The following is a 115,343-nucleotide window of genomic DNA, read 5'->3' as shown; positions in this document are numbered from 1 at the left end:
ACAGATATCTAATGGAGGATTTAGAGAATAATTTTGAAGTTGTGAAGGTAAAATTAAAGGGTGATAATTTATCAAATAGACTGCATGATAAATTTTGTATAATTGATTTAGAGTTTGTAATGCACGGTTCGTATAATTGGAGTAAAAATGCAAGAAAGAATGATGAAACTTTGGCAACTGCCCTTGATCGAGACTTTGTAAGGAAATTTGCAGATGAATTTATGAAGTTATTTATTCAGAATTAATAGTCTACTCTTAGGTAGAATAAATAGCACTCTAATTTAAAACACGACTGTCAATAGACGGTCTTTTCTTATGTATTCAAGTGTCATAACTTAAGAGTTGTGAGCTGACTTCTTGATCAATTAGAGAGGCAGTTTAGCTGCACAACCATTATAATTAAATTTATAGAAGTTTTAGTTAGAAAGTAGGTGAAGCTATGGGAACAAATGATTCCGCATATATAACCTTTGGTTCTCAAATGGGTGATGAAGACGCCTATAATGCAGTAGGGCCACATCTTATTGAATTAAGAAGACTATTGAAAAAACAATGTAACAAACAATATTGCAATGAAGTAGATGAATTTGCCCCAATTCTTCGCGTAGATGGAACAGGTTGGTATTGGGAGTTTGAAGGATGCGAAAAGCTGCGACTTAGCAAAAAATATCGTTATATTACAGTTGACATAGGGATGCCTCGTTCAAGGTGGGAAGGCGCCAATACAGCAGATATTAGAAAATATCTTTTTGACAATCTTAAAAATGCACTCGAGTTAATGGTAAAAAGACTAAAAAAAGAAAAATACATTGTTAACGACGTAGAGTTATGGGGTGATTTGAAAGGAGTGGAAGAAGGGTTCTTATTGTAAGGAGGGTTAGTTGAATAATTAATTAGGTCGATTCTTTAACTAGGGAATCGGCTATTTTAGTTTAGCTAAATAAAAAAGTGTCATAACTCAGAAGTATTGACACCATTTTGCTGACGTGATAGTATCAAGGTATCAGTCGGTGTCATAACTTAGTATCATAAATGACGCCGTAAAAAGGGGCGATTATTCATGAAATACGGTTATGCACGGGTGTCAACGGTAGGCCAGGACTTGCAGGCGCAGTTGAATACGTTAGAAGCGGAAGGCTGCAACGCGATCTATTCGGAGAAGTTCACCGGCACAAGAACGGATCGACCGGAGTTTCAACGTCTTCTGACGGCTATACAGCCAGGTGATACGCTAGTAGTGACGAAGCTAGACCGGTTCGCACGCTCGGCAATAGAGGCTATACAAACGGTCAGAGAGCTGTTTGAGCGGGACATAAAGGTTCACGTATTGAACATGGGCCTCGTTGAGAACACGCCAACAGGACGATTAATCTTTAATGTTATGAGTTCATTCGCTGAGTTCGAACGTGATTTAATTGTTGAGCGGACACAAGAAGGAAAAGCGATAGCTAAACAACGACCGGATTTTCGTGAAGGGCGGCCGCGAAAGTATACGAGGAAACAGATTGAACACGCTTTGGATCTTCTTGAATTACATTCGTATAAAGAAGTTGAAGAAATAACCGGAATCTCAAAATCAACGTTAATAAGAGCTAAACGTAAACAGTCGGTCGAATAAGACCGGCTTTTTTATTTACCGCCATACCCCCAACCACCCCCGAAAAAAATTCGAAATTAGGTGCCTGCAAAATCCGCGCAATATTTTTAACCTCGGGTGAATATTCGATTTTGAATGGATCAATATTATTATTGTTTACCTACGTATTGGAAACTCGTTGAAATAATGCCATTTTAGTATGTACACAGTAAAGTTATCCCGACTGTCCAATTACTTTGCGCATTATATGGGATTAATAAAGGTAATTGAAAATAATAAAGTCGTTTAACCTATATGCTGTAGAGAATACATATATATGTTTCTATTCTTTTTGCAAGGTTGTAAAATGGTATTATAATTTATGGAAAAGAGGGATAACTTTGACAAAGGGGAAATCGGAATTTAAAAGGTGTGGCATCATTATGCCTATAGCTGCTATGCATGGATACACAGCAGATCATTGGCAGGAGGTAAAAGGCATTATCATTGAAGCTACCGAACAAGTAGAAGGTTATCAATTTAATACAGAAATTGTAAGTAATTCTGATGGTGAAATTGATGTCATACATAAACGAATTATACAAAACATATACAATGCTGATATTGTGGTTTGTGATATTAGTGGCAAAAATCCTAATGTGCTTTTTGAGTTAGGAATGCGATTGACCTTTGATAAACCAACAATTCTCATCAAAGATGACCAGACTGATTTTATTTTTGATACAGGAGTTATTGAGCATATTACTTATCCAAAAGATTTACGGTTTAATAAAGTGGTTCAATTTAAATCTGAATTAGCAGCTAGAATTAAACAAACATATGAAAAGTCTCTTAATGATCCTAATTTCTCAACTTTCCTCCGGAATTTCGGTACATTTAAAGTTCCTCAGTTGGATCAAACAGCTGTATCCGATGTAAACCAATTAATTTTTGAAGAGGTGAATACTCTACGTAAAGAGTTAATGAGTTTCAAAAAAGAAGTTGCAGGAACAAAGTCAAATAGTACATCTTTAATGGGAATGGCTGATTTAATTACGTTGAATGAAATTATTTATAGTTACGTTACGGAGAATACTGACTTTGAGGAGCCTAGCATTGTTGCAAAAAAAGAAGAGTTTCGTTCCTATCTGCATACACGTTTTATTGATCCATATCAAATACCGCCTTCCGTACTTAGAAAATCTATAAAAGAGGCTCAAGATAGGGCTCTTCCTTTCTGATGTGGTAAATGTTTAAGTGGGTTTCTATAATACAGTATGCGTTTTAATTTCTTTAAAATTATGTTTAGTTAATTTTAAGTGTTTTAATTTCCATAATTCAACAATACAAAATGTTACTTTAACTTAATTTTGGTAGTTCTATATGTATTTGGGGACGCTGGGGATGGTGTGATAAGTCTAACGATCAATTATCAGCGCATATAAGTAAGAAGGAAAACGATAGCGGCGTTATACCACGTTAGACTAATTAGACTGTTTACCAGCTGCGACTTTCTAGCAGAGATCCACCGGAAAATTTCCGGCCAACCTAGCGCACATTAAAATCGAGTGTATATAGTAAGAAGAAACGTGAAAATGATAGGGCTAGTTTGCGCTAGGTTTTAGCGTATTTTGAGCGGTTTCAGTTGTTGCAAGTCGCCAGCGAGCGGCCTCCCGAATTTTTTCAGACACTTAACTGCGAACCCCCACCACGGGGCCTACCCCGGTAAAATTCGAAACTAAGCGCTTCTTAAATCCACGTAACAAAATAACATTTCGACTTTTAATCCTCGTTGAGTAAATCTGCTTTACGACCTACTGAGTATCCAATAATCGAAAATTGTCGATTGAATAGATCATTAGTCTCGCTGTATGGATGGTAAAATAGTATTAAAAAGGAAGGGGATAAGGTTATGTGGGCGTTTATTGGATTACTAAGTTTGCTAGGAATATTCGTATTTCTTGTTTTGGCGGTGGTCTCTTTTTTCAAAAGGAGAGAAAAATTTAAGAAGAATCTAATGTTAGCAGGAGGGTGTTTTATATTAACTATTGCTGCGCTTTCTTTTGACAATACACCTGCACCCACTGAAACAGCGGAAGTAGATGCGGATGCAGTACCGGCTAGTAAAGATTCCAAAGAAGTAACTAAAGAAAAAGAAGAACCTAAGAATGAGGAAAAGGAAGAAGCGTTAAAAAAGGAAAAACAAGAAAAAGAGAAAGCAGCTGCAGAGCAGGCTAAGAAGGAAGAGGACGAAAAATTAGCAGCGGAACAGGAGAAGAAGTTAATTGAAGAAGAGTCCAACCAAGAAAAAGCGGCTCAATTTAACTTCACATGGGATCAGTTCCAAAGCAATTGGTCCACGCTAGTTCCGGAAATAAAAGAAATGGGCCTAGCTACGATTACCGTAAAAGATAAAGTTGATCAAGTTGATAATCAAGTAGTAAATGCGAAAATTAACGATTATCTAATGATGATGTCTGACGTAGATCCCGCTTCGGATAAAGTGAAGTACATAATGCTAATGGCCGAGCCTTCTGCAAATGATCAGAATCAAAACCTTAACATTTTATTAGCGTTTGGTAACCTGATAGCGAGTTCTAATCCGGATCTTACTAAAGACGAGAGAGGCAACATTTTAATGGACGGACTAGGCTTCAACGGGGGTTCGCTTGAAAACTTAAATGAACATTACGAGTATGAAGGCGTGAAATACGACGCTTCTAACATGAACGGTTTGCTTACGCTAAGCATTAGACCTGCGAATAAGTAATACGAAAAAGCCCGCTGTTGAGCGGGTTCTTTTATGCGCTCTGGAATATGTCGCGAAAAGTGAGAGCGCCCATCTATACACCTTGAAAATTCGGCGTCATAAACGGGCGACTATAATCCTCCGTATTGTACCCGCTAGGGGTTTTACATATCGAAATAATCATCTGGCGGCAATCCCTTCCCGATCTTCTGCAGCGCCTTCTTAATTTTCGTCACTGTCTCGTACTTTGGAGTGTATGCATTATCGTTGCATAAGCGGCTGATAGTCCGGCGGCTCAACTTCGCTTTTACCTCCAGGTCAATCTGCGATATTTCCTTTCGATCAATCCATTTTCCGAATTTTGTGCGGCTCTTTCCGAGTCCAAAGAAACTAAACATAGAACATCACCTCGACAATAGGCTCGACAGTTTCGTTACTTTTTAAACCTCGATCAAAAAAGTAACATAACGGACAAGCGGGGCTGCGTACGCTTTACTAATCGGGGTTGAGGTCGACCTTAGAACGCATCAACGACACGCAAAACACAGCCGTAGCAACAGTTCAGCGCCAGTTGTAGCCGTCGATCCTCAAGGAACTATTTATTTTATAGGAGGTGGCGCGATTGTTAATCGAAATTGCTTCGTCGCTGGTCATGGGCGGAATTTTTGCCGGAAGTTTTTTCGCTCAAAATATAACTAAAAACGACGCTTCTAAGATACAAAGAATCGCGGCTAATTGTGGCCTTTTAGTCAAAGAAGCGGGCATGACCCGGACGATCCACCTAAAGCGGCGCAGGAGGCTCAAAAACGGTACAGAATACGTCTATCGAATCCCTCTAGGGTTAGCCTTCACTGACTTTGAAAAGCGACTAGATCACTTCCAGGACGGAATAAACGGTAAGTCTTTTTCGCTTGCTGACCTAGCCGACCTTTTCAAACGGAAGCAGCGGAAGCCAAAACAGCGGAAGGAAATCGAGCTACAGTACGATGGAATGTTGAAGATATTTGTATACGATAGTCCGCTGCCGGATCTCGTACCGTTTGACGATGATACACTCGGCAAGCTGAACGGCTGGCAGGTTCCGGTCGGTGAAGGCCGTAACGAGTTTGTAGCGCATGACTTTGACCAAATACCGCATTTAATCGTTGCCGGCACAACGCGTTACGGTAAGTCAGTCTTTTTGAAGAACGTCATTACAACGCTCATAGCTCGGCAGCCCGACGCTGCTAAGTTCACGCTGATCGACTTAAAGGGCGGTCTTACTTTTAACCGCTATAAGAATGCACGCCAGGTTCATACGGTCGCGAAAAATGTATCAGAAACGTTGGAAGCATTACGGACTATACAAGCGGAAATGAATCAGCGTATGGATGCTTTTCTTGAGGCTGGCCATGAAGATATTAAAGAAGCCGGTTTTAAAGAGCGGCATTTCATTATCGTTGATGAAGCAGCGCAGCTCGCAAGCGCCGGTCATAAAGGTGAGGAAAAGAATATGCGGGTTGAATGCGAGCAGATAGTCGCAGAGATAGCGAGAGTTGGCGGCGGGTTAGGATACCGGATCGTGTACGCTACACAGTATCCAACAGCAGATACGTTACCGCGTCAGGTTAAACAGAACTGCGACGCCAAAATCTGTTTTAAACTGCAAACCGACACTGCAAGTCGCGTCGTCCTAGACGAAGATGGAGCGGAAAGTCTGCCACTCATAAAAGGGCGTGCGATCTACTTAACCGACAGGAAACGCATCGTCCAGACTCCTTTTATCGAAAACAAGTACATCGAAGAGAAGATCGGGCCGCATATCGTCATCAAGGCGCGGCCGGATAACATCGAGGAGGGAACGATAAATAATGGAGAAGGAAATCAGACGGCAACAGCGCTGGGAAGCCATACTCTCGTCATTGAAGCGGTTTGACTATCTGAGCCGCTCCCAATTGCAGATACTCCACGGCTTAGGCAGCGCCCGTAATGCTTCGCGTGTGCTGAAGGATATGTCGGACTATGTTTCTTACTTTCTCGACGGTGAGGCGGTCTATTATCTGACGAAAGCTGGCCGGGAAGCTGTCGGAGCGACTAAGGTACGGAAGAAATCGCTACAAGCCCGCCATTTTGTGATGCGTAATCAAATGTATATCGCGCTTGGCTGTCCGTCGAGCTGGATAAATGAAGCTAAACTGTCTGTGGCTGGCCAGGCAACGATCATTGCAGACGCTTTGTTCAAACATGGCGAACAGTTTAACGTTGTTGAGGTCGATAATACGCAGAAAATGAGCGAGAACCGCTCTAAGATAACGAAATACCGCAAATTGCTTGAGCTTGGCGTTTTTAAGGAGCCGCCGGTCTTTTATTGGATCACCAAGACAGAGTATCGCCGAAAGCAGTTGCAGAAGATGTGCGACGGATTGAACGCCATGATCTACACGGTCAACGACCTAAAATAACAGCGAGGGAGCGATGCAGCATGTTTAACAAAGTACAGACGGTCGGCACAATAAGCGAATTTTTGGCGGGAGAGCATAAAAAGCCGCGCAAGGCATGGCGGCCAAGTGCGGCGGTAACAAATAGCGTGATTATAGTAGCTGGCGCTTTGTTTTTTACGCTTGCAGGCGTGGATCTAGCGAGTGCCGCGACGGTTGACGGTGTGATTTACGACAAGATTAATCGGGCTTTTCTGCCGCTGGTAGAACTCGTTAAGGGGCTGTCATATCCGATTGCACTCGTTATCCTGTCGGCTGGTGCCTTGATGATTATGATAGGAAATAGAGAAAAGGGTTTTTCTATGATCCAGCAGGCCAGTATTGGTTATATCCTGGTTCAATTAATGCCGCTGTTAATGGATTTACTCGTACAAATAGCGAAATCGATATGAGGTAAAACGTGTTACATTAAACGTGTACGTTTACCATTTATAGTACAAAAAAGTAAACATTTTCAAAATTTCTCCCTTGTGATAGTGTAAAAAGCGCAAATCAGAGTCGAGGGAGTGTATTTTATGGATTACGAAGATATGGAATCGTTTATTGAACAACTGGAACGGAGGCGAAGAAAGCCAACGTTTGACCAGCTGCACGACAGACAGACTTATTTTGTCCGCAAGAATCTTATAAGGGAGATCGACAAGTTAAGCCAGAAGTATAATCGAGGTTTTAAGACGGCATTTATTAATCATGCAATCGCGAAATTGCTGCGTGAAGAGTTCGGAATAGATGTATAAACGAAAAAAGGGCGCCAATTACTCGGCGTCCTCTTTTTTTGGAACAAATTCGACCACTTCTTCGATTTTACAGTCTAAGTATTCGCAAATTAGTGCGATTACGTCCAGCGCTACATACTCCCCGGCGCTCATTTTAGCCAGTGTAGACGGTGAAATTCCTAAATCATTACGCAGGTCTGTTCGGTTTTTGTCGCGATCAATAAGTGTTTTATCCATTGGTTTATATGACGGAACTATACTTTCAGCTTTTCGCCTTGCCATTACTAACACCTCCACCGCTATTCTATACTAATGATACGCTAATTAAAACAAAAAGTTCGATTTCTCGAATATTTTTTTATGTAATTAGTTGACATTTCTTTTTATATATCGTATTATATGTACAAGAAGTCGAACAAATACTACAAAAAAGCGGAGGTAATAATCATGAAAGAAACAATCGAAACAGTTGAAATCCAACCGGGCGAGACTATTACGATCCTACACGTTCCGATTATTCCAGGCGTCACAGTGAAAATTTACGATGCAGAAGTTGCGGAGCTGTCTATCGGCAAAATGGACATCATGTTTGCTTGGAACGATGAAACGCGTGACATGATCGAGAATATCGACGATTTTGAAGCGATTGAACTGTTGGCGCTACTGGCCGAACATGAGGTGCGGGAATGAGAACGATTAATCTCCAATTCAAGGGGTATGATCGGCTGGCGTGCGAAGAGTGGACCGCTGTAGAAACGGCAGTATTGGCGACTGACCGCGTTGCAGTAGTAGCGGACAATTGGGAAGGCGTACGTTTTTACGTATTCAATGAACCGGTTGTAGGCGACACCGCTGATGAAGCGAAAGCTGACGTTATTTTGTTTAATACGCAGGGCATCGAGCTGACAACGGAAATGGCTGCTCTTCTGTTTAGAGACTTTGCATATTGGATCGAATAAACTTGGACTCCCCGATGAAGCGGCAGCGTTTGGCGGCGCTGGAATTGGCCCGTTGAGGGGAACGATCGGACTTTGCTGGCGTCTGGAAACGCTGGTAGCATGGGAATCTTACGTCGGTACGTCCGAGGCAAAGGCGTATCGGCACGGATTCTTAAAAAGTGAAGCGAGGTCCCGTGGAGCATTAATCGCGGCAACGGTTAATTTTGTGCGGAACTTCGTCACAATTCACGCCATGCAACAGGCGGTACTCTTTGGCGGGAGTATCGTCTTTTCATTTAGAATAATACGAGAACATATGTTTGTCAATGGTTTATAATATTGAGCGGATGAGTAATCGGGCTACCGCCCGGCAACTTCGGCAAAGAGCGCCTCGTTGCATTCATTAATTACTTATATCGTTATGTACTTTATATATCGATGGTCTTTAAAAAGAAGAGGATACGGCGAATGAAGCCCCGGTTTTGGGCTGAATGAGACGCCAGGTCTATGACCTGTTTTACTTACAGTTGTATTACGTTACTACTGACTAAGATATACGAGAAAGTTAAAAAACTGCCATGATCCTTGTAATGGCGGGCTTTGCATCGTATCTGCAATGTAAACGAAAAGCATGATAAACTCGGAAAAATGTAAACGAAAAGCATGGTATTGTTTCAGCAATATAAAGGAGGTGATGCTTGAAAACTGTTGAAATGGATCCGATAATAAATATATCCGCAGCGATTCGCAAAATTCGGAAATATCGTCTATGCCTAGGGCTGTATTGCCCGAATAAATTGCGGAGGCGATGCGGAATGAAAAAAGAATACCAATTACGTAGAGTTATAGCGAGGCTGAAAAAACGGACAAACTCGAAGTATACGAACGTTGAAGCTGTCAAGAGGTCAGTAAATCGGGGAATAAACGGCTACAAGGCTGTAACAGGTCGTCATCCTAAACCGTTTGACCTTTACCGGCTGGCTTTGATTCTGGATTACGTGTACGAGAATAGCCAGCGTGAAAACGTGAGAGCGCTAAGAAGCGATCGATCACGCGAGGAATGGGCAGAGCTAGAGGCTGAATACATCGGTAATCCGCCGCCGATTGACACTGATAGCAAATTCTGTGCGGCTTGGGACTGCTTTAATAAGCTTCCAAAGAAAAGCCGTCGGAAATACTGTCCTGGTGACCGTTGTGCTAATGAGCAAAAAGCCGCCAAGAAACGGCTAAAAGATCATGGTACACTATTGCCAGTCAAAGCGTATGCACCTAAACGAGCAGAAACCGTAGATAAAGCCTACAAAGAAGCTGAAAGAGCGCTTGATCCTAGCAAGCTGGACTACGTAGGCCGAGTCATGCCAAAAGCCCGACCAACACAGGACAGTAATGCTCGGATGCACCGGATACGAAACGTGAGGCTACGCGATGATGCAGGCGGAGAGACTATTTTCCGTGTCAGCATCGCTGACGGTAGTAAAAAGGTAGAGAATCCGGGGAAGTATCGGCGCTATTTCGGTGAAACAGAATAATTTTACGTAATAGGTGAGAAGGTTCGAGTGTCACCGCGGAATGCTCGAACGATGGACAGGCTCGGCAGACAATGCCGGGCTTTTTTATTGCGTAAAACACGATAAAATAGCCTATTTAACAGGTAATAAGGAGAATATGTTCGCCAAAACAAAGAAAAATTACGTGAATTCAAGCTAAATACATAGTTGAGGTTGTTAAAGTTATATATTTGTGGCTTATACGTTGAAGGCAGAAGAGAAAACAAGGGAATTAATTACAAATATCGAATTAAGAAGTAGAAGGGACGTGATAAAATGACACATCAAGAAAAAATAGTTCAAGTTGTTGCAGAAATGGATGAGGAAAAGGCAAAACAAATTCTAGCGGAGATTTTTCTTAATGTAGACCGTGTAAATGGGATTAATTATAGTCAGGAAACTTGCTACCAAGATATTGAACGGCTTTACAAACAGGAGATTGTTTTTGAATTAATGAAAGGTAAGTAAATAGAATACATCTAAAACGAGGCTCCGATCGTATGCCTAACGGTCGGGGCCTTTTTATATTGGCCTAAATAAACAACATTTTGATTTAAAGGAGGATACGCAAAATGAATCGACAGCTCGTAAAGGCAATTCGTGACGTACTCGGACTTAATCAGCACAGATTCTCTAAGGAAGTTGGAGTATCACGCTCCACTATTGCTTATATTGAAGCCGGCTATACCTCGGTATCTCCTGAAACACAGAGGAAGATCACTGAGGCAGTCGGCGCAGACTTCGTGAAAAAAGTAGCAGCTTTATTACCGAAATAAAAACAAAAAGGGGATGGGTAGGATGACAACAAATAGAACGGTGATTGAACGAGCGTGGAAGGACTTAAATCCGAAGGTACGACATGAATATCTCGCTATTAAGGAAAATGTACAATTCATCAACGGCAAGGCTTATACGGCGGATGGCCGCGACGTTGATCATTTAATCGAAGCGGTGCCGAAAATTAAGACACCAACGTATAAGCAAAGAGGCGGACTAAACGCGATTACAGAGCTTGCGGACCATGAAAAAGAACATGGCGGCTTTGTTTTCGCGTTTTTTAGTGCCGCCAAAACGATGGAGGAGCAGTTTCCGGATTTAGCACAATCGGATCTCGCGCGCCTCATGTTCATCGGCACATATACCGCTTGGGAAACCGGCCAGTTGAAGCATGATAACGGCGTACCGCTCGACAAGAAAGGACTTGCGAAGCTACTAGATATTAGCCGACCGGCTTTCAATAAATTTTACGCCTCATTGCTTGCGGGCGGAATCTTATCGGAAGAAGGCGGATTGTATATGAATCCCGCGCTGTTCTACCGCGGCAATCTCGGTGACGTACGTAAGCAGTTAGGTGATGTCCAGTACACGCGTTTGTTCCGAAAAACGGTCCGAGAGTTATATGCGATGTACAACGGTCGAACAATCAAGCAGCTGGCGCTCATTTATGCGGTGCTGCCGTTTACTAACTTCAATTTTAACGTCATCTGTTTCAATGCGGAGGAAAGTAACGCGGACCTTGTACGCCCTATGAAACTGGAGAATCTAGCGGCAATGCTTGGATACCAGGATACGCAAAAGCTAGTAACGGCATTGCGCAAAATCAAGTATAACGGAAAGTCTGTTTTTGCACTTGTTGAAGCAGACGGAGATAAACGGGCAAGAAAGGTAATCGTAAATCCGGCAGTCGTTTACGCAGCAGATGGGCAAAGTTTAGACGCTATTAAAATCTTGTTCCGATGAGGGTGGAAGCCGGAGGGAGCGTGACTACATACGAGGGGGTGAGAGAGTGAGCGATAAGGAGCGGGCTGAACTGCTGATTGCGTATCTACAGGCTTTATGCGGCGCTAGTCAGGCAAATGTACGAGTTTTTGAGGAAATTCACCGCACAATCACAGAAATTGAACAAATATTAGCTTAAAAATGAGAGAGGGAGCGAGTGAGAGAATGACAATCGAACAATTAAACTTAATCGCAAGACTGGTGTACATGGAACAGTTACTGATGATGGAAGCGGATCGTGTTAAAGGCGGTGCTTGCCAATGAGTAACAATAAACGTTGTAGCAAATGCGACCAAATAAAGCTGGTTACGGAATTTTATAGCGCAAGTCGTTGTCACTGCAAAGAATGTGAGCGTAAAGAGGCTCGCTGGCGGATGGCACGTCCAGAAAACGTAATCGGCACCGCGCTTAGGGATGCCCACAAGACTGCGGTCAAGTTTGGCGTCGAGGACACATTAACACTCGATGAGTTACGTTACTTATTTGCACTCAGCGGCGGACGATGTGCATATACCGGCAAATTTATGACAAAGCCGAGCGTTGATCATTACGTACCACTTAGTCGGGGCGGCGCTAACGCTTTTTGGAATGTGCTGATCGTCGATTGGAGCGTCAATAAGCAAAAACACGACACCGATCCGAGCGACTGGCTGTGGCAGCGGCAAGAAGTGGAACGCGAACAAGACTTCATCCGGCTACTAGCAACTAGGAGAGGCGTCAGCATTGCGGAAATGGCGGGCTATTTAGCCGAGTTCCAGGCAGCTTACAATGACGAACGTATCAGACGGCTGTTGCCGGAATGGGTTGTGAAGTATAAAGGAAAGGAGGCAGTAAGTTGAGTAACGAGCTATGGCAGATTGAAACCGGCTGGCTTTGCGGATACACGGAAGATCGCGACCTTATGCGCCGTATCAAGCGTTATAAAAAGGGTTGGTGCATTACCGCTGACTATTTCCGGAATGACCGGCATATTGGTTCACAATATAAGATACCGATTGAGCAGCGGCGGCCAGCAGAGCGGATGTTTGGCGTGGTAGTTATTAGAGAAAATAAGGCGATTTAAGTGCGATAAGGTCTTTACCCTACTCTTACTATTCGGAGAGGAAAAAGATCGACTATATCGCGCTTTTTTGTACGGAAATCTGTCAGTTACACACATTTCTTCAAGGGGGAGGTGTTGCGTGTTGCGCGTAACGATATGTCGAGGACAAAAATCATTGGTTCGAGTAGAAAAAGAAGGTCGCATTGGGTACTTTACCGCAGGTCGTCATGTTAGCGACCGTAAGATTACAGAACTAGCGACCGGAAATTACGTTAAATGGAGGATGATGGGCTAATGTTGCAAAAAAGATTGCATAAAGAGGGAAGTGCGTTCTCGCAAATAGTTCAACAAATTCGCGAAATCGGCCGTAATGTCGATATCGATATTCAATTTGGCACAGTCACGGCACCGCTACCGGCCATAGAAGTGGTACTTGATAACGATTCAATGACACTGGATGACGATGATTTGACCATTCCGTGGCAGCTAGGTACGCATCAACGATTAACAGAAAGCGGAGAGGTTATCCGTTTTAGAAGCTCCCTGTACATTGGCGACCGAGTAATTGTCGCTTGTATGGATGATAAACAGCAATGGCTTTTATTAGACAAGGTGGCTGAGTAAACTGACGCCGGCATAAAAGGAGGCGCTGCATTGCTAATCGTGCTGGACCAAAAGAGAGAAAAATACGGAACGATAACGAACACGTTTTTGATAGACGTTGAAACTGGTGAAATATTGGCGAGTGATACAACGCTCAAGGGTTCCGATCCAATAGAAGCGGGGAGGAAAGCACTCAGGACGATGATTGTAGATTATCCTGGCGCGCTAATCCACGCAGATGAGCGTTTTTTAATAGGAATAACATGTGAACAACGCGTTCGAACTACAGTCGGCTAACTTATCGGCGGTGGGAGCGTGCTTGATAGCGGAGGCTGGCGCAATATGCGTCGGCTTTTTTGTTTTTACCAAAACGGAAAGGAAGGGGAAAAATGCAAAATACACAACTAGCACGAATCCAACGGATACTAGAATTCGGCGTAGCTTGTAAAGAACTCGATGCAGCAGGTCCGAAGGCAACTCGAAGCCAAAAGCGCAAGCTTAAAGCTTTTCAGATGTCGTTGAGAGCGATGCTGTCGGATGAATTGCTCGGCACAATTGCGAAAAAGCATTTAGAAGTCCTCGACGCATTGCAACACTACATTAAAACAGGCAGCGAAGTATCGCGTAAAAGGGCGCGCAATCTCTGGGATGAAGCAAGCCGACACATATACGAGGTGAAGTTGCAATGATGGACCTCACGGCGGTAATACGCTTGCGCGATCAAGTAACCACACCGCTACGATCTATCTCCGGCCAATTAACCGCGTTAGTCGGAACCGTTGGAATAGTAGCGACGGCAATGGATAGCTTAAATACAGCGATGGATTTTGAAGCGCAAATGAGTAAAGTCGGTGCTATTGCTGATGCGACGGGTGACGATTTAAACCGTTTGAAAGACACAGCGGTACAGCTTGGAGCAGAAACAACTAAAAGCGCCTCGGAAGTTGCGCAATCCATGCAGGAACTAGCGGCAAAGGGATTCGATACGAATAAAATTATCGGAGCTATGCCGGGGATTATCAAGGCGGCCGAAGCGTCAGGCGAGGACTTGGCGTTAACCTCCGATGTTGTTACGTCTGCTTTAAATGCTTTCAATATGGAAGCGGAGCAAGCTTCGCATATCGCCGATGTTATGGCGATGGCAGCAAATGAAACAGCGGCAGGGATTAACGACATGGGCTACGCGTTTAAATATGCGGCACCAGTAGCGAACTCGCTCGGCATTAGTATGGAAGAACTCGCATCAGCAACCGGATTAATGGTTGACAAAGGATTAGAGGGAAGTCAGGCAGGAACGGCGTTACGTATGGGTCTGACACGTTTAGCTGACGCGCCAAAAGAAGCGAGTGAGGCAATGAATGCAATGGGATTTTCCGCTGTTGATTCGGCCAATAAGTTTAAATCTATCGCTCAAATCACCGACGAACTCCGTAAAAAAATGGACGGTATGACACAAGCGCAAAAAGTTCAAACGTTGAGTACGATCTTTGGCGTGGAAGCCGCGACCGGCTGGCTCGGTTTAATTGATTCAGCGCCAGGTAAGCTCGATAATCTAACGAATGCACTTAAAAAGTCAGATGGAGCGGCAGAAGCGGCAGCTAATAAAATGATGGATAACGCAAAAGGTGCCATAGAACAGATGATGGGCGCATTTGAATCGGTGCAAATCGCTGTTATGACGCCTGTCTTGCCGTTAGTTAAGCAGATCGCAACGGAGATCGGAAATTTCGCAAGTAACATAAAGCCGGAACAATTCACGGCATTTGGAAACAGCATTAAGAACGGGCTAGAAACGGCTTATGAAATAGTTAAATCGTTTGCCAAGTTCGTCTATGACAACTGGACAACGATCAGTAACGTAGTTCTTGCAGCTGGTACAGCGTTTGTGACGTTCAAAACGCTCTTGCTCGGAATTACAGCGGCACAAGCGGTTGTACAAGTTATCGGGGCGTTGCGTGCAGTCATTACAGGCGTAACGGCAGTACAATGGGGCTGGAACGCAGCTTTACTCGCGAATCCTCTAACGTGGATCGTCGCGGGGATTACAGCAGTCGTCGCGGCGGGCGTCTTGTTATGGCGTAACTGGGACATTGTTAAGGCGAAAACGTCCGAGCTATGGAACCGGTTAGGTGGTTTTCCGGGCATCGCATCCAAGGTAATTGGGCCAATCGGGATTATTATAACTGTCGCTAAGAAAATGGCCGGTCAGTGGGATACCGTAAAGGTCAAGGTTGGTAACGCGATGGATTCGGCAAGGGCAAAGGTTAACGCGTTTTTTAAACCGCTTCTCAGCTTTATTGGAAAAGCAAAAGACAAGTGGGATAGCTTTACTAGCATAATTCGTAATTTTAAAATGCCTAAATTAAAATTTCCGTCTTTGCCTTCATGGATGACCGGCGGCGGAGGTAGCGAGAAGGTTGATGGCTCCGCTTATCACGGCGCTGACAGGATCGCTCGCGACGGCATGTTGTACCGCGTGCATAAGAACGAGGCGATATTGCCCGCAAAACAGGCAAATGTTTGGCGTCAGATAAAAGGGTTGATAGATGGCGGCAGTCCGATTAAGTCAGCACCATACAAAAAGGCAGGCAGCCAATTCGAAGGTGTGAAATATGACCAGGTTCTTAACGTCAATGTGCGCACTAAAGGAACCAATAGCCACGATCAGCAACCGCAGGTGCATAAGATTGCTAGTAGCGGAGATTCCGGTAGTACGGTGAACCAATACTTTACAATCACATACAATGGCGGAGCTGCTAACGAGCAAGAGTTTGAAAAGTTTGCAGAGTACTTGAATAGGCGTCTTGGACAGGCGATGGCAGGCGGAGCATAAAGAAATAATCGGCGGGTCCTTGCGGGCCTGCGCTTTTTTTTTGTGTCGCTGAGAGGCCTTATTTTGCATCGAAAAATGGTTAGACGCATAGAAGTTCGGTTCATTGCGGAATTTAAAGTTGGAAAATGCTTGTAATTAATATATATCGCGCCTATAATGTAAGGAAGGAAAGCGGTAGTGTGCGCTAATGCAACCGCCTAATGCACGGAGAAATGACCGGGTGCCTATCGGAAGGAATGTCGACTCTTTTCACGACTCAAAATCGTGTTCCGTGAGGAGTGTCGGTTCGACCCCGACCACCGGTATTACAATTCGTTGATACAACGGCATTGAAAGACGCTTACTATCGTTAGTAGGCGTCTTTTTTGCGTCTAATCAGACACTATTAAATTGGAAGGGTCATAACTTAAAAAGATAAGACTCTGGATGGAGTTATCTCTCATTAGCGTATATGTTAAACTAATTTAAGAGGGAGTATTTATCAATAAACGTGCCATTTTACGGAATAATTAAGGGAGGACTTATCATGACCAAACATAAGATCTACGCAATGAGTGTTGCAAGTGTCTATCCCCATTATGTTGCGAAGGCGGAGAAAAAAGGACGTACGAAAACAGAAGTCGATGAAATCATCCGTTGGTTGACAGGGTATAGTCAGGAAGAGTTAGAATCGCAACTGGAAAAACAGACAGACTTTGAGACCTTCTTTGCGGAAGCTCCCCAACTGAATCCTTCCCGGGCTTTGATCAAAGGTGTGATCTGCGGTGTCCGAGTGGAAGATATAGAAGAACCAACTATGCAGGAAATTCGCTATTTGGATAAGCTGATCGATGAATTAGCAAAGGGAAAAGCAATGGAGAAGATTTTGCGGAAATAATAATTAACATTCTATTCATCCAAAAGCGGCTATCTTAAATTATCGGGCGGATGATGGAACAAAGAATTTCAAAATTAACCTTCATAAAAGCTGCATGTAAACAGTCGACTAAATAAAGTCGGCTGTTTTATTTTACTGCCATCCCTCCAACCATCCCCCAAAGAAAATTAGAAATTAGGTGCCTGCAAAACCTGCGGATTATGAGTTGGGGTAAGTAGCAGCTGTTTGAAAACGTCCTATAAGTAAGAAGAAATTCGCTATGGAGCATGTAAATGCAGCGAAAATGCATCCTATTTTATCCGACTGTTACGACCGCCAGTCTAACACAATTATCAGTGCAGATAATAAGAAGGAAAGGGATAAAAGGATTATATTGCGTAATACGAGTTAGACTGTTTACTAGCTGTGACTTTCTGACAGAGACCAACCGATTAGCTGATCCTCTCTAGAATTGCTGAGCTGGAAATTGCTGATCATTTTCTAGAAGTTTGCATGATTGAAATTTTCCTGAGAGGGAATTTAATTAGTACATCATGTAAAGGAGATAGTCACTCATGGAAAAACGAATCATAGGTGTTTATGAAACTGAAAAACAAGCACAAGCAGCGGTAGAGGATTTACAGAGAAAGGGCTACAATTTTGAGCAAATCTCTATTGTTGCAAAAAATATCGAAGGATTAGAATCGAATGGTGACCAAGTGAAACCTAATGAAACGGAAGGAATTATTGCAGGAGCAACGGCTGGCGGAATCATCGGGCTGGCTAGTTTTTTCGTAGGAATAAGTGCTCTAGCAGTTCCGGGTATTGGTCCAATAATAGCGGCAGGTCCGTTATTATTAACCCTGGGTGGGGCTGTATCTGGTGCTGCTGCTAAAAACGGCGGTTTAATCGGGGCCTTGCAGGAGATTGGATTGGATGAAGGAGAAGCTCGCCGATATGAAGAGGATGTGAGAAAAGGGAAAATTCTCATTGTCGTCGCAGAATAATTCTGAAATAAAGGATGCTTAAAAGAATGAAGGAATATCAACATTTAAAACGTCTTTCTACAAGTTGTAGGAGGACGTTTTTTATTTGTTTTGAACTGTGAGTTAAGAACTTTAAGACCACACCCTATTCAGTATCATACTAAAGGTAAACGTTTTGCGTACATATGAAGGTCAGTGTTAAATTTAATAAATGGAGTAACGCTTGTCTTTGAAGCTTCATACTATATATTAGACGTGAGGCAGCACCTGGCGTCTGATTGGACTGAAATTTTTACAGTCAGGACTGGCTACAAAGACCAGTCCTTTTTTTGAGAAAAAACTTTAATAGCAGAGAATGTTTTTACACTAAAAAGTATAGGACAGAGAAAGAAGCAGGAGCAACCGCTAGGCTGCTCCTGTTTTAAGATTATTCGATGGCTTCTTTAATTTGTTTAACGTAAAAGAAGCGGACAACCAGATAATAAATGATTTGAATAGCGAGAAAGCTTGTAAGTACCATGGCTGATTCTGTGACTAGATTGTAGCTAAACATCCGTGAAAGAGAGGTTAGAGCCACAGCACCGTGGATGAGCGCAACAGCCATTGGTGCAAAGAACAGCAAGGCTGTTTGACGATTTACGATCTTTTTCATTTCAGGTACGGTTAATCCCATTTTAGCAATGGCTTGGAACTTTACTTTGTCTTCAGACAGATCGGTAAAGAGACGGAAATAGAGAAAGCTTCCAGCTGATACGAAAAAGACAATCCCGATAAACAATCCAATAAAGAGAATCGGACCATAGCCTTTTTCAATTTGATAGATAATAAAATCGATCGAGAAGAATGTTCCAGGTTCATAATGCTCTTGTAACACTTCTCCTGTTTTTCGCAATTGTTCTGAAGTGTTTTTGTTTGATGCGTGCCAGATGACATTCTGCTCAACTTTTACAGGTTTCGGCAGCTGATTGTATATCTTGTCACTCACAATATAGTAATTCTCAAAGTTTGGATAGGCATCTGCATCAATCAGCTGACTTGGTTTGATTTCTTCCCCGTTAGCGAGCGTGATAGCCTGTTTTAGCAGGCTGTCATCTTGATTACTTTGGTCGAGGCTAGCAATGCTCTTCTTAGCCACGACAGCTTCTTTTTCTTTAAGGTCAAGCTGTGGTTTGTCAAGCAGTTGTGCTGCTTTATTATAATCGGCAGCGTTTAAAACGAGTATGCCATTAGGCTTGCCGTTAAATGGAACGTAGATTTTTGTTATGTCTAGCCGCTCTGCATCAATGCCATTCCGCTTAATGGCGCTTTGGGCGTATTGTACATCTTTCTCCATGTTCTTTGTCTTCTCATAAGGCTGGTAACTGTACGTAAATGGATTTGCCTGGACGATGCCTTTCGTCAAATAGGAATGCGTCCCGTACAAAGTGCCAATCGCACTGAAGGCAACGGTAGAGATAATAGCGACCATAAAAAAGGCACGTGCATTGTCTTTCATTCGAAAAGACAGGTCTGAAAATAAGACCATGTTTGTATTGCGCCAGAAGAGCGCCTCGTTGCGTTTCAGTCGGCGAATAATAAAGACGTTTAACTGGCTGAACAGCAGGTAAGTGCCGATGATAACAACAACGACAACAGGCACCATCACGACAATAACTTCCATTCCTTTCACATAAAGCGCTGTTCCATACCCGCCAAGCAGCAAAAGTACTGCCAGGACAGAAAGAAAAATAGAAGCTTTTGGTTCATCTTTCGGCTTCTTGTCTCCTTTAATCAGGTCAACGAGCTTATGAGTGCGCAAGATAAAGGAAACAAAAAATGAAATAAACAAAAACAGTATAATAAACGAAATAAATGTGACAATCATTGCCATGAATGGCCAGTAGAAATGAAGGTTCTCCTCAAGAATAAGAACATTTTCGGCCAATAGCAGAATGAGCTTAGCAAAGACAAGCCCGAGCAGAATGCCGCTAATGGTAGCGAACAGTCCGATCAACATGTTTTCCATGAAAACCATCAGCCGGATTTGCCGGGTGCTCATTCCCTGCATCATCAGCAAACCAAATTCTTTCTTTCGAGACTGTAAGAAAGCACTCATGGAATACAAAACAAAAAAGAAAGAAAATACGTAAATAATGCCGCCGGCCACGGTCAGCGCAAACATCGCATGTTTGTTCATGTCGCTACCCTGAAATGACGGATGAAAGGCAAAGATCGCAAATGTAAAGAAAACCATAACGGTAAACAAGCTGCTCAGAAAATACGCAGCATACAGCCGCTTGTTGCGGAGGACGTTATTAAACGCGAACTGACGAAAAGTCATGGTCGTTCCCCCCAAGCAAGGAAAGTGTGTCGATAATTTGCTGGAAGAAGCCTTTTTGGCTGTCTCCACGGTAAATCTCGGAATAAAGCTTACCGTCACGGATGAAGACGACACGGTCAGCATAGCTTGCTGCCTGCGCCTCATGCGTCACAAGGAGTGTAGTCATCCTGTCTTTTTTGTTTAAAGCAGACAACAGCTCCATTACGTCTTTAGAGGCTTTGGAATCAAGGTTTCCGGTTGGTTCGTCAGCAAGTAACAGCTTTGGATTATGAATGATCGCCCGGGCAACAGCTGCCCGCTGTGCTTGACCTCCCGAAATTTCGAAGGTGCGCTTTTTCATAATTCCAGCAATGCCCAGCTTTTCAGCTACAGCTCTTGCTTTGCCTTTCATTTCTTTGACGCTTCTTCCATCAAGCGTGAGCGGCAGAACGATATTTTCTTCAACCGTCAGTGTGTGAAGAAGGTTGAAGTCCTGAAAGACAAAACCAAGCTCTCTGCGGCGGAACTTAGCCAAATCATTTTTCTTTAGCCGATGGGGATTCTGTCCATCAATTGTAATTTCTCCAGTTGTCGGTTCATCAATGGTTGCTACCATGTTCAGTAATGTTGTCTTTCCACTTCCCGATGGCCCCATAATGGCGACAAACTCTCCATCTCCTATAGACAAATCAATATCGGTTAGAGCACGGTAGGCGACTTTTCCTTCATAAACTTTTCCGACTCTTTTCACCTCAAGCATACTTATTTCTCCTCTCGCTTTTGTAATGATGCCAGTGTAGCGCATTAGGCCGGAAGGGAGCTATCGAACTTTCTTTCACTTTTCTTACATCGATGTAAGGTTTTGCGAAGGGCTGAACACAATGCGGAAAATCGATCCCTCGTTGACTTCTGTTTCCACTTCTAGTTGATGTCCAAGGTAATGGCATACCTCGTTAACAAGATACAGTCCCATCCCTGTGGATTCGCGGTATTTGCGGCCGTTAGAACCGGTAAAAAATTTGTGAAAAATTCGTCTTCGATCTTCCGGAGGGATGCCGATGCCCCAGTCTTTCACTTCCAATATGGCTGACCCGTCTCTTTCATAAATTGTAATGTCGATAGAAGAGCTTCTGCCTGCCGAATATTTCACTGCGTTTTGCACAAGCTGGTCAAGGATAAAAAATAGCCATTTTTCATCTGATTCAACAGTAATGCCAGGATGCTGCTCCTTAAAACGAGGATAGACCCGATTGCGGATATAGAAGCGCTTATTTTCTGTGTTGACTGCTTGTACCGTTTTGGCGAGCAAGACGGGCTTGATTTGAAAATCTTGTTCAATAGTTCGCAGACGGGCATTGTAAAGAACTGTATTCAAGCTATGGCGCATTCGTTCTGTCTCTTCACGAATGTTCGAAGATTCAGGTTCGTCAAGGTTTTGTGCGGTCAGTTCAATAACCGAAAGAGGTGTTTTTATCTGATGCACCCATCGATCGATAAATTCCAGGTGCTCTTCCTGTCGCTTTTCAGCTCGCTGCAGAGCCGTCATATAAAGCTGATATTGTGACTTTAACAGTGCATGAAGGGCAGCAGCAGTCGGAGCAGAGCCGGTTTTCTCTAATGATTCATCAGGGGATGAAAGGCCGTTCTCTAGCCTTTTATAAAATGAACGCCGGCTTATGTAATGATAGAATAAATAACTGGCTAGCAAAAATAGTCCAATAAAAACGGCATATAGAAAAACAGAAATGTGATGATAGCCGTCGAGCCAAAAAATAAGAAAAAAAACGAAAAATTGGACGAGTTGAAAAGAAATCAACAGTAAATGTTCACGAAAAAATAACCTCATGCTCTTGCCGGCCCCCATGTTACATTCAGTCGATAGCCAGCACCGCGCACGGTTTCGATGGATTGTTCAATACCGAGTTCCTGCAGTTTTTTACGCACACGAGTAACATTTACATTCAATGTATTTTCATCCACACAAGTTTGCTCATCCCATAGCTTTTCCAGTAAATCTTCCCTCCCCGCTACACGTGGATAACGATCCATTAAGCTTTCAAGAATATCTGTTTCTTTTTTTGTCAGGCGTATCTCCTGATTGGCAAAGTGCAATTCAAATCGCTCTGGATAAAGCTTCAGTCCATCTAACTCAATGACCTGTTCCTGGTGGTTGGAGGAATAGGCGCCGTAAGCCCGACGAAGCTGGCTGCGGACTTTGGCCATAACGACATCGGCATGAAACGGCTTTGTAATAAAGTCATCCCCGCCATTTTCCAAAGCCATGACCTGATCCATTTCCCCCGTTCGGGCCGAGATAAAAATAATAGGACAAATAGAAACAAGACGGATTTGCCGACACCAATAATAGCCATCGAATTTAGGCAAATTAATGTCCAGCAAGACGAGATCAGGCTTCTCTTTATGAAATAGATCCATGACATGATCAAAATCCTCTATTACTACGCTTTGCAGCCCATACTTTTCAATAAATACTTTTAAATGTCCAGCAATCTTTGGATCATCTTCAATAATCATAATTTTTTCCATTGGATCCCTCCTTCAACAGGCGAAGTGTTCTTTTGCGACTGCTTACAAAATTGATTATAGCATGAAGTGGCTGCATGCAAATAAAAGCCATGGAGGGTAATTGGATGCGCAGTAATAAGGAGATAAGACAGGTAGCTTTAAGTGTTTGAGATATTCATCCACCAATATTCATTTCAACTATATGACAATTATGGTAATCTAAAACTATCAATCTCTTCTATGTAATAACGAGTCTATCAAGAGTGATTCAGATGTAAACGAGAGCGTTGTGAATCCATCATAATAATTTATGTTAGGTGATAAAATGGACTTTAAAAAATTTACAATGGTTTTTATTTCTGTAGCTGTTATTTCTCTTGTATGTGGGTTAATTGCTTTATCTGTAATAGGAGTTAGTGTACCAGCAGAAGAAAACCATCTTCGTAAAAAGCAAGAGGCAGAGACAGAGAAGGAGACTAAAAAACAGACGGATGAATTTGTTGAAAAACAAATTAATATTGAAGGGGACATAAGAGAGACTTTACCGACATTGAATGATGGCAATGAGCCGCAAGTGACTGATCTTATGCATAAAATGACTCATCAAAAAGTGGTGTCAGATGAAAAATGGGGAGCGATCGAGATGACTCCAGAAAACATTGCGAAACTGAAGCAACACGTTTTAGCAAATAATTTTAAATCAAAGGAATTTTTTCTCGAAATATTAAATAGGTGGGAGACTGGAAATTTTGATAAAGCAGATAAAGATCACAATGCTTTATGGGAGGCACAGGGAGGAACCGTTGGCATTGCTTACGACCTGATGACAGAAAAACAGGAGAAGCAGTTTATCGAGAGGAATTTCAGGTAAGAATAAAATAAAGGGAAGTGAATATCCTTACTTTTATATGGAAATAATGAAAATCCTCTTGAATTCGACAATATTTTTATATATAATAAAACACATGTTATAAATTGAACTCTTTACTTGCGGGTGTAGTTTAATGGTAAAACCTCAGCCTTCCAAGCTGATGTCGTGGGTTCGATTCCCATCACCCGCTCTCTCATATTGTTATTAACGCAATGTTTTATTCCTTGCTGGATAAGATGTTGCGTTTTTTAATGTATATGAACGCTTGCTGGAAAATGCTTTCTCTGAAAGGAGGAGTAGGAATGGATTATGCTGTTTTAAAGAAAGAAATTATTGAATATAGCCGGGAAATCGGTATAGATAAGATTGGTTTCGCCTCAGCAGCTCCCTTCACTGAGCTGAAAGATCGTCTAGTGCGTCAACAAGCATTGGATTATCAGTCAGGTTTTGAAGAAAAGGACATTAACAAGCGGGTGGACCCTTCTTTAATTTTTGATCAGCCAAGGTCGCTTATTGCCATTGCGTTAGCCTATCCTTCTAAAATGAAAGAGTCTGTGAAAGGAAAGAAAGGAGAGAGAAGGGGCATCTTCTGCCGGGCTTCCTGGGGAGAGGATTATCACACGATCCTTCGCGACCGGTTAGGCAAATTAGAAGCATTTATCGCGGCTAAAGTTCCCGACGCTCGCTTTCGTTCAATGGTGGACACAGGAGAGCTGTCAGACAGAGCGGTGGCTGAGCGTGCGGGGATTGGCTGGAGTGGCAAGAATAGCTCTATTATTACACCTGAATTTGGTTCCTATGTTTATTTAGGAGAAATGATTACTAACTTGCCATTTGAGCCAGATAAGCCGATCGAAAATCGCTGCGGCACATGTACGAAATGTTTAGATGCTTGTCCAACGGGCGCCCTCGTACAAGGAGGACAGTTAAATGCTAAACGCTGTATTGCGTTTTTAACACAAACGAAGGACTTCATGCCTGTAGAGTTTCGTGAAAAGCTTGGGAACCGTCTATATGGCTGTGACACTTGTCAAACGGTTTGTCCAGAAAATAGAGGGATCGACTTTCATTTCCATGAGGAAATGGAGCCAGAACCAGAGGCGGTAAAGCCGCTTCTTAAGCCGCTAGTCAACATGAGTAACAAGGAGTTTAAGCAAAGATTTGGCTCTATGTCTGGCTCTTGGAGAGGAAAGAAGCCTATTCAGCGCAATGCTATTATTGCATTGGCTCATTTTAAAGAAGAAGAAGCTTTGCCTTCCCTAATTGAGGTGCTACACTCAGATGTCCGTCCGGTATTAAGAGGAACCGCTGCTTGGGCAATCGCAAAAATTGGTGGTGAGGGGGCTAGAGAAGCGCTCATTTCAGCAAGAACAAACGAAAAGGATGATGAAGTTATCGCTGAAATCGAGAAAGGAATCTCTTCAATGAATTAACATGAACAGAGACTAGCCTGAATAGATATAGAAAAACGAATCGTTCAGGAGGATCTTTTCATGTGTGAAGAGCTTCGACAGGAAATCGAGCGGCGTTTGCAGTCTCTCGTGGATGGCAAAGTGAGTGACGAGGAGAAGTTGCTAAGAAAGCAGCAGCAACTAGAGTCAAGGGGGAGTAAAATTCTTAAAGCTAAAGCTTTTGGCAAGATACTTTCCAATGAGGGAGAATGGACACGTTATCTCGTTCATTTTAAATATTTAATTAAGCAGGACAGCTATATTTATTTAGAGGAAGAAGTCGAGGAGAGAGCTGCCCGCATAGAAAATCAAAAGCTGATAGAAGATAAGGAAACAAAACTCCCGCTTGTTTTTTTAGGGGAAGAAAAGGGAGTGGCTGACTTCCCGGAGGTCTTGGAAGAGAGACGAGCCTTTCATTATGACCGTCTTAAAGCCGTTCAATATGCGGAGCGATGGTGGAATAGTTATAATCCAGCTTATCGAAAATTTAATGTGGATTGTACCAATTATATTTCCCAATGCTTGCATGCAGGCGGAGCGCCGATGACGGGTTACCCAGATAGAAGCCGAGGCTGGTGGATGACAAATAATAATTGGAGCTACAGCTGGACAGTTGCTCATGCTTTCCGCTGGTTTTTGTCCTCCTCCAAGAGCGGGATACGCGCGCAAGAGGTGAGTGAACCGAAAATGCTGCAGCCTGGTGATGTAATTTGTTATGACTTTCAAGGAGACGGCCGCTTTGACCATTCGACGATTGTCACAGCAAAAGACCGCCGTGACATGCCGCTCGTTAATGCCCACACAACAAACAGCCGCATGCGCTATTGGAGTTATGAAGATTCTACCGCCTATACTCCCGGTATTCAGTATAAGTTTTTTCAAATTAAAGATGATTCTTCTTAAGTTTTTTTACTAGTGATATAATAAATAGGTTACAGCATAAATATGAGGTGAATAATTTTGTCTATTAACGTAGTACTTTACCAGCCCGAGATCCCGGCCAATACCGGAAATATTGCTAGAACTTGCGCAGCTACAGATACAGTGCTTCATTTAATCCGTCCGCTTGGCTTCTCAACGGATGATAAAATGTTGCGCCGTGCCGGCCTGGATTACTGGCAGTTTGTAAAAGTGGTGTATTATGATTCCCTCGAGGAATTTTATGAGAAGAATGCCGATGGAGAATATTATTATTTAACCAAATTTGGCGAGAATAACTACGCCGATTTTGATTATAGCAATCGTGACAAAGAGCATTTCTTTATTTTTGGAAGAGAAACGACAGGCTTGCCAAAAGAGACTATTAATGAAAATAAAGAGCGGTGCCTGCGCATTCCAATGAATGAAAATGTAAGATCCTTGAATCTATCTAATACAGCCGCCATTTTAGTTTATGAAGCATTGCGTCAGCAGAGCTTCCTGAAATTAAAATAAAAAAGCACTGCAGCCTGACTGCAGTGCTTTTTTTGTGAAGAAAGTGACGTTCTTTTGACGATGCCTTCGCTTTTTTAAATTATTTTGTACCTGGCTTATCTTCATATCCAGCAGTAAAAATTGCGGAAAGGAAGGCAATAATCACAGCTAAAATGAGTATGAAATTCATTTTACGTACCCCTTTCTTAAGAAGTCTTTTCCTGCACACTATTTTTATTATAGCTGAAAGCATTTGTAAAGAAAACGCTAACTTATTGCAAATTACGGACAATCAATGATTCCGCTTTTCATTAGCATGTTAGAGGCTGTACGGGCATAGGATTTATTAATCGTTCTCTAATTACGCAAAAGCGGGAGGTCTATATGGATATCTTAAAAAAAGTCGAACAATACCGTGAACAGGAAGAAAAGTTAAAGTGGGAAGGCACTTTTGCGGAATATTTGGATATCGTTAAACAAAAGCCTTGGGTGGCTCAGTCAGCTCATTCTAGAATTTACCATATGATCAAAGACAAAGGGATAGAGACAGAGAATGGCTCTAAGAAATATAGTTTCTTCAGCACGGAGCTATACGGACTGGAAGAAGCGCTAGAACGCCTCGTTGAGGAGTATTTCCACCCTGCAGCAAAACGATTGGATGTCCGCAAACGGATTTTGTTGTTGATGGGACCGGTTAGTGGAGGGAAATCAACGCTTGTTGCCATATTGAAAAAAGGAATGGAGGCTTATTCAAGAACAGAAAGAGGGGCTGTATACGCGATTAAAGGATGTCCGATGCATGAGGATCCGCTCCATTTAATACCTGCTCATTTGCGGGAAGATTTTCATAAGGAGTATGGTGTTCGAATTGAAGGGAATTTATCGCCATTAAACATGATGAGGCTACAGGAAGAATACAATGGCCGGATTGAAGACGTACTGGTGGAAAGAATCTTTTTCTCTGAAGATAAACGGGTTGGGGTCGGAACATTCAGCCCCTCTGATCCGAAGTCTCAGGATATCGCTGATCTAACGGGCAGCATTGACTTCTCTACGATTGCTGAATACGGATCTGAGTCTGACCCGCGCGCCTACCGTTTTGATGGAGAGTTGAATAAAGCGAACCGTGGATTGATGGAGTTTCAGGAGATGCTGAAATGTGATGAAAAATTCTTGTGGCATTTATTGTCTCTTACACAGGAAGGGAACTTTAAGGCGGGAAGATTTGCCTTGATTTCCGCAGATGAATTAATTGTTGCCCACACAAATGAGACGGAGTATCGGTCGTTTATTTCTAATAAAAAGAATGAAGCCCTTCATTCACGGATTATTGTCATGCCGATTCCGTACAATCTAAAGTTGTCAGAAGAGGAAAAGATTTATGAGAAAATGATTCGCGAAAGTGATGTGTCTGATGTTCATATCGCTCCGCATACGTTAAAAGTAGCAGCCATGTTTACTATTTTGACTCGTTTGAAGGAGCCGAAACGCGGCGATATTGACCTTGTTAAAAAGATGAGATTATATGATGGCGAAAATGTGGAAGGGTACAATTCAGCAGATGTCGATCAGTTAAAGAAGGAGTACCAGGATGAAGGAATGAGCGGCATTGACCCACGCTATGTGATTAATCGTATTTCATCTACGATCATCCGTAAAGAAGTATCTTCCATTAACGCGCTTGATGTTCTCCGCTCCCTGAAAGAGGGACTTGATCAGCATCCGTCGATTTCAAACGAACAACGAGAAAAATACTTGAACTTTATTTCTGTCGCACGGAAAGAATATGACAACATTGCCAAGAAGGAAGTGCAAAAAGCGTTTGTTTACTCATATGAAGAATCAGCGAAGACGTTGATGGATAATTATTTGGATAACGTAGAAGCGTATTGTAATAAGTCAAAAATGCGCGATCCGCTCACCGGGGAAGAAATCAATCCGGATGAAAAGCTTATGCGTTCGATTGAAGAGCAGATTGGTATTTCTGAAAATGCCAAGAAAGCGTTTAGAGAAGAGATTTTAATTAGAATTTCGGCTTACGCTCGAAAAGGAAAGAGGTTTGACTATCATTCTCATGACCGCCTGCGTGAGGCCATCCAGAAGAAACTGTTCGCCGACTTAAAAGATATCGTGAAAATTACAACTTCAACGAAAACGCCGGATGAACAGCAGTTGAAAAAAATCAATGAGGTAGTGGCTCGTTTAATTGATGATCATGGCTATAATTCTGTATCAGCCAATGAACTGCTTCGTTATGTGGGCAGCCTGCTGAACAGATAGAAGAAGAGGCAGCCGTTTTGGCCGCCCTCTTTTTTCCTTTTCAACTATATACTTCGTACAACTTTCCGCCTGCATGCATACGATAAAACTAAGGAAAGGAGAGATGATAGGAGATGAGTGAGCATCATCACGTATCCCGTGAAAATTGGTCTCTTCACCGCAAAGGGTATGACGATCAAGAGCGGCATAAGCAAAAAGTACAGGATGCCATAAAAAAGAACTTGCCGGATTTAGTTACAGAAGAGAGTATCATCATGTCAAACGGCAATGAAGTCATCAAAATCCCTATTCGTTCCATAGAAGAATATAAAATTAGATATAACTATGATAAAAATAAGCATGTCGGGCAGGGGGACGGCGATAGCCAAGTAGGCGATGTTATCGCTCGCGATGGCAGCCCTGCTGAGGGAGCTGGAAAAGGAAGCGGTCCCGGCGATCAAGCTGGAGAAGATTACTACGAAGCAGAAGTGTCGTTTATGGACTTAGAAAAAGCATTCTTCAGCGAGCTGGCACTTCCCAATCTGAAGCAAAAAGAACAGGCGCCTTTCACAGTGGAAGACGTGGAATATAATGATATACGCAAAACAGGGTTAATGGGCAATGTGGATAAGAAGAAAACATTGCTATCAGCTTATAAGCGCAACGCTTTAACTGGAGAAGCGAAATTCCATCCTATTTTACCCGAGGATTTAAAATTCAGAACGTGGACAGAAGTGGAAAAGCCAGAATCAAAAGCCGTGATCCTTGCAATGATGGACACAAGCGGATCGATGGGAGTCTGGGAAAAATATATGGCCAGAAGCTTCTTTTTCTGGATGGTTCGCTTTTTGCGGACAAAGTACGAAACCGTTGATATTGAATTTATTGCTCATCATACAGAAGCCAAAGTAGTCAGCGAAGAGCATTTCTTTTCTAAAGGAGAGAGCGGGGGGACGATTTGTTCATCTGCTTATCGAATGGCTTTAGAACTTATCGAAGAGAAATATGACCCTTCCCGCTACAATATTTACCCCTTCCACTTTTCAGACGGGGATAATTTATCATCTGACAATCTGCGGTGTGTAAAGCTGGTTGACGAGCTGATGGAAAAATCGAATATGTTCGGCTACGGAGAGGTGAACCAGTACAACCGAAATAGCACGCTCATGAATTCGTATAAAAATATTAAAGATAATAAGTTTAGACATTATATCTTGAGGCAAAAAGCGGATGTATTTTATGCGATGAAAAGTTTTTTTGGAAAAGAAGAATAAAAAAAAGTACCTTATTGAAAAGATCCATGCTTTCAATAAGGTACTTTTTTGTTTAGTTTGGCTTGAACAGGAAATAAATAAAGATATCAGACAAGTAAAGGAGCGAATAGAAAATGAGTAAAGAGACTGGCAAGCAACAAGAGCAGGAAAATCTGTCAATTGAGCAAAAGGAAAAAAGAAGGCGCGGTGAAGATATCGAGCCACAGCGAGAAGTGGATAAGCCGACGCATTCTGATTCATAAAAAAAGAGATCAGCACATATTGAGGATTTTCTCAATATGTGCTTATTTATTTGATCAATATTTTAAGAAGAGTTAATTATGGGTATAAGACGAAGGAGTCTATCATAAGGAGGAGCCATATGAAAGCTGTTACTTACCAGGGAGCAAAAGATGTGCAAGTAAAAGAAGTGGAAGATCCTGTTTTGCAAAAAAGAGACGATGTGATTGTTCGCATCACCTCCACAGCTATTTGCGGATCGGACCTTCATCTTTATCAAGGCAATATGCCGCTGCGTCCGGGCTATATTATCGGGCATGAGCCAATGGGAATTGTCGAAGAAGTGGGGCCAGATGTAACGAAAGTAAAAAAAGGAGACCGAGTCGTTCTGCCGTTTAATGTCTCATGCGGCCACTGTTTCTATTGCCAGCATGACATGGAAAGTCAATGTGACAATTCCAATCCTCATAAGGATACGGGAGGATACTTCGGTTATACAGAACAATACGGCAATCATCCCGGAGGCCAGGCAGAATATCTGCGAGTGCCATTCGGAAACTTTATGCCGTTTGTTGTTCCTGAATCTTGTGAACTGGAGGACGAGGCTTTATTATTCATGTCGGACGTGTTGCCAACAGCCTATTGGAGCGTGGAACACTCAGGCATGAAGCCGGGGGATACGGTTGTCGTTCTTGGGAGTGGCCCCATTGGATTAATGACGCAAAAGTTTGCGTGGATGAAAGGAGCCAAGCGGGTTATCGCTGTTGACTATTTGCCTTATCGTCTGCAGCTTGCTCAAAAAATGAACAATGTAGAGGCGTATAATTTCTCCGAATATCCGGAAATGGGTCACCACATTAAAGAGCTGACAAACGGAGGAGCAGATATCGTTATCGACTGTGTAGGAATGGATGGGAAAAAATCAGCGATTGAAAAAATCGAACAAAAATTAAAGCTGCAAGGTGGTACATTAAGTGCGATCAATATCGCTAAAGATGCCGTAAGAAAGTTTGGCACCGTTCAGTTAACTGGAGTATACGGGCTTATGTACAATATGTTTCCGCTCGGCAATTTCTTTGAGAGAAACATCACATTGAAAATGGGCCAGGCACCGGTTATCCATTACATGCCGGAGCTATTTGAAAAAATTACAGCAAGTGAAATTAATCCGACGGAAATTATTACGCATATTATGCCGTTAGACCAAGCGCCACAGGCTTATAAAATTTTTAATGATCATGAGGACGAATGTGTAAAAGTTGTATTAAAACCTTAAAAAAGAAGAAGCCGGATCCGGCTTCTTCTTTTCAAAAGTTTAGTGAGGCAAAAAGGCAAGCTGGTAAAAGAACAGAACAGCAAACACATAAACGAGTGGATGCACTTCACGGAATTTTCCGCGAACCACTTTCAATAGCGGGTAGGAAATGAAACCGAGAGCAATACCTGTTGCAATACTAGACGTTAATGGCATGCTAAGAATAATTAAAAATGCTGGAAATGCTTCATCAAGCTCATTCCAAGTAATCTTGGCGACACTTTCCATCATTAAGCAGCCAACGATAATCAGAGCAGGAGCTGTGATAGCCGGCAAGCCGGATACCGCACTGACGAGCGGCCCAAAGAAAGCAGCAAGCACAAACAATCCAGAAACAACAACAGTCGTAAGCCCTGTACGTCCGCCAGCAGCGACCCCAGTTGAAGATTCTATATAGGCACTTGTCGGGCTTGTTCCAAAGATAGAGCCGGCAGTAGCCGCAATAGAATCAGCGAGAAGGGCCTGGCGCGCTCGTGGCATAGTTTTGCCTTTCATCAAGCCAGCCTGCTGAGCCACAGCAATCATGGTCCCTGTTGTATCAAAAATAGTTACTAATAGGAAGGAGAAGACGACAGCATATAAGTTATGCTGAATCACATCTCCAATAGCAGTGAACGGGTTAGAAATCAGCAGCCCCTCTGGAAGAGAAGGAGCGGAGACAATCTTAGTAATTTCTAATTGACCGGTGAAATAAGCAATCACACTCGTAATAAGCATCCCAATAAACAAGGCCCCATTTACTCTCATAACCATCAGTACAATAGTAATGGCGAGCCCTGCCAAGGCTAACAATGCTCCAGGGCTATGGAGATCGCCCAGCGCTACTAAATTTGTCGGATGATCAGCGATAATACCAGTTTGACGAAGCCCAATAAAGGCGATAAATAACCCGATTCCCGCTGTAATTCCATGCTTAAGATTATCTGGAATAGCAATAATTAATTTTTCTCGGAAAGGAGTCAAGGATAAGGCAATAAAAATAAGACCGGCGACGAAAACAGCAGCAAAAGCTGTCGAATAAGTAATGTCTCCGTGAGAACCGACAACAGAATAAGCAAAATATGCGTTCATACCCATTCCCGGGGCAATCGCAATCGGATAATTGGCCATGAGAGCCATCCATAATGTTCCGATGACAGTAGCAATAATCGTGGCTGTAAATACTTGATCAAATGGTACACCTGCATCCTGTAGGATAATTGGATTCACCACAACAACGTATACCATTGTTAGGAATGTAGTCAGACCAGCGATTACTTCTTTTTTTGTATTTGTTCCATTTTCCTTTAATTTAAACATTGGAAACCTCCAAAATACGAACATTAAAAATCACACTTAATATAATATTCGTTTTGTTGAGTAGATGCAATAGGAAAATAAAAAAGAGTGATCTTTTGATCACGAACAAGCCATGTTGTTCAGTATTGGTGAAACTAGTGCGTGAATGGAGAGCTATTTCTTATTATGGTAGCGAAAAAGCAAGATATCCAAAGTTTCTATTGAGGCAAAAAGAATACGCGGTTAAGATGAAGGTGCAAGTGAACGAATGGTTATACTGGCTAGCGGGCTTTTAATAAAAGGCTCTGTTAAAGAAGGATATTTTTTCATCGTTGATTGTAGCGGAAAGCGTCCGCCTGCAGTGAAAATCAACCATTAAGTATCACAGAGCCTAATCAAAAGGAAGAAACCATTTTTTAGAAGGGGGAGATAAAATGCCTGGAAGCAAGCAGGAAAAGATACTCATCATTCTCATGTTTGTTATTGCCTTCGTTCTATTTTTAAATATTTTAAGAAAATATGTATTTTAAAAAGCTGTTCCGCCATAGCGGAACAGCTTTCAGACTGTAGACAAACTCAATGAAATTCTAGAGTTTGTCTACAGTCCTTTTTATTTTGCTTGTGAATGGGGGCTGTTGATTTCCATTCCAGGCGCTTCGCTTTCCGCGGGGCGGGCGGTGAGCCTCCTCGCCGCGAAAGCGCCTGCGGGGTCTCACCTGTCCCGCTGATCCCGCAGGAGTCTTTGCGCCATTCATTTCAATCAACAGGGGTTACAAAGTTAGAGTAGCCGTACAACCATACCTGTTTTAAAATAAATAGATCAAACACTTGAGGTGAGAAAGATGCTTTCGAAAAACAATCCAATCCAACGGAATCAAATAGAAATGATCGCTCTAGACCAGCTTGTACCAGAGAATCACCTGGTCCGTAAAATGGAGGCAGCGATGGATTTCTCTTTTATTTATGACTTGGTGGAAGGATTGTATGCGGAAGTGGGCCGCCCAAGCATTGATCCAATTATTTTAATTAAACTAACATTTATCCAATATGCCTTTGGCATTCGATCCATGCGCAAGACGATCGAGGAAGTGGAAACGAATATGGCCTACCGCTGGTTTCTCGGTTATGGATTCCATGATAAAGTGCCGCATTTCTCTACCTTCGGTAAGAACTACGAGCGTCGCTTTAAAGATACCGACCTGTTTGAACAGATCTTCTATCGTATCTTAAAAATAGCTGCCGAGAAAAAGCTCATTAGTGCGGAGCACGTTTTTGTGGATTCCACTCATGTAAAAGCTAGCGCGAATAAGCGTAAATTTGAAAAGAAAATGGTTCGCAAAGAAACACGCGCGTATCAGGAACGCCTCCAAGAAGAGATTAATCAGGACCGAGAGGATCATGGAAAAAAGCCGTTCCCGCCAGATAAGTTCGATAAAGAAGAAACAAAAGAAATCAAGGAAAGTACAACCGATCCGGACAGTGGCTACTACGTTAAAGACGAACGAACCAAACAATTTGCCTATTCCTTTCACGCGGCCGCAGACCGTAAGGGATTCGTAATTGGCACAATGGTCACACCAGGCAACACACATGACAGCCAAATCTTAGAGCCGTTAATGGAGAAAGTGATAGAAAAGGTAGGAAAACCTAAAGCTGTTGGTGCAGACGGAGCTTACAAAACACCTGCCATTGCCAGTTATTTAATGGAAAACGGCATGACACCTGCTTTGCCTTATACACGGCCGCGCACAAAAGAGGGCTTCTTCAGAAAGCATGACTATGTGTACGATGAACATTTTGACTGTTACCTTTGTCCGGCAGGGGAAGTATTGAATTACTCAACGACGAATAAGGAAGGCTATCGTGAATACAGATCACCCAAACAGGTTTGTACCTCCTGCCCTTTTTTAGCTAAATGCACGAAAAGCAGAAATCATCAAAAAGTGGTGACACGCCATATTTGGCAGAAATATATGGAAGAGGCCGACCATCTTCGCCACCACGAAGAAGTTAAAGCGATTTATGCGGAGCGAAAAGAAACGATTGAGCGTGTATTCGCAGATGCAAAAGAAAAGCATGGCATGCGTTGGACAACGTTAAGGGGACTTAAAAAATTGTCGATGCAAGCGATGCTTACTTTCGCTGCCATGAATCTCAAGAAAATGGCCAGCTGGACTTGGCGAGAACCAGAAATGGCTTAAATGATGACCTCGGAGAGGTCTATCTTTCTCTCGAATGGCTTTAAAACTACCGAAAAATCAAAAGGGGTTCGGAATAAGACTATTCCGAACCCCTTTTGTCGACAAACTGAAAGCTGTTCCGCCATAGCGGAACAGCTTTTTATAGGAATAAATCAAGAATGAAGTAGGTTAAAGCGGCAATTGTAGCCGATATTGGCAATGTGATCACCCACGTAATTAACATGCGCTGGGCCGTTCCCCATTTAACACCGCGAATCCGATGTGAAGCGCCTACCCCTAAAATGGAAGAAGAAATGACATGAGTAGTACTGACTGGCAAATGGATAAATGTAGCACCGAAAATGATGGCTGCGGATGTTAAGTCGGCCGCAACACCATTAACTGGACGAATCTTCATAATTTTTCCGCCAACCGTTTTAATGATCTTCCAGCCACCTATAGAAGTCCCAATTCCCATGGCAGCCGCACAGGAAAACTGTACCCAAAACTGAATATCCGTTGTCGACTGGAAGTTGTTAGCGATCAGTGCCATTGTAATAATCCCCATCGCTTTTTGGGCATCGTTCGTACCATGTGTGTATGATTGCAAGGCAGCCGTAAAAATTTGAAAGTGGCGGAACCGGCGGTTTGTTTTCGGTAAGTTATTGTCCTTAAACACCACTTTGAATATGCTGTATACGATAAAGCCGCCAATAAAAGCAATAATTGGCGAAAGAATCAGTGCTTCAATAATTTTTAAGAAGCCACTGTAATTCAAAATTCCCACACCGGCAGCTGCAATCGCCGCCCCAGCAATAGAACCAATCAAGGCATGAGAGGAACTGCTCGGAATTCCGTAATACCATGTAAGTAAATTCCAAAGGATAGCAGAAATTAAAGCCGCTAAAATAACGGTCGAACCATTTTCAAGCATAAATGGATCAACAATATCCTTTGTGATGGTCTTTGCTACTCCAGTGAATGTCATGGCCCCAAGAAAGTTCATAGAAGCTGCCAGTATAATAGCATGGCGGGGCTTAAGAGCCTTCGTGGAGACGGAGGTAGCAATAGCATTTGCCGTATCATGGAAGCCGTTAATAAAATCAAATGATAAAGCGCAGACAACGATTAATACTGTAACAATGAGTAGAGAATCCATAAATAGGGCGCTCCTTAAGCGTTTTTCATAATGATGGTTTCGAGAGTATTGGCCACATCCTGACAGAAATCAGCAATTTGTTCTAAGCTCTCATAAATTTCTTTTAGCTTAATGAGTTGAATTGGGTCTTTCTCTGTGGCGAACAGATGTTTAATGGATTGGCGTCTTATGCCATCACAAGCTGTTTCGTAATCTTTAATTTTAATGACATGCTCACGGATTGGCAGTAGCTTTTTCGTCTCAAGCAAGTCAACGGCCCGTTCAATTTCAACTGAACAACCGCGAATGGCTTCAACAAATTTCAGCATATATTCATCGACGTTAATAATCGAGTACATTTCAAACATCGCTGCTGTTTCTTCAAGACCGTCAAGGACATCATCCATGCTCATCGCAAGCGCTAAAATGTCTTCCCGCTCGATCGGTGTGATAAACGACTGGTTCAATTCCTTAATAACCTCGTGAATTAATTCGTCGCCTTTGGTTTCGAACGTTTTCATCTCGTTGTAAAAGATTTTTAAATCGCTGGCGTTCTTTAGTTTGTAGTCAGCAAAGTAATCGGCACTTTCCTTCAAATTGACTGCAATTGAATTAAGCAAGATAGTGAATTTATCCTTTTTGTGTTTAAACAATTCGAAAAGCCTCCTAATTATAAAAAATGGCTAACAGCACTATTTTACTTGAATAAAGCCCAAGAAAAAAGAGTTTGTCGAAAAAAGGCAGAAAAATTATTTGTTTAAACGGCTTTCCCCAGCTAAATGGTCGATTCTGCTTTTATTTGACGGTAAAATACAAGTAAATCTGAAAGGAGGAATAAAAATGAAAGTTGTTGAAAATCTCCAAGGCACGCTAACTTTGAACAATGGACTGGCAATCCCGCAAGTAGGACTCGGTGTCTATAAAATGACGGATGAGGCAGAGGCGAACTTTGCCATTCAGTCGGCCCTGCGCATGGGATATCGTCTCATCGACACGGCAGCTATTTATGAAAATGAACAGATTGTTGGCCAGGCTATAAAAGAAAGCGGCGTGAACCGTGAAGAAGTGTTCCTTACTACAAAAGTGTGGAACAGTGATCAGGGATATGATGAAACCCTGAAAGCATTTGACACCTCATTAAATAAACTGCAAACGAATTATCTGGATTTATATTTAATTCACTGGCCTGGAAAATCCAAAGAGAAGTACCGGGAAACATGGCGGGCACTCGAGCAGTTATACAGCGAAGGAGCCGTTAAAGCGATCGGTGTCTGCAACTTCCAAATCCACCATCTGGAAGGATTGCTTGCTGTCTGCAACGAGGTGCCGGCCATTAATCAGATTGAGAATCATCCATACTTGACTCAGGAAAAAGTGAGAAAGTACTGCCAGGAAAAAAACATTATGGTAGAGGCATGGTCGCCAATCGCTCGCAATAGGCTGGCTAACGAACCGACACTGAACCACATAGCGAAAAAACACAACAAGTCAGTTTCACAAATTATTCTACGCTGGCACCTGCAAAATGGCACAGTCGTTATTCCAAAATCCATTCATGCTGAACGGATGAAAGAAAACAGTGAACTTTTTGATTTTCAACTTTCCCTTGAAGACATGAAAAATATCAACGCCTTAAACAAAGGAGAAAGAATCGGTCCCGACCCCGACCAATTTGAAAATGGCTTTGCAAATTAAAAGCGCAAGGCGCTCGCCCAGCGTGATAGGAGGTTGGAGGAATGTCTGTCGGAGTCGTTCGTTGACGCCAACAGACATTCTGAAACCGCCGTACACGCTAGAGCCTGAAGCTGGATAAAGCTAAAAGCGCAAGGCGCTCGCCCAGCGACCGTTCAGCCAATTTAAGTGAAGAGAGAGCGAATGTCATCTGGAACAGTTGACTGGCAAACGATTGTTTCACCGGTGAACGGATGAGGAATTTCGATTTTAGCCGCATGAAGAGCTTGTCTTTTTACGAGTGGCTCTCCTCCGTATAGACGGTCTCCGACAAGAGGGTGACCGCTGGCAGAAAAGTGAACGCGAATTTGATGAGTTCGTCCAGTCGCAAGCTGACATTCTACAATAGAGAGCTTGCGGCTTTTATTTCTCTGCAGCACACGAAAATAAGTGAGAGCAGATTGGCCCGATGGTGAGATGCGTCTCCTCGTGGGATGATGTCTATCTCTTCCGACCGGCTTGTTGATCGTTCCTTTATTTTTTTGCATGATGCCGTGAACGGCAGCGACGTAAGTTCGTTTAATAAGTCGATCTTGCAGAAGGTGGGAGAGAACCGTATAGGCTGCTTCATGCTTGGCAAATAGAACGACACCGCTCGTCTGTTCATCCAAACGATGAACATGGCGGATAAAACCACACTCTCCGGATAATTGGACATGATAAGCAACTGCATTGAGTAAAGAGTTGATTTCTTCCTCCTGATTAGGGTGAGTTTTCATTCCAGCTGGCTTATTCACAACGAGCAAATGGTCGTCCTCATATAAAATATCCATATCAAAGAACGAAGGAACAGGGCTTTCTGTGGAAGAAAGGAATAGCGGAATCTGCAAGGCATCATTCTCCCTGAGAGCAGCTTGCCAATCAGCTGTTTTTCCATTTAATGTGATGGCTTGATCCATTCTCCATTGATGAATCAGTTTTTTGGGCAGCTTCCACTTTTCTTTAAAAATAGAATAAGCGGTTTCCCCTTCCCACTCCAAAGGAATGCTAATTTCGTAAATAGTACCTTTGCGCTTTGTCTTATACAAAATGGTTCCCACCTTTAGGTTATCTTACCCCATTTCACAAAATTACCAACGTTATTAAATGAGGTTATATGTTATTCTTGAACTATCTATCAGATCATTAATTAGGATATAGCAGGGAAGGTGTTTTTTTGAAAGTAATTATTGCCTCCACTACCGAGCAGGAAGAAAAAATTAATGAATTAATTTGGCAATTAAAGGAGGAAGTTTTCCCCCGCTTCTTTGAAGAAGAAGAACTGAGAATCATGTATGAATTTGGAATATTGGAATTGACAGATAGTCACTTTAAGCTTTTTGGAACTCTCCAGGATGCTTTTCAAGTGATCTCTAGTCTTCAAACAATTTTATCTATCCTTGAAACAAACGATCCTGCTAGTCTGCCCTCGCACTATCAGGAAATGTTTGAAAGAAACACAGCGATTTTAGAAGCGTTTGATATTAGTTTTCCTTTCTTTCTCAGTCATTTTACCAATAAAAGAAGTCTGATCCCCTATTTAACTTCTCTTACCCCGTCCAACACATACTTGATGTAAGCCTTCTGTGCAACCAGAAGGCTTTTTTATTAGGGCTCGGCTATCCCTAATTGTTGATTTCTGCTCCGATTTTTTGTTGAAAAACCCTATTCACCTTTAACAGAGCCTCTGTTTTAAAATTATAATTAACAAGCGATCATAAAAGAAGCCCCTGCCATTGGAGACAGGGGAGTTCTTTTATTTTTCTTTATGGGCATCCAAAAATTGTTCAAGCGTTTCTTTCGGCTGGCTGCCGACGAGGCGCTCCTGCTCTTCGCCATTTTTAAAGTAGACAAGAGTTGGTGTTGATTCAATCTGGTAATGATCCCATCCATCTTCAAATTCCAGAAGATTAAACTGATTGATATGAGTATTCTTTTCTTTAGCAAGCGGCATAAGAACTGGCGTAGTAGCCTGACAATGAGGACAGGTTGGGCTATAAAAATAAACAAAAAGGTCTTCTCCGTCCTCTAGCTTCTTGTCCAACTCATCCGGCAAGATAAGGTTGCTGTAGTTTGGATCATCAAGTTGTTTAATCGTTTCGGGATGAAGCTCTTTTTTACCATAAGGATTGTCCTTTGACGCTTCATTTTGCTGATATTTGGTGAGGAAAACAATTGCTGCAAATATAATTAAAATAACAGCCGCAAAGATAATAATTTTTTTCATGCTAGGCAACGTCCTTTCCTTTAATAACGAGGAGGCTGGTTATAAAAATAATAATGAATGCTGTAAGTGCCAAAAAAGGGATAGTAATAAAACCAAACCAGTTAATGTACATTCCTGTGCACGGTACCCTTCCGCATGCTGGAGCACTGTTTGTAAAAAAATCAACTTTTTGAATAGCGTAATGATAAAGAGAAATACAGCCCCCGATAGCTGAAAGGGTTAAGGAATAGCGGGCAGCAGCCATATCTTTTTTTATGATGGCAAGCCCCAGGATTAAAACAAGTGGATACATAAGAATCCGCTGATACCAGCAAAGCTCGCAAGGCTCATATTTCATCACTTCTGAAAAATATAAGCTGCCGAGCATCGCAATAAAGGAAGCGCCCCAAGCGATAAAAAGCAGGTTTTCTTTTTTCATACATTCTCCTTTTCTATATAAATTTCTCTAAATGATTATAGTATTAGCAGCTGAAAAAAGTAAAATAATCAGTCCTAAAAGTGCAAAGAGACATGAGAAAGAGCAGCTGGAAAGGCTTTTTTTACCTTCCCAGCTGCTTATCACTGGTGGAATTCCTCTAGGCATTTAATGAGTTGGCATGCTCCACATAGTGGAATAATGTATAAAAAGTTTTTTCCACAGCAGAATAAGAATTAGGGAATGAGCGGGCATGGAGAAAATGTTCAATTTTCTTCGACAGTAAATGATCTTTTGTCCGCACCATCAATATGAGCAGATTTGTCCAGTCTGAACGATGAACATAGTACAGTACACGGTCATAATCTGTATAATCCATTGCTTATCCCCCCTTGTTCGAGGAACTATCTATAGTATATGTTCCCCCTCAAAAAACTCTCTCTGTAAATACTGGCATAGCCCCCGTTTAAAAATTGAATAAGGATTTGGCGGAAAAGAGGGTATGACCCTTTGCTTTTTTTCATAAGTATTTGTTAAAGGGCAAAAGGGGGAAGCGAAAATGAATGAGGCAGAAATGAAAGACCTTCAGTATGCCATTGATGAAATTACTGAAATTGCCACGGGATTCGGCCTTGATTTTTATCCGATGAGATATGAAATTTGCCCGGCGGAAATTATTTATACGTTTGGCGCCTACGGCATGCCGACCCGGTTTTCTCACTGGAGTTTTGGCAAACAATTTTTCAAAATGAAACTACAATATGATCTTGGTCTTAGTAAAATATACGAGCTCGTAATTAATTCAAATCCATGTTATGCCTTCTTGCTTGATACGAATTCTTTAATTCAGAACAAACTGATTGTAGCTCACGTATTGGCTCATTGTGATTTCTTTAAGAATAATGTCCGTTTCCAGCAAACGAACCGACATATGGTAGAAAGTATGGCTGCAACAGCTGACAGAATCCATCAATATGAAATGGACCATGGCAAGGAAACGGTAGAAAAGTTTTTGGACGCTGTGCTGGCCATTGAGGAGCACATCGATCCTTCGCTTCTAAGACGGCAGCTCTACTGGCAAACAGACGAACCAGAAGTGGAGCAGGAGAAGAAGAAGGGGCCTTATGATGATCTTTGGCTGCTTGATGAGACAAACACATTTGAAATTACACCGAAAAAAGCAAAGAAAACAATTCCTCCCCGGCCGGAAAAAGATGTCATGCTGTTCATTGAACAGTATAGCCGAGACCTTGAGGACTGGCAGCGTGACATTATGACAATGGTAAGAGAGGAGATGCTTTATTTCTGGCCGCAGTTAGAGACGAAAATTATGAATGAGGGCTGGGCTTCTTACTGGCACCAACGTATCGTGCGTGAGCTTGATTTAACACCGGGAGAAGCAATTGAGTTTGCTAAGCTAAACGCGGGTGTCGTCCAGCCGTCGCGCACGTCGATCAATCCTTATTATTTAGGACTGAAAATGTTTGAAGATATTGAAGAACGGTACAATAACCCAACGGAGGAAATGAAGCGCCACGGAGTTAAAGCAGGATCAGGACGAGAAAAAATATTTGAAGTCAGGGAAGTTGAGTCTGATATTTCGTTCTTACGCAATTATTTAACGAAAGAGCTCGTTTTAAGAGAAGACATGTATTTATTCCAGAAAAAAGGGAAAGATTATAAGATAATCGATAAAGAATGGACAAACGTGCGCGACCAACTCGTTAGCATGCGAGTGAACGGCGGATTTCCTTATTTGACAGTGAATGACGGCGATTATATGAAAGCGGGAGAACTGTATATTAAACATTGGTACGAAGGAATTGAGCTGGACCTGAAGTATTTAGAAAAGGTTTTGCCGCACCTATATACGTTATGGGGAAGAACCGTTCATTTGGAAACAATGGTGGAAGACCGGGAAATTCTCTTTACCTTTAGTGGCCACAAAGTGCAGCGTAAGTATTTATAACGAGCGGGTGTCCGGATTTCCGGCCACTCGTTTTTTTATTCATTCCAAATTTTTTAGCCGTTGTTCGTATGTTAGTTTTATTTGCGAACGGAAGGGGAAATATTTCTTGAAGCTAATTTCCGGAAGGAGAGCAGAAAATAATGGGATTAGTTTTTATGGTTCTCTATTTTTTAATTGTCGCTTTTGTTATAGAAATTTCTGTTACTTTATTTAATTTAACTGGATTAGAAACAGCAGTTTCCCGTTATCAAGTGGTCTCTATGCTCACAAATACCGGATTTACTACAGATGAAGCCCAGTTGGTCCTTGATCATCCAGTTCGCAGGCGGCTGAGTATGTTTCTTATTTTATTTGGGGCTTTTTCACTTGCGGTGGTAATTTCTTCCATCACCAATATACTATCAAATGACTTGCGTGTAAAAGAATTGACGATAATTAATGTGATTCTGCTCATTCTTTTGATGATCGGGAAAACCCCTTTTATTAAGGAGCGGCTGAAAAAGAAATTAAACAGGGAAATGGAAAAAAAATTAGAAATCTCAGAGCTGCCTATTAAAGATGCGCTGTACTTAGACGAGGATGATTTGGTAACGGATGTGGTCATTGAAAAAGATTCTGAATTCATCGACCGGAAAGCAGTAGACCTTGTGGAACGTGATGAAGACATCAGCATTTTATTTATTAAACGCGGCAAAGTGAATATTCGCAATAAGCTGGATGAAGAAAAGATCCATGAGGGAGATCAGTTGTTCATTTATGGAAATAAAAAACAAATAGAAAAGAAGTTCCTGAAGGCAGATGAAAGAATTGAAAGCTCTTCAGACTAGAAGGCAATAAGCTGTTCATTGTAAGTAAAGGCTGGATTTTTTATTGGCCGCTACCTGTGGCCTCTCCATCATCCTTCACCTTTGTACGCAGATAGTCTTAAATAAACAAGCTGAAGGCTCAGTCGTATGAGCCTTCAGCTTGTTTATTGGTTTCTTGCAGGCGCTCCATTATGCGCCGCTTTTTATATAGCATGCTACCTGCTTCTGCCACGTCAAGAACGGCCGAGCGGTTTGTAAAAGCCCCAAATATCACTCCAGCTACCGGTATAAGCTGCATCATTTTCTTCCAGCCGAATTGATCTCGGTATGTATAGACAACTTCACGCCAGCCTTGCAACTGTGACATCATTTCCCGGCTTTGCCCCCGCCCTTCATAGAAGCCGGACAAGTCAGTTAAAATGGCTTTTTTTCCAACAACGTCTGAAGAAGTAAATTGTAAACATTTAATAATAAAGATACGCTCAGCCTTTTGCTTTGGATCATAACCGTAGGCAATGGCAATTTCTTGAAGGGTTTTCAAGGACAAGCCAAGAAGCAAAGGAATGTCTACAGCTAAAGTGAATAGACCGCCGATCCCGGTTGAAGCTCCCTGGACGGTTGCCATGTTGGCGCGGGATTTTTTTAATTCTTCGGCTATGGCATCCATCGTTTGAAGGTTCACTCTCCCGACATCCTCCACTGATTCAATCGTTAATTTGGGATGGGCCTCCTGCACTCTCTTCAAAACAGTTTTTTCCTGGACGAGATATTGTCCGCCTGTTTGAATAAAGCTGCCAATTTCATCAAGCAGCAGAGCGATTTTGTCCTGGATGATCTTTGGGGTCACTTTATCGAGCAGTTTAAAAGGAAGGCGGGCAATCTTATCCCAGATCCATAAGTGCTTCTGTTCTTGTTCCCATTTATTGATTGATTCAAGCTCAGCTAATAATTGTTCTTTCGTTTCCATAGCTATCCCACCTTTTGGTATGTTAATTAATGTACGTTAACGGTACGTATAAGGTTTCAATAAACAGATGATTGCGAATATAAGAAGGTGAATTTACTTGTTATTTGCATTTTGATATAATTCTCGCAATTGAATGAAATAAATCCTTTGTATATGTTCAAGAATAAGGCTTGAACGTTTCTACCAGGCTGCCGTAAATAGCCTGACTACAAGGGGTAGCAACCTTACGTTTACTTAATTTGCTATCCCCCTTGTCAGCCGGCAGCTTCCGTTTTAGACGGAAGTTTTTTTATTGAAATCCATATAGCGGGGGAGCACACAATGAAACATTTTTTTGCTTTTCAAGAACGGGGAACGACGTATAAGCAAGAAACATTAGCCGGTATTACAACTTTTTTGTCCATGGCTTATATTCTCGTCGTTAACCCGATCATTTTAAGTCAGTCCGGAATGGATAAGGGAGCTATTTTTACAGCTACTGCCTTATCAGCTATTATCGGTTCTTTATTAATTGGGCTATTGGCTAATTACCCGATTGGCATAGCACCGAGCATGGGATTAAACACATTTTTTACATTTTCAGTCTGCATTGGCATGGGAATTCCCTGGCAAACAGCATTGACAGGCGTGTTTATTTCAGGTGTTTTGTTCGTTATTTTAAGTTTGTTAAAAATCCGTGAAGCGATTATTAATGTTATCCCGGAGGACCTGAAGCATGCTATTGCTGGCGGTCTCGGATTTTTCGTTGCCTTTATCGGTTTGAAAAATGCTGGCATCATTATAGCAAATGAGGGCACGTTTATCGGTATTGGCGATTTGCATTCACCAGAAGTATTGCTGTCGATATTTGGTTTTATCATAACAGTAATTATGATGGTACGAGGCATCGGTGGAGCCATCTTCTATGGTATGGCCATTGCTACAGTTGTTGGCATGCTGGTCGGGTTAATCCGTGTTCCTGGAGAAGTAATTGGAGCTATCCCAAGCCTGACTCCTACTTTTGGTGTTGTTTTCTCTAATTTGCACAGTATCTTTACACCGGAGATGCTCGCGGTTATTTTTACCTTCCTCTTTGTTGCTTTTTTTGATACAGCTGGGGCGCTTATTGCGATTGCCAGTCAAGCGGGACTAGTGAAGGACAATAAAATTCCAAACGCTGGGAAGGCATTGTTAGCTGACTCTTCCTCAACTGTTGTCGGCGCTGTTCTTGGAACCTCTACTACAGCGGCGATGGTCGAATCAAGCGCCGGCATTGCGGTAGGAGGGAGAACAGGTTTTACTTCTATTGTCATCTCTGCTTTATTTGCTGTTGCCTTATTCTTTTCTCCGCTGCTGTCCGTTATCACGGCAGAAGTAACAGCGCCGGCACTCATTATAGTGGGCTCTTTAATGGCAACACAGATCAAGAATATTCGTTGGGACCGGCCAGAGATTACTATTCCTGCCTTTGTGACGATTATTATGATGCCGCTCACTTCAAGTGTTGCTAGTGGGATTGCTCTTGGATTTATTCTTTATCCGATTACGATGATTGCGAAGGGACAGGCAAAAGAAATCCATCCACTGCTCTATGTTCTCTTTGTAGCTTTTCTTGCTTATTTTATATATTTGTAAAAAACTAAGCCTCTTTACCATTAGAATCTAATCAGGTAAAGAGGCTTAGTTTAATTCATTCGTTAAATTCTTTACATGCTCCGCTAGCTCATCGCATACGATTTGATAAGCTGCCCATTTCTCTGTGGAGTCATCATAATGTTCCGGATTTGGGATATCCCAACGAAGGACCTTCTTTTTAGGAGCAAGTGAAAGGTCAGGCTCCCGATCGTGCTTAAAATCATAGATGTTCACGATCAGATCAGCTTTTGTGATCAAGTGAGGCGCGACTAGTTTTAATTCTTTGTCTGTAATATCTATATTAACTTCTTTCATTGCCTCAATTAACAATTCATTTTCCGAGCTTTCGATAAAGGACGCGCTCACAAAGTTTAGTGAAGGATCGTCTAGCTTAGAGGCCCATCCTGCAGCCATGATGCTTAGGTCATTTGATGTAGAAAGAAATAATATGTTTTTGTTATCCATTATTCAAGCCCCTTTGCCGTCGTTTCTATTTCTTTTTTACCCCCTTTTTCTAAAAATATGCCTAAATGTCAAAAAAATTAGTAAGCGAGTAACCGAAAGATATAGGACTAATGGAATATTTCGTTAAACGGTAATCTTTCTAATGATGTTTGGCATGCTCGATAGCTTGGAATAAAAGGTCAATGACATGTTCATCATCGTGTGAATAAAACAAGGTGGTGCCTTCACGCCGGTACTTAACAAGCCGCAAGTTTTTTAAAAAGCGGAGCTGATGTGAGACGGTGGATTGGAGCAGCGATAATCTTTCAGCAATATCATTTACCGAGTGTTCCCCAGTAAAAAGCAAGTTTAGAATTCGAAGCCTTGTAGGGTCTGATAAAGCTTTAAAGGTTTGTGACACAATAAATAAGGTTTCTTCATCTAGTTCGATGTTCTTCTTTTTCATAGCTTTCCTCCAGAGGCAGTTTAATCTTATCGTATCAAATAACTAAAACAACTGTCATGAAGTAAAGCAAGTAAGACGGCGTTTGAGTGTAAGGAAATTGAGGTAAATGTAATCATATTGAATATTTTTGTATTTTTTGAAATTGTCAGTTATGATGGAATTTGTGACTGATTATTGAATTTGGGGAGGGAGAACGGGGATGAAACTTACTGGGAAAATTATTATTGCTTTAATTGCCGGTGCTGTAGTAGGGCTGCTACTCAATATATTCGCACCCAATGCCTACGATGTATTAGATCCTTATTTTTTTACTCCGCTTGGCCGCATTTTTCTTAACCTCATTAGCATGCTCGTCGTACCAATCGTATTCTTATCTATTATTCTGGGAGCTGCGGGTCTTGGAGATCCGAAAAAGTTAGGCAGGATTGGATTGAAAACGATTTCTTATTTTTTAATTACTACTACAATCGCTATTATTATCGGATTAATTATCGCCGGTGTAGTAGAGCCTGGTAAGGCAGGAGAGTTTGACGTGAAAAATGCAGAGTTTTCTGCTGAAAAAGCTCCTCCTGTCGGGGAAACTCTGTTGAATATCATTCCGAAAAATCCGCTTGAGGCCATGACACAAGGCAACATGCTGCAAATTATTACATTTGCTCTTTTTATTGGTCTGGCTTTAACGGCTTTAGGTGAAAAAACAAAGGGCCTGCTGAAATTAGTGGAGCAGGGCAATGATCTTATGATGTATCTTGTCAGCTTTGTGATGAAATTTGCTCCGTATGGTACTTTCGGGTTGATTGCTTCGGCTATTGGAAGCCAGGGCTGGGACGCTATCCGGGCAATGGGCATTTATATGGTTTGTGTGCTTGCTTCCTTGTTTATTCATGGAGTTTTAACTTACGGCGGGACCATTTTATTTCTTGCCAGAAAAAGCCCTCTATGGTTTTTCAAAAACTTTGCCCCGGCAATGAGTGTCGCTTTCAGCACATCAAGCAGTAATGCCACACTTCCCATTTCCATGGAAGTAGCGCAAAACCGTTTGAATGTGCCAAAGTCCGTTAGTTCTTTTGTCCAGCCGCTCGGTGCAACCATCAACATGGACGGGACAGCGATTATGCAGGGGGTTGCAACACTATTTATTGCACAAGTATACAGTATTGATTTAACAGTGGGTGAACTGGCTACTGTAGTACTCACTGCTGTTTTAGCTAGTATTGGAACAGCCGGTGTGCCAGGTGTCGGCCTGATTATGCTTGCCATGGTGTTAAGCAGTGTTGGCTTGCCGGTAGAAGGGATTGGCTTGATTCTAGGAATCGACCGTATCCTGGATATGACACGGACAGCTATCAATATTTCTGGGGATGCAGCTTGTGCAGTTTATGTAGCAGAAACGGAGAAAAAGAGAACCATTAAGGAACAGCGGGCAGGCGCCTAAAAAGGGGACATAACAGGCATGTCAAAAAAGGGACATTTGCTTGTTTGGTGTTTTACATTTTTTTTTCTTATTGTATAATAGCGCTATTAACAGCTTGCAAAGCAAAAGGAGATAATTGTATATGAATCTCGGTTTCGGAGAAATAGCTCTTATTCTTATTGTTGCCTTATTGCTTTTTGGCCCTTCCAAACTTCCGCAGCTCGGTAAAGCAGCCGGACAGACGCTGCATGAATTTAAGCGTGGCATGAAAGGTATTATGGAGGATGAAGACGAAGAGAAAAAATTGAAATAAACAAACGATAAAAGCTGACGGTTTTTGACCGTTAGCTTTTTCTTTATCATTTTATCCTTAGCCACTGCAGTAAGCGGTGTAATTTTTTGAAGGAAAGTAAATAAGTTGCTTTTATTGCCAAAAAAGGAAGCAAAAAAGCGCTGTTTTGCTGATATTTAGCTGAAGATTGGCGATTTAGGGCCTATCAGGTATAATAAAGCTCTGGTTGTGTCTGAGAAGCTTATTGTTGGAGAAGATAAAGTAAGGGAGAGGGCACAATCAAATTGCACTCTTAGCTTAAAGGCAGAGAGGAATTTTGCTCATTCAGGAGGCAAGAAACAGAAGTATGAATGCGATTAGCAGATTTATCAAAAATTTGTGGAGAAAGTTTCATTTAACACAAATTATGATTTTAGTCATGGCGGTTATGATTTTAGGCGGCCTTGGATTTATCGTTTATTTTATGAAGTCAGCGGATGTGGAAACGTTAAAGAAGGGGTTGTCGCAATCAACTACTCTTTACGATATGAACGGAGATAAAGCGAGCAAGCTATCGGCTAACCGCTCAGATAGCGTGCCAATTGCCAAAATGCCAAAGTATTTACAGGATGCTGTTGTATCGATTGAAGATCACCGTTTTTATGAGCACAATGGCTTTGATTTAAAAGGGATGAGCCGGGCACTCGTTAAAAATACGTTTTCCGGAGGTGTCGTGCAAGGGGGAAGCACGATTACGCAGCAGTTGACTAAGAATGCCTTGTTATCACCGGAGCAAACGTATAAGCGGAAAGTAGAAGAATTATTCCTCGCTATTGAAATTGAAAAAGTTTACACCAAAAAAGAAATATTGGAAATGTATTTAAATACGATTTATTTTGGTAGCGGAGCATGGGGAGTTCAAAATGCATCGAAAAAGTATTTTGGAAAGGATGTCAACGAGCTAAAGCTTAGTGAGTCTGCTATGCTGGCGGGAATTATCAAAGCGCCATCTGTACTTGATCCCTATAAGAATATGGATAAGTCTATCGCCCGCAGAAATGTCGTGCTCAGTCAAATGGCGAAGTATGGTTACATTACAGATGAAGAAGCGGAAAGAGCCAAACAGGCGCGCCCAGATCTTGAGGATAGAAGCGGTGATCCGTTGAAAGGAAAGTATCCGTATTATACTGATTCAGTGATCAACGAAGCGATTAACCGCTTTGGCTTGACTCAGAATGATCTGTTAACCAAAGGATATAAAATTTATACTGCAATGGATCAGGAAGTACAATCTGGACTTGAGCAGGTATATAAAAAAGATTGGCTATTTCCTGACTCAGTCAATGGAGAGCCATCTCAAAGTGCAGCCGTCTTGCTTGATCCAAAGACAGGCGGAGTGATGGCGATCGTTGGAAAACGGGGAGAACACGTATTTAGAGGGTTCAACTATGCTACACAAATGCAATCTTCTCCAGGCTCGACATTAAAGCCGCTTGTTGTGTACACGCCTGCTCTTGAGGAAGGCTATGAGCCAACATCCATGCTGCCTGATGAACCGATGAAATTCGGAGACTATGAGCCAACCAACTATGGAGGCGTTTATCGGGGAGAAGTAACAATGAATAAAGCAGTGGAGAAATCCATTAACATACCTACTGTTTGGCTTCTTGATCAAATTGGATTGTCGAAGGGATTAAATGCACTGGAACGGTTCGGAATTCCGTTTGAAAAAAGCGATGAGAACTTATCGATTGCGTTAGGCGGTATGACCAAAGGAGTAGCTCCTTTGCATATTGCTCAAGCGTATACAACCTTCCCAAATGGAGGAGTGCGCAAAGACAGTTTCTTTATTCAAAAGATTATTGGTCCGGAAGGCGAAATTAAACCAAAATGGACGCCGAAGGAAACAAAAGTGACGACAAAAGAAGTGGCGGATAACATCAATGCGATGCTTCTAAATGTGGTTAAGCATGGTTCTGGAAAGAAAGCGAGAGTGCCAGGAACTGAGCTGGCAGGTAAAACAGGATCTACTCAGGTGCCAATTAAAGGGGTAAGTGGGACGAAAGATCAGTGGTTTGTCGGCTATACACCGGATGTGGTAGGTACCGTATGGATTGGCGTAGAAAAGGCAAGTGAAAGTAATCATCTTGCTACCAATAGCTCCGAGGGAGCGGTTCCTCTGTTCAAGGAAATTATGGAGGAAACCCTTCCAGAACTTGACGGCACTTCTTTTGATGTGGAATCCATTGAGGAAGAAAAGCCAAAGGAAAAAGAGAAAAACTGGTTTGATAAAGCGATAGATAAGTGGAATGAATTATTTTAATAAAGCTTCCCTGGAGCCGTTTATGATGGACTCTGGGGAAGTTTTTTATTTAGTATATTGAACGTCATGAAAAGAAAAAGGCTAAAAATGTTCAGAATAGGTATTACATTAGAAATAGACAAAAATCAATAAAAAAAATTACGAATTTTTTTTGAAAAAACAAAAAGCGATGATATCAGCTTTGTAAGCGATTGCATCTTCGGCGCGCTAGAAATTAATAGTTTTAATTGTCTAAAAATTTATTAAAAGGTGTTGACCTGCAAGAAAAAGCAGGATATGATTGACCACAACATAAACTTAATTTTCAGATTTGAATGATAAATAAGTAATGAAATATTGAGACGAAAAGCCGGCGTTTCTTTTGGCCTACAGTCTACTTTTAAAACAGATCACATTCATCTTAGCAACCTATGCAGCTAGAGAACACCTGGAGGGATACTATGCGCAGCGACATGATAAAGAAGGGGATTGATCGTGCCCCTCACCGAAGCTTGCTTTATGCAGCTGGAGTAAAAACAGAAGATCTTCATAAGCCTTTTATCGGGGTGTGTAATTCTTATATTGATATTATCCCGGGCCATGTACATTTAAACAAATTTGCGGAAGTCGTTAAAGAAGCGATTCGCGAAGCCGGAGGGGTTCCTTTCGAGTTTAATACGATTGGGGTAGACGACGGTATTGCCATGGGCCACATTGGAATGAGGTATTCACTGCCGAGCAGGGAGTTGATTGCTGACGCTGCCGAAACAGTTATTAACGCCCACTGGTTTGACGGAGTATTCTACATTCCTAACTGTGACAAAATTACTCCCGGCATGTTAATGGCAGCTGCCAGAACGAATGTCCCTTCTGTTTTTGTTTCCGGCGGACCCATGGAGGGCGGGAAGACAAGTACTGGAAAACATCTCTCTCTCGTTTCTGTTTTTGAGGGGGTCGGGGCTCACCGTTCAGGGAAGATGTCAGCCGAAGAGCTGCTTGAAATTGAAAACAATGCTTGTCCAACATGCGGGTCATGTTCAGGAATGTTCACAGCCAACTCGATGAACTCCTTAATGGAAATGCTCGGTATGACACCGCCAGGAAATGCTACAATCGTAGCTACCTCAACAGAGCGTCACAAATTAATTAAACAGGCTGCTCATCACTTAATGGATTTAATTAAAAATGATATTAAGCCAAGAGATATTATTACAAAAGAAGCCATTGATGATGCATTTGCGCTTGACATGGCGATGGGCGGTTCAACGAATACGGTTCTTCACACGCTTGCTATTGCCCACGAAGCAGAGATTGATTACGACTTGAAACGAATCAATGAAATTGCTAAAAAGGTGCCATACTTAGCTAAAATTAGTCCGGCCTCTGATTATACAATGCAGGATGTTCACGAGGCGGGAGGCATTAGTGCCATTATTAATGAACTTTGCCGCATCGATGCTTTAAATAAAGAACGTATCACGATTACAGGAAAATCTGTTTACGAGAATGTAAAAGATGCAGAAATTACGAATGAAGCAGTCATTCGCAGAAGCGATAATCCTTATAGCCCGGTTGGTGGACTATCCATCCTGTTCGGGAACCTAGCCCCGGACGGCGGAGTCATTAAAGTTGGAGCTGTTGATCCTTCCATTAAGACATTTATGGGAGAAGCGATTGTCTTTGACTCTCAGGAAGAAGCTCAGGAAGGCATTGATAACGGCACAGTAAGAGAAGGACATGTCGTCGTCATTCGCTACGAAGGTCCTAAAGGAGGACCGGGAATGCCTGAAATGCTTGCTCCAACATCAGCCATCGCAGGCCGTGGTCTTGATAAAAAAGTAGCATTAATAACAGATGGAAGATTTTCAGGAGCTTCCAGAGGAATCTCTATCGGCCATATTTCACCAGAGGCCGCTGAAGCAGGACCAATTGCCTTCGTTGAAAATGGAGATCAAATTATTATTGATTTACCAAATAGAACCATCAATGTAGTTTTAACAGAGGAAGAGCTGGCTGAAAGAAAGAGAAACTGGGTGCAGCCAGAGCCAAAAATTAAAAAAGGCTATTTAGCAAGATATTCAAAGCTGGTTACTTCTGCAAACACAGGCGGAGTTATGAAAATTTAATCACTAAAGCGTTGACGAGGAAAAAGTTGTAAGAAACGGTATTCACAGAGAGCCGGCGGGGCTGAGAGCCGGCATACCCCTTACAGCGACATCCCCTCTGAGTGCCGGTCTGAACGGGGACAATTAGGATCGGTCGAGTATCATTTACTCGTTATCAAAAAGGACAATTATTTTAAATTGTCCACGAGGTGACATTTGTGAAAATGTCATAAACCAGGGTGGTACCGTGAAAAGAAAAGTCTTTTCACCCCTGCGCTTAACAGATTAGTAGGCGTGAGGGTGTAAAGACTTTTCTTTTTGTTTTTTTACTTAAAGAGCCCAAAATCACTCTTGCGATTTAGGAAAACAACAATTTGGAGGGAAATTGCATGAATGCAAAAGTAAAAACAAAAGCCAAACCGTTGACTCAGGCCATGAGTGGAGCAGATCTCTTTATTGAAGCATTGAAGAAAGAAGAAGTCGAAGTTGTGTTTGGCTATCCGGGGGGAGCTGTCCTGCCACTATATGACGCCTTGTATAGAAACCCCATTCGGCACATTTTAGCGAGACATGAGCAGGCTGCTATTCATGCAGCTGAGGGCTATGCCAGAGTATCAGGAAAGCCCGGAGTCGTCATTGCTACTTCTGGACCAGGAGCAACGAACCTTGTGACAGGTATTACAGACGCCATGATGGATTCTCTTCCTCTTGTTGTCTTCACAGGACAGGTAGCAACAGGGGTTATTGGAACAGACGCTTTCCAGGAGGCGGATGTGATCGGAATCACTATGCCAATCACAAAACATAACTATCAAGTGCGTGACTTGAAAGAATTGCCAAGAATTGTTCGAGAAGCTTTTCATATTGCAACAACCGGCCGCCCTGGTCCCGTTTTAATCGATATTCCGAAAGATATAGCTACAACATTAGGCGAAACCCCTAAATTCGTAACGGAAGTTAATTTGCCAGGCTATCAGCCAAACACTGCGCCTAATATTTTACAGATTAAAAAGCTTGCAGATGCGATTGCTCAAGCGAAAAAGCCGCTTATTTTAGCTGGTGCAGGAGTCATTCATGCTCATGCTTCAGAACAGCTGCTTTCCCTTGCAGAAGAAATGAATATTCCGGTAGTTAATACCCTTCTCGGACTTGGTTCGTTTCCAGCAGATCACCCATTATTCTTAGGGATGGGCGGTATGCATGGAACATATGCAGCCAACATGGCGATGTATGAAGCAGACTTGTTGATCAACATAGGTGCCAGGTTCGACGATCGGTTAACCGGTAATTTACAGCACTTTGCGCCTGAAGCCATAGTAGCCCATATTGACATTGATCCAGCAGAAATCGGTAAAAACGTGGACACCCATATTCCAATCGTAGCCGATGCAAAAGAAGCTCTGGAGAAACTGCTTGAAACGGACTTAATTGCACCAGATGCCAATGAATGGAGATTGCAGCTGAAAGAATCCCAAAAAGAGTTTCCGCTTTGGCATTCTGAAGAGGGGGAAGGTATTTCTCCTCAGCAATTAACGAAAATGATTCATGAAATTACAAATGGCGAGGCGATTGTCACAACAGACGTTGGCCAGCATCAAATGTGGACTGCACAGTATTACGGGTTCAACCGTCCAAACCGATGGGTGACATCAGGTGGTCTTGGAACAATGGGATTCGGCTTCCCGGCTGCCATTGGTGCGCAAATTGCCTGTCCGGAAGAAACGGTTGTTGCGATCGCCGGAGATGCTGGCTTCCAGATGACTTTACAAGAATTGGCTCTTGTTGCTGAGTTGAACTTGCCAGTCAAAATTATGGTATATAACAACCAGGCGCTAGGGATGGTTAGACAATGGCAGGAAGCCTTCTATGAAGAAAGATATTCGCAGTCGTTAATTCCATGCCAGCCAGACTTTGTAAAACTGGCTCAAGCTTATGGAATTAAGGGCTACTCTGTTACAACAGAAGAAGAAGCGGAAAGCGTATTAAATGAAACATTAAACAGCCGCGAGCCAGTCCTAATCGATTGCCGGATTAAACCGAAAGAGCTAGTATGCCCGATGATTGCACCAGGCAAAGGACTTCATGAGATGATTGGGGTGAAACCATGAAACGCACAGTTACTGTAACCGTACTTAACCAAAGCGGTGTATTGAATAGAATTACCGGGTTGTTTACAAAACGGCAATTCAATATTGAAAGCATCACAGTCGGGCCTACAGAAACAGAAGGCATTTCCAAAATGACATTTATCGTTCACGTAGAAGATGAACGGACAGCTGAGCAGGTGTTAAAGCAGCTGAATAAGCAAGTAGATGTTTTAAAGGTTTCTGATATCACTGATCAGGCCGTTGTATCAAGAGAACTCGCTTTAATTAAAGTTCTCACTACTCCGCAAACCCGAGCTGAGATCAATGTGATTATTGAACCTTTCCGAGCCACAATTATTGATGTGGCTAAGGATAGTGTAACCATCCAAGTTGTTGGAAACTTCGAAAAAATAGAAGCGATGATCGAATTGCTTCGCCCTTATGGCATCAAAGAGTTGTCGCGTACAGGCCAAACGGCTTTAACGCGTGGCTCACAAAAACAGGTAACAGATTTGAAGCAATATTCAATCTTAAAATAAACAAACAAAATTTTGGAGGATGATGAAAATGGCAAAAGTATATTATAACGGAGATATCAACGAGGCAGTTTTAGCAAATAAAAAGGTAGCAATCATTGGATATGGTTCACAAGGACATGCGCATGCACAAAACCTACGTGAAAGCGGCGTAGATGTAGTTGTTGGTTTAAGACCAGGAAAGTCTTGGGATCAAGCAGAAAAAGATGGATTTGATGTTAAATCAGTTCGCCAAGCAAGTGCAGAGGCAGATTTAATCATGATTCTTCTTCCGGATGAATACCAAACAGCTGTTTATAAAAATGAAATTGAGCCTGAATTGAATGCAGGAAAAGCATTGGCATTCGCTCATGGCTTCAACGTTCACTTCAATCAGATCGTTCCACCGGCAGACGTAGACGTATTCTTGGCTGCCCCTAAAGGACCTGGTCATTTAGTGCGCCGCACATACACAGAAGGAGCGGGTGTACCAGGATTAATCGCTATCTACCAGGATGTGACAGGTGAGGCGAAAGACATTGCTCTTGCTTATGCGAAAGGTATTGGTTCTGCTCGTGCAGGTGTATTGGAAACTACTTTCCAAGAAGAAACAGAAACGGATTTATTCGGTGAGCAAGCCGTTCTTTGTGGAGGCGTATCTGCTCTTGTCAAAGCTGGATTTGAAACATTAGTAGAAGCGGGATATCAGCCAGAGGTTGCCTACTTTGAGTGCTTGCATGAACTGAAATTAATCGTTGACTTAATGTACGAGGGCGGCCTTGAAGAAATGAGATATTCTATTTCTGATACAGCACAATGGGGCGACTTTGTATCAGGTCCACGCGTAATCACTGATGAAACGAAAGCTCGTATGGGAGAAGTGCTGAAAGATATCCAAACTGGTAAATTCGCAAAAGGCTGGCTGCTTGAAAACCAATTAAACCGTCCTGAATTTACAGCAATCAATGAACGTGAAAAACAACATCCAATTGAAGTAGTAGGAAGAGAACTTCGTGCGATGATGCCATTTGTAAAAAAACAATCCAAGAAGGAAGTGTCAGCCGGTGCGAAAGGTTGAGATCTTTGACACAACGTTAAGAGATGGGGAACAGACAGCTGGTGTTAACTTAAACACTCTTGAAAAGTTAGAGATTGCCAAGCAGCTGGAAAGACTTGGGGTCGATGTCATTGAAGCGGGCTTTCCAGCCGCTTCAAAAGGCGACCTTGAAGCGGTTAAGCTGATTGCGAATACTGTGAAAAATAGTTCAGTTACTGGCCTTGCTCGTGCTCATCAAAAAGATATTGATGCAGCCTGGGAAGCACTAAAAGAGTCAGCGGAACCACGCATTCACGTCTTTTTAGCTACTTCACCTATTCATCGCGAATATAAGTTAAAAATGTCAAAAGATGAAGTTGTTGAAAGAGCGGTAGCAGCCGTTAAGTATGCGAAAGCAAAGTTTCCGAAAGTGCAGTTTTCCGCTGAAGATGCCTGCCGTACAGAACCAGAATTTTTGGCTCGTGTAACAGAGGCTGCCATTGAAGCCGGTGCGACAATTATTAATATCCCGGATACCGTCGGCTATATCACACCAAAAGAAATTAAAGAACTATTTATGTACTTAAAAAGCCACGTATCAAATATCGATCAAGCTATTTTGTCTGCTCATTGCCATGATGATCTCGGCATGGCAACAGCAAACTCATTAGCAGCCATCGAAGGAGGAGCCGGTCAAGTTGAAGGCACCATCAATGGAATCGGTGAGCGTGCTGGTAACGTAGCGCTTGAAGAAGTGGCTGTTGCTCTTCATATCCGTAATGATTTTTACGGTGCGACTACCAACTTGAAGTTAAATGAAATTAAGCGTACGAGCAGCCTCGTATCCAAGTTAACAGGCATGATCGTTCCTGCCAATAAAGCGGTTATTGGCGACAACGCTTTTGCTCATGAATCAGGCATCCATCAGGATGGCGTATTGAAAGAAAAAACGACTTATGAAATTATCACACCAGAGCTAATCGGTGTGAAGTCCAATAAACTCGTTCTTGGCAAGCTTTCTGGTCGTCATGCCTTTAAGAATAAAGCAATCGACCTCGGCTTTGATTTAACAGAAGAAAGATTAAACGAAGCATTTCGAGCATTTAAAGATTTGGCAGACAAGAAGAAGGAAATCACGGATGAAGATCTCTTCTCCATTCTTGCTGATAAACAAACAGAAGCAGTCGATGTTAGTCATTACGAGTTGAATAGCATTCAAGTTCAATATGGCACAGAAAATATTCCAACAGCTACTATTTCTGCTACGCTTCCAAACGGCATGCAAGTGACAGAGGCGGCCACTGGTTCAGGAAGCGTTGAAGCGATTTATAATACGCTTGAACGTTTGCTGGATGAACCGGTTAAACTGCACGATTACAAAATTAATTCAGTCAGTGCTGGTCGTGATGCTCTTGCTGAAGTGTATGTGCGCATTAAGCATAAAGGCATTGAAACGAGTGGGCGAGGTACAGCACAAGACGTTCTCGAAGCTTCTGCACGGGCTTATCTAAATGCTGTTAATCGGGTATTGACGTTAGAAGCACAGCAGTCAGAAGTACAGAAAGTACACATTTGATGTAACGGAGGGGTTAACGTGAAAAAGAACATTGCAGTATTGCCTGGAGACGGAGTCGGCCGGGAAGTGGTGAAAGGGGCCACTGCCGTGTTAGAAGCAGTCGGTCAAAGATTTGGCCATGAATTTGAATTTGAATATGCGAACATTGGCGGTGCAGCCATCGATGAATCAAATAATCCTCTCCCAAATGAAACATTGGAGCTTTGTAAGCAAAGTGATGCCGTATTTTTGGGAGCGGTAGGAGGGCCAAAGTGGGATAACTTGCCTTCTCATATACGTCCGGAGCGTGGATTGCTCGCAATCCGCAAAGAGCTTGGTTTGTTCGCTAATCTTCGCCCGGTTATTGGCTTTCACAGCTTGCTGCACTCTTCACCACTCAAGCCCGAAATTGCAGAAAATGTGAACTTGATGATTGTACGTGAGCTGACTGGCGGATTATATTTTGGAAAGCCAAGCGAACGGCGCGGGACGAATCAAGATTCCGTTGTTGATACGCTGCAATATACAAGAGCAGAAATTGAGCGAATTGTAGACAAAGCGTTTGAGCTTGCTGTGATCCGCAACAAAAAACTTACTTCCGTCGACAAAGCGAATGTACTGGAATCAAGCCGGATGTGGCGTGAGATCGTTAATGAAAAAGCCGCTTTGTATCCGCAGGTAGAAGTAGAACATATGTATGTTGACGCTGCGGCGATGAAGTTGATCAGCCGTCCGAAAGATTTTGATGTGGTAGTAACGGAAAATTTATTTGGCGATATTTTAAGTGACGAAGCTTCTATGATCACTGGCTCACTTGGAATGCTGCCATCAGCGAGCTTGACGGAAGACGGCTTTGGCTTGTACGAGCCAGTTCATGGTTCGGCGCCTGATATTGCCGGCTTTAATAAAGCTAATCCAATGGCAATGATTCTTTCAGCAGCTTTAATGCTGAAGTACTCATTCAATTTGCGTGAAGAAGCAGAATCAATTGAGCAGGCAGTTCAAGAAGTATTGAATGCCGGTTACCGGACGCCTGACCTTCAAGCTGCTGGAAGCACAGTTGTGGGCACAGAACAAATGATTAAGATTATTGTTCAGCATGTAGAAGAAGGTTCAGCTATTTCTTCGATTATGGGCGCTTATATGTAATGTAAAAATCAATGGATGTTATCAAAGAGGATTCCGTTTTTTCCGCGAGGAGATTGGAATCCCTCTTTTTTCAAAAAGGTTCTGTTAACTAGTTGATGGGAGTGAAAACCAGCAACCAATTATAACAGATTCTTAAAAAAAGACAGTGGGGGGCTGTTTTATGGCACCAAAAACAATTATTGAAAAGATATGGGAACAGCATGTAGTACACAGAGAAGAGGGAAAACCGGATCTTTTATATATTGATCTTCACTTAGTGCACGAAGTTACCTCTCCGCAAGCATTTGAAGGCCTGCGTATGAATAACCGCAAAGTGCGTCGTCCGGACTTAACGTATGCTACGATGGATCATAATGTTCCGACGATTAACCGCCACATTATCAATGATCCAATTTCAAAAACACAAATGACTACTCTTGAGAAAAACTGTAAAGAGTTTGGGATTGAATTAGCCGATATTCATCATCCTGATCAAGGGATCGTCCATGTTATTGGGCCAGAACTTGGTTTAACACAACCGGGAAAAACGATTGTATGCGGCGATAGTCATACTTCTACACATGGTGCTTTCGGTGCTCTATCGTTTGGTATCGGTACAAGTGAAGTAGAACATGTACTTGCTACGCAAACTCTTTGGCAATCCCGCCCTAAAACTTTACAAATTAAAGTAACAGGAAAGCTTGGTTTTGGAGTAACAGCAAAAGACTTAATCCTGGCTGTTATTGCAAAATACGGTGTGAATGCAGGGACAGGCTATATTATGGAATATACAGGCGAAGCGATTCGCAATTTGTCCATGGAAGAAAGAATGACTGTCTGCAACATGTCTATTGAAGCAGGAGCACGTGCTGGGTTGATTAGTCCAGACGAGAAAACGATTGAATACTTGCGGGGGCGCCGCTATGTTCCTCAAGGAGAAGCGTTTGAAAAAGCCGCAGAACGCTGGCTGGCACTCGCAACAGATGAGGGAGCAGAGTATGATGTAACGCTTGAAATTGCTGGAGAAGAGATTGAACCGCAAGTAACCTGGGGAACAAATCCTTCAATGGGTAGTGGCATTAGCGCTTCTGTGCCTCATCCTGAGCAGTTTGAACGCCAGGCAGATCGTGAATCAGTTGCCCGGGCATTAGATTATATGGGGCTTGAGGCTGGCACAAAGCTGGAGGATATTCCTGTAGATTACGTATTTATTGGTTCTTGTACAAACTCGCGGCTCAGTGATTTACGGGCAGCTGCCGAGGTAGCGAAAGGAAGAAAAGTTCAGGAAGGAATTACGGCTATTGTTGTCCCTGGATCGCAAACAGTGAAACAAGTCGCAGAAGCAGAAGGCTTAGATAAAATTTTTACCGAGGCCGGGTTTGAATGGCGCGAGTCAGGCTGTAGCATGTGTCTGGCGATGAATGATGATATCGTTCCAGCCGGCAAACGTTGTGCGTCTACCTCAAACCGCAACTTTGAGGGACGTCAGGGCAATGGTTCAAAAACACACTTAGTGAGCCCGTCGATGGCAGCAGCGGCAGCAGTCACTGGAAAGTTTACCGACGTGCGCAAATTAGCTAAAGTGCATCAATAAGGGGGAAGAAGAATGGAAGCAATCAATAAATTTAACGGCATTGTCTGCCCTCTCAACCGTGTAAATATTGATACGGATCAAATTATTCCGAAACAGTTTTTAAAGCGGATTGAACGGCAGGGCTTTGGCCAGTTCTTGTTTCATCATTGGCGTTTTGATGATGCAGGAAATAAAAGAGAAGACTTCATCATGAATCAAATGCAATATGAAAATGCAGAAATTCTAGTAGCAGGAGAGAACTTCGGCTGCGGCTCTTCCCGTGAACATGCTCCGTGGGCGCTTCTTGATTATGGTTTCCGAGTCGTTATTGCTCCTAGCTTCGCCGATATTTTCTATAATAACTGTGTGAAAAACGGTATTTTGGCGATTCGCCTCACTGAAGAGGAAGTAAGTGAAATTATGGAAAAGGCAAAAGAGCCAGGCTATCGCTTGTTCATCAATTTAAAAGAACAGGATATTACTGATCGCAAAGGATTTACAGCTGAGTTTAATATCGATCCTTACTGGAAGGAAATGCTATTAAACGGTTGGGATGAGATTGCTGTTACACTCAATCTTGATCATGAGATCAGCAACTATGAGAAAAAAATCGAAGGTGTTAGTTAACATTTCAAGAGAGACTGTGGCGTGCTGCAGTCTTTTTTTATATTTTACTCATCCATGGAATTTAAAGGAATGATTTGCTTATAAAGAGGGAAAAGTGATACAGGAGTATGAGATGAGGAGGTATGGAAGTGGAATTTAGAATAGAACGCGACACACTTGGTGAAATGAAGGTGCCATCTGATAAATATTGGGGAGCACAAACACAGCGCAGCAAAGAGAATTTCCCAATAGGAACTGAAAGAATGCCGATTGAAGTAACACATGCATTTGCCCAGCTGAAGAAAGCTGCCGCTATCGCTAATGGGCAGCTAGGAAAGCTACCTGACGAAAAAAAAGAAGCGATTGTCGATGCTTGTGATGAAATTATCCAGGGCAAGTGGGATACACATTTCCCGCTCGTTGTCTGGCAGACAGGAAGCGGCACACAGTCTAACATGAATGTGAACGAAGTAGTCGCCAGAAGAGGAAGTGAAATTGCCGGAAAAGAGCATTTCATCCATCCGAATGACGATGTGAATATGTCGCAAAGCTCTAATGATACGTTCCCAACGGCTATGCACATCGCTGCTTACCATGAGACAGAGCAACACCTTAAGCCAGCGCTCAAACAGTTTAGGAAAACACTTGAGCAGAAAGAAAAGCAATATATGGATTTAATTAAAATAGGACGTACTCATTTACAAGACGCAACCCCGTTAACACTCGGTCAAGAAATCTCTGGCTGGCGTGCGATGATTGATCGCAGCATGGAAATGATTGAGCAGTCACAGCAGTACTTGCTTAACTTGGCAATTGGCGGTACAGCAGTAGGCACAGGGATCAATGCGGATCCTTCATTCGGCGGCAAAGTAGCTGAACAGCTTGAAAAGCAAATGGGATATCCATTCCAATCATCGCCAAATAAGTTTCACGCGCTTACGAGTCATGATGAGCTTGTTTATTTTCACGGAGCATTAAAGGCTCTGGCAGCCGATATGATGAAAATTGCCAATGATGTACGCTGGCTCGCAAGCGGTCCGCGCAGCGGCATTGGAGAGCTTACTATTCCGGCTAATGAACCGGGCAGCTCGATAATGCCAGGAAAAGTGAATCCGACACAGAGCGAGGCAATCACCATGGTAGCTGCCCAAATATTTGGCAATGATGCTACTATAGGGTTTGCTGCCAGCCAAGGGAATTTTGAGCTCAATGTTTTCAAACCAGTGATCATCTATAATACACTACAATCCATTCGGCTTCTTGCTGACGGTATTCAGTCGTTTGATCAACGATGTGCGTCTGGACTCGAAGCGAACAGGGAAGTGATTCAGCAGCTAATGGAACGGTCACTGATGTTAGTGACAGCCCTTAATCCGCATATTGGCTATGAAAAAGCCGCAGAGATTGCTAAGCTGGCACATAAAAAAGGATTAACCCTAAAAGAAGCGGCTATTGAAACAGGGTATTTAACGGCCGAGCAGTATGACGAATGGATTGATCCTGCTAAAATGGTCAATCTATAAAGAAGCAGAAGAGCCCCTGAGAATTCAGGGGCTCAAGCCAATTGTATGAAGTTGTAAAACTAACTTATCGTTGTTGGAAGCCGCTCATTTGTTGTTGAGCCATTGCTACAAGACGCTTTGTGATTTCTCCACCTACAGAACCGTTAGAACGAGATGTAGAATCTGCGCCAAGTTGTACGCCGAACTCAGAAGCGATTTCGAATTTCATTTGATCGATAGCTTGTTGAGCTCCTGCAACTAGAAGTTGGTTGTTATTGCTGTTGTTTGCCATGTTTTGTCATCTCCTGTTGTTTTTATTTTGGCTGGACCTCCTGGACTTGCACCAGTACGCATTACTGCGTCCAGACTATCTGGTTAGGTCCACCGGTTTGAAATGTTGCTGCTTGTAGTACTAGTATGTTTGGTTTTAAAAAGTTTATTCAAAAATATTATATGGGAATTTATACCTGTTTTATTTAGCGTTTGAAAGGTGTTTTCTGAATCAGTATGCTATACTGATGATACATATTTCATGTGAAATTAAATGGTATTAGATAGGAGAAAATGAGGTGCAGGGATCATGGAATACAACCGCGATATAAAAAATCGTCTCAGCCGAATTGAAGGACAAATAAGAGGCGTGATCAAAATGATGGAAGAAGATAAGCATTGCAAAGAAGTGGTTACTCAACTGTCGGCTATCCGCTCAGCTGTAGATCGTTCCATCGGATTGGTTGTTGCCAAAAACTTAGAAAGCTGTATTAGAGAAGCAAACGAGAATGGGCAAAATGCAGAAGAGGCGATTCAAGAAGCTGTTAATATGATCGTAAAAAGCAGATAAAGCTGTCCGAACGTGCCAGACTCCTAAACAGAATGACTGCAGGTGTCCGGCACGCGCAGGACAGCTTTTTTAATGATTTTTATTCAGTTGGAGGTGTTTCTTCCGGAAAAGGTGCGGCTTCCTCAATATTGGCAGTGATCGCATCATCTCTCATATGGACGGAGCCTCCAGATAGCCCCTCATTAATCATTCTGTCAATATCTACATCTGTTTGATCTTTTCCTTCAGGCTGCATATCAGGCAAAAAAGAAAGGCCTTTGTGTTTTGGATCCACTGCTTACCCCCTCCTTTATCATAATATGTACGCAAAAGAAAGGGGGTATTCCGGCAATTTAAGTTAATTGTCGTATACATGATAAAGCATTAGATCATGTATTTGTTGTTCTAGTTGTTTGCGCTCAGTTTCTTCAGGGACCGTTGAAAGCCATTCAATCGTCCCATCTGGAAGATAATTTCCTAGCAGACGCTGTTTTTTGTGATAAAAAGAAAAGTTCCAGCCGGGCAGTTTTTTTTCTTTATAAAGCGGTTTATATTGAAAATGCAGCAACATGTTTTTCACCCCTTTCTTCATCATACTGCAGCTGAACAAGGACGACAATATTTGCTAATTTTTGCGAATTGCCATTATAATGAAAGAGCCGGCTTAGCTGGTGATGAATGAATGGCAGGTGAACAGCGCATGAATTTATTTACATTAATTGTTTTTATGGTTGTGATCGGAGCCGCGATTGGAGCAATCACGAATGCTATTGCTATCCGAATGCTTTTTCGCCCTTATGAAGCTAAATATATCGGCAAGTGGAAATTACCATTTACACCGGGATTAATCCCTAAACGAAGAGGGGAGCTTGCCCGCCAAATTGGCAAGACCGTAGAAGAGCATCTGCTTACACCAGAGAGTATCGAGCGCAAGTTAAATGAACCAGACTTTCGTCGAGATGTAACTGTTATGCTGCAGAAAGAGGTCAAGCCATTGCTTGCTGCTGACCAGACAGTCGCGGAAATTTTGGAGAAGCTTCATTTTAAGGAGGCTGAACAAAGAACCGAGCGCTGGATTGAGAGCTGGATAGACGATAAATATAACGGTATTAAGAATTTCTATCTTCACCAAACGGTTAGAGAATCATTGCCAGCAGAATGGCTCGACACTGCAGAAGAAAAAATCCCTGATATCTCCCGTTATATTTTAACGAAAGGCATTGATTATTTTTCTGGCTTTGAAGGAAAATGGCGAGTTAAAAGAATGACGGATGACTTTCTGGCTGAATGGGGAAAATTTGGCAGCATGCTGCAAATGATCTTAGGCAACACGTCGCTTGAGGACAAGATCCAGCCAGAAATAGTGAAATTTTTAAGCAGCCCAGGAACGAAAGACTTACTGAACACCCTGTTGTCAAAAGAGTGGGAGAAATTGCTTGACTGGAAATGGGAGGACGTCTTTCAACAATTTCCTGATGAAAAAGCCCTGGCGAAAGGAAAGAGCTTTATTTTACGCCAGTTAGATGTGCCTTCTTTATTTCAAAAGCCAGTTGCAGCTTTTTTACAGCCTTTTGAAGAGAAGATCATAAGCGAAGTTATTCCTTCCCTCGTGGAAAAGGCAGGATCAATTGTTGCAACACGCATACCGGTCATTATGCAAAAACTACGGATCGGTGATATTGTTCGTGAGCAAGTAGAGACTTTTTCTCTTCAACGCCTTGAACAGCTCGTATTGGATATTGCCCGCAGTGAGTTAAAGATGATTACTCTCCTAGGAGGCGTGCTTGGAGGGGCCATCGGTCTAATTCAAGGACTTGTGGTTGGTTTGTTTTAGGAAAGTCTCGCGAACTTTTGCATAGTTTGTTAGAGTGAAGTTATGTCGATCATCAAGGAGGAAAAAATGGCTGTAAATTTATATGATCTCGCATATGAAATGGAGAAGTCACTGCGTGAAAGTCCAGAATACACTGCACTGAGAAAATTATACGAAGAGGTAAATGCAAATGAAGAAGCAAGAGGAATCTTCGAAAATTTTCGTAATGTGCAGATGAGATTACAAGAGAAGCAAATGACGGGCCAAGATATTACTGAAGAAGAGGTACAGCAGGCTCAGAAGACTATGGCACTCGTTCAGCAGCATGGGCTCATCTCGAAATTGATGGAGGCTGAGCAAAGAATGAGCGTGGCTATTGCTGATATCAATAAAATCATCATGAAGCCGCTTGAAGAAATGTATGGTACGGTCGAAAATAATTTTTAAAGCTTTTAAGTGCCAGTCATCTTCCCTAGAGAAGATGACTGGCACTTTTTTTCTGTTTCTTGCTCTTTAGGAGGCAATAAAGAGGAGTTTTTAAAGCCTTGTTCTAAAGCCTGTTTCCTCTTCATAATTTTTAAAAAGGACAACGTGAGGGGGGAATGGAAATGGCTTACCGTTTATTAGCAATTAATATAGATGCATTTGCCGGCCAAAATAAAGGGCGGATAACAAGGTCCACAAAGGATGCAATTCATTATGCCCGCAAGAAAAAAGTATCGGTTTGTTTTTACTCCAACCGCGAATTGCCGTTTGTAAAGAAAACGGCAAAGTCTTTAATCCCGGAAAGCTGTTTGATTGCTCATAACGGGGCTTATATAGCTTCTGAGCTTGATAAGCCTGTTTATATTCAGCGGGTAAATGAAGAATCCACGCATGAAATGGTTCAATTTCTAGAGTCATTTGACTGCCGGATCACATTGTCGACTGAAAAATTTTCTGTCAGCAATAAAGGGAGAATGCCAGCGACGTTAGTCAAGCGCAGCATGTGGCAGCGCACTCAAAAGTTTCTTTACTCCCAATACTTCGTTAATTCCTTATCTGACCATTTATTTGAGGAGCCGATTTCACCTTTGTCCATTCAGGTCACTTTCTTTAAATTTGGAGAAAGAGACGAGGTATGGCAGGCATTGAAAAATATGTTCAACGAAGTATCTTTTCTTAAGAAAGGAACAGATCAAATCGAAATCACTGCTTTCGGAGTGACGAAATGGAACAGCATTTTATATTTGGCAGAAAGAATGATGATTCGCCGCTCGGAAATCGCTGTTATCGGTGTGGATGAAGATGATGAAGAGGTCGTAAGAGAAGCAGGCATCGGAATCGTTATGGGTGACGCACCGGAAAATGTTAAGCAAGCAGCTGACTGGATCACAAGGACAAAAGAAGATGACGGGATTGCTTATGTGATTAAAGAATTGCTTAGACATCAAAGAAGAAGCGCAGAGGAAGAAGTGAATAAATTCGATTAAGCGGCGAAACCATGCCGCTTTTTTTCATGATTTGTTTTAGTAAACTCTGTCTTGACCACAGGATAATGGATTCAGTATGCTAAGGGAAGGAAAAAGAGAAAGGTGAATGATCGTGTTAATTTATATAAAAGGATTGGAAGATGAACGCTTTGTACGTCCACTTCAATTGATCGCTAACTTATTTTTTGAGGAAACAGAAATTTGTATGAATGAGCACCCTGATCAGGAACTCGTTGTTAAAATTGATTTGACCTACGAGAAGGAACAAATTGTTTCCTCAGCAGTTTTGCTAGCAGGCAAGCAAGAATACCGAGCAAGCTACGGGAAGGCTGTAACAGCTGATGATGAGAAGGAGCGTTTTAAGCAAGTAAAGAATATCGTCTCTCATGTGTTTCTCCATGTGCTTCAGGACTATACGAAAATCACACAAAAATGGGGCATTTTAACAGGGATGAGACCGACAAAGCTGCTTCATAAGCAACACCAGGCTGGCGTACCGGCAGAAGAATCGCGCCGAAAGCTTCAAGAAGAATATATGATTACTGAAGAGAAAGTTCAATTAATGGAGAGAATCCTCGACCGTCAGCTTACGATGGTTCCAGACTTATATAAGGTAAAAGACGAAGTCAGCATTTATATTGGCATTCCATTTTGCCCGACAAAATGTGCCTATTGTACGTTTCCGGCCTATGCCATTCAAGGAAAGCAGGGGAGAGTATCCTCTTTTCTGAGCGGGCTTCATTATGAAATGGAGCAGATTGGTCGATGGCTGCGAGAGAAAGGCGTTAAAATTACCACTGTTTATTATGGCGGGGGGACACCAACAGCTATTACGGCAGAGGAAATGGATGAGTTATATGAATTGATGTATGATGTGTTTCCGGACGTGCATAACATCCGGGAAATCACAGTAGAGGCGGGGCGTCCAGACACGATTACTCCGGAAAAATTGGACGTATTGAAAAAATGGAACATTGATCGCATTAGTATTAACCCGCAATCCTACACTCAAGAAACATTAAAAGCCATTGGCCGTCACCATACTGTCGAAGAAACGATTGATAAGTACCATCTGGCAAGAGAGCACGGGATGAACAATATAAACATGGACTTAATCATCGGTCTTCCTGGAGAAGGCACCGCTGAGTTCGCACATTCTCTTGCTGAAACAGAAAAGCTGATGCCAGAATCTTTAACCGTTCATACCCTTTCATTTAAACGTGCTTCTGAAATGACGCTTAATAAAGATAAGTACAAAGTGGCAGATCGCACAGAAGTAGAAAAAATGATGAATATGGCAGAGGAATGGACGGAGGAACATGACTATGTTCCTTACTACTTGTACCGTCAAAAAAATATTCTTGGGAATTTGGAGAATGTTGGCTATTCAAAGCCGGGGCAGGAAAGCATTTATAATATTATGATCATGGAAGAAGTACAAACCATTATTGGTATCGGATGCGGAGCAGCGAGCAAGTTTATTGACCGGGAGACAGGGAAGATTGAACACTTTGCAAATCCCAAAGATCCTAAAACCTATAATGAACGTTTTGCAGAGTACACGGAAAAGAAAATTAATAAATTGGATAAATTATTTTCATAATTGTTCAGATGTTATACGACTCAGGTGTATTTAAAAGAACCGCTAACTTTTAAATAAAAAGACTTTATACCATTTAGCAATAACAAATGGTATAAAGTCTTTTCCTTTTGTTTAACTCACTTGGATAATAGGGTGTGTCATCCGAAAGCTTCTCTTACGGCAGTAGTACGCTTCATTCGTTTATTTATATTTTATGGCTGAGACGAAACGAAAAAGGTCCTGTGGTTATACCATTTGGAAGGGTGGAGGTCTTTCATTGTGCTAGATAAAAGAGAGAAGAGCAAGCTTTGGGGACAGGAGGAGAGCGTAAAAGGAAGATAAGCTGCTTCAGCTGTGTCTGAGCAGCTTATTGATTTTTACACATGAAATAAAACGAGCTTGCCAAACGGTGAGGTGCAGCGGTGGGTATAGTCTTCATACGCATGCTGCTGAAGCAGCTGTTGCCCTCGTTCTTTTGCTTCTTCATCGTTCTGGGCCTCAAACGATTGGTCGAGTAACTTTTCCCCATTTTTTTCAAAGACCGTTAATTTATAAACCATCTTTTCCCCTCCCTATAGTTGCTTCCTATTTATTGTACACAAATTTAGAACTTTTCAAAATATTTTATAACAAAATAATTTTATGGAACTTTTTAGGGATTTGCGCGTATGGTTAAAAGGGGAGTGATAAAATATGCTTATTCTAGAAAACGTAACCAAAAAGTTTAATGACTTCACCGCAGTCGACGATTTGTCTTTGCAAATTCCAGAGAGAGAGCTATTTGGCTTTCTGGGTGCCAATGGAGCGGGAAAAACAACCACTTTTCGCATGATTTTAGGGATCTTACAGGCGAACAAAGGAATGATTCAGTGGAATGGACAACCAATTAATTATAAAGCGAGTCCTCTTATAGGCTATTTACCTGAAGAAAGAGGGCTTTATCCAAAGATGAAAGTGAAAGATCAAATTATCTACTTGGCCCGTCTTCGCGGAATGGATAAAAAAGAAGCTGCAGCTGAGGCGGACCGTTGGTTGGAACGCTTTCATGTCCCGGATTATGCAGGAAAGAAAGTGGAGGAGCTATCAAAAGGGAACCAGCAGAAAATCCAGTTTATTTCCTCTGTTGTTCATAAGCCGCAGCTGCTTATTCTTGATGAACCGTTCAGCGGTCTCGATCCCGTCAATGTTGAATTATTGAAGGAGGCCGTGGTGGATTTAAAAGAAAACGGAACGACAATCGTATTCTCAAGCCATCGAATGGAACATGTGGAAGAGCTTTGTGAGAATTTATGTATGATGCATCGCGGACGCCCGGTTGTTCATGGCAGGCTTCGTGAAATTAAGCGTTCATTCAGCAAAAAAAATGTAGCTGTTCAAGCAGATTTTGATCTTGAATTTTTAAAGGATATACCCGGAGTCCTGCGGGCAAAAAGAACAGCGGAAGGCATGCTGCTGCAAATCGCAAAAGAAGAGACGTCTCAGCACATCTTCTCCGCTTTGCAAGGAAAAGGGTTTGTCACCAAGTTTGAGCTGGAAGAGCCATCACTTAACGACATTTTTATTGAAAAGGCGGGGGCTTCCTATGAATAATTTCTGGATGATACTTTCACAGTCTTACATAAATAAATTTAAGACAAAGGCATTTATCGTGACGACGCTGCTTGTGGCGGTGGTCATTATTGCTGCAGCTAACATGGAGCAGATTTTCTCCTATTTTGATGATGATAATAAGGAAACGAAAATTGCGGTTATTGATAAAACAGGAACGATGTATGAGCCGTTTAAGGAGCAGCTTGCAGCCGTAGCAGATCATTTAACCGTTATACAAACAGACCAAACAGAGAATCAATTAAAGAAGGAAGTTGGAGAAGGAACATATAAGGGGTATCTATTGTTAGAGAGGACAGGAGATGGGCTGCCAGCAGCTACATACAAAGCAGAAAATATAGCTAATAGTCAAATTACTTCTAGCATTAGGCAAGCGTTGCAATCTCTAAAAACAATGGAAGTAGCGGGCAGGTTGCAATTAACAAGTGAGCAGATACAATTATGGAATGCACCGGCTTCGTTTGATACGATTGCTCTAGCAAAAGGCGCCAAATCAGAAGAAGAGTTAATTCAGGCACAGATTCTGGTATATGCTCTCTTATTTTTCATTTATTTCTCTGTTATTATGTATGCCAACATGATCGCTTCTGAAGTAGCGATTGAAAAGTCTTCCAGAGTAATGGAAATTTTGATTTCGAGTGTATCGCCGGTCAAGCAGATGTTTGCCAAAATACTAGGCATCGGTCTTCTCGGCCTTACTCAATTAGTTATTTGGTTTGCTGTTGCTTATATAACAATATCTAATCAGCCTGAAGGATCACTTATCGGCTCACTCGGACTAAAATCTATTTCTGTTTCTATGATTATGTATGCGGTTCTTTTATTTATTCTTGGCTACTTTTTGTATGCGACCATAGCTGCATTGCTTGGATCGCTCGTTAGTCGACTTGAAGACGTTCAGCAGATGATGACACCGCTAACTCTGCTTATAATGGTCGGCTTCTTTATTTCCATGTACGGTCTCAGCAATCCGGAGTCTCCATTAATTACAGTTACTTCTTATGTGCCGTTTTTTACACCGATGATTTTGTTTGTCCGCATTAGCTTGCTTAGTATTCCTGTATGGGAAGTAGCACTCGGCTTCGGTATTTTAATCGCGGCTATTCTTGTTTTTGGTGTCATCGGTGCCCGTATTTACAAAGGCGGCGTTTTAATGTATGGAAAGTCCAACTCGTTAAAGGATATGAAAAAAGCAATAGAGCTTTCAAGAGATAACTGATTTATTCCAGATCCCGCACAGAGCAATTATTCCAAAAGCTGTTATGTTATAATTAGCTCACGAATATTAAGGAGGGGAAGCAATTTGCAAGGGATTACCCATTATGAAGCAGGGCAAAGCGTAGAGAGTTATTTATTAATTAAATCAGTAACGAAGAGTATAGCGGTAAATGGAAATCCCTATTTAACGCTTATCTTGCAGGATAAAAGCGGTGATATTGAAGCGAAGCTCTGGGATGCGAAGGAAGAGACAGAAAAACAATATCAGCCCCAAACGATTGTCAAAGTAAAGGGAGAAATTCAAAATTACCGTGGTCGAATGCAGTTGAAAATTCGACAAATTCGACCAGCCAACCCGCAGGATGGAAAGCAGGTTAGTGAATTTATTGAAACAGCTCCGCTCAGCCAAAAGGATATGGCAGATATGATCACTCAGTTTATTTTTGAGATGGAAAATCCTCATATCCAGCGTATTACCCGTTTTTTATTAAATAAATACCATACAGAATTTTTGGAGTACCCAGCAGCAACGAAGAATCATCATGAATTTGTTTCGGGTCTAGCTTATCATGTCGTGTGCATGCTTAAGCTGGCAAAATCTATTGCTGACCTGTATCCTTCTCTGAACCGCGACTTGTTGTACGCTGGTGTTATTTTGCATGATCTGGGAAAAGTAATTGAGCTATCAGGTCCGGTTTCGACTGTTTACACCATAGAGGGGAACTTGCTCGGCCATATTACGATCATGGTAAATGAAATTGGCAAAGCGGCGGAAGAACTCGGGATCGAAGGGGAAGAGGTTACTGTTCTAAAACATGTTGTACTTTCTCATCACGGCAAAGCAGAGTGGGGAAGCCCGAAGCCGCCAATGGTTAAAGAGGCCGAAATTCTTCACTATATTGATAATCTTGATGCGAAAATGAATATGCTAGACCGTGCATTGGAGCGCACAAAGCCGGGAGAATTTTCCGAGCGCGTATTTGCTCTTGATAACCGGGCCTTTTATAAGCCGCATTTTTCTTCTTAACATGTCCAAATTTGGGCATGTTTTTTTCTTTGCATGAATACACTGGTTACAAATGCGGACAAGAAAGGGGATCAGGATGATTATTCCATTATGGATTTATGCAGTAGTAGCAGGGATTTTGTTCAGCGCATTTATGACGATTAAGACATCAAGGGCAGACAAAAAAGTAGATCAGGAATTTATTGAACAAGAAGGACAAGTTTATATACAAAGAATGGAGAAAGAGCGGGAACTAAAAGCTAAAAATTAAAAAAAGCGTCTGTCCTGTAAATAATAAGTATTTACAGGACAGACGCTTTGATCATCTTTATTTTTCTGATTTTTTGTCAGAATCGGATAAACCTTCAAAAGCGCCTTTTAAATCTTTATCTTTTACTTCCACATCGGCCGCTTTCATCTCTTTATCAAGCTTTTTCTGCATAGTTGCTGAATCTGCTTTAGAGCGTTTTAATTCCTTTGTTAATTCAGCTTTCATTTCCTTAAATGGTTTTTTCTCTTTTACATCTGTGATTTCAATAATATGGTAACCATAGTCTGATTTGATTGGCTCACTGATTTGTCCTTTCTTCAAGGTACTGAGTGCTTTTGAAAACTCTGGAACAAATTGTGCACGTCCCTCGTTATCCACCCAACCAAGTTCTCCGCCATTCTGGGCAGATTGTGTATCAGTGGAGTATTCCTTAGCCAAATCCTCAAACTTCCCGCCTTTGGCCAGCTTGTCTTTTACTTCTTTCGCTTTCTTTTCATCTTCTACTAGAATGTGCCGTACTTTAACTGGCGCTTCCCATTTATCGTAGTATTCTTTTACTTGTTTATCTGTTACTTTAATATCAGCGAGCGCTGCTTTTTCTCTTAAAAGTTCAAGCTTTAAGAACTCTTTGAAACCTTTTTCATCAAGGTTATATTGAGCCAGGAATGCTTCGTATTGTGAGCCAAGCTGTTCCTTCGCTTTTTTTAGTTCTTTATCCAGCTCTTTATCCGACACCTCATATTTCTCGGAAAGCACCTTTTTATACATAGCCTCCTGAAGCGCTTGCTCCATTTGAGGAGAGTACTTTTCCTTCATAGCATCGTATAATTCTTGTTGTGTAACATCGCCTGCTTTCGAAGTAGCAACAACATCATTTCCTCCGGCGCCGCATCCAGCTAGGCCGACAGCCCCTGCGAGTAAAGAAGCAGACAGGATCCATTTTTTCATTTCTTAAACAACTCCCTGATTAATCAGCCGGCCTTCAATGCAGCAACGGCTTTTTCAAATTTTTATACAGGACATACTATATCATATTTTTAAGAAGCAGCCAAAAAATTCAATTCAGAAAAGTAAAAGAATCTCGTTTGCCATAGAAATAAAAGCTGTTTTATTCACTAAGTTGCATTCTTTTCGGCTTACATAAAAAGAGCCAGCTTCATAGAGCGGCTCTTTTATGCAAACAAAATTTCCACATAAGAGGAAATCAATAAAATGGTAATGTAAATATTGATCGTGCGAAAAATTTTAGGGTGGCGTTCTTCGGGGATCTCTTTTTGAACGCAAAGAATATTAGTCATACGATTGATATTATATAGAATCAATGCTGAAAAAATAATAAATACGGTAATAACGGAGATCACTTTATCCCCCTCCCTTTATGTTCATATGTAATAAACATAACAAAAATTATATTAAAAAGATAGAAAAATAGTTGAAAGCAGAGAAGAGATTCTCTGCTTTACATGTAAGGGATAATGACTAAATGAGCCAGCATCTTATTGAGGGATAAGGATTTCATACCCTCTGTCGTGTTCTTCAATGACTGCATATTTTGGCGAAGCAGCCATCGCTTTTAAATAAAGCAAATCAATTGCACACATGCCTGTGTGGAAAGCAGCAAGCATAGTAAAATAGTGAATATAATGAGGAAACATTACTCCACAAACGAGCAGAGCTGGATTAACTGTAAAGAAGGGGAGCAAAAGGCTCACCATAAATGTTTTTTTAGGAACAGGCTGCTTTATGTTAATCGAAATAATTGGCATACAAAAACAAGTGATTTTGCATTGGCATTTCATTTGCCGCCAATAGTGCAAAATCGGCAGAAGATGAATAAGTTTATGAAGCGGATAAATGGCTAACAAAGCTATAAGAAAAAAATGAAAATAACCTGAATACAGTGTTTTCGAAAAGAGCGATTGCATGAGAGCAAAGCTGAAGGAAAAAACCAGCATGGTCAGCAAAAGAGAAAATATGAGGATTTTATTGGATCCGTATCTCTTTTCAAAATCAAATGTACGCCAGCATTTCATCGGAATCATCCCTCCGTTTGACGTTAAAACTGCTATTGCCTAATCACTTTACGATGTGCTCGAAGAAAAATCAAGCCGTTTTTTATTAAAATTAAGTAAAGTTTTGAGGCAAAGCAAACGGGAGGGTGGTTAAAGAAAAGAAAGTGAGAGCTTTCCGTCAAAAGGAGAAGCTCTTAAACTTTTTGTTCAAGCTTTTTTTTTCGCAATTTACCATCTTCTTCATCGAGATCTTCACCGATATTATTCATGGACTTTTCAAATATATCAACGAAGTCTTCGCCGTAAATATTTTTTACAATGGACATTACTTCCATCATATCGGGAAACTTACCGAATAATTCACGCAGCGGCGCGCTGCCTGCAAAGACAGAATTGGCATTGGGATCAAAGTCTTCCATCAGATCAAGCAAAAGCCTTTCTCCTTCTTCAGTGATTTCCACGTACGTATTCCGCTTATCAGTTTCCTTTTTAGAGAATCTTAAATAACCTCTCTCTTCTAATTTTTTTGAAAAATTAAAAGCGGTGGAGACATGCATAACTCCGAATTTAGCAATATCAGAAATAGATGCTCCTTTTAAATGATAGGCGATCCAGAGAATATGATGCTCGTTAATATTTAAGTCATAGGGCTTAATCCAGCGCTGCCAGTCTTTTTCTATTGCTTTCCATAATGCTTTGCTTAATTGAGCCATTCGTTGGCTGAAAATAAGCGCTTCTTTCATTGAGTATTGATGATTTGTCATTTTTGCACCTTCTTTTCCGAATTCTTTCACTCCTAATTGATAGCCAGTTATAGAGATTATTAATATTATTATGCCAATAAAGTAAAAAATAATAAAGATATAAATTAACTAAATTTTCGAAAAAAATGGAGAGCCTTTGTTGGCTCTCCATTTACTTTCTGGCGGGCAGCGTTTTTTGCAAGTCTTCTACAGTTTTTTGTACCTCAGCAATATCTTTCTGTAACTTTTCAATATTTGGTTCTGTACTTTCTTTCCAGATTCCTGCGCTCACCTTCAAACCGTTTGCTACTTCGCCAATATTGTCCTTGCTGACGTCTTTTAAATGCATCACAGCTTGTTTGACTTGCCCAATATCTGTTTTAATGACGCTGGCATTGCTTTTTAAGCTTGCCTGTGCTGTTTTTAACCTTTCTCTGGCTTGTTGGCCTGACATAGGAGTGTTGAGCAAAGTAGCAGCTGCTCCGGCGGCCGTGCCGGCAATCATGCCTATTAACAATGATTTTTTATTCACTTTTTTCACCTCTTGTTAGATTATAGTTCTCCTTGAATAGATAAAGTTTCTTTAATTTGATGGGGACAGGTACATTGCCAACTGGAAGGTGCATAGTATGTAAAAGGACCCCGCTTTGCTATATTTCCCTTAAGCAACGAAAAACAAACGGTTGATTCTCGTTAAAGGAGTGTCACAGATGGAAGGGATCATCTTTGGATTATTTGCGCTGAGTTTTATCCTTCTGATTAGCATGATCCATCATATCCGTTCTATATGGAGGCCAGGCATTTCCATGTCAAGACCTATGTTAATTCAAAGAGCTCGCACTCTTGGAATTGCAGGGGGCTTTATTTTAGTCATTGCAGTGCTTATGCTGTACTGGTGATGGACGTATATCACAAAAAGACTCCTTTGTTTTAAAAGGAGTCTTTTTGGACTGTTTACACCTGTTCGACCAGGTTTGAGCGCTTTAGCACAGATTGTACAATTGGATAGATAACTAGCATGACCACAGCATTTACAGCCGAGGCAGGCAATACAATTGTAAGGAATAAAGCAGCAAATGGACCTGGAAGGCCGACAATAGCGAGTGCAGAACCCAAGAAAACGACTCCGGAAACAATCGTGCCGATAGCTGTTAAAACAACCGCTCCGAAAGTATTCTTGCTGTACTTGGCAAATAGAATGAACAAACCATAAAAGACAAGGGCAGTAACTGGTTTATCAATCATATTAGGAATCAATCCGGCTGGAAAAGAAGTGGTTAAGCCGGAAATCACTCCGGTTACAAGGCCGGCCAACAGCACACTTTTCACATTTGGAAACAATAAAATTCCTAAAAACATCATTGTCAGCATCATATCGGGTTTCATTCCAAGGAATAGTCCGGGCATCACGGTGTGTAAAACAGCCCCCATGCCTATTAACAGTGACAGGGTAACTAAAGATTTTGTATTCATTTCTCATCTCTCCTCTTCTCATCTCATCTCAAAACAGCTTCTCCTGACATACGCTAGTTGTTGTCAGCGAAAAGATAGTATAAGTATAGCACATCGAAAAGTGCTAAGGAAGCTGAATATTCTGTCAACCAATCAGCTTTTTTTCTCCTCTTTAAGCGGTAGTTTGAATATGGGCCGAGATTTCTTTAGCAATTTCCTGAAGCTCCTCGCCCGTATGATTCAGGTCGTTTACCTTAAAGATAGGATGGAATCCATCTTCACGCCCAAAGCGAGGAATAAGATGAATGTGATAATGGAAAACCGTTTGGCCTGCTGTCTCGCCATTATTGTTTAAAATATTTAACCCTTCAAGGTTGTAAGCGGCTTTAAGCGCTTCTGCAACAATAGGCACACGTTGAAAGAGGCGGCTTGCTTCTTCCGGAGAAAACTCAAATATGTTCTTCTTATGATTTTTTGGGATGAGCAATGTATGGCCTTTTGTTACCTGACTGATATCTAGAAAAGCGTACACTTCTTCATCTTCAAACACCTTGGCAGAGGGAATTTCTCCGTTGATGATTTTACAAAAAATACAATCGCTCATTTTCTTCATCCTTCCTATGTATAATTGCCAAAATTTTATCATAAAAGATATATTTATTAAATAGACAAGTATAGAAGGGGCACTTAACAATGAGATTCTGCTAATATTTTGTTAAAATAAGCGTATGACTTTACGAGAAAGGACGTTTTTTTATGTCTTTATTAACGGTAGAAGGACTAGTTGGCGGCTACACCCGCAAGCCGGTACTGAACGATATTTCCTTTTCAATTAATCAGGAGAGCATCGTCGGGCTGATCGGTCTGAATGGAGCGGGAAAGAGTACGACGATTAAACATATTATCGGCCTCATGGAACCGAAAAAAGGGAAGATTTCCATTAACGGACTTTCTTTGCAGGACAGCCCAGAGAAATACCGGCGTCAATTTTCCTACATTCCAGAAACACCGATTTTATATGAAGAGCTGACGCTTGAAGAGCATATGAAATTAACTGCAATGGCATACGGTCTCACAGAGGAGGAATACAAGCGGCGCATCGGTCCACTACTAAAAGAATTCCGACTTGATTCAAAAATGAACTGGTTTCCCGCTCATTTCTCAAAAGGCATGAAGCAGAAAGTAATGATTATGAGTGCTTTTTTAACAGAGCCTTCTCTTTATATTATTGATGAGCCGTTTGTTGGTCTGGATCCATTGGGCATTCAATCGCTGCTTGAGTGGATGAAGCGAATGCGCAATAGTGGTGCGGGCATTTTAATGTCAACCCATATACTGGCGACAGCGGAGAAATATTGTGATTCCTTCATTATTTTACACAACGGAGAAATCCGAGCACAGGGAACAATTACAGAGCTTCGTGAGCAATTTCAAATGCCGGGTGCTTCTCTAGATGACATTTATATTCAGCTGACGAAGGAAGAAGAGCAATGAGGCAAGTAGAAGAGTTATGGAAATCAAGAATAGCCGCTTATTATTCAGAGTTGCGCAAGTACCTGCGCTACATGCTGAATGATCATTTATTATTTGTCCTTGTATTTGGTCTCGGTGCCGCCTTATATTATTACAGCGGTTGGGTAAAGACATTGGATGAAACATTTCCGGCGCCGTTCATCATGGCTGTTTTTTTAGGCGCACTGCTTTCATGGAGCCCGGTATATACATTTCTAATGAGAGCGGATACGGTCTTTTTACTACCGCTTGAAGAGAGAATGGTTCCTTACTTTCATAAGGCTATCTGGACGAGCTTTCTGTCCCAGAGTTACTTATTGATTGCAGCGCTTGCTTTGTTTATGCCACTGTATACGCAGGTAAGAGGCGGTTCTATGAAGGTTTTCTTCTTTTGGCTTCTCCTCCTTGCTATCATAAAGGTCTGGAATTTAGTTGTTCGCTGGCATGTGCTTAAAATCCAAGAAAAAGAGAGCAGACAGATTGATTGGGGAGTCCGTTTAGCTTTGAACATATTGCTGCTTTACTTTGTATTTTCAAAGGCAGCTGTCCTGTTTGCCTTAGCAGTGGCTGTTGTTATGGCTGCTTATTATCTCTATTTCCGGAAAATATCAAGGCGTATGGCATTGAAATGGGAAACACTCGTGGAACTAGAAGAGAAGCGGATGGCTGCTTTTTACCGGATGGCTAATTTATTTACCGATGTTCCTCATTTGCGGGGAACGGTCAAGCGCCGGAAATGGCTGGACAAGTTGCTCGGCTACATACCATTTGATCCAGCAAACACGTACACGTATCTATTCCGACGTACATTTGTCCGAATGAACGAGTTTTTTGGACTGTACGTTCGTCTTACGGTCATTGCAGCACTTATTATTTGCTTTAGTGGACAGGCTGTATTGCAGCTCATTATTGCTTTGCTGTTTATCTATTTAACAGGTTTTCAGCTCTTGCCAATGATCCGCCGCCATGAAACAAAGATATGGGTATCCCTGTATCCGGTCTCTCCTGAAAGAAAAAGTGCTTCATTGTTAGAGTTAATCGGCCGGCTGCTCTTATTGCAGGCGATTATTTTCGGCTTAGCGGCATGGGCAGGCCATTCCGTGAGTCAAGGGGGCATTGTCGTTGTAGCTGGAATAGTATTTGCTTTGTTTTTTGCAAAGATGTACGCGCCAGCACGGCTGCGTAAAATGTTTCGATAATCAGCCTAAACAGCCTGACACCGAAAAACACGGGTGTCAGGCTGTTTTTTTGCTGCCATTCTATTTTAGAAAAAATGAAATTAATCATTTCCATTAGGGACAATATACGTAGTTATATAAGAAGGGCTTGAGAAAATATGCGGCTGTTCATTTACGCCTGCTTCTGGTTTTTTCATCTCATGGGCTTGTTTGAATTCTTTAGAGTCTTTCCAGTTTGTGAATGACTCCCGATCTTGCCACTGTGTTAAAATAACGTAAGTATCAGAATCGAGCGGCCGAAGCACACGAATAGCTATAAATCCTGGCGTATTCTCAATCGCCCGCGCCCTGCCTTTAAAGCGATATTCGAAAATAGGGCGTCCTTCGTCAGTAACAGGGATATTATTACATACAACGAAGCCGTGATCGGCTAATTCTCCCGACGTGTCGATTACTTCATATTTACGAGGGGATTGGAATACTGTTTTATTATTTGTCTCATGAAGAAGGGTAGCACCTTCTGCATTCTCCATTAAAAGGATTTTTTCAGATGCGTGCTTTTCCTGTAACTTCTTCATGAAGTTATATGTGCCGGTTGTTATGAAAATATACATGCTTCCACCTCATTCAACAATAGTTAATTATTCTTTATTATATTACTTTACACTTAGTTACTCTTCTCTAAACTATTGTATGGGCAAAAAAGAAGGCAGTCGGTTCTTTATGGCAGGCGTTTGGCTGGTTTCTTTGGAGAATTTATGACATTTGAGGGTCTGTGCTATACTTTTTTGCCTAAAACAACTATAGTGTAAACGTATAAATAGACAGGATTCTTCGCTTACTTCCGTTTACGGATTGTATATAAAGTGATAGATCGACTTTTAGGAAATGAAAGGTGGATGTGCAGCAGCTATGAGACAAATTAATGAAACATTTTTAAAAGCGGCAAAAGGGGAGAAGACAGAGTATACACCAGTTTGGTATATGCGCCAAGCGGGTCGTTCCCAGCCGGAATACCGTAAATTAAAAGAGAAATATTCCCTCTTCGAAATTACCCACCAACCTGAACTGTGCGCTTACGTCACCAAACTTCCGGTAGATCAATATAATGTCGATGCAGCTATTCTTTATAAGGATATTATGTCACCGCTTCCTGCTATAGGAGTGGATGTCGATATTAAATCGGGAATAGGGCCGGTCATTGATAACCCGATTCGCTCTTTAGCTGACGTCGAAAAACTTGGCCAAATCGATCCGGAAAGTGATGTTCCATATGTATTGGATACGATTCGATTGCTGACAAAGGAGCAGCTTGATGTTCCTCTTATCGGCTTTGCAGGGGCCCCTTTTACGCTTGCTAGCTATATGATCGAAGGGGGACCTTCAAAAAATTACAATAAAACAAAAGCCTTTATGTATGCGGAACCAAAAGCATGGCAAGCACTGATGGACAAGCTGGCAGAAATGACAGTGACTTATGTACGCGCGCAAGTGAAAGCCGGTGCTCGGGCGATTCAAATTTTTGATTCATGGGTAGGGGCTTTAAACGTTTCTGATTATCGTTTATTTATTAAGCCGGTCATGGAACGCATTTTCAATGAACTCCGCGAAGAAAATGTTCCGTTAATTATGTTTGGAGTAGGCGCAAGCCATTTGGCGAAAGAGTGGCATGATTTGCCGCTTGATGTTGTTGGTCTTGATTGGCGCCTGCCTATTAAAGAAGCGAGAGCTATGGGAGTGACAAAAACTGTGCAAGGAAATCTTGACCCGGCTATTTTGTTGGCTCCTTGGGAAGTCATCGAAGAGAGAGCTCGCGCTATTTTGGATGAGGGACTCGCGGAGCCAGGTCATATTTTCAATTTAGGACATGGTGTTTTCCCTGAGGTGAATCCGGACACACTAAAACGTCTAACAAGCTTTGTACATGAATATAGCGCACAAAAACGAAAATAATGCAACAGAGGTGAGAGACATGACAAAGAAAAAAATGGGCTTATTAGTCATGGCATACGGAACGCCCTACAAAGAAGAAGATATTGAACGTTATTACACGCACATCCGCCGAGGGAGAAAGCCAACGCCGGAAATGCTTGAGGATTTACGCTCTCGTTACGAAGCAATCGGCGGGATTTCACCGCTTGCTTCGATTACAAGAGAGCAGGGGGAAAAGCTTGCACAGCATTTGAATGCCGTACAGGATGATATTGAATTCACTCTTTATATTGGCCTGAAACATATTGAGCCGTTTATTGAGGACGCTGTGCAGCAGATGAAAATGGATGGGATAACAGAAGCCGTATCTCTAGTGCTTGCTCCTCATTTTTCCACCTTCAGTGTGAAATCCTATAACAGCCGAGCGAAAGAAGAAGCGGAAAAAATTGGCGGACCGGCAATCACATCTATTGAAAGCTGGTATCAGGAGCCGAAATTTATTGATTATTGGGCAGGAAAAGTAAAAGAGACGGTTGCCAGCATGTCAGCAGAAGAGCGTAAGAACTTCGTAATGATTGTTTCTGCTCACAGTTTGCCAGAGAAAATTATCTCCATGGGCGACCCGTATCCGAAACAATTACAAGAGACAGCAGAACTGATTGCGAAAGCGTCAGGTGTGGCTAATGTAGAGGTTGGCTGGCAAAGTGCGGGAAATACTCCAGAGCCGTGGATTGGACCGGATGTACAGGACTTGACACGCGATTTATTCGAGCAACAAGGCTATAAGGCGTTTCTTTATGTGCCAGCAGGGTTTGTGGCAGACCATTTAGAAGTTCTATACGACAATGACTATGAATGCAAGGTAATTACTGATGAAATCGGCGCAGCGTATTATCGTCCGCCTATGCCAAATGCCCGTCCGGAATTCATTGAGGCTCTTGGTGAAGTGGTTTTAAAGCATTTATAAAGAAAACACAAAATAATAAAAAGAGGGCGATGAAACTGTGCTGGGTGAAAAAAAGAGGGTTGTTGTTGTAGGCGGCGGAATAACGGGACTAGCAGCAGCCTATTATTTGCAAAAAGCAGCAAAAACCAGCCAGCTTCCATTAGCTGTCACGTTAATTGAAGCAACGCCTCGCCTGGGCGGAAAAATTCGAACAATTAAAAAGAACGGCTTTGTTATTGAAAAAGGGCCTGATTCTTTCCTGGCAAGAAAAGAAAGTGTGGTACGGCTGGTAAAGGACGTCGGACTTGGCGATCAGTTGGTGCATAGTGGAGCGGGCCAGCGATATGTGTTAGTAAATGATAAGCTTCATCCCATACCTTCTGGTTCCGTGATTGGAGTGCCGACTAAGATACTTCCTTTTATTACAACCAACCTTTTTTCTATTACAGGAAAAATTAGAGCCAGCGCAGATTTTTTTCTGCCTAACAATCACTTAAAGAATGATACCTCGCTTGGTGGCTTTTTTCGGCACCGTCTTGGTGATGAAATAGTAGAGAATCTCATTGAACCGCTTTTAGCAGGAATTTATGCCGGGGATATTGATAAACTTAGCCTGAGGGCCACGCTGCCGCAGCTAAATGAAACCGGGGAAAAACATCGCAGCTTAATACTTGGATTAAAGGAGATCGCCTCTGCGCTGACCAATGAATCAGACGGCCTTTTAACTTTAAAAGATGGGTTAGAGGAGCTGGCAGAAGCAATCGAAGGGAGACTCGAGGGCGGTTCAGTTCTTAAAGGCTTGCGTGTCAGGCAGATCGAAAGACAGGAAGACGGTAAGTTTTTTCTTGCATTAAATGACGGTGAACGAGTATTGGCTGATGGAGTGATTGTTACTAGCCCGCATTTTACCCTCCCTGCCATGATGCCACAACATCGTTTTTTCGATGTATTAAAAGAGATGCCGGCCATGTCTGTTGCAACGATAACGATGGCTTTTCCGGAAGCGGCCATCTCGCAGTCTATCACCGGATCTGGATTTGTCGTCTCGCGAAACAGTGATGTGACTATTACAGCGTGTACCTGGATACACAAAAAGTGGCCGCATGCAGCACCTCCGGGAAAGGCATTGCTGTGCTGTTATGTAGGCCGAGCGGGCGATGAAGCAATTGTTGATTTGTCAGATGCTGAAATTGAACAAATTGTAATGGCAGATTTAAAGAAGGTTATCGCTTTATCGACAGAGCCGGAGTTTACGGTTGTCAGCCGTTGGAAAAATGCTATTCCGCAATATACCATTGGCCATAATGAACGGATAGAGGCGATTGAAGAACGAATACGCGAACAACTGCCGGGCTTTTTTATTGCTGGCAGCTCTTTCAGAGGGATTGGCATTCCTGACTGCATCAAGCAAGGAGAAGAGGCTGCGCAAAAAGCAGCTTCATTTATACAAAATAAAGACTAACAAGGACTGTTCCAGAGACATGGGGGGAGGCTTGCCTGCTGTTTTTAAAACAGCAGGCAAGCCCGCTTGGCTGCTTCTGGAGACAGTCTTTTTTTATTATCGCTCAACTAACTTTTCTGTATGACTTGCTGACATAGGGAACAATAGGAGTAACACACAGCAAGGGAGGTTCCTGTATGGAAAAAGACAATTTAGGTATCCGCCGTGACATGGCAAGCCTATATGTAAAGAGAGAGGCGAATGACGAAGTGTTAGAAATTAGTTCAACCGGATATGGACTTGAACCTGTTCCAAGGGAATCAGAAGAAGGTGCTCTGGAGAATCATCATTCCTTTTTCAAAGCTAATGAAGAGCAAGAACAGGATTCATCTAACAATAAGTATGAATGAAAAGGCGAATAACAAAGTGGTAGAAGCGATAGACCGTTCTTTAAGAGAACGTATTGATAAAGAGTTGGCGGGACTGAAGTTTACAAAAAACTTTCGATCAGCTACAGCAGAAGAATGGTATTTTTTTCTTCCCGGATTTAGAGCAGAGCAAGAGGGCAGCGCAGCAGGAAAAGTGATTATCCATTACAATCTTTATGGGAATCGCGAGATATTCATTCATACGACGATTATTTTTATGGATTTGAAGATAGGAGAGTCGAAGCTTTATCCGCTTGTTTATGCACTTTCTGATGAAATCGTTAATCGTCTTGTCGGCTATGCTGACACGCTGCTTTCTGTTCATGCTGGAAACAATTCTTATCAAGCGGAATATCGGTCACCGGAATAAGAACAGCTAATAGCAGAAGCCATGCTAAAGGCTTTTTCATCATCTAAAGGAGGGACATACGATGGGAGAATGGAATGAACAAGCGGCTCCGAACAATAACATGGATTCTTCTGAAATAAAGAAGGCATTCAGGAAAAATAAACAACAGCCTGTAGAATTTTCAGAGGAGCTAGCGGATGGAGGAGAAAGAAACAAACGTTTTGAAGAACGAAAAAATAAAAAGCAATAGCATTTACTATTGCCGAATCCTTATAGGTTATGGAGCAGTTATTTCAACCAATGACCTCTATTCTTACATTCTGTACGGTAACGTGCAGAATTTTTTATTATCCATATTTAAAGATCTTGCTATCTTCAACTGTTTAGAGTATGATACTTATATCGAATGACTAAATTGTTCATTTGGTCAAAAAAGGGGGCAGAGGGATGGCTGTTGACCGTAAAAAGCATATTATTGACGCGGCTACTAAATCCTTTTCATTATTTGGTTATAAAGCGACAACAATGGATCAAGTAGCTAAATTGGCAAATGTCGGAAAGGGAACGATTTATACGTTTTTTAAAAATAAAGAAGAATTGTTTGATGAAATTATCCAGACGCTCATTACTGAAATGAGAGAGGTGGCTGAAAAAGCAATTGATCCTTCCCAGACATTCCATGAAAATGTGCACAGAGCTCTTTTTGAAATTTTACAATTTAGAAAGAAGCACCAGCTGACCATCAAGCTATTTCAAGAAGGAAAAGAAATGGGAACACCAGCCGTCCTTGAGGTCATGGCAATGATGGAGGAAGCCATCCTTTCATTCATTGGGGAAAAGATTCAGTTGGCGATCGAAACCGGTAAAATTAAACGATGCAATCCTGAATTAACGGCCTTTGTTATGCTTAAGCTTTATATTTCCCTAATCTTTGATTGGGAGCAAAGAAAAGAGCCTTTGAGTGAAGAGGAAATTTCTCGATTGTTTGAGCTTTATTTATTTGAAGGATTATCCACCTGAGGAAAATCCTTCTCTTTTACACTTTTTTGACCAAATGACTAAAATGGTCATATTTTTAAATGCGGAGGCAATTATGAAACGATCTATGTTTATAGCAGAATTAAAAAATATTGCTGGAAATCGAATGTTGTTCATTTCTATGATCGCTATTTTACTTATCCCGCTCTTATATGCCGGTATGCTCTTGTGGGCTTTTTGGGATCCTTACTCTCAGCTAGATAAACTGCCGGTTGCTATTGTCAACAAAGATACCGGTGCTGATTACGATGGAGAAAAGTTGGCGATTGGCAAGGAATTAACGAGAGAACTTGAGAAAAGCGATGATTTTGACTTTCATACTGTGAGCGAAAAAGAAGCAAAAAAAGGGATGGATAACCAAGAATATTACATGTTAATTGAAGTTCCTAAAGACTTTTCACAAAATGCTACGACGCTGCTTGATGATACTCCAAAAAAACTAGAATTAAAGTATGTGCCGAATGAAAGCTACAACTTTGTTTCTTCCCAAATGGGAAATACAGCAATGAAGGAAATTCAGGCGTCCGTCCAAAAAAGTGTTACTGAAACATATGCAGAAACAATGTTTGATAAAATCAAATCAATGGGTGAAGGTTTTGCAACTGCCAACAAGGGGGCTGGAGAAGTTGATGAGGGCGCAGGCAAGCTATCTGAAGGAGCAGCCCAATTAAAAGAAAATCTAGCTACTCTTGCTGATCGCTCTGTCCAGTTCTCAGAGGGGCTTTCAAAAGCAGGGAACGGTTCAAAAGACCTTGCTAACGGCGCTTCAAAGTTAAACTCTGGTTTAGCTCAGCTTGAAGAAGGCCAAAATAAACTTACAGCAGGCAGTCAAGAATTGCAGAAGGGCACGAACGAATTGGCAGCAGGCCTTGCTAATTTACAAACTGGTCTTCATACAGCAGATGGAAAAATGTCGGAATTAAATTCGGGCACAACAGAAATGAAAGAGGGCGTACAGCAATTCCAAAATAAACTGCCTGAATTGGCAAAGGGAACAAAGGAATTGGCAACTGGAGCTGAACAGCTAAATACCGGGCTTGGACAATTCGAAGAACAATTGATTGCTGGAATGAACGAGACGATTAATCAACAATTACAACAATATATGCCATTGCTGCAACAAAGGTTTTCTCCGATGGAGATTGCCATGATTAAACAGAAAGTTGAACAGCAGCAATCGCAAATGGCTGAGCAAATCAGAAGCAATGTAGGCAAGTTGCAAAAAGGCAGCAAGCAGCTTGCTGCTGGATCTAAAGAGATCAATAAAGCGGTTAGTGGACAGCTTGCACCTAACATGAAGTCATTAAACGAAGGACTTGGCAAAGTACAGAACGGTCAGCAACAGCTGCAAGCAGGCGTTCATGGATTAGCAGAAGGATCTAACCAATTAGCTTCTGGAACAGGAAAATTGCAAAATGGAGAAAAGAACCTGAGTGAAGGAATGAACAAAGTAGGTGAAAAGCTTTCAGAAGCCAAAAATGGATCGGCCCAATTGGCAACTGGAGCTGAAACATTAAACAGCGGCTTGGGAGAGTTGAACAGCGGTTCTGAGAAACTATCAGAAGGAGCCGGCAAGCTTGCAAAAGGTTCAACAGAACTGGAAAGCGGTTCGACTAAGCTGAAAGAAGGAACAGAAGAGCTGCATGAAAAGCTTGGGGAAGCAGCAGACAAAGCAAATGAAGTAAAAGCAAAAAAAGAAACGTATGATATGATGGCAGAGCCGGTTAAAGTAGATAAAGAAGTGAAACATCACGTACCAAACTACGGAACTGGTATTGCTCCTTACTTTTTGTCTCTCGGTCTGTTTGTTGGAGCATTGATGTTAACCATTGTCTTCCCGCTTAGAGAACCGGCGGAGCAGCCTTCAAGCGGTTTTCGCTGGTTCATTGGTAAGACGGGAATCATGTTCACCGCTGGGCTTGCACAGTCACTTCTTGTTTCAGCAGTCCTATTGTTAGGATTAAAAATGGAGGTACAGAGTGTTCCTTTGTTTATTTTAACTACAATTATTACTAGTCTAACCTTTATGGCTATTATCCAAATGCTAACAACCATGTGGGGAAATCCAGGACGTTTCATAGCTGTTTTAATTTTGATTTTACAATTAACAGCAAGTGCTGGTACGTTCCCTCTGGAATTAATTCCGACAGCATTACAGCCATTTAACTCTATTTTGCCAATGGCTTACTCTGTTCGCGCGTTTAAGACAGTGATTTCAAGCGGTGACTTCCATTTTATGTGGGCAAACGAAGGAGTCCTCCTTTCAATTGCAGCCGTTTGTCTACTCATTACATGTCTTTTCTTTAAGCGGTTGTTCAAAAAGCAATATAATACGCAGATAGTGGAAGAATAACAGGATAAAAAAGAAGCACCCGCTCAAGGCGAAGCGGGTGCTTTTTTATATCAAATGAAATTGGAAGATGAAGTAGCGGCAATTAAATTAAAGGTCTTGAATATCCGTGCATTCATCGCATACATGGCTGTAGCATTCATGCTGCTCGTCAATATAAGAGCCACATTTTGCACATTGTTTAGCGGGTAAGTTTTTGAAAAAGTCAACGATGTTTTTAACCATTTGCTGTTTCCTCCTTTTTGTTATATAACTGATTCCTTATTTTTATTAATTGTATTATAACAGTTTTTATACGTCAATATGTTTTTAACAAATTTTAAAATAAATCAAACAATTCATGAAGTTGAAGGAAAGTGGTTTGGGGAATACAATACGTATGAAGATAAAAATTAAAGAAATGGAAAGGAGCCCTTTTCATGAACGTTACTGTTATTGGCTGCTGGGGCGGTTATCCGAAAGTAAATGAAGCAAGCTCAGGTTACTTGTTTGAAGAAGGTGGTTTTAAGATGCTGGTTGATTGTGGAAGCGGGGTGCTTTCGCATCTTCAAAACCACATTCGCCCTGAACAATTGGACGCTGTTTTACTGTCCCATTATCACGCTGACCATGTGGCGGATATTGGAGTTTTGCAGCATGCTTTATTAATCGGCAAGCATATGGGAAAGGAAGTTTCACCATTGCCGATTTACGGGCATCAAGAAGATGAAACGGGTTTTGCTGCTCTTACATATAAAGATCTAACGGTGGGAAAAGCTTATCGCCCAGAGGAGAAGCTCGTTATTGGACCGTTTACAGTGGAGTTTTTGCGTACAGTTCATCCTGTACCTTGTTATGCAATGAAAATTTCTAATCATCGCCAGTCTGTCGTTTATACGGCTGATTCTGCTTATCAGGAAGCATTTGTTCCGTTTGTGAAAGGAAGCAGCCTGCTTCTTTGTGAAAGCAACTTTTACAGCGGTATGGACGGACAAGCAGCTGGCCATATGACAAGCACAGATGCTGGCAGGCTTGCCCGTCTGGCAGAGGTAAATACGCTTGTACTAACTCATCTTCCGCATTTTGGGGATATCACCGAGCTAAAAAAAGAGGCGGAGGAAGAGTTTTATGGTACAGTGCTCTTAGCTGAAGAAGATTTAGAAATAGGATTATAATGGAGGAAGTATCATGCTGTTTATTGATAATAAAGGAATTAACGACCCGCGGGTGAACCTAGCGATTGAGGAGTATGCAGTAAAATATTTGGATATCAACGAATCCTACTTGCTTTTTTACATTAATGAACCGTCCATTATTATTGGGAAAAACCAAAATACAATTGAGGAAATTAATATTGATTATGTAGAAGAAAAAAATATTCATGTTGTCCGCCGTTTATCAGGTGGAGGCGCCGTTTATCATGACTTGGGCAATTTGAACTTCAGTTTCATTACCAAAGACGATGGAGACAGTTTCCATAATTTCAAAAAGTTCACTGAGCCTGTCGTTACTGCGCTTCATAAGTTAGGCATTCAGGCAGAAATGAGCGGAAGAAATGATATTCTTGCCAACGGATTAAAAATATCCGGCAATGCACAGTTTTCTACAAAAGGAAGAATGTTCAGCCATGGAACCTTAATGTTTCAAACGAACATGGATGAAGTAGTGGCAGCATTAAAAGTGAGAAAAGATAAGATCGAATCAAAAGGAATTAAGTCAATTCGCAGCAGAGTGACAAATATCGCTGATTTATTGGAAGAAAAGATAACAATTGAAGAGTTCCGGCAATTTTTATTAAAAAATATTTTTGAGGGAGAGAGTCATATTCCTGAATATCGTCTCGATGAAAAAGACTGGCGAATCATTGAAGGAATCTCGCAGGAACGTTATAAAAATTGGGATTGGAATTACGGAAAATCCCCAGCGTTTAACATTCAGCGTTCTCACCGCTTCCCAGTGGGTTTAATTGATATTCGGCTCGATGTGAAAAATGGTCTTATCAAAAACTGCAAAATATTCGGCGACTTTTTTGGAGTGGGCGATATAGAAGAGATCGAGAATGGACTTCAAGGGATTAGATATGACAAAAATGCGATTAAAGAGGCGTTAGATTCGATTGATGTACCGCGCTATTTTGGAAAAGTAACAAAAGAAGAAATTGTAGATTTACTATATTGATGTTTCCGAAAACTGCCAATTAAAAAGGGCAGTTTTCTCTTTTCTTGCAGGCTGGAAAAAATTGAATTATAATAAATATTGAAAATTCAAATATGAATGACTATTCATTCATATTTTCAAAGGGAGAGGATGAAATGAATCTTTCAACAGCATTAGAACATGCTGCTGCCAAACAAGGGGGAAAAGTGGCGTATCATTTTCTTGATCAGACTGCTACATATGAAGAGTTAAACATGGCAGTTCACAGATTTGCATCCGGTTTGAAAGCATTAGGCATTGAGCAAGGGGATCATCTCGCATTAATTACGGGTAACTCGCCGCAGTTTATTATCTCCCTTTATGGAGCATTGCGGGCAGGGGCAACAGTCATACCTATTAATCCTCTATATTCACCAGAGGAAATCAGCTATATCGTTCAAAACGCTGATGCTAAAGCTGTTATTTTATTGGATATTTTAGTGCCGCTTGCTAACAAGATTGACCAAACTTTGCCTTTTGTCGAGCATTATATCGTTTGTGAAATGAACGAGGAACGGACAAAAGAAAAACAGCCTGAGGAATTTTCGATTTACAAGAAAATGAAAACGTTTTCTGAAGTGATGGATATAGGCCTTCAGCCCTTTCATCCACCTGCTGTTTCAGAAGATGATACAGCGGTTATTCTCTATACATCTGGTACTACAGGCAAGCCAAAGGGTGCCATGTTAAGTCATAAAAATTTATATTCTAACGCTCGTGACATTGGTTCTTATTTGCAATTCAGTGAAAAAGACAGAATCATTACTGTCTTGCCAATGTTTCATGTTTTTTGTTTAAGCGTTTGTCTGAATGCACCACTGATTAGTGGAGCCACCATGATCATCTTTCCAAAATTCAGCCCCAAAGAAATATTCGCACAGGCAAAGCAACATCAGGCAACAGTTTTTGCCGGTGTTCCGACGATGTATAACTTCCTCTATCAATCGGGTGAGGGACATTCAGAGGACTTTGCTTCCTTGCGTTTATGTATTTCAGGCGGTTCTTCCATGCCGGTTGCCTTACTTGAAAATTTCGAGAAAAAGTTCAATGTGAAAATATCTGAGGGATACGGCCTGTCAGAGGCAAGTCCTGTAACAACATTTAATCCGCTGGATCGGCCGAGAAAAGCCGGCTCTATTGGCTGTTCAATCATGAATGTGGAGAATAAAATAGTAAATGAAATGGGAGAAGAATTGCCAGCTGGCGAAGTAGGCGAATTAGTCGTTCGAGGACCAAATGTAATGAAAGGTTATTACAAGCAGCCTGAAGATACATCTGCTGCGATTAAAGATGGCTGGCTATATACAGGAGATTTGGCCAGACGAGATGAGGAAGGCTATTTTTATATTGTTGACCGTAAAAAGGATTTAATTATTGTAGGCGGTTATAATGTGTACCCGCGTGAAGTAGAAGAAGTGTTATATAATCATCCTGATGTGGTTGAAGCAGCGGTGCTTGGTGTGCCAGATCCGAATTATGGGGAAGCAGTACTTGCCTTTGTGGTTCCAAAAAACAAGGAGCTGAACAAAGAAAATTTAATGGATTACTGTCGCCGTCGTTTGGCCGATTACAAGCTGCCGCAGCAAATCGAATTTTTGGAAGAGCTTCCTAAAAATACGACAGGAAAAATATTAAGAAGAGCGTTGAAAAAGCAAGTGCTGCAAAATTGAACCATTGGAAGATCAGGACTGCCTGAAAGAGCATGCGTCAGTCGCTTTTAGGCAGTTTTTGTTATATTAAAGCACGGATGGCGAAAAAAGATGAATGGGCTGATTGGGTGAAAGAATGAATAAGATTACATGCTTGTGGACAAAGTGCTAGAATAATCTCTCATTTGCCCCCAGTTAATAAACAGCTTGGGTGAACAATTCTGTTTTTCTGTTCTAACTGGACAGCTTGTATATTAAATATAATAGAGGATACAGAAAGGAGTGAGGCGGGCATTGAAAAAGTGGGCTGTATTAGCTTTACTTGGGTATGGTCTGTTTGCGTTGGCCATTTATTATTATCTATATGGAATGGCCTCTGGACAACTTCCGGAGATTTATAAAGGGACAAGCGCCGACCCTTCTGCTTTCTTGAGCAAGGCAGAACAAGCTTTAGGAAAAGAATATTCAACAGTGAAGAACTTTTTATTTTTTCTCAGCGTCCCATATGAGTGGCTTGTTTATTTCTTTATCTTGATTTTCGGCCTTTCAAAGAAATTTGAAGAATGGTCCAAGCAAACTGTACGTTTTTCATTTGGACAGACAGCTATTTACCTGTTTTATTTATCGGTGCTGACATTTTTGCTTGCATTTCCTTTCCAGTATATTGGTTACCACTTTTCAAGAGTTTACAAAATTTCGGCTCAAACATTTCCACAATGGATGAGAAATGAAATCATCGACTTTTGGGTTAGCTACGCCATTATGCTCATTCTTGTGTTTGTCCTGTACGCCTTAATGAAGAAATTCAAGAAAAAATGGTGGCTGGCTGCGTGGGCACTGTTTGTGCCATTTACCATCTTTATGATGTATGTGCAGCCGGTAGTAATTGATCCGCTTTACAATGACTTTTACCCGTTAAAAGACAAGCAGTTGGAGGCGAAAATTTTGAACCTTGCGGATAAAGCAGCCATTCCAGCAGATCACGTATACGAAGTAAATAAGTCGAAAGAAACCAATACCCTGAACGCTTATGTTACCGGAATAGGGGGAAATGCCCGGATTGTCTTATGGGATACCACGCTAAAGAAACTGGATGACAAAGAAGTTTTATTTGTGATGGCTCATGAAATGGCTCATTACGTAAAAAAACATATTTACATTGGGATCGGCAGCTACCTGGTTTTTGCTTTTTTTGGATTTTGGCTTGCAGCCAAATGGATGGAGTGGGCGGTTGGAAAACATGGGGAGAAGCTGAAGATTAAGGAGTTGTCCCAGCTAAGGACCCTGCCTTTGTTTTTACTTGTGGTTTCGTTCATGGTATTTGCCTCGAGCCCTCTTTCGAATGCAATTTCCCGATTTGAAGAGCGGCAGGCTGATGCTTATGCCATTGAAATGACTCGTGATAAAGAAGCCGCCATTAGCGCTTTTCAGAAGCTTGCCCGGGAAGGGCTGTCAGAAGTAGAGCCTCCAGGGCTTGTGAAAATATTTAGGTATAGCCATCCAGCGATGGTTGAAAGACTTTATATGATAGAAACTTATCCGCTACCGGACCAAAAGGGAAAGAAAATGGAAGAGAGAAGCGGTGCAAGCGCTCAAAAAAGCCGGGACTGACCCACAAATACATGGCGCCTCTTTACAAAGAGGTGCCATGTATTTGTTTTTCTTCGAATCAGCCTCCGATCCAGTGTCTTATCGACATAAGGGGAGTTTAATATTAAAGAGGATTAGCTTAGAGAAGGATTAATTATTTTTAAATTTTTCCTCTAATTCATTTAGCTGGGCTGATAATTCGATAAATAATTGACGGTTTCCTTCATCCAGGGACTGATCGATCGCTTTCATTAGCTTGTGTTTTTCCTGTTTAAACAAAATGTCATTAAGCAAATTGTCAATGTAAGCAGCTGTTGCATTTTTTACTTGTTCACGCGGCATCGGGGACTTCATCATTTCGGCAAAATAATTGTTGTTTTCCATTTTCATCACCTCAGATACCTTTTTCTTATTATATGTGATACCCCAAAAGTAATCAACCAAAACTTTTAAAATATTTAGAAAACTATTATTGAGATAATAGAATAAATGTCTGGCTCTAAGTCTGTTTAAGACTCTTCAATTAAGGTTATACCTTTCATTGTGGTAAAATAAAAAAAATCGAACGTCAACGGATGTAAGGGGTACACCAAACATGAATGTTACCAGCCTGAAAGAGTGGTTTACACTTGAAAATATAATGGATCTTATTCAAAAATATGAATCATTTGGGCCAATTCCCGGCTTTTTTCTTCCACTAATTGAAGCGTTTTTTCCTTTTTTGCCTCTTGTTGTTTTTGTCATGGCAAATGCTAGCGCCTTCGGATTATGGTGGGGATTTTTGCTGTCATGGGGAGGATCGGTTACCGGTGCCTTTCTTGTTTTTTTATTTATTCGGAATTATGGCCAGCGTAAGCTGCTCTCTTTTTTGCATAGACACCGCCAAGTGAGAAAATTAATGAATTGGGTAGACCGCCATGGTTTTGGACCCGTTTTTTTACTTTTATGTTTTCCGTTTACCCCTTCTGCTATTGTCAATATTGTCGCAGGATTATCCCATATCAGCGTCAGGCAGTATTTGTTGGCGGTAATGGCAGGAAAGGCCGTTATGATTTTTACTATTAGTTTTATTGGCTACGATTTTTTCTCATTGATCAAAGAGCCAGGGCGTACGGCTATTCTAGGTGTTGTCATTTTTGTTTTGTGGGCAGTTGGAAAACAAGTGGAGAGGCATTTGAATCAAAAGGAAGGAAGAGAAAGAGAAAGAGAAAGAGGTTAGAAAGAGCGGCTAAACAGTCAGCTCTTTTTTTGAGCTCTTTGCTTTTTAGTCAATGAAGGTGACAGAACGTATGATCTGTATTAAGATAAAAGGATAAGCTATGCAGCTATAGGTAGAGTGTCTGGAACTTACTGGAGGGAAAGAATGTGTCTGTCCAATTTATAATTGGCCGGTCAGGTACCGGCAAAACGAGACGAATGCTTGAAACAATAAAAGATAGAGTGAAAGAACAACCGATTGGTGATCCTATTATTTATCTTGTGCCGGAACAAATGACTTTTTTATCAGAATACACATTAGCATCAGATCCGGAGCTTGGCGGGATCATTCGCGCTCAAGTTTACAGCTTTACGAGGCTTGCCTGGCGCGTGCTGCAGGAAACGGGAGGAATGAGCAGGCAGCATATTTCTTCTTCAGGTTTAAATATGCTCATTCGGAAAATTATTGAAGACAAAAAAGAGGAGTTAAAGATATTTGCTGGGGCAGCTGGGAAAAATGGGTTTATCAGCCATGTGGAGAACATGCTCACGGAGTTTAAACGCTACTGTGTGACACCGGAGGAATTAGCCGAGAAGCAGGAAGAGCTTGAGAGAAGCGGAGGAGCAAAAGCGCTAACCGATAAGCTTCATGATTTGCAGACAATCTACAGTGATTTTGAAGAAGCGCTAATTGGCAAATATGTAGACTCGGAAGATTATTTACGCTTGCTTGGGGAAGCTGCAACTGTCTCTGACTATGTAAAAAAGGCAGAAATATATGTGGACGGCTTTCATAGCTTTACTCCGCAGGAATATGCCGTATTGCAGCAGCTAATGAAGCAGGCAAAAAAGGTAACTATTGCGTTAACAGTGGATGCTCCGTTTCGATCGGCGCCGCCAGAGGATACACATTTATTCCGCCTGACTGGTGATACATATGCCAGTGTGTATGAATTGGCAGTGACAAACGGTATTAAAGTGGAGAAAGATATTATTTTAAAAGAAGGAGAACGGTATAAGGAGGAGAGCTTGAAACACTTGGAAGCCTACTTTGACCGTCGTCCGCCTGTTCCATTTAGACCATCTGATAATCTCTGTCTAATTAAGGCGGCAAGCAGAAGAGCAGAGGTGGAAGGAATAGCAAGAGAAATTCGCAAGCTTGCTCGTGAAGAAGGGGTGAGGTTCAAGCGAATGGCTGTCCTTGTTCGTAATGGCAAAGACTATCAGCAGCTGATGGAAACCGTGTTTCGAGATTATGAGATTCCATTTTTCATTGATCAGAAGCGTCCAATGATGAACCATCCCCTCATTGAACTGATCCGTGCCACTGTGGAGACAATCAACAGCAATTGGCGGTATGAGTCTGTGTTCCGCGTAGTAAAAACGGATTTACTGTTCCCGAAAGATGAAAATTGGCAGGTGCTTCGCGAAAAGGCGGACCGTCTTGAGAACTACGTACTTGCTTACGGAATCAAAGGAGAGCGCTGGGCAGAGAAGGAAAATTGGGGTTATCGCCGATTCAGAGGGCTTGAACAGATAAATAAGGTGCAAACGGATGAAGAAAGAGAAACAGAAGCTGAGTTAAATGAAGTAAGACGACTTATTGCCGATCCCATTTCTCGTTTGTCCCGCAGGCTTAAGAAAGCGAAGACAGGCAGAGAATACGGGGAGGCGCTTTATCTGTATTTGGAAGAGCTCTATATCCCTGAGAAACTCGAAGCGTTTAGTTTGGAAGCAGAAGAAGGGGGCGACCTCGTTACAGCGAGAGAACATAACCAGGCTTGGAACGCAGTCATGGAAATGATTGATCAATATGTAGAGGTACTTGGCGAGGAAGAAATGACGTTGAAAAAGTTTTCTGCCATTATCGATGCGGGGCTAGAAGCAATGGAATTTGCCATCGTACCACCGGCTGCGGATCAAGTGACAGTAGCGAATCTAGAGCTTTCCCGTCTTAGTGATGTAGAGGCGGCTTTTATTCTCGGCGTAAATGATGGTGTGTTGCCAGCAAGACAAATGGAAAGCGGGATTTTAGCAGATGAAGACCGGGAGCGCCTGCTTGCAGATGGAATGAAGCTTGCGCTCAGCAGCAGGCAAAGAATGCTTGATGAAGAGTTCACAGCTTACCGTGCATTTACTGTTTCAGCTAACCGTCTTTATATTTCTTACCCAATTGCAGATGATGAAGGGAAAACACTGCTGCCGTCCTTTTATATTAAAAGAATAAAAGAGTTATTCCCGACAATGAAGGAACGGCTGTTTGTTAATGAACCGTCTGAACTGAGCGAAGCGGAACAGCTGCAATACGTCTGCCATCCTGATCCTACACTGTCTTATTTAGCTTCCCGTCTGCAATTGAAACGTCTTCATTATCCAATGTATGACTTTTGGTGGGATGTGTATAACTTTTACATTGATCACGCCGGGCAGAAGGAAAAAGCGAAGCGGGTGCTGTCCAGCTTATTTTATAAAAATGATACAGAGCCGCTCGAAGAGACAACCAGCACAGAGTTGTATGGGGAAGAAATACTGGCCAGTGTGACAAGAATGGAAATGTTTAATAGCTGTCCATTCTCTCATTTTGCCCAGCACGGACTAAAGCTCAGAGACCGGGAGATTTTCCGGCTGCAGGCACCGGATATCGGCAATTTGTTCCATGGAGCGTTAAAGTGGATTGCTGATGAAGTGGAAAGGCGGGGGTTAAAATGGTCTCAGCTGTCAAAAGAACAGTGCCGGAAGTTAGCCGGCGAAGCGGTAAAACAGCTGGCCCCACAATTGCAGAACCAAATTTTATTGAGCTCTAACCGTCACCTTTATTTAACCCGGAAGCTGGAACAAATTATTTGGAGGGCGTCTTATGCGCTGAGTGGACACGCAAAAGCGAGCGGATTCTCTCCTGTCGGTCTTGAACTTGGATTTGGCCCTGGAGAAAAGCTGCCGCCACTCGCATTCACGTTGAAAAATGGCACAAAAATGGCGCTCGCCGGACGTATTGACCGGGTTGACCAGGCCAAAGGCGAGGATGGCATTTACTTAAGAGTCATCGATTATAAGTCAAGCGGACGCGATTTGGATCTAACGGAGGTCTACTACGGAATTGCCCTGCAGATGCTGACGTATTTGGATATTATTTGGACGTATTCTCCACAGCTTGTTGGGACTGAAGCCCATCCGGCAGGAGTGCTGTATTTTCATGTGCATAATCCTTTCATTAGCAGTAAGAAGCTGCTGACTCTGGATGAAATTGAGCGTGAATTATTTAAGAGATTTAAAATGAATGGGCTGATTCTTGGAGAAGATGAGGCGCTCCAGCTTATGGATGCTGATTTAGGTGAAGGGGCATCTCCGATTATTCCCGTTGCTTTCACGAAAACAGGCAAGCTCGATAAAAGATTTTCAAAAACCGCTGATAGGAAAGCATTCGATGGCATGAGGCAGCACGTGCGTCAACTATATCAGCAATCAGGGGATGAGATCGTCAGTGGAGAAGTGAGTATTGCCCCTTATCAATATAAAGAGAATACGCCATGTGGTTTCTGTTCATACCGTCCAGTTTGCCAATTCGATGAGGCGCTTGAAGAGAACAATTACCGGCTTATTCTACCTAAGAAAGATATTCTCGAAGATTTAAAGAAAGGAGGCCAATAAAGTATGAGTGAACTAATCATACCTGATAAGCCGACAGATGTTTCGTGGACGGATGACCAGTGGAAAGCTATTACAGCAAAGGGGCGGGATATCCTTGTTGCTGCCGCAGCCGGCTCCGGAAAGACCGCTGTTCTGGTAGAACGGATCATTCGCAAAATTACTGACCGGGAAGCACCAGTGAATATTGATGAACTGCTTATTGTGACTTTTACGAATGCAGCAGCTGCTGAAATGCGCCATCGGATCGGCACTGCATTGGAAGCGGAAATGGAAAAAGATCCGTCATCGAATCACCTGCGCCGACAGCTGACGTTGCTGAATAAAGCGCCGATATCCACCCTTCACTCCTTTTGTCTGGAAGTCATTCGTAAGTATTATTACTTAATTGATATTGATCCTGCTTTTAGAATTGCTGATGAAGGAGAACTGACACTCCTTCGTGACGAAGTGCTGGATGACTTTATGGAAGAGGAATACGGGAAAGAAGACAATGAAGACTTTTACCGGCTCGTTGACTCTTTCTCCAGTGATCGTAGCGACGAAGAACTTCAAAGAATGATTCAAACGCTATATGACTTTTCTCAGTCGCACCCACGTCCGGATGAATGGCTTAATGGACTTTCACAAATGTACGATGTAAGTGGCGAAGCCGAAGCGATTGATGACCTTCCGTTTATTCATACGTTAAAGTTCTATATAGGCCTCCAGCTTGAAGCGGCAGAGGAGATGCTGACAGAATGTCTTGAAATGGCCCAAATGCCGGGAGGTCCCGCTCCGCGAGAAGAAATGTTTATGAACGAGCGAGAGATGGTCCGCCGACTCCGTCAAGCGCTACCTTCCTGGCAAGAGCTTTATGAGGAGATGCAGGCAGTTACATTCAAGACGCTAAAGAGTTATAAGGGAGAAGAGTATGACGAGGAGCTGAAAGAACAGTCGAAGCATTTGCGAACAGAAGCAAAAAAGATTGTTGAAAAGCTGCAGGAGGAATATTTTTCGCATCAGCCGGAAAGCTATGTAAGCAACATGCAGGAAATGAAGGGAATTATTGCGGCGCTTGCTTATCTTATCCAGCGGTTTGCCGATAAATTTCAGGCAGTCAAGCTGGAAAAAGGCATCGTTGATTTTAGCGATCTTGAACATTTTACGCTCGCTATTTTGACGGGAGAGAACGGAGGGCCTTCTGAAGCGGCCTATGCTTATCAACAGCAGTTTAAAGAAATTTTCCTCGATGAATATCAGGATTTTAATATCGTCCAAGAGTCAATTGTCCAGCTGCTCAAAACAGGCGGAGAAGAAAACGGCAACGTCTTCATGGTAGGAGATGTCAAGCAGAGCATTTACCGCTTCCGTCAGGCGGAGCCGAATTTATTTTTAAGCAAATATCGTCGGTTTTCAACTGACGGGAAAGACAGCGGACTGCGCATCGATTTAGCACAAAATTTTCGCAGCCGTGCAGAAGTGCTGTCAGGAACGAATTTTTTATTTAAGCAGATCATGGATGTGAAAATCGGTGAAATTGAGTATGATCGTCAGGCTGAATTGGTGAAAGGAGCCGCTTATCCGGAGGAAAGGCCATTTCCAGTGGAAGTAACCATTATTGATCAAGAGGCGAAGGGGCATTCAGAAGATCCGGAGATGAAAGATGCAGCGCAGTCTGAGTTGGAAGCAAGATGGATAGCAGGGAAGATTAAGGAACTCATTGAATCAAGGCATCCTGTCTACGATCCGAAAACAGAAAGTGAGCGGCCGATAGAATATCGTGACATTGTTATTCTGCTACGCTCTATGACGTGGGCCGGGGCTATTAAGGAGGAATTTAAGCGCGCAGGCATTCCCCTTCATGCCAAAGTTTCAGGTGGTTATTTTCAAACTATGGAAATTACTGTTATGATCTCTTTGCTGAAGGTAATTGATAACCCTTACCAGGATATTCCTCTCGCCTCCGTCTTGCGCTCTCCGGTTGTAGGCTGTACGGAGAATGATCTAGCAGTGATCCGGCTTGCGTCCAAATCTGGTTCTTATTACGAAGCGGTAAAATCATTTGTCTCCAGTCAGCCTGAACCGCATGATGGAGAATTGCATGAGAAGGTAAGTAAATTCCTTGAGAAGCTGTCAGGCTGGCGCTCGCTTGGTCGTCATGGCGCTTTGTCTGCCCTTGTATGGCAGCTGTATCATGATACTCACTTTTACGACTTTGTCGGCGGTATGCCGGGAGGGAAGCAAAGACAGGCCAATTTACATGCTTTATATGACCGTGTGCGCCAATATGAAGACACTTCCTTCCGTGGGTTATTTCGTTTTCTGCGCTTCGTAGAACGAATGCAGGAACGAGGAGAAGATTTAGGGGAACCGGGTGCTTTAAGTGAACAGGAAGATGTTGTCCGCCTGATGACGATCCATGCATCCAAAGGATTGGAATTCCCGGTTGTTTTCGTTGCCGGCCTGAACAGGCCATTTAACACGATGGACTTATCTAAAAGCTATTTGCTAGATAAAGAGCTCGGCATCGGTACAAAATATGTGCATGCAGAAAAGCGGATCAGCTATCCTTCGTTGCCGCAGCTTGCCTTAAAGCGAAAAAAACGATTTGAATTGCTTGCTGAAGAAATGCGGGTATTGTATGTTGCGTTAACGAGAGCGAAAGAAAAGCTCTTCCTGCTTGGTTCTGTAAAGAGTGCTTCCAAAGAGATGGATAAATGGGAAAGGGCAGCAAAGAACCCAGAATGGATTTTAAGCAATGCATCAAGAGTTTCAGCTAAATCTTACTTAGATTGGATCGGCCCATCGCTCGTCCGCCATCTTGATTATACTGGAACAGCGCAAAGCCGCTCGGTAATATTTGATAATGATTCATCTAAATGGACCGTTCAAACAGTTGGAGCTGAGACACTTCAGCCGATGGGATTTGAAGAGGCAGAAGAGAGCGGGGGCTTGCTTGAAAAGGTTCAAAACTACAAGCATGTGCCTATTTCATCATTGTTTAAGGATGAAATAGAAGCGCGGATGAATTGGGCATATAAGTATGAGCCAGCCACCCATTTGCGCTCAAAGCAGTCTGTCTCTGATTTAAAACGCATGAATGAAATTTTTAATGAGGGAGCAAGCAACGATCTTGCCCGCCATTATCAACGGCCGATTTTCCGGCGGCCGGCATTTATGCAGAAAAAGACGATTACGGCAGCCGAAGCGGGAACGGCGCTTCATACGGTCATGCAGCATGTCTCTCTTGGTAAAGAGCCAGAGCTTGCAGAAGTTGAACAGCTGTTGAAAACACTCATTTCCCGGGAATTACTGACAGATGAACAAGCCGCAGCTGTCGATCCAGAAAAGATTGTTTTCTTTTTTCAAACTGACATTGGACAAAAATTGTTACAGGCCGAAGAAGTCTATAGAGAGACACCGTTCAATATGGGAATAGGAGCCAATGAGATCTATTCTGACTGGAATGGCTCTGACGAAGCCGTTTTGGTTCAAGGTGTAATTGACTGCTTATTTGAAAAAGACGGGGAATTGTATCTGCTCGATTATAAAACAGATCAAATCGCCGGACGCTTTTCGGGAGGATTTGAACAAGCCCGTGCGGTTCTGGAGAAACGCTACCGTGTGCAAATTCAGTTATATGCTCAGGCTATTGAACAAATCTGGAAGCGAAAAGTAGATCATAAGCTGCTCTTCTTCTTCGATGGAGGCCACTTGTTGTCAATAGATTGATAGGTTGATTGAAGCTGTCCTAAAGCTAATAGGCTTGGGGCAGCTTTTTTATGAGGGAGAGTTAAAGAGAAACTAACTTCTCCTGTTTGTTTCATTTTAATGATATGATGAAAACGATAATGGAAAGAGGAAAGGGGAAAGGCGAGTGTGCAGTTAACTCCATTGAAACACGAAGAGCGGATCACCACATTAGACAGTTTGCGTGGTTTGGCACTCTTGGGGATTTTTTTAGTTAATATGATTTCTTTTCATTCACCTTATTTTTACTATGATCCTTTCGAATGGTGGAAGGAACCGGAAAACTTTTGGCATTACCGTTGGATTGATATTTTTGTGCAGGCAAGTTTTTATCCGCTGTTTGCAATGATGTTTGGTTTCGGGACGGCTATGCAAAGGGAGAATGCCGTGGAAAGAGGCCAGTCATTTGTGCCGGCAGGTATCCGTCGTTTTTCTTTTCTATTAGTCATTGGAATGATCCATGCTTTTCTAATTTGGCCAGGTGACATATTAATAAATTACGCTGTTTTTGGACTTTTTCTGTTGCTGTTTTTACGGCTTTCTGGAAAAATATTAATTATCATAGGTAGCATATTGCTTTTACTACCGAACGTATTTCTTAGCATATTGCTCGTTCTTGCGTCAGTAGTGGACCCAACGAGTGCTGTGCACTGGACAGATATAGCAAGCATTGAGAATTCGATTGCTGCTTACGGCAGCGGCACCTTTGCTGAAATCACGCAACAGAGGGCGGCAGACTGGCTTATGGGAAATGAACCAGCTACTTTTTGGGTACAGCTGATCACCATCTTCCCACATTTTCTGATCGGGGCAGGCGCTCAAAAACTAAGGGTCTTTACAAAAGGACAGGCACGTCCTAAAGTTGCTTTTACTGCTTTTATTACTTTTTTTGTAGCAGGAATTACTTTAAAAGCGCTGCCTTATATGATTGATTCTAATCTTGCTTATGTGTATATTCAGGATTCGATTGGAGGACCGCTTCTCGCTGTCAGTTATGCAGCACTTGTAATAGGAATCAGTTCCATGGATAAGGCAAGTAGGCTTTTGAAGCCATTGGCGGCGGCCGGTAGAATGTCATTAACTAATTATTTGCTGCAATCGGTAATCGGCACGCTGATTTTCTATCATTACGGGATGGGCCTATATGGACAAATACAGCTTTCAACGGGTGTTTGGATAGCGATTGCTATCTTTGCCGGTCAAGTAATCTTTTCTGAGTTTTGGCTGTCCAAGTTTAAGAGGGGCCCGATGGAAACCTTGTGGAGGAAATTTACTTATGGGTCCCAAAGAGAAGAAAAAAAGATGATCACTAAAGGGGGATAAAGTGATGAAATTGGTCAGTTATCGTGTTAATCAAAGGGAAACATATGGTGTTTATGTGGAGAAAGAACAGACAATTTGGAATTTGCAGGCGTTAGAAGAAAGTGCAACGGGGGAGAGAACGCTTCCTGATACACTGCTTGAAGCGATTGCCTCAGCAGCGGAGCTTACAGAACGAGTAAGGCAGTGGATGGAAGCGGCCGGAGAAGGAGAAGAGAAAGCGGCAGCTGTTTCTGTAAAAGAGGTGGAATGGCTCGCTCCAATCCCGCGCCCATCAAAGAACATTATGTGTATTGGTAAAAATTATCGTGATCATGCCATTGAAATGGGTGGCGAAGAAAGTGTTCCAACAGAACTCATGGTATTTACGAAAGCACCAACTGCTGTGATTGCAGCCAATGAGTCAATTCCGGCTTATGAGGAATTGTCCAATGCGCTTGACTATGAAGGAGAGCTTGGAGTGATCATTGGCAAAAAAGGCAAGAGCATTGCAAAAGAGGATGCACTTGACTATATTTTTGGCTATACGATTATTAATGATGTGACAGCGCGTGATCTCCAAAAGCGGCACAAGCAATTTTTCCTCGGAAAAAGCTTAGATGGTACTTGTCCAATGGGACCGTGGATTGTGACGAAAGACGAAGTTGAAGATCCACACAACTTGGATATAGAAACGAAAGTGAACGGAGAAGTTCGTCAGCAATCGAACACGAAGCACTTTATCTTCCCGATTGATGACATTATTTCCACGCTATCAAAAGGCATGACCCTCGAGCCCGGAGATGTGATTGCTACAGGTACACCGGCAGGAGTAGGACAGGGGATGAATCCTCCAGGTCTTTTGAAGTCAGGGGATACGATTGAAATTAATATTGAACAAATTGGTACATTATCAAACAAAGTCCAATAATCTTAGCACAATATTTCCTTCTCTTCTGCCAAAATGATACTATTAGAAAAGAAAAGCAGAAAGGAGGGGGCTGACATGGAAAGCTTATTTTTTAACAGTACCCATTTACATATTACAACTTGGGTGATCGCGATTATTTTATTTTTTATCGCTGTTAGCAGATATTCCACGGGTGCTCATATGGCATTAAGATTGTTTTATGTATTGGTATTAATAACTGGTTTTCTGCTCTTTATTAGACACCATGGCATTAATGACATGCTCTATGGCATGAAAATGCTCGCTGGTATCCTGACAATCGGACTAATGGAAATGGTGCTTGTCCGCAAGAAAAAAGGAAAAGACACGAGCAAGGTATTGATCGGTGCAATTGTTTTGCTGATTATTACTCTTTACTTAGGGTTTAAATTGCCGATGGGCTTGAATTTCTTTGCCTAATATCAAGAAAGCTGTACCTGTTATTTCAGCAGGTACAGCCTTTTTTTGTTCAAGATATTGCAGGCTGAGCAGAGCTGCTCATAAAAAAGTATTTCTTTTATCGTTCCAGGAATGCCTGCTCATACGGCTGTTATTTTTATCTAAATACAAGAGTCTATTTACTATAATGGAATTAATTGTATAATAGAGTTGGAATGAAAAAACACGATCCGGTTGGTAGTCCGGATGCAGCAGTCCTTGCTGTAAGTAACCTTCCCCTCCTCGGGATGTCCGTCGTTCTAATTACTTTTAGAGGAGGGACCTATTATGAAACTAACCATTTCTTATAATGGTCAATTTTATGTAGGGATCATTGAAGTGGTATCTCAAAACACCCTTAAAGCTTATCGTTATATCTTTGGCGCAGAACCGAAAGAGCAAGAAATAATGGATTTTGTTAACAAGGATTTGCTAAGGTTCATTGAGAGGCACGATCAAAAGGGAATAACCATTCAACAGGATGCGCCAAGAAAAGTAAATCCGAAAAGGCTTCAGAGAATGGTCGCAAAAGAAATGAAACAGTCGGGGATTTCTACGAAAGCCCAGGAAGCCATTAAAGAAGAATATGCCCAGCGCAAGAAAGAAAAATCGGGTAAAATAAAACAAATTAAAGATGAGCTCAAGCAGTTTAAAAGAGACCTGAAAATCCAAAAGGCTAAAAATAAACACAAGGGGAAATAAGGTACACTTTAAATAACTGGCTGTTGAACAGCCAGTTATTTTTTCTTATATGCTTTAATTAAACGGGTGTAATAGAAGAGCACAGGTCTGGTATTAGAAGATAGACTCTATGGGGGAAGACTGCCTCTTAAATTGAATAACAGATAAAACCTTTTTAGGAACTGTCTGTTTTCTCGCTGATTTATTGTAGATTTGTTGAACTTTCTTTTTTGCGTTTGACGGCTGTCCCGGAAAAGCGTAATCTTAAAAGCGGTACGATCATTTATCGGAGGGGGAAGCGGAAGTGAAAAAGAAATTATTTTCGCTCGTCTTATTGCCGTTTCTTCTTTTATACGCCTTTCCTGTTAGCGCTGTAGAAAAAGAAGAACGAACGTGGCAAGATGAAACAATGTATTATATAATGACCGATCGCTTTCATAACGGTGATAGCAAAAATGATAAAGAGATTAATAATCATGATCTGCGTGCTTATCAAGGTGGAGATTTCGCCGGTGCAGCTGATAAGCTAGATTATCTGAAGGATATGGGCTTTACTTCTATTATTCTTAGCCCGGTCTTTGAGAATGCCAAGGGTGGATATCATGGTTACTGGATTACCGATTTTTATAAACCGAATCAGCAGTTTGGTTCCATAAAGGAATTGAATCATCTCATTAAAGAAGCCCACGACCGTGACATGAAAGTTATTGTCGATTTCCCTGTTACGAAAGTGAGTCCATCTCATCCGTGGACGAAGGAATCAGCCAAGGCGGATTGGTTTGTAACGAAAAGCGGTAAGACAGAGGAAGAATGGCTTGGACAAATGGCTGTATTAAATCTTGAAAATAAGGCAGTCAAGCAAGAGCTGGTCAAAGCCGGTAAATGGTGGATGAAGGAAGCAAAGGTAGACGGTTACTACATAAGTGATTCTGCTGATGCGCCTCTTTCTTTCTTGTCCGATTTTTCTGCCGAATTGAAGCAGCAAAAGAAAAACTTCTTTTTACTTGGCGGAAACAACGAAAAGACAGATATCAAACGTTTTGAACAATCAGGGCTCGATAGTGTAATGAATACGAATCTTGCTGCCCAGCTTCAAGAGCAATTTAAAAACATCAAGCAGCCGTCTGACAAAAGTGCGGCACTTGTCAAGGAGGCAGCGGGGGAGAAAGCCTTACTATCGGCGAACTATTTAGATTCCAACAAGACGGCGCGCTTTACAAAGAAGACAGTAGAGGAAAATATGTTTCCAGGTACACGTTGGATGCTGGCTTTAACCTATTTGTATACGATGCCAGGAGTACCGGTTGTCTATTACGGGTCGGAAGTAGCGCTTAACGGTGAAGAAGGACCAACAAGCCATCGCCTGCTTGGTTTTAAAGAAGATCAGGAGCTCGTTGATTACATAAAAAAAATCGGCGGATTGCGCCAGGAACTTCCGGCATTAACCCGCGGCTCTTATGAACCGATTTATGACAAGAATGGAATGACAGTGTTTAAGCGTCAATACAAAGATGAAACGTTAATCGTCGCTATCAATAATTCAAATAAAACTCAAAAGGTTACCATTCCTGCTGAGGAACTCGACCGCAACAAAGAATTGCGAGGGTTGCTTGAAGGGGGACTGGCCCGTCCAGAAGAAGAGAAGTTTTCGCTTATCCTTGATAGAGAGAAAGCGGAAGTTTATGCACTTACTGAAAAAGCCGGAGTGAATAAATTATTTATCACAGCTCTTGCTGCAGTTTATGTTATTTTTATGGTCTTTCTCTATCTTGTATGGAAACGGGGAAGAGCATCCCGGAAACAGGATTAAGGCAATTCTTAGTAAAGAAGGACTGCCAAAAAGCTGATCATTCCTGGCTTTTTGTGCAGTCCTTTTTTGTATTATCCGTTTACAATAGTACCACCATTTACGTGGATCATTTGTCCGGAAATATAACTTGAATCATTGCTTGCTAAAAAGACATAAGCAGGTGCCAGTTCAACCGGCTGACCAGCACGGCCGAACGGTGTATCAGCACCGAACTTTTCTACTTTTTCAGCTGAAAAGGTAGAAGGAATCAATGGTGTCCAAATAGGACCAGGGGCTACGCCATTTACGCGGATGCCGTCTTTAGCAAGAGAGCCGGCAAGAGAACGAGTAAATGAGACAATGGCTCCTTTGGTCGCCGAATAATCAATTAATGACGGATTTCCTTTGTATGCTGTAATAGAAGCTGTATTAATAATACTAGCTCCTTTTTTTAAATGAGGAAGAGCAGCTTTTGTCATATAAAAATAGCCGAAAATGTTCGTGCGGAATGTTCTTTCCAGCTGCTCTGCTGTAATATCAAGCAAGCTTTCCTGTGGATGCTGCTCACCGGCATTGTTGACGAGAATATCGAGCTTGCCAAAGGCATCTAACGTTTTTTGGACGGCTTCTTTACAAAAATCCTCAGAGCCGATATCCCCTGAAATAAGCAAACACTGCTGGCCTTCTTCTTCAACCAGTTTCTTCGTTTTTTCTGCATCTTCGTGATTCTCTAAATAAACGATAGCAACGTCTGCACCTTCTCGGGCAAAATAAACAGCTGCTGCCCGGCCAATCCCGCTATCAGCTCCGGTCAGCAACGCCTTTTTGCCTTCAAGTTTTCCACTGCCTTTATAGCTGCTGTCTATATGATCAGGTTTCGGATGCATTAACTCTGTTTTTCCCGAATGAACGTCCTGATGCTGTTTCGGAAAGGTTTTCTTTTGTTCTTGTTGACTCATCCAATCACTCCTTGTACAAATTCTATATCCAATGTATCTTTACCCAGAGTGTGGAGGTTTAATCATAAAAAAACCGGTTGGGTATCCCCAACCGATCAAAATGAACATTAACGGAAATTCACGAATTGTACGTCTACAGCCAAATCTGCTTCACGGACCATAGCCATGATTTTTTGTAGGTCGTCTTTGTTTTTTCCGGTGACACGCAACTGGTCTCCTTGAATTTGTGATTTTACTTTTAACCCGCTGTCTTTAATCAAGGAATTAATTTTCTTTGCTGTCTCTTTATCAATTCCCTGTACGAGTTTGGCACGCTGGCGAACAGTGCCGCCTGATGCACCTTCTATTTTTCCGTAATCAAGGTTTTTTACAGGTACAGACCGCTTAATCAATTTGCTGAGCAAAACATCTTTCAATTGATCAAGCTTGAACTCGTCATCTGAAGTGAGAACAATTTCTTCATTATCGAGGGAAAGATCACTTTTGCTCCCTTTAAAATCATAACGGGTTTGGATTTCTTTCAATGCTTGAGTGATCGCATTTGACACCTCTGAAAAGTCTACCTTTGAAACAATATCAAATGAATTTTCTTTAGACATATCTTTTCCGCCTTTCTATTGTTATCTTTATGAGGATGGTGTTTTATTTAAGAAAAACAAGGCAATTGTTCCGGGTCCTGCATGGGAAGCGATTGCTGAACCAATAATATGGGTAAAAATCTCTTGACAGTGAAAACGCTCGTTAATCATTGATTTAAGCAGTTCTGCTGCCTCGGGGTCATCACCATGGCTAATAGCAATCCGTTGTTTGTTAAGATCTTCGCCGCGCTGTTCCATAATATTGAGCATGCGATTAAACGCCTTTTTGCGGCCGCGGATTTTTTCGATAGGTACAAGCTTGCCTTCTTCTACATGTAGAATCGGCTTAATATTTAATAGCCCGCCAATCCAAGCAGCTCCGTTGGAGAGCCTTCCGCCTTTGGCAAGGTGACCAAGATCCTCAACGGTGAAAATATGCTCCATGTGCTGGCAATGGAATTCAATATCCGATATGATTTTTTCTTTCGGCCACCCTTTTTGCAGACAATCGGCTGCCTGCATGATGATTAATCCATAGCCTAAGGAAGCAGCCTTTGTATCAATGATGGTTAAGTCAAGGTCAGCATATTTTTCTTTTACTTGATCGCGAACCATCACAGCAGTTTGATATGTACCGGAGAGGGCAGAAGAGAAGGCAGGATAAATACCGGGCTCTCCACTTTCGGCAAGTTCCGTAAATAATTTTTCAAGCAAAAGTGGGGAGATTTGGGACGTTTTTGGCATTTCACCTTGGCGAATAGCCTGGTATACTTCTTTGGGATCGATGCCTTTTATATCTTCATAATCTTCACCGTACAAATGAACATGAAGCGGAATGAGTGTGACCTGATGTTTTTCGAAAAAATGGAGCGGCAGATCACAGCCTGAATCAGCGAATAGCTTCATTTGTTGAATACCCCCTTTATCTGTAATAATTGTAAAGGCTTCATCGAAAAATAACAATTAAATTTAATCTGAACTGCCTGGCAGTAGAACAAGGAGGAGAGAAATTGGTAAAAGAATCAGTTTGGAGTTTATCAAAGAAAGTCATTATCGTCATTATTGGGGCGTTTTTAAACGCGCTTTCCATGAATCTTTTCTTAATCCCAGCTAATGTGTATGCAAGTGGATTTCAAGGCGTGGCTCAGCTGCTGTCAAACATTTTTACTTCTTTCACACCGATTAATGTATCTGTAGGATTTTTACTCATCTTATTAAACATCCCGGTAGCGATTCTTGGCTGGATGAAAGTAGGAAAGACGTTTACCATTTTTAGTTTTTTGTCCGTTGTTGTTTCTACCATTTTCCTTGAACTCATCCCTGTAAAAGCTGTGTCACAAGACATTATTTTAAATGCAGTTTTCGGTGGAGTCATTGGAGCAACCGGTGTTGGCTTAACGCTAAAGTGGGGGGCATCAACTGGCGGTCTCGATATCGTTGCCATGATTCTTTCAAGGATGAAGGACCGGCCAATCGGAAACTATTTTCTCGTCATGAATGGGATTATTATCTTGCTCGCAGGTTTAATCTTTGGCTGGGAAAAAGCCCTCTATACATTGGTAGCGTTATACGTTTCCACACGTGTAGTCGATGCGATCCATACCCGTCACGCTAAATTAACTGCTATGATTATTACTGATAAATCCGAAGAGGTCAAGAAGGCGATCCATGCCAAACTTGTGCGGGGGATCACCGCCCTGCCGGCAAAGGGAGCTTTTTCAGGTAAGGAACGTGAAATGCTGATGATTGTTATTACGAGATACGAGCTTTACGATTTGGAACGAATCATAAAAGAAGTAGATCCGAATGCTTTTACCAATATTGTAGAAACAGCAGGAATTTTTGGTTTCTTCAGAAAGGATTAAAAAAGAGCCGGCTTGTACGCAAGCATAGCGTGCAACCCGGCTTTCTTTAAATCGCAGATTTTTTATCTATGGCGAGATTTAATTTGGACTCTAAGAAGGCAGCCACCCCATCTTCTTCGTTCGTTAATGTGACCTCATTGGCGATATTTTTTAGTTCATTAATAGCATTGCCCATGGCCACTCCAGTTCCGGCATATTCAATCATTTCCAAATCGTTGTCCTCATCGCCAAAAGCAATAATCCGCTCCCTAGGGATGTTCAAATCAGCTGCGGCCCGTTGAATGCCGACTGCTTTATTTAGTCCTAATTTAACAAGCTCAATCACATGCCACGGGGCAGTCCAGCGTCTATGGTGAATGACTTCTGCATGAACCTCGCTTAGGTGATCACGAATGAGCGGAGCTGTTTTTTCAGTGGCGTGGATCAGCATGCAGGTAGGGTCATCATTAAGCATCCGACGCAAATCGCCGCTAGTAATAGCCGGATCCCCTAAATTAAACAGATTAATCAGCCGTTCATCATGATAGTGAAAGTACAAATCATCCTGCACTTCCGCAATAATATTATGGAAATCAAAGTTATGGCAGGCTTCCACAATTTCAGAAGTTGTTTTCAAGTCCATTGGTTCATGGTAGATTCCCCAGCTATTATTTCTAGGATGATGGACGAAAGCCCCATTAAAATTCACGATGGGTGTTACAAGACCTAGCTCATTGTAATAAAGTCCGCTGGAGCGATAAGGACGACCAGTAGCAATCATTACTTCATGTCCTTGCTCCATTGCTTTTTTTAGCACTTCTTTTGTACGGGAGGAGATTTGTTTATCATCCGTAAGCAGTGTTCCATCTAAATCGACGACAATTAAATGTTTTTCAGCCATTGACCCGCAGACACTCCCTTTCATGGTTTCTCTTTCTTAAGTGTACGCTTAATTTAATACTTATGTCCAATGAAGCATAGATATTTACATGAAATTTACCTGTTTGTTGGAAAATAAGCATGGAAGGTGCTAATTTGTCCACTGCTTTGTTATGATAGGGATAAGCCAAAGCTTGAAGGAGGAAAAAAGCATGGATCAGGATTTAAAGGAAAATATTTTAGGGGCGCTAGAGCAAGTCGTTGACCCGGAGCTTGGTATTGACATCGTTAACCTTGGGTTGGTATATGATGTTGATATGGATGAGGCAGGAAAAACAAAAGTAACGATGACATTAACATCAATGGGCTGTCCGCTTGCTGGCATTATCGTTGACCAAGTGAAAGCTGCACTCGCAGATATTCCCGAGGTAAAAGAAGTAGAAGTTGATATCGTTTGGAATCCACCGTGGTCACGGGATATGATGTCACGCTATGCTAAAATTGCTCTTGGTATTCAATAATAAAGTAATAAAGAAAAAGCACTCGCTTGATCAAGCGGGTGCTTTTTCTATTTTCCTATTAAGAAACCTGAGATTAGGTGTTAGAAGGCGAGCTGTGTTCGGATTAGAATCAATGTTTTGAATTAGAGAAACAGCAGTACGAGTGGGCCAACGATAAAGCAGTAGATGGCAAAGTATTTCAAGTTTCCTTGCGCCATAATGTTCATAAACCATTTTAATGAGAAATAAGACATGACAAACGAGCCAATAAAAGCCACTGTGTAGGGAATAGCCAACTGATGCAAGTTAGGGTCTTGCAGAATATCTGAAAAGCTTAAAATCATGCCGCCGACACTGACAGGAATAAACAGAAGGAAAGAGAAACGAAGAGCTGTTTCCTGCTTCATGCCAAGTCCCATAGCAGCAACAATGGTTGCTCCAGAACGGCTGATTCCAGGGATAAGAGCCACTGCCTGGGCACAGCCGATAATCACGGCATCTCTTACTCTCATATCGCCGTCATTTTTGCGTCCTCTTAAGTTACGAATCGTCCAGAGAGCGATTCCTGTGATGATAAGCGTAATAGCTACCGTACGTACGGACGACAACTTGTCTTCAATAAAATCGCCGAATACAATACCGATTATACCGGCGGGAATAGTGGCGATAAGCAAGTATACGATAAACATAAACTCGGAGCGATCCTCCGGATTACGGTCTTTTATGTAATGAAATCCGTTAGCAGCGAGCCGTATAATGTCTGAGCGATAGACAGCCAACACAGCAAGCAGTGACGCCGAGTTAACGAGCAGTTCAAAAGACAGCCCTTTAATTTCGATGCCAAAAAAGTGCTTGGCCAATTGAAGATGCCCGCTTGAAGAGATCGGAATCGGTTCAGTAAAGCCTTGAAACAAACCCAAAAACAAATATTTTAGTAGCAAATAAGTGTTTTCCAATACAGCCTCCTCCATTTAATTCTTTTCACTTTTATAATGTAGCATGGTTGGGAAAGAAAGTATAAAGATATTCTTTATATATGATTCGTTTGTGGACAATATTTCCTTTACTGGCTTTATGCTTTACTTTTTACATTGTAAAGCCATATAATTTAGAAAAGGTCAAAAAAGGTCAAGAGAGGTGGAAAGCGATTTGGACATTGAAAGAATGACATTGTCAGTACAAGAAGCACTAGCTCAGGCTCAAAAGGCAGCTGAGAAAAATAAGCATACGGAAATCGATCTTGCCCATTTTCTACTGGCGCTTATTGATCGGCCGGACAGCTTGATGTCCCGGATTATTGAACGGTCGGGTAGTGATGATGCAAGATGGCGGGCATTTCTCCAGGAGGAGCTTTCAAAGCAGCCATCGATTGCTGGCACTGATGTGAAGTATGGGGCCTACCTTTCGACCGTCCTTCAGTCTGTTTTAAATGAAGCAGAACGGCTGAAGGAAAAGTGGGAAGATGAGTACCTTTCTGTTGAACATATTGTTTCTGTTCTTGCCGATGCAGCTGATTATGCGACAAAAAGTTTTCTACAAAAAGAACAGCTGACAAAAGGGAAGATCAATAAGGCCATTAAAGAGATAAGGGGGAATCAAAAAGTGACATCACAGCAGCCAGAAGCAGGCTATGAAGCGTTAAAGAAATATGGACGTGATTTAGTGGAGGAAGTCCGCTCAGGAAAGATGGACCCAGTGATTGGACGTGACAACGAAATTCGTCACGTTATCCGGATCCTTTCCCGAAAAACAAAGAACAACCCAGTGCTGATTGGTGAACCGGGAGTGGGAAAGACCGCTATTGTTGAAGGATTGGCACAAAGAATTGTTCGCAAGGACGTACCGGAAGGACTAAAAGATAAAACGATTTTTGCTCTTGATATGAGTGCCCTTATCGCGGGAGCAAAATTTCGCGGAGAATTTGAAGAAAGACTAAAGGCAGTTTTAAATGAAGTAAAGAAGAGTGAAGGACGGATTCTGCTGTTTATTGATGAACTGCATACGATTGTTGGAGCTGGAAAAACTGAGGGGGCTATGGATGCCGGTAATATGTTAAAGCCGATGCTTGCACGTGGAGAGCTGCATTGTATTGGGGCGACAACGCTTGAAGAGCATAGGAAGTATATTGAGAAAGATCCGGCATTAGAGCGTCGGTTTCAACAAGTACTTGTTCAGGAGCCGACACCGGAAGACACGATTTCAATTTTAAGGGGCTTAAAGGAACGGTTTGAAATCCATCATGGAGTAAAGATTCATGACCGGGCGCTCGTTGCTGCTGCTGTCCTATCTAACAGGTATATTACCGATCGTTTTTTACCTGACAAAGCGATTGATTTAGTTGACGAGGCCTGTGCTACGATCCGTACAGAAATTGACTCGATGCCGAGTGAACTGGATGAAGTGACTCGCCGTGTTATGCAGTTGGAGATTGAAGAAGCAGCATTACAAAAAGAGACGGATGTATCAAGCAAAGAAAGGCTTGAGCAACTGCAGGAAGAGCTCGCTAATTTAAAGGAAAAAGCGAATGAAATGAGGGCGCGCTGGGAGTCAGAAAAGGAAGCCATTGGCCGAGTACAGGAAAAGCGGGAGCAGCTTGAAAAGTTGAGAAGAGAGCTGGAGGATGCGGAAAGCCGCTATGATTTGAACAAAGCTGCAGAGCTGCGCCACGGTAAAATTCCAGCTGTTGAGAAAGAGCTTGTCCATTTGGAAGAGGAAATGGAAAGAGCCAATCAAAATGATAACCGTTTGTTGCGTGAAGAAGTGACCGAAGAAGAGATTGCTGATATTGTCGCCCGCTGGACGGGTATTCCTGTAACAAAGCTTGTGGAAGGAGAACGGGAAAAACTGTTGCGCTTAGAGAGTATTATGCACGAGCGGGTTGTTGGGCAAGACGAGGCGGTTCAGTTAGTGAGCGACGCCGTACTCCGTGCACGTGCAGGAATTAAAGATCCGAATCGGCCCATTGGTTCATTTATTTTCTTAGGGCCAACTGGTGTTGGTAAAACAGAGCTGGCCAAAACGCTCGCTAATACATTGTTTGATAGTGAAGAGCAAATGATTCGTATCGATATGTCGGAATATATGGAAAAACACGCGGTCTCCCGCTTGATCGGTGCACCTCCCGGATATGTCGGTTTTGAAGAAGGAGGACAGCTGACAGAAGCATTGCGCAGAAAGCCGTATTCCGTTGTACTGCTTGATGAAATTGAAAAAGCGCATCCAGAAGTGTTT

The 115,343-nt window shown here is 42.0% G+C and carries 122 protein-coding genes, 1 tRNA gene, 1 riboswitch and 1 other annotated feature (2 of these 125 running past the window's edge); of the genes, 88 read left to right on the top strand and 35 right to left on the bottom strand.

Going from position 1 to position 115,343, the window contains the following annotated elements; all coding sequences use genetic code 11:
- The 5 genes from MKZ02_RS21160 to MKZ02_RS21140 form a co-directional block, all read left to right on the top strand.
- Positions 1–245: the 3' portion of a phospholipase D-like domain-containing protein gene (locus MKZ02_RS21160; RefSeq protein WP_340856138.1), read on the top strand. 511 nt of this gene lie to the left of the window's left edge; only the last 245 of its 756 coding nucleotides appear in the window; its start codon lies beyond the left edge, outside the window; it ends in the stop codon at positions 243–245.
- A 194-nt stretch (positions 246–439) separates the two neighbouring features.
- Positions 440–871, top strand: a complete 432-nt coding sequence (locus tag MKZ02_RS21155) for a hypothetical protein (protein WP_340856137.1) — start codon at positions 440–442, stop codon at positions 869–871.
- 189 nt (positions 872–1,060) lie between these two features.
- Entirely contained in the window at positions 1,061–1,618 is a 558-nt protein-coding gene (locus tag MKZ02_RS21150; RefSeq protein WP_340856136.1) for a recombinase family protein, read from the top strand.
- A gap of 359 nt (positions 1,619–1,977) precedes the next feature.
- Positions 1,978–2,817, top strand: coding sequence for a hypothetical protein (locus MKZ02_RS21145; RefSeq protein ID WP_340856134.1), 840 nt, complete (start codon positions 1,978–1,980; stop codon positions 2,815–2,817).
- A 671-nt stretch (positions 2,818–3,488) separates the two neighbouring features.
- On the top strand, positions 3,489–4,346 hold the full coding sequence (locus MKZ02_RS21140; RefSeq protein ID WP_340856133.1) for a hypothetical protein: 858 nt from the start codon (positions 3,489–3,491) through the stop codon (positions 4,344–4,346).
- A 143-nt stretch (positions 4,347–4,489) separates the two neighbouring features.
- Here MKZ02_RS21140 and MKZ02_RS21135 read toward each other — a convergent pair whose 3' ends face one another.
- The gene (locus MKZ02_RS21135) at positions 4,490–4,723 is read right to left on the bottom strand and encodes a helix-turn-helix domain-containing protein (RefSeq protein WP_340856132.1); all 234 of its coding nucleotides are present in this window, start codon (positions 4,721–4,723) and stop codon (positions 4,490–4,492) included.
- Positions 4,724–4,947: 224 nt separating this feature from the next.
- Between MKZ02_RS21135 and MKZ02_RS21130 the strand changes: the two genes are divergently transcribed.
- From MKZ02_RS21130 to MKZ02_RS21115, 4 genes are all read left to right on the top strand, one after another.
- The gene (locus tag MKZ02_RS21130) at positions 4,948–6,240 is read left to right on the top strand and encodes an FtsK/SpoIIIE domain-containing protein (protein WP_340856130.1); all 1,293 of its coding nucleotides are present in this window, start codon (positions 4,948–4,950) and stop codon (positions 6,238–6,240) included.
- Positions 6,176–6,766 (top strand): replication-relaxation family protein, encoded by a 591-nt coding sequence (locus MKZ02_RS21125; RefSeq protein WP_340856129.1) that lies wholly within the window; start codon positions 6,176–6,178, stop codon positions 6,764–6,766. Before MKZ02_RS21130 ends, MKZ02_RS21125 begins: the two co-directional genes overlap by 65 nt.
- A 20-nt stretch (positions 6,767–6,786) precedes the next feature.
- Positions 6,787–7,194 carry a hypothetical protein gene (locus MKZ02_RS21120; RefSeq protein WP_340856127.1) on the top strand — a complete coding sequence of 136 codons (408 nt, stop codon included), beginning with the start codon at positions 6,787–6,789 and terminating at the stop codon, positions 7,192–7,194.
- A gap of 123 nt (positions 7,195–7,317) precedes the next feature.
- On the top strand, positions 7,318–7,539 hold the full coding sequence (locus MKZ02_RS21115) for a hypothetical protein (protein ID WP_340856125.1): 222 nt from the start codon (positions 7,318–7,320) through the stop codon (positions 7,537–7,539).
- Between the two features lie 18 nt (positions 7,540–7,557).
- Here MKZ02_RS21115 and MKZ02_RS21110 read toward each other — a convergent pair whose 3' ends face one another.
- Positions 7,558–7,800 (bottom strand): helix-turn-helix domain-containing protein, encoded by a 243-nt coding sequence (locus MKZ02_RS21110; RefSeq protein ID WP_340856123.1) that lies wholly within the window; start codon positions 7,798–7,800, stop codon positions 7,558–7,560.
- Between the two features lie 165 nt (positions 7,801–7,965).
- Between MKZ02_RS21110 and MKZ02_RS21105 the strand changes: the two genes are divergently transcribed.
- From MKZ02_RS21105 to MKZ02_RS21025, 17 genes are all read left to right on the top strand, one after another.
- Positions 7,966–8,208: a hypothetical protein gene (locus MKZ02_RS21105; RefSeq protein ID WP_340856121.1), complete on the top strand. Its 243-nt coding sequence runs from the start codon at positions 7,966–7,968 to the stop codon at positions 8,206–8,208.
- Positions 8,205–8,477: a hypothetical protein gene (locus MKZ02_RS21100; RefSeq protein ID WP_340856119.1), complete on the top strand. Its 273-nt coding sequence runs from the start codon at positions 8,205–8,207 to the stop codon at positions 8,475–8,477. Before MKZ02_RS21105 ends, MKZ02_RS21100 begins: the two co-directional genes overlap by 4 nt.
- Positions 8,458–8,793, top strand: a complete 336-nt coding sequence (locus MKZ02_RS21095) for a hypothetical protein (RefSeq protein WP_340856117.1) — start codon at positions 8,458–8,460, stop codon at positions 8,791–8,793. The genes MKZ02_RS21100 and MKZ02_RS21095 overlap by 20 nt, the downstream gene beginning before the upstream one ends.
- A 361-nt stretch (positions 8,794–9,154) precedes the next feature.
- Complete coding sequence (locus MKZ02_RS21090; RefSeq protein WP_340856116.1) at positions 9,155–9,985, top strand: hypothetical protein; 831 nt, start codon at positions 9,155–9,157, stop codon at positions 9,983–9,985.
- Between the two features lie 294 nt (positions 9,986–10,279).
- On the top strand, positions 10,280–10,471 hold the full coding sequence (locus MKZ02_RS21085) for a hypothetical protein (RefSeq protein ID WP_340856114.1): 192 nt from the start codon (positions 10,280–10,282) through the stop codon (positions 10,469–10,471).
- A gap of 104 nt (positions 10,472–10,575) precedes the next feature.
- A complete protein-coding gene (locus MKZ02_RS21080; protein ID WP_340856112.1) occupies positions 10,576–10,779 on the top strand; it encodes a helix-turn-helix transcriptional regulator in 204 nt (67 codons plus the stop codon).
- 22 nt (positions 10,780–10,801) lie between these two features.
- Positions 10,802–11,743: a hypothetical protein gene (locus MKZ02_RS21075; protein ID WP_340856110.1), complete on the top strand. Its 942-nt coding sequence runs from the start codon at positions 10,802–10,804 to the stop codon at positions 11,741–11,743.
- Between the two features lie 46 nt (positions 11,744–11,789).
- On the top strand, positions 11,790–11,921 hold the full coding sequence (locus MKZ02_RS21070; protein WP_340856108.1) for a hypothetical protein: 132 nt from the start codon (positions 11,790–11,792) through the stop codon (positions 11,919–11,921).
- Positions 11,922–12,042: 121 nt separating this feature from the next.
- Positions 12,043–12,621, top strand: coding sequence for an HNH endonuclease domain-containing protein (locus MKZ02_RS21065; RefSeq protein ID WP_340856106.1), 579 nt, complete (start codon positions 12,043–12,045; stop codon positions 12,619–12,621).
- Entirely contained in the window at positions 12,618–12,845 is a 228-nt protein-coding gene (locus tag MKZ02_RS21060) for a hypothetical protein (RefSeq protein ID WP_340856105.1), read from the top strand. Before MKZ02_RS21065 ends, MKZ02_RS21060 begins: the two co-directional genes overlap by 4 nt.
- Before the next feature lie 121 nt (positions 12,846–12,966).
- Positions 12,967–13,119 carry a hypothetical protein gene (locus MKZ02_RS21055; protein WP_340856104.1) on the top strand — a complete coding sequence of 51 codons (153 nt, stop codon included), beginning with the start codon at positions 12,967–12,969 and terminating at the stop codon, positions 13,117–13,119.
- The gene (locus MKZ02_RS21050; protein ID WP_340856102.1) at positions 13,119–13,448 is read left to right on the top strand and encodes a DUF2577 family protein; all 330 of its coding nucleotides are present in this window, start codon (positions 13,119–13,121) and stop codon (positions 13,446–13,448) included. The genes MKZ02_RS21055 and MKZ02_RS21050 overlap by 1 nt, the downstream gene beginning before the upstream one ends.
- Before the next feature lie 30 nt (positions 13,449–13,478).
- On the top strand, positions 13,479–13,724 hold the full coding sequence (locus MKZ02_RS21045; RefSeq protein ID WP_340856100.1) for a hypothetical protein: 246 nt from the start codon (positions 13,479–13,481) through the stop codon (positions 13,722–13,724).
- A 92-nt stretch (positions 13,725–13,816) separates the two neighbouring features.
- The gene (locus tag MKZ02_RS21040) at positions 13,817–14,116 is read left to right on the top strand and encodes a hypothetical protein (RefSeq protein ID WP_340856098.1); all 300 of its coding nucleotides are present in this window, start codon (positions 13,817–13,819) and stop codon (positions 14,114–14,116) included.
- On the top strand, positions 14,113–16,260 hold the full coding sequence (locus tag MKZ02_RS21035) for a phage tail tape measure protein (RefSeq protein WP_340856097.1): 2,148 nt from the start codon (positions 14,113–14,115) through the stop codon (positions 16,258–16,260). The genes MKZ02_RS21040 and MKZ02_RS21035 overlap by 4 nt, the downstream gene beginning before the upstream one ends.
- 526 nt (positions 16,261–16,786) lie before the next feature.
- Positions 16,787–17,137, top strand: coding sequence for a DUF2200 domain-containing protein (locus tag MKZ02_RS21030; protein ID WP_120036393.1), 351 nt, complete (start codon positions 16,787–16,789; stop codon positions 17,135–17,137).
- A 554-nt stretch (positions 17,138–17,691) separates the two neighbouring features.
- The gene (locus MKZ02_RS21025; protein WP_340856094.1) at positions 17,692–18,123 is read left to right on the top strand and encodes a general stress protein; all 432 of its coding nucleotides are present in this window, start codon (positions 17,692–17,694) and stop codon (positions 18,121–18,123) included.
- Positions 18,124–18,529: 406 nt separating this feature from the next.
- Here the strand turns inward: MKZ02_RS21025 and MKZ02_RS21020 are convergent, their stop codons facing one another.
- From MKZ02_RS21020 to MKZ02_RS21005, 4 genes are all read right to left on the bottom strand, one after another.
- Complete coding sequence (locus MKZ02_RS21020) at positions 18,530–20,422, bottom strand: ABC transporter permease (protein ID WP_340856092.1); 1,893 nt, start codon at positions 20,420–20,422, stop codon at positions 18,530–18,532.
- Entirely contained in the window at positions 20,397–21,161 is a 765-nt protein-coding gene (locus tag MKZ02_RS21015; RefSeq protein ID WP_340856091.1) for an ABC transporter ATP-binding protein, read from the bottom strand. The genes MKZ02_RS21020 and MKZ02_RS21015 overlap by 26 nt, the downstream gene beginning before the upstream one ends.
- A gap of 84 nt (positions 21,162–21,245) precedes the next feature.
- On the bottom strand, positions 21,246–22,247 hold the full coding sequence (locus MKZ02_RS21010; protein WP_340856088.1) for a sensor histidine kinase: 1,002 nt from the start codon (positions 22,245–22,247) through the stop codon (positions 21,246–21,248).
- Positions 22,244–22,948: a response regulator transcription factor gene (locus tag MKZ02_RS21005; protein ID WP_120036398.1), complete on the bottom strand. Its 705-nt coding sequence runs from the start codon at positions 22,946–22,948 to the stop codon at positions 22,244–22,246. Before MKZ02_RS21005 ends, MKZ02_RS21010 begins: the two co-directional genes overlap by 4 nt.
- A 304-nt stretch (positions 22,949–23,252) precedes the next feature.
- On the opposite strand from MKZ02_RS21005, the gene MKZ02_RS21000 reads away from it, so the two are divergent.
- From MKZ02_RS21000 to MKZ02_RS20960, 9 genes are all read left to right on the top strand, one after another.
- Positions 23,253–23,798, top strand: coding sequence for a DUF6241 domain-containing protein (locus MKZ02_RS21000; RefSeq protein ID WP_120036399.1), 546 nt, complete (start codon positions 23,253–23,255; stop codon positions 23,796–23,798).
- A gap of 119 nt (positions 23,799–23,917) precedes the next feature.
- Positions 23,918–23,988, top strand: a tRNA-Gly gene (locus tag MKZ02_RS20995).
- A gap of 112 nt (positions 23,989–24,100) precedes the next feature.
- Positions 24,101–25,231 (top strand): tRNA epoxyqueuosine(34) reductase QueG, encoded by a 1,131-nt coding sequence (gene queG, locus MKZ02_RS20990; protein ID WP_340856079.1) that lies wholly within the window; start codon positions 24,101–24,103, stop codon positions 25,229–25,231.
- Positions 25,232–25,291: 60 nt separating this feature from the next.
- Positions 25,292–26,152 carry an amidase domain-containing protein gene (locus tag MKZ02_RS20985; protein ID WP_340856076.1) on the top strand — a complete coding sequence of 287 codons (861 nt, stop codon included), beginning with the start codon at positions 25,292–25,294 and terminating at the stop codon, positions 26,150–26,152.
- A 54-nt stretch (positions 26,153–26,206) separates the two neighbouring features.
- Entirely contained in the window at positions 26,207–26,683 is a 477-nt protein-coding gene (gene trmL, locus MKZ02_RS20980) for a tRNA (uridine(34)/cytosine(34)/5-carboxymethylaminomethyluridine(34)-2'-O)-methyltransferase TrmL (protein ID WP_182917172.1), read from the top strand.
- Positions 26,684–27,046: 363 nt separating this feature from the next.
- Positions 27,047–28,942 (top strand): PrkA family serine protein kinase, encoded by a 1,896-nt coding sequence (locus MKZ02_RS20975; protein WP_120036403.1) that lies wholly within the window; start codon positions 27,047–27,049, stop codon positions 28,940–28,942.
- 113 nt (positions 28,943–29,055) lie between these two features.
- Complete coding sequence (gene yhbH / locus MKZ02_RS20970; protein WP_340856072.1) at positions 29,056–30,195, top strand: sporulation protein YhbH; 1,140 nt, start codon at positions 29,056–29,058, stop codon at positions 30,193–30,195.
- A 113-nt stretch (positions 30,196–30,308) separates the two neighbouring features.
- The gene (locus MKZ02_RS20965; protein ID WP_120036405.1) at positions 30,309–30,437 is read left to right on the top strand and encodes a 3-methyladenine DNA glycosylase; all 129 of its coding nucleotides are present in this window, start codon (positions 30,309–30,311) and stop codon (positions 30,435–30,437) included.
- A gap of 119 nt (positions 30,438–30,556) precedes the next feature.
- Positions 30,557–31,690 (top strand): zinc-dependent alcohol dehydrogenase, encoded by a 1,134-nt coding sequence (locus tag MKZ02_RS20960; RefSeq protein WP_340856069.1) that lies wholly within the window; start codon positions 30,557–30,559, stop codon positions 31,688–31,690.
- A 39-nt stretch (positions 31,691–31,729) separates the two neighbouring features.
- Here the strand turns inward: MKZ02_RS20960 and MKZ02_RS20955 are convergent, their stop codons facing one another.
- Complete coding sequence (locus MKZ02_RS20955; protein WP_340856067.1) at positions 31,730–33,028, bottom strand: NCS2 family permease; 1,299 nt, start codon at positions 33,026–33,028, stop codon at positions 31,730–31,732.
- A gap of 821 nt (positions 33,029–33,849) precedes the next feature.
- Between MKZ02_RS20955 and MKZ02_RS20950 the strand changes: the two genes are divergently transcribed.
- A complete protein-coding gene (locus MKZ02_RS20950) occupies positions 33,850–35,208 on the top strand; it encodes an IS1182 family transposase (protein WP_340851863.1) in 1,359 nt (452 codons plus the stop codon).
- A 139-nt stretch (positions 35,209–35,347) separates the two neighbouring features.
- On the opposite strand, the gene MKZ02_RS20945 is transcribed toward MKZ02_RS20950, so the two are convergent.
- Both MKZ02_RS20945 and MKZ02_RS20940 read right to left on the bottom strand, forming a co-directional pair.
- Entirely contained in the window at positions 35,348–36,346 is a 999-nt protein-coding gene (locus tag MKZ02_RS20945; RefSeq protein WP_120036408.1) for an inorganic phosphate transporter, read from the bottom strand.
- 14 nt (positions 36,347–36,360) lie between these two features.
- Positions 36,361–36,978, bottom strand: a complete 618-nt coding sequence (locus MKZ02_RS20940) for a DUF47 domain-containing protein (RefSeq protein WP_120036409.1) — start codon at positions 36,976–36,978, stop codon at positions 36,361–36,363.
- A gap of 187 nt (positions 36,979–37,165) precedes the next feature.
- Here MKZ02_RS20940 and MKZ02_RS20935 point away from each other — a divergent pair, with 187 nt between their 5' ends.
- Complete coding sequence (locus MKZ02_RS20935) at positions 37,166–38,020, top strand: aldo/keto reductase (RefSeq protein WP_340856063.1); 855 nt, start codon at positions 37,166–37,168, stop codon at positions 38,018–38,020.
- 161 nt (positions 38,021–38,181) lie between these two features.
- Here MKZ02_RS20935 and MKZ02_RS20930 read toward each other — a convergent pair whose 3' ends face one another.
- On the bottom strand, positions 38,182–39,084 hold the full coding sequence (locus MKZ02_RS20930) for an RluA family pseudouridine synthase (RefSeq protein ID WP_340856061.1): 903 nt from the start codon (positions 39,082–39,084) through the stop codon (positions 38,182–38,184).
- A gap of 128 nt (positions 39,085–39,212) precedes the next feature.
- Between MKZ02_RS20930 and MKZ02_RS20925 the strand changes: the two genes are divergently transcribed.
- Positions 39,213–39,614, top strand: coding sequence for a DUF5365 family protein (locus MKZ02_RS20925; protein WP_340856058.1), 402 nt, complete (start codon positions 39,213–39,215; stop codon positions 39,612–39,614).
- A 177-nt stretch (positions 39,615–39,791) separates the two neighbouring features.
- Here MKZ02_RS20925 and MKZ02_RS20920 read toward each other — a convergent pair whose 3' ends face one another.
- From MKZ02_RS20920 to MKZ02_RS20910, 3 genes are all read right to left on the bottom strand, one after another.
- Complete coding sequence (locus tag MKZ02_RS20920) at positions 39,792–40,262, bottom strand: thioredoxin family protein (RefSeq protein ID WP_340856056.1); 471 nt, start codon at positions 40,260–40,262, stop codon at positions 39,792–39,794.
- 1 nt (position 40,263) lies between these two features.
- Positions 40,264–40,680, bottom strand: a complete 417-nt coding sequence (locus tag MKZ02_RS20915) for a disulfide formation protein C (protein ID WP_120036414.1) — start codon at positions 40,678–40,680, stop codon at positions 40,264–40,266.
- Positions 40,681–40,837: 157 nt separating this feature from the next.
- Positions 40,838–41,056: a YhdB family protein gene (locus tag MKZ02_RS20910; RefSeq protein WP_041099076.1), complete on the bottom strand. Its 219-nt coding sequence runs from the start codon at positions 41,054–41,056 to the stop codon at positions 40,838–40,840.
- 180 nt (positions 41,057–41,236) lie between these two features.
- Between MKZ02_RS20910 and MKZ02_RS20905 the strand changes: the two genes are divergently transcribed.
- Positions 41,237–42,646, top strand: coding sequence for a SpoVR family protein (locus MKZ02_RS20905; RefSeq protein WP_120036415.1), 1,410 nt, complete (start codon positions 41,237–41,239; stop codon positions 42,644–42,646).
- A gap of 140 nt (positions 42,647–42,786) precedes the next feature.
- On the top strand, positions 42,787–43,473 hold the full coding sequence (locus MKZ02_RS20900; RefSeq protein ID WP_120036416.1) for a TrkA C-terminal domain-containing protein: 687 nt from the start codon (positions 42,787–42,789) through the stop codon (positions 43,471–43,473).
- A gap of 118 nt (positions 43,474–43,591) precedes the next feature.
- On the opposite strand, the gene MKZ02_RS20895 is transcribed toward MKZ02_RS20900, so the two are convergent.
- Entirely contained in the window at positions 43,592–44,419 is an 828-nt protein-coding gene (locus MKZ02_RS20895) for an EcsC family protein (RefSeq protein WP_340856050.1), read from the bottom strand.
- Positions 44,420–44,546: 127 nt separating this feature from the next.
- Positions 44,547–44,648, top strand: a riboswitch (purine riboswitch).
- A 92-nt stretch (positions 44,649–44,740) separates the two neighbouring features.
- Here MKZ02_RS20895 and MKZ02_RS20890 point away from each other — a divergent pair.
- Complete coding sequence (locus MKZ02_RS20890) at positions 44,741–46,033, top strand: NCS2 family permease (RefSeq protein WP_340856048.1); 1,293 nt, start codon at positions 44,741–44,743, stop codon at positions 46,031–46,033.
- A gap of 45 nt (positions 46,034–46,078) precedes the next feature.
- Here MKZ02_RS20890 and MKZ02_RS20885 read toward each other — a convergent pair whose 3' ends face one another.
- Together MKZ02_RS20885 and MKZ02_RS20880 are read right to left on the bottom strand one after the other, a co-directional pair.
- Positions 46,079–46,498: a hypothetical protein gene (locus MKZ02_RS20885; protein ID WP_120036419.1), complete on the bottom strand. Its 420-nt coding sequence runs from the start codon at positions 46,496–46,498 to the stop codon at positions 46,079–46,081.
- A gap of 139 nt (positions 46,499–46,637) precedes the next feature.
- Entirely contained in the window at positions 46,638–46,943 is a 306-nt protein-coding gene (locus MKZ02_RS20880) for an ArsR/SmtB family transcription factor (RefSeq protein WP_120036420.1), read from the bottom strand.
- A gap of 199 nt (positions 46,944–47,142) precedes the next feature.
- Here MKZ02_RS20880 and MKZ02_RS20875 point away from each other — a divergent pair, with 199 nt between their 5' ends.
- The 12 genes from MKZ02_RS20875 to fumC all read left to right on the top strand — a co-directional run bounded on the left by MKZ02_RS20875 (position 47,143) and on the right by fumC (position 63,058).
- Positions 47,143–48,378 (top strand): dicarboxylate/amino acid:cation symporter, encoded by a 1,236-nt coding sequence (locus MKZ02_RS20875; protein ID WP_340856045.1) that lies wholly within the window; start codon positions 47,143–47,145, stop codon positions 48,376–48,378.
- A 121-nt stretch (positions 48,379–48,499) separates the two neighbouring features.
- Entirely contained in the window at positions 48,500–48,670 is a 171-nt protein-coding gene (gene tatA, locus MKZ02_RS20870) for a twin-arginine translocase TatA/TatE family subunit (RefSeq protein ID WP_120036422.1), read from the top strand.
- Positions 48,671–48,995: 325 nt separating this feature from the next.
- Positions 48,996–50,951, top strand: a complete 1,956-nt coding sequence (locus MKZ02_RS20865; RefSeq protein ID WP_340856043.1) for a transglycosylase domain-containing protein — start codon at positions 48,996–48,998, stop codon at positions 50,949–50,951.
- 440 nt (positions 50,952–51,391) lie between these two features.
- Complete coding sequence (gene ilvD / locus MKZ02_RS20860) at positions 51,392–53,056, top strand: dihydroxy-acid dehydratase (RefSeq protein WP_120036424.1); 1,665 nt, start codon at positions 51,392–51,394, stop codon at positions 53,054–53,056.
- A 2-nt stretch (positions 53,057–53,058) separates the two neighbouring features.
- Positions 53,059–53,311: a binding site (T-box leader), on the top strand.
- A gap of 113 nt (positions 53,312–53,424) precedes the next feature.
- Positions 53,425–55,143: an acetolactate synthase large subunit gene (ilvB, locus tag MKZ02_RS20855; RefSeq protein ID WP_120036425.1), complete on the top strand. Its 1,719-nt coding sequence runs from the start codon at positions 53,425–53,427 to the stop codon at positions 55,141–55,143.
- The gene (gene ilvN, locus MKZ02_RS20850; protein WP_120036426.1) at positions 55,140–55,661 is read left to right on the top strand and encodes an acetolactate synthase small subunit; all 522 of its coding nucleotides are present in this window, start codon (positions 55,140–55,142) and stop codon (positions 55,659–55,661) included. The genes ilvB and ilvN overlap by 4 nt, the downstream gene beginning before the upstream one ends.
- A 28-nt stretch (positions 55,662–55,689) precedes the next feature.
- Positions 55,690–56,715: a ketol-acid reductoisomerase gene (gene ilvC, locus MKZ02_RS20845; RefSeq protein WP_120036427.1), complete on the top strand. Its 1,026-nt coding sequence runs from the start codon at positions 55,690–55,692 to the stop codon at positions 56,713–56,715.
- Positions 56,702–58,249, top strand: a complete 1,548-nt coding sequence (locus MKZ02_RS20840) for a 2-isopropylmalate synthase (protein ID WP_120036428.1) — start codon at positions 56,702–56,704, stop codon at positions 58,247–58,249. Before ilvC ends, MKZ02_RS20840 begins: the two co-directional genes overlap by 14 nt.
- A gap of 18 nt (positions 58,250–58,267) precedes the next feature.
- A complete protein-coding gene (gene leuB, locus MKZ02_RS20835; RefSeq protein WP_120036429.1) occupies positions 58,268–59,377 on the top strand; it encodes a 3-isopropylmalate dehydrogenase in 1,110 nt (369 codons plus the stop codon).
- Positions 59,378–59,537: 160 nt separating this feature from the next.
- On the top strand, positions 59,538–60,950 hold the full coding sequence (leuC, locus tag MKZ02_RS20830) for a 3-isopropylmalate dehydratase large subunit (protein WP_120036430.1): 1,413 nt from the start codon (positions 59,538–59,540) through the stop codon (positions 60,948–60,950).
- Positions 60,951–60,962: 12 nt separating this feature from the next.
- Positions 60,963–61,556: a 3-isopropylmalate dehydratase small subunit gene (gene leuD, locus MKZ02_RS20825; protein ID WP_120036431.1), complete on the top strand. Its 594-nt coding sequence runs from the start codon at positions 60,963–60,965 to the stop codon at positions 61,554–61,556.
- 128 nt (positions 61,557–61,684) lie between these two features.
- Positions 61,685–63,058 (top strand): class II fumarate hydratase, encoded by a 1,374-nt coding sequence (gene fumC / locus MKZ02_RS20820; RefSeq protein ID WP_120036432.1) that lies wholly within the window; start codon positions 61,685–61,687, stop codon positions 63,056–63,058.
- 64 nt (positions 63,059–63,122) lie between these two features.
- Here fumC and MKZ02_RS20815 read toward each other — a convergent pair whose 3' ends face one another.
- On the bottom strand, positions 63,123–63,329 hold the full coding sequence (locus MKZ02_RS20815) for an alpha/beta-type small acid-soluble spore protein (RefSeq protein WP_120036433.1): 207 nt from the start codon (positions 63,327–63,329) through the stop codon (positions 63,123–63,125).
- A gap of 288 nt (positions 63,330–63,617) precedes the next feature.
- Between MKZ02_RS20815 and MKZ02_RS20810 the strand changes: the two genes are divergently transcribed.
- On the top strand, positions 63,618–63,878 hold the full coding sequence (locus tag MKZ02_RS20810) for a metal-sensitive transcriptional regulator (protein WP_120036434.1): 261 nt from the start codon (positions 63,618–63,620) through the stop codon (positions 63,876–63,878).
- Positions 63,879–63,957: 79 nt separating this feature from the next.
- Here MKZ02_RS20810 and MKZ02_RS20805 read toward each other — a convergent pair whose 3' ends face one another.
- Entirely contained in the window at positions 63,958–64,152 is a 195-nt protein-coding gene (locus tag MKZ02_RS20805; protein WP_340856482.1) for a hypothetical protein, read from the bottom strand.
- A gap of 63 nt (positions 64,153–64,215) precedes the next feature.
- Positions 64,216–64,428 carry a YheE family protein gene (locus tag MKZ02_RS20800; protein WP_120036436.1) on the bottom strand — a complete coding sequence of 71 codons (213 nt, stop codon included), beginning with the start codon at positions 64,426–64,428 and terminating at the stop codon, positions 64,216–64,218.
- A gap of 111 nt (positions 64,429–64,539) precedes the next feature.
- Between MKZ02_RS20800 and MKZ02_RS20795 the strand changes: the two genes are divergently transcribed.
- From MKZ02_RS20795 to MKZ02_RS20780, 4 genes are all read left to right on the top strand, one after another.
- Entirely contained in the window at positions 64,540–65,691 is a 1,152-nt protein-coding gene (locus tag MKZ02_RS20795; RefSeq protein ID WP_340856031.1) for a DUF445 domain-containing protein, read from the top strand.
- Between the two features lie 66 nt (positions 65,692–65,757).
- Complete coding sequence (locus MKZ02_RS20790; RefSeq protein ID WP_120036438.1) at positions 65,758–66,117, top strand: YlbF family regulator; 360 nt, start codon at positions 65,758–65,760, stop codon at positions 66,115–66,117.
- Positions 66,118–66,278: 161 nt separating this feature from the next.
- Positions 66,279–67,142 carry an HAD hydrolase family protein gene (locus MKZ02_RS20785; RefSeq protein WP_182917095.1) on the top strand — a complete coding sequence of 288 codons (864 nt, stop codon included), beginning with the start codon at positions 66,279–66,281 and terminating at the stop codon, positions 67,140–67,142.
- Between the two features lie 112 nt (positions 67,143–67,254).
- Positions 67,255–68,745: a coproporphyrinogen III oxidase gene (locus MKZ02_RS20780; RefSeq protein WP_445324341.1), complete on the top strand. Its 1,491-nt coding sequence runs from the start codon at positions 67,255–67,257 to the stop codon at positions 68,743–68,745.
- A gap of 356 nt (positions 68,746–69,101) precedes the next feature.
- On the opposite strand, the gene MKZ02_RS20775 is transcribed toward MKZ02_RS20780, so the two are convergent.
- Positions 69,102–69,284: a YhzD family protein gene (locus tag MKZ02_RS20775; RefSeq protein ID WP_120036440.1), complete on the bottom strand. Its 183-nt coding sequence runs from the start codon at positions 69,282–69,284 to the stop codon at positions 69,102–69,104.
- 133 nt (positions 69,285–69,417) lie between these two features.
- On the opposite strand from MKZ02_RS20775, the gene MKZ02_RS20770 reads away from it, so the two are divergent.
- The 4 genes from MKZ02_RS20770 (at position 69,418) to MKZ02_RS20755 (ending at position 72,827) form a co-directional block, all read left to right on the top strand.
- Entirely contained in the window at positions 69,418–70,314 is an 897-nt protein-coding gene (locus MKZ02_RS20770; RefSeq protein WP_340856025.1) for an ABC transporter ATP-binding protein, read from the top strand.
- Positions 70,307–71,551 (top strand): ABC transporter permease, encoded by a 1,245-nt coding sequence (locus tag MKZ02_RS20765; protein WP_340856022.1) that lies wholly within the window; start codon positions 70,307–70,309, stop codon positions 71,549–71,551. The genes MKZ02_RS20770 and MKZ02_RS20765 overlap by 8 nt, the downstream gene beginning before the upstream one ends.
- An 84-nt stretch (positions 71,552–71,635) precedes the next feature.
- A complete protein-coding gene (gene yhaM, locus MKZ02_RS20760; protein WP_120036443.1) occupies positions 71,636–72,577 on the top strand; it encodes a 3'-5' exoribonuclease YhaM in 942 nt (313 codons plus the stop codon).
- Positions 72,578–72,653: 76 nt separating this feature from the next.
- Positions 72,654–72,827, top strand: a complete 174-nt coding sequence (locus tag MKZ02_RS20755; protein WP_120036444.1) for a sporulation YhaL family protein — start codon at positions 72,654–72,656, stop codon at positions 72,825–72,827.
- A gap of 57 nt (positions 72,828–72,884) precedes the next feature.
- Here MKZ02_RS20755 and MKZ02_RS20750 read toward each other — a convergent pair whose 3' ends face one another.
- The 5 genes from MKZ02_RS20750 to MKZ02_RS20730 all read right to left on the bottom strand — a co-directional run bounded on the left by MKZ02_RS20750 (position 72,885) and on the right by MKZ02_RS20730 (position 76,114).
- Positions 72,885–73,775 (bottom strand): peptidylprolyl isomerase, encoded by an 891-nt coding sequence (locus MKZ02_RS20750; protein ID WP_340856018.1) that lies wholly within the window; start codon positions 73,773–73,775, stop codon positions 72,885–72,887.
- 224 nt (positions 73,776–73,999) lie between these two features.
- Positions 74,000–74,185, bottom strand: a complete 186-nt coding sequence (locus MKZ02_RS20745; RefSeq protein WP_340856465.1) for a hypothetical protein — start codon at positions 74,183–74,185, stop codon at positions 74,000–74,002.
- Between the two features lie 138 nt (positions 74,186–74,323).
- The gene (locus MKZ02_RS20740; protein WP_340856016.1) at positions 74,324–74,860 is read right to left on the bottom strand and encodes a DUF3267 domain-containing protein; all 537 of its coding nucleotides are present in this window, start codon (positions 74,858–74,860) and stop codon (positions 74,324–74,326) included.
- Positions 74,861–75,033: 173 nt separating this feature from the next.
- Positions 75,034–75,603, bottom strand: a complete 570-nt coding sequence (locus MKZ02_RS20735) for an HTH-type transcriptional regulator Hpr (RefSeq protein ID WP_120036447.1) — start codon at positions 75,601–75,603, stop codon at positions 75,034–75,036.
- A gap of 151 nt (positions 75,604–75,754) precedes the next feature.
- Entirely contained in the window at positions 75,755–76,114 is a 360-nt protein-coding gene (locus MKZ02_RS20730) for a YtxH domain-containing protein (protein ID WP_120036448.1), read from the bottom strand.
- A 178-nt stretch (positions 76,115–76,292) separates the two neighbouring features.
- Here MKZ02_RS20730 and MKZ02_RS20725 point away from each other — a divergent pair, with 178 nt between their 5' ends.
- Entirely contained in the window at positions 76,293–76,481 is a 189-nt protein-coding gene (locus MKZ02_RS20725) for a hypothetical protein (RefSeq protein ID WP_120036449.1), read from the top strand.
- A 55-nt stretch (positions 76,482–76,536) separates the two neighbouring features.
- Here MKZ02_RS20725 and MKZ02_RS20720 read toward each other — a convergent pair whose 3' ends face one another.
- Both MKZ02_RS20720 and MKZ02_RS20715 read right to left on the bottom strand, forming a co-directional pair.
- Positions 76,537–77,055, bottom strand: coding sequence for a tryptophan transporter (locus tag MKZ02_RS20720; protein WP_340856007.1), 519 nt, complete (start codon positions 77,053–77,055; stop codon positions 76,537–76,539).
- 151 nt (positions 77,056–77,206) lie between these two features.
- Complete coding sequence (locus tag MKZ02_RS20715; RefSeq protein WP_340856005.1) at positions 77,207–77,638, bottom strand: HIT family protein; 432 nt, start codon at positions 77,636–77,638, stop codon at positions 77,207–77,209.
- A gap of 152 nt (positions 77,639–77,790) precedes the next feature.
- Here MKZ02_RS20715 and MKZ02_RS20710 point away from each other — a divergent pair, with 152 nt between their 5' ends.
- Both MKZ02_RS20710 and MKZ02_RS20705 read left to right on the top strand, forming a co-directional pair.
- A complete protein-coding gene (locus MKZ02_RS20710; RefSeq protein ID WP_120036452.1) occupies positions 77,791–78,528 on the top strand; it encodes an ABC transporter ATP-binding protein in 738 nt (245 codons plus the stop codon).
- Positions 78,525–79,745 carry an ABC transporter permease gene (locus tag MKZ02_RS20705; protein ID WP_340856001.1) on the top strand — a complete coding sequence of 407 codons (1,221 nt, stop codon included), beginning with the start codon at positions 78,525–78,527 and terminating at the stop codon, positions 79,743–79,745. Before MKZ02_RS20710 ends, MKZ02_RS20705 begins: the two co-directional genes overlap by 4 nt.
- A gap of 80 nt (positions 79,746–79,825) precedes the next feature.
- On the opposite strand, the gene MKZ02_RS20700 is transcribed toward MKZ02_RS20705, so the two are convergent.
- The gene (locus MKZ02_RS20700) at positions 79,826–80,338 is read right to left on the bottom strand and encodes an antibiotic biosynthesis monooxygenase family protein (RefSeq protein ID WP_120036454.1); all 513 of its coding nucleotides are present in this window, start codon (positions 80,336–80,338) and stop codon (positions 79,826–79,828) included.
- A 298-nt stretch (positions 80,339–80,636) separates the two neighbouring features.
- Between MKZ02_RS20700 and hemE the strand changes: the two genes are divergently transcribed.
- The 8 genes from hemE (at position 80,637) to MKZ02_RS20660 (ending at position 88,211) form a co-directional block, all read left to right on the top strand.
- Positions 80,637–81,677 (top strand): uroporphyrinogen decarboxylase, encoded by a 1,041-nt coding sequence (gene hemE / locus MKZ02_RS20695; RefSeq protein ID WP_340855999.1) that lies wholly within the window; start codon positions 80,637–80,639, stop codon positions 81,675–81,677.
- Between the two features lie 19 nt (positions 81,678–81,696).
- The gene (gene hemH, locus MKZ02_RS20690; protein ID WP_340855997.1) at positions 81,697–82,623 is read left to right on the top strand and encodes a ferrochelatase; all 927 of its coding nucleotides are present in this window, start codon (positions 81,697–81,699) and stop codon (positions 82,621–82,623) included.
- 37 nt (positions 82,624–82,660) lie between these two features.
- Positions 82,661–84,064 (top strand): protoporphyrinogen oxidase, encoded by a 1,404-nt coding sequence (gene hemY, locus MKZ02_RS20685; protein ID WP_340855994.1) that lies wholly within the window; start codon positions 82,661–82,663, stop codon positions 84,062–84,064.
- 176 nt (positions 84,065–84,240) lie between these two features.
- Positions 84,241–84,453, top strand: a complete 213-nt coding sequence (locus MKZ02_RS20680) for a hypothetical protein (protein ID WP_120036458.1) — start codon at positions 84,241–84,243, stop codon at positions 84,451–84,453.
- The gene (locus tag MKZ02_RS20675) at positions 84,446–84,841 is read left to right on the top strand and encodes a hypothetical protein (RefSeq protein ID WP_120036459.1); all 396 of its coding nucleotides are present in this window, start codon (positions 84,446–84,448) and stop codon (positions 84,839–84,841) included. Before MKZ02_RS20680 ends, MKZ02_RS20675 begins: the two co-directional genes overlap by 8 nt.
- Positions 84,842–84,902: 61 nt before the next feature.
- Positions 84,903–85,070, top strand: coding sequence for a hypothetical protein (locus tag MKZ02_RS20670; protein WP_340855991.1), 168 nt, complete (start codon positions 84,903–84,905; stop codon positions 85,068–85,070).
- Between the two features lie 197 nt (positions 85,071–85,267).
- Positions 85,268–85,840 (top strand): TetR/AcrR family transcriptional regulator, encoded by a 573-nt coding sequence (locus MKZ02_RS20665; protein WP_120036460.1) that lies wholly within the window; start codon positions 85,268–85,270, stop codon positions 85,838–85,840.
- A gap of 73 nt (positions 85,841–85,913) precedes the next feature.
- Positions 85,914–88,211: a YhgE/Pip domain-containing protein gene (locus MKZ02_RS20660; protein WP_340855989.1), complete on the top strand. Its 2,298-nt coding sequence runs from the start codon at positions 85,914–85,916 to the stop codon at positions 88,209–88,211.
- Between the two features lie 87 nt (positions 88,212–88,298).
- On the opposite strand, the gene yhfH is transcribed toward MKZ02_RS20660, so the two are convergent.
- Positions 88,299–88,433 (bottom strand): protein YhfH, encoded by a 135-nt coding sequence (gene yhfH, locus MKZ02_RS20655; RefSeq protein WP_120036463.1) that lies wholly within the window; start codon positions 88,431–88,433, stop codon positions 88,299–88,301.
- A 194-nt stretch (positions 88,434–88,627) separates the two neighbouring features.
- On the opposite strand from yhfH, the gene MKZ02_RS20650 reads away from it, so the two are divergent.
- The 4 genes from MKZ02_RS20650 to MKZ02_RS20635 all read left to right on the top strand — a co-directional run bounded on the left by MKZ02_RS20650 (position 88,628) and on the right by MKZ02_RS20635 (position 93,643).
- Positions 88,628–89,362, top strand: a complete 735-nt coding sequence (locus MKZ02_RS20650; RefSeq protein ID WP_120036464.1) for an MBL fold metallo-hydrolase — start codon at positions 88,628–88,630, stop codon at positions 89,360–89,362.
- A gap of 13 nt (positions 89,363–89,375) precedes the next feature.
- Entirely contained in the window at positions 89,376–90,365 is a 990-nt protein-coding gene (locus MKZ02_RS20645) for a lipoate--protein ligase (RefSeq protein ID WP_120036465.1), read from the top strand.
- 134 nt (positions 90,366–90,499) lie between these two features.
- Positions 90,500–92,053, top strand: a complete 1,554-nt coding sequence (locus MKZ02_RS20640) for a fatty acid--CoA ligase family protein (protein ID WP_340855985.1) — start codon at positions 90,500–90,502, stop codon at positions 92,051–92,053.
- A 273-nt stretch (positions 92,054–92,326) separates the two neighbouring features.
- Entirely contained in the window at positions 92,327–93,643 is a 1,317-nt protein-coding gene (locus tag MKZ02_RS20635) for a M48 family metallopeptidase (protein ID WP_340855983.1), read from the top strand.
- Between the two features lie 129 nt (positions 93,644–93,772).
- On the opposite strand, the gene MKZ02_RS20630 is transcribed toward MKZ02_RS20635, so the two are convergent.
- On the bottom strand, positions 93,773–94,006 hold the full coding sequence (locus MKZ02_RS20630) for an IDEAL domain-containing protein (protein WP_340855980.1): 234 nt from the start codon (positions 94,004–94,006) through the stop codon (positions 93,773–93,775).
- A 211-nt stretch (positions 94,007–94,217) separates the two neighbouring features.
- On the opposite strand from MKZ02_RS20630, the gene MKZ02_RS20625 reads away from it, so the two are divergent.
- The 8 genes from MKZ02_RS20625 to MKZ02_RS20590 all read left to right on the top strand — a co-directional run bounded on the left by MKZ02_RS20625 (position 94,218) and on the right by MKZ02_RS20590 (position 107,373).
- On the top strand, positions 94,218–94,841 hold the full coding sequence (locus MKZ02_RS20625; RefSeq protein ID WP_340855978.1) for a TVP38/TMEM64 family protein: 624 nt from the start codon (positions 94,218–94,220) through the stop codon (positions 94,839–94,841).
- Positions 94,842–94,987: 146 nt separating this feature from the next.
- Positions 94,988–98,467 (top strand): helicase-exonuclease AddAB subunit AddB, encoded by a 3,480-nt coding sequence (gene addB, locus MKZ02_RS20620; protein WP_340855976.1) that lies wholly within the window; start codon positions 94,988–94,990, stop codon positions 98,465–98,467.
- A 3-nt stretch (positions 98,468–98,470) separates the two neighbouring features.
- Complete coding sequence (gene addA, locus MKZ02_RS20615; RefSeq protein WP_340855974.1) at positions 98,471–102,178, top strand: helicase-exonuclease AddAB subunit AddA; 3,708 nt, start codon at positions 98,471–98,473, stop codon at positions 102,176–102,178.
- Between the two features lie 147 nt (positions 102,179–102,325).
- The gene (locus MKZ02_RS20610) at positions 102,326–103,519 is read left to right on the top strand and encodes a DUF418 domain-containing protein (protein WP_340855972.1); all 1,194 of its coding nucleotides are present in this window, start codon (positions 102,326–102,328) and stop codon (positions 103,517–103,519) included.
- A 4-nt stretch (positions 103,520–103,523) separates the two neighbouring features.
- Positions 103,524–104,426 (top strand): fumarylacetoacetate hydrolase family protein, encoded by a 903-nt coding sequence (locus MKZ02_RS20605; protein WP_340855970.1) that lies wholly within the window; start codon positions 103,524–103,526, stop codon positions 104,424–104,426.
- Between the two features lie 75 nt (positions 104,427–104,501).
- Entirely contained in the window at positions 104,502–104,864 is a 363-nt protein-coding gene (locus MKZ02_RS20600) for a YisL family protein (RefSeq protein ID WP_120036472.1), read from the top strand.
- Positions 104,865–105,170: 306 nt separating this feature from the next.
- On the top strand, positions 105,171–105,584 hold the full coding sequence (locus MKZ02_RS20595; protein WP_340855968.1) for a YjdF family protein: 414 nt from the start codon (positions 105,171–105,173) through the stop codon (positions 105,582–105,584).
- A 283-nt stretch (positions 105,585–105,867) separates the two neighbouring features.
- Entirely contained in the window at positions 105,868–107,373 is a 1,506-nt protein-coding gene (locus tag MKZ02_RS20590) for an alpha-amylase family glycosyl hydrolase (protein WP_120036474.1), read from the top strand.
- Positions 107,374–107,444: 71 nt separating this feature from the next.
- Here MKZ02_RS20590 and MKZ02_RS20585 read toward each other — a convergent pair whose 3' ends face one another.
- The 3 genes from MKZ02_RS20585 to MKZ02_RS20575 form a co-directional block, all read right to left on the bottom strand.
- The gene (locus MKZ02_RS20585; RefSeq protein WP_340855966.1) at positions 107,445–108,311 is read right to left on the bottom strand and encodes an SDR family oxidoreductase; all 867 of its coding nucleotides are present in this window, start codon (positions 108,309–108,311) and stop codon (positions 107,445–107,447) included.
- A 107-nt stretch (positions 108,312–108,418) separates the two neighbouring features.
- Positions 108,419–108,910 (bottom strand): YajQ family cyclic di-GMP-binding protein, encoded by a 492-nt coding sequence (locus MKZ02_RS20580; RefSeq protein WP_340855964.1) that lies wholly within the window; start codon positions 108,908–108,910, stop codon positions 108,419–108,421.
- 27 nt (positions 108,911–108,937) lie between these two features.
- On the bottom strand, positions 108,938–109,795 hold the full coding sequence (locus MKZ02_RS20575) for a DegV family protein (protein WP_120036477.1): 858 nt from the start codon (positions 109,793–109,795) through the stop codon (positions 108,938–108,940).
- A gap of 104 nt (positions 109,796–109,899) precedes the next feature.
- On the opposite strand from MKZ02_RS20575, the gene MKZ02_RS20570 reads away from it, so the two are divergent.
- Entirely contained in the window at positions 109,900–110,754 is an 855-nt protein-coding gene (locus tag MKZ02_RS20570; RefSeq protein ID WP_259455710.1) for a YitT family protein, read from the top strand.
- Between the two features lie 46 nt (positions 110,755–110,800).
- On the opposite strand, the gene MKZ02_RS20565 is transcribed toward MKZ02_RS20570, so the two are convergent.
- Entirely contained in the window at positions 110,801–111,634 is an 834-nt protein-coding gene (locus MKZ02_RS20565) for a Cof-type HAD-IIB family hydrolase (RefSeq protein WP_340855962.1), read from the bottom strand.
- Positions 111,635–111,824: 190 nt separating this feature from the next.
- On the opposite strand from MKZ02_RS20565, the gene MKZ02_RS20560 reads away from it, so the two are divergent.
- A complete protein-coding gene (locus MKZ02_RS20560) occupies positions 111,825–112,133 on the top strand; it encodes a metal-sulfur cluster assembly factor (protein WP_049660688.1) in 309 nt (102 codons plus the stop codon).
- 122 nt (positions 112,134–112,255) lie between these two features.
- Here the strand turns inward: MKZ02_RS20560 and MKZ02_RS20555 are convergent, their stop codons facing one another.
- The gene (locus MKZ02_RS20555) at positions 112,256–113,068 is read right to left on the bottom strand and encodes an undecaprenyl-diphosphate phosphatase (RefSeq protein WP_340855957.1); all 813 of its coding nucleotides are present in this window, start codon (positions 113,066–113,068) and stop codon (positions 112,256–112,258) included.
- Positions 113,069–113,261: 193 nt separating this feature from the next.
- On the opposite strand from MKZ02_RS20555, the gene clpB reads away from it, so the two are divergent.
- Positions 113,262–115,343, top strand: the 5' portion of a protein-coding gene (clpB, locus tag MKZ02_RS20550; protein ID WP_340855955.1) for an ATP-dependent chaperone ClpB. It continues 516 nt past the right edge of the window; only the first 2,082 of its 2,598 coding nucleotides appear in the window; the start codon lies at positions 113,262–113,264; the stop codon falls past the right edge of the window.

This window comes from Pseudobacillus sp. FSL P4-0506 (assembly GCF_038003025.1).
Lineage (GTDB): Bacteria > Bacillota > Bacilli > Bacillales > Domibacillaceae > Pseudobacillus.
Note: the sequence above shows the minus strand (reverse complement) of the source record. Positions and strands in the feature narration are given on the sequence as shown.

Coding starts and splice junctions, on each gene's coding strand:
- queG (WP_340856079.1), top strand. CDS start 24,101: ATGGATTATGCTGTTTTAAAGAAAGAAATTATTGAATATAGCCGGGAA.
- MKZ02_RS20790 (WP_120036438.1), top strand. CDS start 65,758: ATGGCTGTAAATTTATATGATCTCGCATATGAAATGGAGAAGTCACTG.
- MKZ02_RS20905 (WP_120036415.1), top strand. CDS start 41,237: ATGAATGAGGCAGAAATGAAAGACCTTCAGTATGCCATTGATGAAATT.
- MKZ02_RS20955 (WP_340856067.1), bottom strand. CDS start 33,028: ATGTTTAAATTAAAGGAAAATGGAACAAATACAAAAAAAGAAGTAATC.
- MKZ02_RS20920 (WP_340856056.1), bottom strand. CDS start 40,262: ATGAAAAAAATTATTATCTTTGCGGCTGTTATTTTAATTATATTTGCA.
- MKZ02_RS21105 (WP_340856121.1), top strand. CDS start 7,966: ATGAAAGAAACAATCGAAACAGTTGAAATCCAACCGGGCGAGACTATT.
- MKZ02_RS21040 (WP_340856098.1), top strand. CDS start 13,817: ATGCAAAATACACAACTAGCACGAATCCAACGGATACTAGAATTCGGC.
- MKZ02_RS21140 (WP_340856133.1), top strand. CDS start 3,489: ATGTGGGCGTTTATTGGATTACTAAGTTTGCTAGGAATATTCGTATTT.
- MKZ02_RS21000 (WP_120036399.1), top strand. CDS start 23,253: ATGGACTTTAAAAAATTTACAATGGTTTTTATTTCTGTAGCTGTTATT.
- MKZ02_RS20890 (WP_340856048.1), top strand. CDS start 44,741: ATGAAACATTTTTTTGCTTTTCAAGAACGGGGAACGACGTATAAGCAA.
- MKZ02_RS20875 (WP_340856045.1), top strand. CDS start 47,143: ATGAAACTTACTGGGAAAATTATTATTGCTTTAATTGCCGGTGCTGTA.
- MKZ02_RS21125 (WP_340856129.1), top strand. CDS start 6,176: ATGGAGAAGGAAATCAGACGGCAACAGCGCTGGGAAGCCATACTCTCG.
- MKZ02_RS20810 (WP_120036434.1), top strand. CDS start 63,618: ATGGAATACAACCGCGATATAAAAAATCGTCTCAGCCGAATTGAAGGA.
- addA (WP_340855974.1), top strand. CDS start 98,471: ATGAGTGAACTAATCATACCTGATAAGCCGACAGATGTTTCGTGGACG.
- ilvD (WP_120036424.1), top strand. CDS start 51,392: ATGCGCAGCGACATGATAAAGAAGGGGATTGATCGTGCCCCTCACCGA.
- MKZ02_RS20640 (WP_340855985.1), top strand. CDS start 90,500: ATGAATCTTTCAACAGCATTAGAACATGCTGCTGCCAAACAAGGGGGA.
- MKZ02_RS21015 (WP_340856091.1), bottom strand. CDS start 21,161: ATGCTTGAGGTGAAAAGAGTCGGAAAAGTTTATGAAGGAAAAGTCGCC.
- MKZ02_RS20605 (WP_340855970.1), top strand. CDS start 103,524: ATGAAATTGGTCAGTTATCGTGTTAATCAAAGGGAAACATATGGTGTT.
- MKZ02_RS20915 (WP_120036414.1), bottom strand. CDS start 40,680: ATGAAAAAAGAAAACCTGCTTTTTATCGCTTGGGGCGCTTCCTTTATT.
- MKZ02_RS20585 (WP_340855966.1), bottom strand. CDS start 108,311: ATGAGTCAACAAGAACAAAAGAAAACCTTTCCGAAACAGCATCAGGAC.
- MKZ02_RS21085 (WP_340856114.1), top strand. CDS start 10,280: ATGACACATCAAGAAAAAATAGTTCAAGTTGTTGCAGAAATGGATGAG.
- MKZ02_RS20945 (WP_120036408.1), bottom strand. CDS start 36,346: ATGGATTCTCTACTCATTGTTACAGTATTAATCGTTGTCTGCGCTTTA.
- MKZ02_RS20775 (WP_120036440.1), bottom strand. CDS start 69,284: ATGGTTTATAAATTAACGGTCTTTGAAAAAAATGGGGAAAAGTTACTC.
- MKZ02_RS20965 (WP_120036405.1), top strand. CDS start 30,309: ATGAGTAAAGAGACTGGCAAGCAACAAGAGCAGGAAAATCTGTCAATT.
- MKZ02_RS20680 (WP_120036458.1), top strand. CDS start 84,241: ATGGAAAAAGACAATTTAGGTATCCGCCGTGACATGGCAAGCCTATAT.
- MKZ02_RS20755 (WP_120036444.1), top strand. CDS start 72,654: ATGATTATTCCATTATGGATTTATGCAGTAGTAGCAGGGATTTTGTTC.
- MKZ02_RS20625 (WP_340855978.1), top strand. CDS start 94,218: ATGAATGTTACCAGCCTGAAAGAGTGGTTTACACTTGAAAATATAATG.
- MKZ02_RS20725 (WP_120036449.1), top strand. CDS start 76,293: ATGGAAGGGATCATCTTTGGATTATTTGCGCTGAGTTTTATCCTTCTG.
- MKZ02_RS20675 (WP_120036459.1), top strand. CDS start 84,446: ATGAATGAAAAGGCGAATAACAAAGTGGTAGAAGCGATAGACCGTTCT.
- MKZ02_RS20895 (WP_340856050.1), bottom strand. CDS start 44,419: ATGGAAACGAAAGAACAATTATTAGCTGAGCTTGAATCAATCAATAAA.
- MKZ02_RS20715 (WP_340856005.1), bottom strand. CDS start 77,638: ATGAGCGATTGTATTTTTTGTAAAATCATCAACGGAGAAATTCCCTCT.
- MKZ02_RS20950 (WP_340851863.1), top strand. CDS start 33,850: ATGCTTTCGAAAAACAATCCAATCCAACGGAATCAAATAGAAATGATC.
- MKZ02_RS20650 (WP_120036464.1), top strand. CDS start 88,628: ATGAACGTTACTGTTATTGGCTGCTGGGGCGGTTATCCGAAAGTAAAT.
- MKZ02_RS21075 (WP_340856110.1), top strand. CDS start 10,802: ATGACAACAAATAGAACGGTGATTGAACGAGCGTGGAAGGACTTAAAT.
- MKZ02_RS21100 (WP_340856119.1), top strand. CDS start 8,205: ATGAGAACGATTAATCTCCAATTCAAGGGGTATGATCGGCTGGCGTGC.
- MKZ02_RS20815 (WP_120036433.1), bottom strand. CDS start 63,329: ATGGCAAACAACAGCAATAACAACCAACTTCTAGTTGCAGGAGCTCAA.
- ilvC (WP_120036427.1), top strand. CDS start 55,690: ATGGCAAAAGTATATTATAACGGAGATATCAACGAGGCAGTTTTAGCA.
- MKZ02_RS21115 (WP_340856125.1), top strand. CDS start 7,318: ATGGATTACGAAGATATGGAATCGTTTATTGAACAACTGGAACGGAGG.
- MKZ02_RS21025 (WP_340856094.1), top strand. CDS start 17,692: ATGGAAAAACGAATCATAGGTGTTTATGAAACTGAAAAACAAGCACAA.
- MKZ02_RS20960 (WP_340856069.1), top strand. CDS start 30,557: ATGAAAGCTGTTACTTACCAGGGAGCAAAAGATGTGCAAGTAAAAGAA.
- MKZ02_RS20975 (WP_120036403.1), top strand. CDS start 27,047: ATGGATATCTTAAAAAAAGTCGAACAATACCGTGAACAGGAAGAAAAG.
- MKZ02_RS20880 (WP_120036420.1), bottom strand. CDS start 46,943: ATGAAAAAGAAGAACATCGAACTAGATGAAGAAACCTTATTTATTGTG.
- MKZ02_RS21050 (WP_340856102.1), top strand. CDS start 13,119: ATGTTGCAAAAAAGATTGCATAAAGAGGGAAGTGCGTTCTCGCAAATA.
- MKZ02_RS20565 (WP_340855962.1), bottom strand. CDS start 111,634: ATGGCTGAAAAACATTTAATTGTCGTCGATTTAGATGGAACACTGCTT.
- MKZ02_RS20735 (WP_120036447.1), bottom strand. CDS start 75,603: ATGACAAATCATCAATACTCAATGAAAGAAGCGCTTATTTTCAGCCAA.
- MKZ02_RS20560 (WP_049660688.1), top strand. CDS start 111,825: ATGGATCAGGATTTAAAGGAAAATATTTTAGGGGCGCTAGAGCAAGTC.
- MKZ02_RS20595 (WP_340855968.1), top strand. CDS start 105,171: ATGAAACTAACCATTTCTTATAATGGTCAATTTTATGTAGGGATCATT.
- tatA (WP_120036422.1), top strand. CDS start 48,500: ATGAATCTCGGTTTCGGAGAAATAGCTCTTATTCTTATTGTTGCCTTA.
- MKZ02_RS20575 (WP_120036477.1), bottom strand. CDS start 109,795: ATGAAGCTATTCGCTGATTCAGGCTGTGATCTGCCGCTCCATTTTTTC.
- MKZ02_RS21020 (WP_340856092.1), bottom strand. CDS start 20,422: ATGACTTTTCGTCAGTTCGCGTTTAATAACGTCCTCCGCAACAAGCGG.
- MKZ02_RS20800 (WP_120036436.1), bottom strand. CDS start 64,428: ATGTTGCTGCATTTTCAATATAAACCGCTTTATAAAGAAAAAAAACTG.
- MKZ02_RS21030 (WP_120036393.1), top strand. CDS start 16,787: ATGACCAAACATAAGATCTACGCAATGAGTGTTGCAAGTGTCTATCCC.
- MKZ02_RS20720 (WP_340856007.1), bottom strand. CDS start 77,055: ATGAATACAAAATCTTTAGTTACCCTGTCACTGTTAATAGGCATGGGG.
- MKZ02_RS20660 (WP_340855989.1), top strand. CDS start 85,914: ATGAAACGATCTATGTTTATAGCAGAATTAAAAAATATTGCTGGAAAT.
- hemH (WP_340855997.1), top strand. CDS start 81,697: ATGACAAAGAAAAAAATGGGCTTATTAGTCATGGCATACGGAACGCCC.
- MKZ02_RS20865 (WP_340856043.1), top strand. CDS start 48,996: ATGAATGCGATTAGCAGATTTATCAAAAATTTGTGGAGAAAGTTTCAT.
- MKZ02_RS21155 (WP_340856137.1), top strand. CDS start 440: ATGGGAACAAATGATTCCGCATATATAACCTTTGGTTCTCAAATGGGT.
- MKZ02_RS20985 (WP_340856076.1), top strand. CDS start 25,292: ATGTGTGAAGAGCTTCGACAGGAAATCGAGCGGCGTTTGCAGTCTCTC.
- MKZ02_RS20795 (WP_340856031.1), top strand. CDS start 64,540: ATGGCAGGTGAACAGCGCATGAATTTATTTACATTAATTGTTTTTATG.
- MKZ02_RS20670 (WP_340855991.1), top strand. CDS start 84,903: ATGGGAGAATGGAATGAACAAGCGGCTCCGAACAATAACATGGATTCT.
- MKZ02_RS20700 (WP_120036454.1), bottom strand. CDS start 80,338: ATGTATATTTTCATAACAACCGGCACATATAACTTCATGAAGAAGTTA.
- yhfH (WP_120036463.1), bottom strand. CDS start 88,433: ATGGTTAAAAACATCGTTGACTTTTTCAAAAACTTACCCGCTAAACAA.
- MKZ02_RS20770 (WP_340856025.1), top strand. CDS start 69,418: ATGCTTATTCTAGAAAACGTAACCAAAAAGTTTAATGACTTCACCGCA.
- MKZ02_RS21065 (WP_340856106.1), top strand. CDS start 12,043: ATGAGTAACAATAAACGTTGTAGCAAATGCGACCAAATAAAGCTGGTT.
- MKZ02_RS20630 (WP_340855980.1), bottom strand. CDS start 94,006: ATGGAAAACAACAATTATTTTGCCGAAATGATGAAGTCCCCGATGCCG.
- MKZ02_RS21110 (WP_340856123.1), bottom strand. CDS start 7,800: ATGGCAAGGCGAAAAGCTGAAAGTATAGTTCCGTCATATAAACCAATG.
- MKZ02_RS21135 (WP_340856132.1), bottom strand. CDS start 4,723: ATGTTTAGTTTCTTTGGACTCGGAAAGAGCCGCACAAAATTCGGAAAA.
- ilvB (WP_120036425.1), top strand. CDS start 53,425: ATGAATGCAAAAGTAAAAACAAAAGCCAAACCGTTGACTCAGGCCATG.
- MKZ02_RS20765 (WP_340856022.1), top strand. CDS start 70,307: ATGAATAATTTCTGGATGATACTTTCACAGTCTTACATAAATAAATTT.
- MKZ02_RS21005 (WP_120036398.1), bottom strand. CDS start 22,948: ATGGAAAAAATTATGATTATTGAAGATGATCCAAAGATTGCTGGACAT.
- MKZ02_RS20665 (WP_120036460.1), top strand. CDS start 85,268: ATGGCTGTTGACCGTAAAAAGCATATTATTGACGCGGCTACTAAATCC.
- yhbH (WP_340856072.1), top strand. CDS start 29,056: ATGAGTGAGCATCATCACGTATCCCGTGAAAATTGGTCTCTTCACCGC.
- MKZ02_RS20710 (WP_120036452.1), top strand. CDS start 77,791: ATGTCTTTATTAACGGTAGAAGGACTAGTTGGCGGCTACACCCGCAAG.
- MKZ02_RS20750 (WP_340856018.1), bottom strand. CDS start 73,775: ATGAAAAAATGGATCCTGTCTGCTTCTTTACTCGCAGGGGCTGTCGGC.
- MKZ02_RS20785 (WP_182917095.1), top strand. CDS start 66,279: ATGGCTTACCGTTTATTAGCAATTAATATAGATGCATTTGCCGGCCAA.
- hemE (WP_340855999.1), top strand. CDS start 80,637: ATGAGACAAATTAATGAAACATTTTTAAAAGCGGCAAAAGGGGAGAAG.
- MKZ02_RS21010 (WP_340856088.1), bottom strand. CDS start 22,247: ATGAGGTTATTTTTTCGTGAACATTTACTGTTGATTTCTTTTCAACTC.
- MKZ02_RS20910 (WP_041099076.1), bottom strand. CDS start 41,056: ATGGATTATACAGATTATGACCGTGTACTGTACTATGTTCATCGTTCA.
- MKZ02_RS20600 (WP_120036472.1), top strand. CDS start 104,502: ATGGAAAGCTTATTTTTTAACAGTACCCATTTACATATTACAACTTGG.
- leuC (WP_120036430.1), top strand. CDS start 59,538: ATGGCACCAAAAACAATTATTGAAAAGATATGGGAACAGCATGTAGTA.
- MKZ02_RS21080 (WP_340856112.1), top strand. CDS start 10,576: ATGAATCGACAGCTCGTAAAGGCAATTCGTGACGTACTCGGACTTAAT.
- ilvN (WP_120036426.1), top strand. CDS start 55,140: ATGAAACGCACAGTTACTGTAACCGTACTTAACCAAAGCGGTGTATTG.
- MKZ02_RS20645 (WP_120036465.1), top strand. CDS start 89,376: ATGCTGTTTATTGATAATAAAGGAATTAACGACCCGCGGGTGAACCTA.
- MKZ02_RS20900 (WP_120036416.1), top strand. CDS start 42,787: ATGGGATTAGTTTTTATGGTTCTCTATTTTTTAATTGTCGCTTTTGTT.
- MKZ02_RS20885 (WP_120036419.1), bottom strand. CDS start 46,498: ATGGATAACAAAAACATATTATTTCTTTCTACATCAAATGACCTAAGC.
- MKZ02_RS20705 (WP_340856001.1), top strand. CDS start 78,525: ATGAGGCAAGTAGAAGAGTTATGGAAATCAAGAATAGCCGCTTATTAT.
- leuD (WP_120036431.1), top strand. CDS start 60,963: ATGGAAGCAATCAATAAATTTAACGGCATTGTCTGCCCTCTCAACCGT.
- MKZ02_RS21035 (WP_340856097.1), top strand. CDS start 14,113: ATGATGGACCTCACGGCGGTAATACGCTTGCGCGATCAAGTAACCACA.
- MKZ02_RS20935 (WP_340856063.1), top strand. CDS start 37,166: ATGAAAGTTGTTGAAAATCTCCAAGGCACGCTAACTTTGAACAATGGA.
- MKZ02_RS21120 (WP_340856127.1), top strand. CDS start 6,787: ATGTTTAACAAAGTACAGACGGTCGGCACAATAAGCGAATTTTTGGCG.
- MKZ02_RS20580 (WP_340855964.1), bottom strand. CDS start 108,910: ATGTCTAAAGAAAATTCATTTGATATTGTTTCAAAGGTAGACTTTTCA.
- MKZ02_RS21150 (WP_340856136.1), top strand. CDS start 1,061: ATGAAATACGGTTATGCACGGGTGTCAACGGTAGGCCAGGACTTGCAG.
- MKZ02_RS20740 (WP_340856016.1), bottom strand. CDS start 74,860: ATGAAATGCTGGCGTACATTTGATTTTGAAAAGAGATACGGATCCAAT.